At 73.2% G+C, this 111,460-nt stretch carries 101 protein-coding genes, 1 other RNA gene and 3 pseudogenes (1 of these 105 cut by a window edge); 58 read left to right on the plus strand and 47 right to left on the minus strand.

From position 1 onward, the window contains the following. Nucleotides 1-196, minus strand: the 5' portion of a protein-coding gene (locus SAM23877_RS10725) for a peptidoglycan recognition protein family protein (RefSeq protein ID WP_053129687.1). Its footprint begins 668 nt before the window's first position; the window shows 196 of its 864 coding nt (coding positions 1-196); it begins with the start codon at nt 194-196; its stop codon lies off the left edge, out of view. A 210-nt stretch (nt 197-406) separates the two neighbouring features. Here SAM23877_RS10725 and SAM23877_RS10730 point away from each other — a divergent pair, with 210 nt between their 5' ends. Further along, nucleotides 407-1,591 (plus strand): MarP family serine protease, encoded by a 1,185-nt coding sequence (locus SAM23877_RS10730; protein WP_053129690.1) that lies wholly within the window; start codon nt 407-409, stop codon nt 1,589-1,591. On the opposite strand, the gene SAM23877_RS10735 is transcribed toward SAM23877_RS10730, so the two are convergent. After that, nucleotides 1,581-2,087 (minus strand): GNAT family N-acetyltransferase, encoded by a 507-nt coding sequence (locus tag SAM23877_RS10735; RefSeq protein ID WP_053142355.1) that lies wholly within the window; start codon nt 2,085-2,087, stop codon nt 1,581-1,583. The two genes, SAM23877_RS10730 and SAM23877_RS10735, sit on opposite strands and share 11 nt — an antisense overlap. 71 nt (nt 2,088-2,158) lie before the next feature. Here SAM23877_RS10735 and SAM23877_RS10740 point away from each other — a divergent pair, with 71 nt between their 5' ends. After that, complete coding sequence (locus SAM23877_RS10740; protein WP_053129694.1) at nt 2,159-3,091, plus strand: TIGR01777 family oxidoreductase; 933 nt, start codon at nt 2,159-2,161, stop codon at nt 3,089-3,091. Between the two features lie 356 nt (nt 3,092-3,447). Next, nucleotides 3,448-4,851, plus strand: coding sequence for an NAD(P)/FAD-dependent oxidoreductase (locus SAM23877_RS10745; protein WP_053129697.1), 1,404 nt, complete (start codon nt 3,448-3,450; stop codon nt 4,849-4,851). Between the two features lie 501 nt (nt 4,852-5,352). Here the strand turns inward: SAM23877_RS10745 and SAM23877_RS10750 are convergent. Then, nucleotides 5,353-6,816 carry an NsdA family TPR-like regulatory protein gene (locus tag SAM23877_RS10750; protein WP_053129700.1) on the minus strand — a complete coding sequence of 488 codons (1,464 nt, stop codon included), beginning with the start codon at nt 6,814-6,816 and terminating at the stop codon, nt 5,353-5,355. Between the two features lie 236 nt (nt 6,817-7,052). Here SAM23877_RS10750 and lipB point away from each other — a divergent pair, with 236 nt between their 5' ends. From lipB to SAM23877_RS10770, 4 genes are all read left to right on the plus strand, one after another. Then, on the plus strand, nt 7,053-7,850 hold the full coding sequence (lipB, locus tag SAM23877_RS10755) for a lipoyl(octanoyl) transferase LipB (RefSeq protein WP_053129703.1): 798 nt from the start codon (nt 7,053-7,055) through the stop codon (nt 7,848-7,850). A gap of 191 nt (nt 7,851-8,041) precedes the next feature. Continuing rightward, entirely contained in the window at nt 8,042-8,995 is a 954-nt protein-coding gene (gene lipA, locus SAM23877_RS10760; protein WP_053129706.1) for a lipoyl synthase, read from the plus strand. A 256-nt stretch (nt 8,996-9,251) separates the two neighbouring features. Then, complete coding sequence (locus SAM23877_RS10765; RefSeq protein WP_053129709.1) at nt 9,252-9,452, plus strand: SCO2195 family GlnR-regulated protein; 201 nt, start codon at nt 9,252-9,254, stop codon at nt 9,450-9,452. Nucleotides 9,453-9,533: 81 nt separating this feature from the next. Beyond that, nucleotides 9,534-10,238, plus strand: a complete 705-nt coding sequence (locus SAM23877_RS10770) for a DUF4191 domain-containing protein (RefSeq protein ID WP_053129711.1) — start codon at nt 9,534-9,536, stop codon at nt 10,236-10,238. Between the two features lie 142 nt (nt 10,239-10,380). Here the strand turns inward: SAM23877_RS10770 and SAM23877_RS10775 are convergent, their stop codons facing one another. Continuing rightward, the gene (locus SAM23877_RS10775) at nt 10,381-10,848 is read right to left on the minus strand and encodes an RDD family protein (protein WP_053129714.1); all 468 of its coding nucleotides are present in this window, start codon (nt 10,846-10,848) and stop codon (nt 10,381-10,383) included. Between the two features lie 253 nt (nt 10,849-11,101). Here SAM23877_RS10775 and glnA (SAM23877_RS10780) point away from each other — a divergent pair, with 253 nt between their 5' ends. The 3 genes from glnA (SAM23877_RS10780) (at nt 11,102) to SAM23877_RS10790 (ending at nt 14,228) form a co-directional block, all read left to right on the plus strand. After that, nucleotides 11,102-12,511, plus strand: a complete 1,410-nt coding sequence (gene glnA / locus SAM23877_RS10780; protein WP_053129717.1) for a type I glutamate--ammonia ligase — start codon at nt 11,102-11,104, stop codon at nt 12,509-12,511. A gap of 161 nt (nt 12,512-12,672) precedes the next feature. Continuing rightward, nucleotides 12,673-12,933 (plus strand): SCO2583/SCO2584 N-terminal domain-containing protein, encoded by a 261-nt coding sequence (locus tag SAM23877_RS10785; protein WP_053129720.1) that lies wholly within the window; start codon nt 12,673-12,675, stop codon nt 12,931-12,933. 110 nt (nt 12,934-13,043) lie between these two features. After that, nucleotides 13,044-14,228: a winged helix DNA-binding domain-containing protein gene (locus SAM23877_RS10790; RefSeq protein ID WP_053129723.1), complete on the plus strand. Its 1,185-nt coding sequence runs from the start codon at nt 13,044-13,046 to the stop codon at nt 14,226-14,228. Between the two features lie 80 nt (nt 14,229-14,308). On the opposite strand, the gene SAM23877_RS10795 is transcribed toward SAM23877_RS10790, so the two are convergent. After that, nucleotides 14,309-14,623 (minus strand): hypothetical protein, encoded by a 315-nt coding sequence (locus SAM23877_RS10795; protein ID WP_053142357.1) that lies wholly within the window; start codon nt 14,621-14,623, stop codon nt 14,309-14,311. A gap of 174 nt (nt 14,624-14,797) precedes the next feature. Between SAM23877_RS10795 and SAM23877_RS10800 the strand changes: the two genes are divergently transcribed. Both SAM23877_RS10800 and SAM23877_RS10805 read left to right on the plus strand, forming a co-directional pair. Further along, on the plus strand, nt 14,798-15,157 hold the full coding sequence (locus tag SAM23877_RS10800) for an arsenate reductase family protein (RefSeq protein WP_053129726.1): 360 nt from the start codon (nt 14,798-14,800) through the stop codon (nt 15,155-15,157). Between the two features lie 121 nt (nt 15,158-15,278). Next, nucleotides 15,279-16,010 carry an RlpA-like double-psi beta-barrel domain-containing protein gene (locus SAM23877_RS10805; RefSeq protein WP_053129729.1) on the plus strand — a complete coding sequence of 244 codons (732 nt, stop codon included), beginning with the start codon at nt 15,279-15,281 and terminating at the stop codon, nt 16,008-16,010. Nucleotides 16,011-16,013: 3 nt separating this feature from the next. Here the strand turns inward: SAM23877_RS10805 and SAM23877_RS10810 are convergent, their stop codons facing one another. Further along, nucleotides 16,014-16,883, minus strand: coding sequence for an alpha/beta fold hydrolase (locus SAM23877_RS10810; protein ID WP_053129732.1), 870 nt, complete (start codon nt 16,881-16,883; stop codon nt 16,014-16,016). 95 nt (nt 16,884-16,978) lie between these two features. Between SAM23877_RS10810 and SAM23877_RS10815 the strand changes: the two genes are divergently transcribed. The 7 genes from SAM23877_RS10815 to SAM23877_RS10845 all read left to right on the plus strand — a co-directional run bounded on the left by SAM23877_RS10815 (nt 16,979) and on the right by SAM23877_RS10845 (nt 24,711). Further along, nucleotides 16,979-17,437 (plus strand): MarR family transcriptional regulator, encoded by a 459-nt coding sequence (locus SAM23877_RS10815; RefSeq protein ID WP_162492101.1) that lies wholly within the window; start codon nt 16,979-16,981, stop codon nt 17,435-17,437. Nucleotides 17,438-17,790: 353 nt separating this feature from the next. After that, nucleotides 17,791-18,822, plus strand: a complete 1,032-nt coding sequence (gene glnII, locus SAM23877_RS10820; RefSeq protein WP_053129738.1) for a glutamine synthetase — start codon at nt 17,791-17,793, stop codon at nt 18,820-18,822. 480 nt (nt 18,823-19,302) lie between these two features. Next, complete coding sequence (locus SAM23877_RS10825; protein ID WP_053129740.1) at nt 19,303-19,902, plus strand: winged helix-turn-helix domain-containing protein; 600 nt, start codon at nt 19,303-19,305, stop codon at nt 19,900-19,902. A 60-nt stretch (nt 19,903-19,962) separates the two neighbouring features. Next, on the plus strand, nt 19,963-21,024 hold the full coding sequence (locus SAM23877_RS10830) for an SDR family oxidoreductase (RefSeq protein ID WP_053129743.1): 1,062 nt from the start codon (nt 19,963-19,965) through the stop codon (nt 21,022-21,024). Between the two features lie 52 nt (nt 21,025-21,076). Further along, nucleotides 21,077-22,363 (plus strand): sensor histidine kinase, encoded by a 1,287-nt coding sequence (locus tag SAM23877_RS10835; protein ID WP_053129746.1) that lies wholly within the window; start codon nt 21,077-21,079, stop codon nt 22,361-22,363. After that, complete coding sequence (locus SAM23877_RS10840) at nt 22,348-23,001, plus strand: LuxR C-terminal-related transcriptional regulator (protein WP_053129749.1); 654 nt, start codon at nt 22,348-22,350, stop codon at nt 22,999-23,001. The genes SAM23877_RS10835 and SAM23877_RS10840 overlap by 16 nt, the downstream gene beginning before the upstream one ends. 132 nt (nt 23,002-23,133) lie before the next feature. Next, a complete protein-coding gene (locus tag SAM23877_RS10845; protein ID WP_053129752.1) occupies nt 23,134-24,711 on the plus strand; it encodes a DUF1996 domain-containing protein in 1,578 nt (525 codons plus the stop codon). Between the two features lie 80 nt (nt 24,712-24,791). Here the strand turns inward: SAM23877_RS10845 and SAM23877_RS10850 are convergent, their stop codons facing one another. Further along, nucleotides 24,792-25,220, minus strand: a complete 429-nt coding sequence (locus SAM23877_RS10850; protein ID WP_053129755.1) for a hypothetical protein — start codon at nt 25,218-25,220, stop codon at nt 24,792-24,794. Between the two features lie 153 nt (nt 25,221-25,373). Between SAM23877_RS10850 and SAM23877_RS10855 the strand changes: the two genes are divergently transcribed. The 3 genes from SAM23877_RS10855 to SAM23877_RS10865 all read left to right on the plus strand — a co-directional run bounded on the left by SAM23877_RS10855 (nt 25,374) and on the right by SAM23877_RS10865 (nt 28,676). Next, the gene (locus SAM23877_RS10855) at nt 25,374-25,889 is read left to right on the plus strand and encodes a tetratricopeptide repeat protein (protein WP_053129758.1); all 516 of its coding nucleotides are present in this window, start codon (nt 25,374-25,376) and stop codon (nt 25,887-25,889) included. 49 nt (nt 25,890-25,938) lie between these two features. Then, a complete protein-coding gene (locus SAM23877_RS10860) occupies nt 25,939-27,867 on the plus strand; it encodes a hypothetical protein (protein ID WP_053129762.1) in 1,929 nt (642 codons plus the stop codon). A 143-nt stretch (nt 27,868-28,010) separates the two neighbouring features. Beyond that, nucleotides 28,011-28,676 (plus strand): TetR/AcrR family transcriptional regulator, encoded by a 666-nt coding sequence (locus SAM23877_RS10865; RefSeq protein WP_053129765.1) that lies wholly within the window; start codon nt 28,011-28,013, stop codon nt 28,674-28,676. 1 nt (nt 28,677) lies between these two features. On the opposite strand, the gene SAM23877_RS10870 is transcribed toward SAM23877_RS10865, so the two are convergent. The 3 genes from SAM23877_RS10870 to SAM23877_RS10880 all read right to left on the minus strand — a co-directional run bounded on the left by SAM23877_RS10870 (nt 28,678) and on the right by SAM23877_RS10880 (nt 36,013). Next, nucleotides 28,678-29,031, minus strand: a complete 354-nt coding sequence (locus SAM23877_RS10870; RefSeq protein ID WP_053129768.1) for a 5-carboxymethyl-2-hydroxymuconate Delta-isomerase — start codon at nt 29,029-29,031, stop codon at nt 28,678-28,680. A gap of 50 nt (nt 29,032-29,081) precedes the next feature. Next, nucleotides 29,082-34,496, minus strand: a complete 5,415-nt coding sequence (gene pulA / locus SAM23877_RS10875; protein ID WP_053129771.1) for a pullulanase-type alpha-1,6-glucosidase — start codon at nt 34,494-34,496, stop codon at nt 29,082-29,084. A 143-nt stretch (nt 34,497-34,639) separates the two neighbouring features. Next, the gene (locus tag SAM23877_RS10880; protein ID WP_079030135.1) at nt 34,640-36,013 is read right to left on the minus strand and encodes an alpha-amylase; all 1,374 of its coding nucleotides are present in this window, start codon (nt 36,011-36,013) and stop codon (nt 34,640-34,642) included. Nucleotides 36,014-36,228: 215 nt separating this feature from the next. On the opposite strand from SAM23877_RS10880, the gene SAM23877_RS10885 reads away from it, so the two are divergent. Beyond that, the gene (locus tag SAM23877_RS10885) at nt 36,229-37,248 is read left to right on the plus strand and encodes a hypothetical protein (protein ID WP_053129773.1); all 1,020 of its coding nucleotides are present in this window, start codon (nt 36,229-36,231) and stop codon (nt 37,246-37,248) included. Between the two features lie 75 nt (nt 37,249-37,323). Here the strand turns inward: SAM23877_RS10885 and SAM23877_RS10890 are convergent, their stop codons facing one another. The 4 genes from SAM23877_RS10890 to SAM23877_RS10905 form a co-directional block, all read right to left on the minus strand. Next, entirely contained in the window at nt 37,324-39,057 is a 1,734-nt protein-coding gene (locus SAM23877_RS10890) for a glycoside hydrolase family 13 protein (protein ID WP_053129775.1), read from the minus strand. Between the two features lie 122 nt (nt 39,058-39,179). Beyond that, on the minus strand, nt 39,180-40,094 hold the full coding sequence (locus tag SAM23877_RS10895; protein ID WP_053129782.1) for a sugar ABC transporter permease: 915 nt from the start codon (nt 40,092-40,094) through the stop codon (nt 39,180-39,182). 13 nt (nt 40,095-40,107) lie between these two features. Further along, nucleotides 40,108-41,112: a carbohydrate ABC transporter permease gene (locus SAM23877_RS10900; protein ID WP_053129786.1), complete on the minus strand. Its 1,005-nt coding sequence runs from the start codon at nt 41,110-41,112 to the stop codon at nt 40,108-40,110. Between the two features lie 114 nt (nt 41,113-41,226). Further along, the gene (locus tag SAM23877_RS10905) at nt 41,227-42,498 is read right to left on the minus strand and encodes an extracellular solute-binding protein (protein WP_053129791.1); all 1,272 of its coding nucleotides are present in this window, start codon (nt 42,496-42,498) and stop codon (nt 41,227-41,229) included. A 378-nt stretch (nt 42,499-42,876) separates the two neighbouring features. Here SAM23877_RS10905 and SAM23877_RS10910 point away from each other — a divergent pair, with 378 nt between their 5' ends. Both SAM23877_RS10910 and SAM23877_RS10915 read left to right on the plus strand, forming a co-directional pair. Then, entirely contained in the window at nt 42,877-43,911 is a 1,035-nt protein-coding gene (locus SAM23877_RS10910; RefSeq protein WP_053129793.1) for a LacI family DNA-binding transcriptional regulator, read from the plus strand. 84 nt (nt 43,912-43,995) lie between these two features. Further along, entirely contained in the window at nt 43,996-44,856 is an 861-nt protein-coding gene (locus SAM23877_RS10915) for a phosphatase PAP2 family protein (protein WP_053129796.1), read from the plus strand. A 269-nt stretch (nt 44,857-45,125) separates the two neighbouring features. On the opposite strand, the gene SAM23877_RS10920 is transcribed toward SAM23877_RS10915, so the two are convergent. After that, nucleotides 45,126-48,134, minus strand: coding sequence for a bifunctional [glutamine synthetase] adenylyltransferase/[glutamine synthetase]-adenylyl-L-tyrosine phosphorylase (locus tag SAM23877_RS10920; protein ID WP_053129807.1), 3,009 nt, complete (start codon nt 48,132-48,134; stop codon nt 45,126-45,128). Between the two features lie 153 nt (nt 48,135-48,287). Between SAM23877_RS10920 and SAM23877_RS10925 the strand changes: the two genes are divergently transcribed. From SAM23877_RS10925 to SAM23877_RS10935, 3 genes are read left to right on the plus strand one after another with little or no spacing between them, the layout of a single operon-like run. Next, on the plus strand, nt 48,288-48,551 hold the full coding sequence (locus tag SAM23877_RS10925) for a type II toxin-antitoxin system Phd/YefM family antitoxin (protein WP_053129810.1): 264 nt from the start codon (nt 48,288-48,290) through the stop codon (nt 48,549-48,551). Further along, entirely contained in the window at nt 48,548-48,802 is a 255-nt protein-coding gene (locus SAM23877_RS10930) for a Txe/YoeB family addiction module toxin (RefSeq protein ID WP_053129813.1), read from the plus strand. Before SAM23877_RS10925 ends, SAM23877_RS10930 begins: the two co-directional genes overlap by 4 nt. Before the next feature lie 60 nt (nt 48,803-48,862). After that, nucleotides 48,863-49,309: a VOC family protein gene (locus SAM23877_RS10935; protein WP_053129816.1), complete on the plus strand. Its 447-nt coding sequence runs from the start codon at nt 48,863-48,865 to the stop codon at nt 49,307-49,309. A 26-nt stretch (nt 49,310-49,335) separates the two neighbouring features. Here the strand turns inward: SAM23877_RS10935 and SAM23877_RS10940 are convergent, their stop codons facing one another. From SAM23877_RS10940 to SAM23877_RS10950, 3 genes are read right to left on the minus strand one after another with little or no spacing between them, the layout of a single operon-like run. Next, the gene (locus SAM23877_RS10940; RefSeq protein WP_053129819.1) at nt 49,336-51,090 is read right to left on the minus strand and encodes an NAD+ synthase; all 1,755 of its coding nucleotides are present in this window, start codon (nt 51,088-51,090) and stop codon (nt 49,336-49,338) included. A gap of 54 nt (nt 51,091-51,144) precedes the next feature. Beyond that, on the minus strand, nt 51,145-51,771 hold the full coding sequence (locus tag SAM23877_RS10945; RefSeq protein ID WP_053129822.1) for a DUF305 domain-containing protein: 627 nt from the start codon (nt 51,769-51,771) through the stop codon (nt 51,145-51,147). Next, nucleotides 51,768-52,439: a thioredoxin-like domain-containing protein gene (locus tag SAM23877_RS10950; protein ID WP_053129825.1), complete on the minus strand. Its 672-nt coding sequence runs from the start codon at nt 52,437-52,439 to the stop codon at nt 51,768-51,770. Before SAM23877_RS10950 ends, SAM23877_RS10945 begins: the two co-directional genes overlap by 4 nt. Nucleotides 52,440-52,715: 276 nt before the next feature. Between SAM23877_RS10950 and glnA (SAM23877_RS10955) the strand changes: the two genes are divergently transcribed. Continuing rightward, entirely contained in the window at nt 52,716-54,077 is a 1,362-nt protein-coding gene (gene glnA, locus SAM23877_RS10955; protein WP_053142361.1) for a type I glutamate--ammonia ligase, read from the plus strand. 377 nt (nt 54,078-54,454) lie between these two features. Continuing rightward, nucleotides 54,455-54,679 carry a hypothetical protein gene (locus SAM23877_RS10960; protein ID WP_053129828.1) on the plus strand — a complete coding sequence of 75 codons (225 nt, stop codon included), beginning with the start codon at nt 54,455-54,457 and terminating at the stop codon, nt 54,677-54,679. Nucleotides 54,680-54,727: 48 nt separating this feature from the next. Here the strand turns inward: SAM23877_RS10960 and SAM23877_RS10965 are convergent, their stop codons facing one another. The 4 genes from SAM23877_RS10965 to SAM23877_RS10980 form a co-directional block, all read right to left on the minus strand. Next, entirely contained in the window at nt 54,728-54,937 is a 210-nt protein-coding gene (locus SAM23877_RS10965) for a DUF397 domain-containing protein (protein ID WP_053129831.1), read from the minus strand. After that, complete coding sequence (locus SAM23877_RS10970; RefSeq protein WP_053129834.1) at nt 54,934-55,788, minus strand: helix-turn-helix domain-containing protein; 855 nt, start codon at nt 55,786-55,788, stop codon at nt 54,934-54,936. The genes SAM23877_RS10965 and SAM23877_RS10970 overlap by 4 nt, the downstream gene beginning before the upstream one ends. A gap of 117 nt (nt 55,789-55,905) precedes the next feature. Next, nucleotides 55,906-57,126 (minus strand): MFS transporter, encoded by a 1,221-nt coding sequence (locus SAM23877_RS10975; RefSeq protein WP_053129837.1) that lies wholly within the window; start codon nt 57,124-57,126, stop codon nt 55,906-55,908. Between the two features lie 146 nt (nt 57,127-57,272). Next, the gene (locus tag SAM23877_RS10980) at nt 57,273-58,325 is read right to left on the minus strand and encodes an endonuclease/exonuclease/phosphatase family protein (RefSeq protein ID WP_053129840.1); all 1,053 of its coding nucleotides are present in this window, start codon (nt 58,323-58,325) and stop codon (nt 57,273-57,275) included. 314 nt (nt 58,326-58,639) lie between these two features. Here SAM23877_RS10980 and panB point away from each other — a divergent pair, with 314 nt between their 5' ends. From panB to SAM23877_RS10995, 3 genes are all read left to right on the plus strand, one after another. After that, on the plus strand, nt 58,640-59,512 hold the full coding sequence (gene panB, locus SAM23877_RS10985) for a 3-methyl-2-oxobutanoate hydroxymethyltransferase (RefSeq protein WP_053129850.1): 873 nt from the start codon (nt 58,640-58,642) through the stop codon (nt 59,510-59,512). Between the two features lie 251 nt (nt 59,513-59,763). Beyond that, nucleotides 59,764-60,789, plus strand: coding sequence for an ATP-binding cassette domain-containing protein (locus tag SAM23877_RS10990; protein WP_053129852.1), 1,026 nt, complete (start codon nt 59,764-59,766; stop codon nt 60,787-60,789). Next, nucleotides 60,786-61,601 carry an ABC transporter permease gene (locus SAM23877_RS10995; RefSeq protein WP_053129855.1) on the plus strand — a complete coding sequence of 272 codons (816 nt, stop codon included), beginning with the start codon at nt 60,786-60,788 and terminating at the stop codon, nt 61,599-61,601. The genes SAM23877_RS10990 and SAM23877_RS10995 overlap by 4 nt, the downstream gene beginning before the upstream one ends. Before the next feature lie 5 nt (nt 61,602-61,606). Here the strand turns inward: SAM23877_RS10995 and SAM23877_RS11000 are convergent, their stop codons facing one another. Further along, nucleotides 61,607-65,206 carry an AfsR/SARP family transcriptional regulator gene (locus SAM23877_RS11000; protein ID WP_053129858.1) on the minus strand — a complete coding sequence of 1,200 codons (3,600 nt, stop codon included), beginning with the start codon at nt 65,204-65,206 and terminating at the stop codon, nt 61,607-61,609. Between the two features lie 125 nt (nt 65,207-65,331). On the opposite strand from SAM23877_RS11000, the gene SAM23877_RS11005 reads away from it, so the two are divergent. After that, nucleotides 65,332-66,129, plus strand: a complete 798-nt coding sequence (locus SAM23877_RS11005) for a site-2 protease family protein (protein WP_053129861.1) — start codon at nt 65,332-65,334, stop codon at nt 66,127-66,129. Here SAM23877_RS11005 and SAM23877_RS11010 read toward each other — a convergent pair. Together SAM23877_RS11010 and npdG are read right to left on the minus strand one after the other, a co-directional pair. Beyond that, entirely contained in the window at nt 66,119-66,310 is a 192-nt protein-coding gene (locus tag SAM23877_RS11010; RefSeq protein WP_053129864.1) for a hypothetical protein, read from the minus strand. The two genes, SAM23877_RS11005 and SAM23877_RS11010, sit on opposite strands and share 11 nt — an antisense overlap. Before the next feature lie 80 nt (nt 66,311-66,390). Then, nucleotides 66,391-67,095 carry an NADPH-dependent F420 reductase gene (npdG, locus tag SAM23877_RS11015; protein ID WP_053129866.1) on the minus strand — a complete coding sequence of 235 codons (705 nt, stop codon included), beginning with the start codon at nt 67,093-67,095 and terminating at the stop codon, nt 66,391-66,393. A 131-nt stretch (nt 67,096-67,226) separates the two neighbouring features. Between npdG and SAM23877_RS11020 the strand changes: the two genes are divergently transcribed. Beyond that, a complete protein-coding gene (locus tag SAM23877_RS11020) occupies nt 67,227-67,829 on the plus strand; it encodes a hypothetical protein (protein ID WP_053129869.1) in 603 nt (200 codons plus the stop codon). Between the two features lie 83 nt (nt 67,830-67,912). On the opposite strand, the gene SAM23877_RS11025 is transcribed toward SAM23877_RS11020, so the two are convergent. After that, complete coding sequence (locus SAM23877_RS11025) at nt 67,913-68,143, minus strand: hypothetical protein (RefSeq protein ID WP_053129873.1); 231 nt, start codon at nt 68,141-68,143, stop codon at nt 67,913-67,915. A gap of 58 nt (nt 68,144-68,201) precedes the next feature. Between SAM23877_RS11025 and map the strand changes: the two genes are divergently transcribed. Beyond that, a complete protein-coding gene (gene map, locus SAM23877_RS11030; protein ID WP_053129875.1) occupies nt 68,202-69,059 on the plus strand; it encodes a type I methionyl aminopeptidase in 858 nt (285 codons plus the stop codon). 151 nt (nt 69,060-69,210) lie between these two features. Then, the gene (locus SAM23877_RS11035; RefSeq protein ID WP_053129878.1) at nt 69,211-69,858 is read left to right on the plus strand and encodes a biliverdin-producing heme oxygenase; all 648 of its coding nucleotides are present in this window, start codon (nt 69,211-69,213) and stop codon (nt 69,856-69,858) included. 82 nt (nt 69,859-69,940) lie between these two features. Here the strand turns inward: SAM23877_RS11035 and SAM23877_RS11040 are convergent, their stop codons facing one another. The 4 genes from SAM23877_RS11040 to SAM23877_RS11055 all read right to left on the minus strand — a co-directional run bounded on the left by SAM23877_RS11040 (nt 69,941) and on the right by SAM23877_RS11055 (nt 74,206). Next, nucleotides 69,941-70,156, minus strand: coding sequence for a hypothetical protein (locus tag SAM23877_RS11040; RefSeq protein WP_053129881.1), 216 nt, complete (start codon nt 70,154-70,156; stop codon nt 69,941-69,943). A gap of 103 nt (nt 70,157-70,259) precedes the next feature. Then, nucleotides 70,260-70,904, minus strand: a complete 645-nt coding sequence (locus SAM23877_RS11045) for a PhzF family phenazine biosynthesis protein (protein ID WP_053129884.1) — start codon at nt 70,902-70,904, stop codon at nt 70,260-70,262. Nucleotides 70,905-71,125: 221 nt separating this feature from the next. Beyond that, complete coding sequence (locus tag SAM23877_RS11050) at nt 71,126-72,709, minus strand: HtaA domain-containing protein (protein WP_053129887.1); 1,584 nt, start codon at nt 72,707-72,709, stop codon at nt 71,126-71,128. A 63-nt stretch (nt 72,710-72,772) separates the two neighbouring features. Then, the gene (locus tag SAM23877_RS11055) at nt 72,773-74,206 is read right to left on the minus strand and encodes an HtaA domain-containing protein (RefSeq protein ID WP_053129890.1); all 1,434 of its coding nucleotides are present in this window, start codon (nt 74,204-74,206) and stop codon (nt 72,773-72,775) included. A 102-nt stretch (nt 74,207-74,308) separates the two neighbouring features. Here SAM23877_RS11055 and SAM23877_RS11060 point away from each other — a divergent pair, with 102 nt between their 5' ends. The 5 genes and pseudogenes from SAM23877_RS11060 (at nt 74,309) to SAM23877_RS11075 (ending at nt 78,396) form a co-directional block, all read left to right on the plus strand. Beyond that, complete coding sequence (locus SAM23877_RS11060) at nt 74,309-75,349, plus strand: heme/hemin ABC transporter substrate-binding protein (RefSeq protein WP_053129893.1); 1,041 nt, start codon at nt 74,309-74,311, stop codon at nt 75,347-75,349. Further along, the gene (locus tag SAM23877_RS11065) at nt 75,346-76,437 is read left to right on the plus strand and encodes a FecCD family ABC transporter permease (protein ID WP_053129896.1); all 1,092 of its coding nucleotides are present in this window, start codon (nt 75,346-75,348) and stop codon (nt 76,435-76,437) included. Before SAM23877_RS11060 ends, SAM23877_RS11065 begins: the two co-directional genes overlap by 4 nt. Further along, nucleotides 76,434-77,294 carry a heme ABC transporter ATP-binding protein gene (locus SAM23877_RS11070; RefSeq protein WP_053129899.1) on the plus strand — a complete coding sequence of 287 codons (861 nt, stop codon included), beginning with the start codon at nt 76,434-76,436 and terminating at the stop codon, nt 77,292-77,294. The genes SAM23877_RS11065 and SAM23877_RS11070 overlap by 4 nt, the downstream gene beginning before the upstream one ends. Nucleotides 77,295-77,297: 3 nt before the next feature. Continuing rightward, nucleotides 77,298-77,420 (plus strand): annotated as a pseudogene (locus tag SAM23877_RS41145) (iron transporter); the annotation flags it as partial. Beyond that, nucleotides 77,395-78,396 (plus strand): SCO2278 family lipoprotein, encoded by a 1,002-nt coding sequence (locus tag SAM23877_RS11075; protein WP_053129902.1) that lies wholly within the window; start codon nt 77,395-77,397, stop codon nt 78,394-78,396. The pseudogene SAM23877_RS41145 and the gene SAM23877_RS11075, both read left to right, overlap by 26 nt. An 81-nt stretch (nt 78,397-78,477) precedes the next feature. On the opposite strand, the gene SAM23877_RS11080 is transcribed toward SAM23877_RS11075, so the two are convergent. Together SAM23877_RS11080 and SAM23877_RS11085 are read right to left on the minus strand one after the other, a co-directional pair. Further along, nucleotides 78,478-79,209, minus strand: a complete 732-nt coding sequence (locus tag SAM23877_RS11080; RefSeq protein WP_053129905.1) for a bifunctional DNA primase/polymerase — start codon at nt 79,207-79,209, stop codon at nt 78,478-78,480. A 137-nt stretch (nt 79,210-79,346) separates the two neighbouring features. Continuing rightward, nucleotides 79,347-79,997 (minus strand): TetR/AcrR family transcriptional regulator, encoded by a 651-nt coding sequence (locus tag SAM23877_RS11085; RefSeq protein WP_053129908.1) that lies wholly within the window; start codon nt 79,995-79,997, stop codon nt 79,347-79,349. Nucleotides 79,998-80,094: 97 nt separating this feature from the next. Here SAM23877_RS11085 and SAM23877_RS11090 point away from each other — a divergent pair, with 97 nt between their 5' ends. Beyond that, nucleotides 80,095-80,301, plus strand: coding sequence for a DUF6243 family protein (locus SAM23877_RS11090; RefSeq protein ID WP_174532209.1), 207 nt, complete (start codon nt 80,095-80,097; stop codon nt 80,299-80,301). Between the two features lie 43 nt (nt 80,302-80,344). Here the strand turns inward: SAM23877_RS11090 and SAM23877_RS11095 are convergent, their stop codons facing one another. The 3 genes from SAM23877_RS11095 to SAM23877_RS11105 form a co-directional block, all read right to left on the minus strand. Next, complete coding sequence (locus SAM23877_RS11095; RefSeq protein WP_053129920.1) at nt 80,345-81,334, minus strand: small ribosomal subunit Rsm22 family protein; 990 nt, start codon at nt 81,332-81,334, stop codon at nt 80,345-80,347. Between the two features lie 370 nt (nt 81,335-81,704). Further along, on the minus strand, nt 81,705-82,754 hold the full coding sequence (locus SAM23877_RS11100; RefSeq protein WP_053142363.1) for a serine hydrolase domain-containing protein: 1,050 nt from the start codon (nt 82,752-82,754) through the stop codon (nt 81,705-81,707). Between the two features lie 77 nt (nt 82,755-82,831). Continuing rightward, nucleotides 82,832-84,223, minus strand: coding sequence for a multidrug effflux MFS transporter (locus tag SAM23877_RS11105; protein WP_244902930.1), 1,392 nt, complete (start codon nt 84,221-84,223; stop codon nt 82,832-82,834). A 105-nt stretch (nt 84,224-84,328) separates the two neighbouring features. On the opposite strand from SAM23877_RS11105, the gene SAM23877_RS11110 reads away from it, so the two are divergent. Beyond that, the gene (locus SAM23877_RS11110; RefSeq protein ID WP_053129923.1) at nt 84,329-85,366 is read left to right on the plus strand and encodes a Gfo/Idh/MocA family protein; all 1,038 of its coding nucleotides are present in this window, start codon (nt 84,329-84,331) and stop codon (nt 85,364-85,366) included. Here the strand turns inward: SAM23877_RS11110 and SAM23877_RS11115 are convergent. After that, on the minus strand, nt 85,353-87,005 hold the full coding sequence (locus tag SAM23877_RS11115; protein ID WP_053129927.1) for an alkaline phosphatase D family protein: 1,653 nt from the start codon (nt 87,003-87,005) through the stop codon (nt 85,353-85,355). The genes SAM23877_RS11110 and SAM23877_RS11115 overlap by 14 nt on opposite strands. Before the next feature lie 132 nt (nt 87,006-87,137). Between SAM23877_RS11115 and SAM23877_RS11120 the strand changes: the two genes are divergently transcribed. Continuing rightward, nucleotides 87,138-87,926 (plus strand): SDR family oxidoreductase, encoded by a 789-nt coding sequence (locus SAM23877_RS11120; RefSeq protein ID WP_053129930.1) that lies wholly within the window; start codon nt 87,138-87,140, stop codon nt 87,924-87,926. Nucleotides 87,927-88,192: 266 nt separating this feature from the next. On the opposite strand, the gene SAM23877_RS11125 is transcribed toward SAM23877_RS11120, so the two are convergent. Beyond that, the gene (locus SAM23877_RS11125) at nt 88,193-88,519 is read right to left on the minus strand and encodes a nuclear transport factor 2 family protein (RefSeq protein ID WP_053129933.1); all 327 of its coding nucleotides are present in this window, start codon (nt 88,517-88,519) and stop codon (nt 88,193-88,195) included. Nucleotides 88,520-88,682: 163 nt separating this feature from the next. On the opposite strand from SAM23877_RS11125, the gene SAM23877_RS11130 reads away from it, so the two are divergent. After that, on the plus strand, nt 88,683-89,225 hold the full coding sequence (locus SAM23877_RS11130; RefSeq protein WP_053129936.1) for a DoxX family protein: 543 nt from the start codon (nt 88,683-88,685) through the stop codon (nt 89,223-89,225). Nucleotides 89,226-89,259: 34 nt separating this feature from the next. Further along, a complete protein-coding gene (locus tag SAM23877_RS11135) occupies nt 89,260-89,607 on the plus strand; it encodes a MazG-like family protein (protein WP_053129939.1) in 348 nt (115 codons plus the stop codon). Between the two features lie 116 nt (nt 89,608-89,723). On the opposite strand, the gene SAM23877_RS11140 is transcribed toward SAM23877_RS11135, so the two are convergent. The 5 genes and pseudogenes from SAM23877_RS11140 to SAM23877_RS11155 form a co-directional block, all read right to left on the minus strand. Then, complete coding sequence (locus SAM23877_RS11140) at nt 89,724-90,713, minus strand: polysaccharide deacetylase family protein (RefSeq protein WP_053129942.1); 990 nt, start codon at nt 90,711-90,713, stop codon at nt 89,724-89,726. Nucleotides 90,714-90,745: 32 nt separating this feature from the next. Further along, nucleotides 90,746-91,741, minus strand: coding sequence for a glycoside hydrolase family 11 protein (locus tag SAM23877_RS11145; RefSeq protein ID WP_053129945.1), 996 nt, complete (start codon nt 91,739-91,741; stop codon nt 90,746-90,748). Between the two features lie 368 nt (nt 91,742-92,109). Continuing rightward, an RNA gene (rnpB, locus tag SAM23877_RS36150) (RNase P RNA component class A) lies at nt 92,110-92,512 on the minus strand. 202 nt (nt 92,513-92,714) lie between these two features. After that, nucleotides 92,715-93,566 (minus strand): annotated as a pseudogene (locus tag SAM23877_RS11150) (DMT family transporter); the annotation flags it as partial. A gap of 10 nt (nt 93,567-93,576) precedes the next feature. Continuing rightward, nucleotides 93,577-94,416, minus strand: a complete 840-nt coding sequence (locus SAM23877_RS11155) for a helix-turn-helix domain-containing protein (protein ID WP_053129951.1) — start codon at nt 94,414-94,416, stop codon at nt 93,577-93,579. Between the two features lie 196 nt (nt 94,417-94,612). On the opposite strand from SAM23877_RS11155, the pseudogene SAM23877_RS40545 reads away from it, so the two are divergent. The 3 genes and pseudogenes from SAM23877_RS40545 to SAM23877_RS11170 form a co-directional block, all read left to right on the plus strand. Then, nucleotides 94,613-94,939 (plus strand): annotated as a pseudogene (locus tag SAM23877_RS40545) (MerR family transcriptional regulator); the annotation flags it as partial. A 215-nt stretch (nt 94,940-95,154) separates the two neighbouring features. Continuing rightward, the gene (gene yaaA, locus SAM23877_RS11165; RefSeq protein ID WP_053129954.1) at nt 95,155-95,937 is read left to right on the plus strand and encodes a peroxide stress protein YaaA; all 783 of its coding nucleotides are present in this window, start codon (nt 95,155-95,157) and stop codon (nt 95,935-95,937) included. A 72-nt stretch (nt 95,938-96,009) separates the two neighbouring features. Next, nucleotides 96,010-96,669 carry a bifunctional 4-hydroxy-2-oxoglutarate aldolase/2-dehydro-3-deoxy-phosphogluconate aldolase gene (locus tag SAM23877_RS11170; protein ID WP_053129958.1) on the plus strand — a complete coding sequence of 220 codons (660 nt, stop codon included), beginning with the start codon at nt 96,010-96,012 and terminating at the stop codon, nt 96,667-96,669. Here SAM23877_RS11170 and SAM23877_RS11175 read toward each other — a convergent pair. Genes SAM23877_RS11175 through SAM23877_RS11185 form a run of 3 tightly spaced genes read right to left on the minus strand, consistent with a single transcriptional unit; the run spans nt 96,644 to nt 99,639 of the window. Beyond that, nucleotides 96,644-98,008: a bifunctional RNase H/acid phosphatase gene (locus tag SAM23877_RS11175; protein ID WP_053129961.1), complete on the minus strand. Its 1,365-nt coding sequence runs from the start codon at nt 98,006-98,008 to the stop codon at nt 96,644-96,646. The two genes, SAM23877_RS11170 and SAM23877_RS11175, sit on opposite strands and share 26 nt — an antisense overlap. Before the next feature lie 24 nt (nt 98,009-98,032). After that, nucleotides 98,033-98,776: a zinc ribbon domain-containing protein gene (locus SAM23877_RS11180; RefSeq protein ID WP_063484401.1), complete on the minus strand. Its 744-nt coding sequence runs from the start codon at nt 98,774-98,776 to the stop codon at nt 98,033-98,035. After that, on the minus strand, nt 98,773-99,639 hold the full coding sequence (locus tag SAM23877_RS11185) for a Nif3-like dinuclear metal center hexameric protein (protein ID WP_053129967.1): 867 nt from the start codon (nt 99,637-99,639) through the stop codon (nt 98,773-98,775). The genes SAM23877_RS11180 and SAM23877_RS11185 overlap by 4 nt, the downstream gene beginning before the upstream one ends. Before the next feature lie 198 nt (nt 99,640-99,837). Here SAM23877_RS11185 and SAM23877_RS11190 point away from each other — a divergent pair, with 198 nt between their 5' ends. Both SAM23877_RS11190 and SAM23877_RS40200 read left to right on the plus strand, forming a co-directional pair. Beyond that, nucleotides 99,838-101,037, plus strand: coding sequence for a hypothetical protein (locus tag SAM23877_RS11190; protein WP_053129970.1), 1,200 nt, complete (start codon nt 99,838-99,840; stop codon nt 101,035-101,037). Between the two features lie 100 nt (nt 101,038-101,137). Then, nucleotides 101,138-101,305: a hypothetical protein gene (locus SAM23877_RS40200; RefSeq protein WP_079030138.1), complete on the plus strand. Its 168-nt coding sequence runs from the start codon at nt 101,138-101,140 to the stop codon at nt 101,303-101,305. Between the two features lie 70 nt (nt 101,306-101,375). Here the strand turns inward: SAM23877_RS40200 and SAM23877_RS11195 are convergent, their stop codons facing one another. Continuing rightward, nucleotides 101,376-102,251 carry a MaoC/PaaZ C-terminal domain-containing protein gene (locus tag SAM23877_RS11195; RefSeq protein ID WP_053129972.1) on the minus strand — a complete coding sequence of 292 codons (876 nt, stop codon included), beginning with the start codon at nt 102,249-102,251 and terminating at the stop codon, nt 101,376-101,378. Between the two features lie 375 nt (nt 102,252-102,626). On the opposite strand from SAM23877_RS11195, the gene SAM23877_RS11200 reads away from it, so the two are divergent. Both SAM23877_RS11200 and SAM23877_RS11205 read left to right on the plus strand, forming a co-directional pair. Next, nucleotides 102,627-103,862, plus strand: a complete 1,236-nt coding sequence (locus tag SAM23877_RS11200; RefSeq protein ID WP_053129975.1) for a sensor histidine kinase — start codon at nt 102,627-102,629, stop codon at nt 103,860-103,862. A 459-nt stretch (nt 103,863-104,321) separates the two neighbouring features. Beyond that, a complete protein-coding gene (locus tag SAM23877_RS11205) occupies nt 104,322-104,954 on the plus strand; it encodes a response regulator transcription factor (protein ID WP_053129982.1) in 633 nt (210 codons plus the stop codon). A gap of 107 nt (nt 104,955-105,061) precedes the next feature. Here the strand turns inward: SAM23877_RS11205 and SAM23877_RS11210 are convergent, their stop codons facing one another. Beyond that, nucleotides 105,062-106,510, minus strand: coding sequence for an MFS transporter (locus SAM23877_RS11210; protein ID WP_053129986.1), 1,449 nt, complete (start codon nt 106,508-106,510; stop codon nt 105,062-105,064). 290 nt (nt 106,511-106,800) lie between these two features. Between SAM23877_RS11210 and SAM23877_RS11215 the strand changes: the two genes are divergently transcribed. The 4 genes from SAM23877_RS11215 to SAM23877_RS11230 all read left to right on the plus strand — a co-directional run bounded on the left by SAM23877_RS11215 (nt 106,801) and on the right by SAM23877_RS11230 (nt 111,446). Further along, complete coding sequence (locus SAM23877_RS11215) at nt 106,801-108,570, plus strand: MFS transporter (protein ID WP_053129989.1); 1,770 nt, start codon at nt 106,801-106,803, stop codon at nt 108,568-108,570. A gap of 182 nt (nt 108,571-108,752) precedes the next feature. Further along, the gene (locus SAM23877_RS11220; protein WP_053129992.1) at nt 108,753-109,403 is read left to right on the plus strand and encodes a class I SAM-dependent methyltransferase; all 651 of its coding nucleotides are present in this window, start codon (nt 108,753-108,755) and stop codon (nt 109,401-109,403) included. A gap of 22 nt (nt 109,404-109,425) precedes the next feature. After that, nucleotides 109,426-110,421, plus strand: a complete 996-nt coding sequence (locus SAM23877_RS11225; RefSeq protein ID WP_053129995.1) for an N-acetylmuramoyl-L-alanine amidase — start codon at nt 109,426-109,428, stop codon at nt 110,419-110,421. Nucleotides 110,422-110,579: 158 nt separating this feature from the next. Next, nucleotides 110,580-111,446 carry a DUF5336 domain-containing protein gene (locus SAM23877_RS11230; RefSeq protein ID WP_053129998.1) on the plus strand — a complete coding sequence of 289 codons (867 nt, stop codon included), beginning with the start codon at nt 110,580-110,582 and terminating at the stop codon, nt 111,444-111,446. Nucleotides 111,447-111,460 lie beyond the last annotated feature (14 nt).

The raw sequence follows: 111,460 nt of genomic DNA on the forward strand, positions 1-111,460 counted from the left end.
CACCGCTCGCGCACAGCGCCAGCGCGGCGACGGCGGCCAGGCCGGGCAGACAGCCGAGCAACGCCAGGGCCGCGCCCGGTATGCGGGCCGCACGCCGTTCCCGGGCCTCGCGCGGTCCTCGGAAGACACGCATGGTCCCACTGTCCGGCGGATCGGTCCCGCCCGCGACGTGTGCTGTGCCACCTGGTGGAACCATCGCCCCGGCCCACGACGTTCTTCCGGTCGGGTGCACCCGCTCCCGCACTCCCTGTCGATCGCCCTCGATCGCCCTCGGTCGCACGCTCACCCACGCGCCCGGGTGGCCGGCTTCCGGACGGTCGCGTGCCCCGGGCTGATCACCGGACCCGTCCGGCACGTACTGAGGGGCCCGGGGTCCGCGGGGGTCCCGGACCGAAAGGCGGCTCGCGTGGACCTGCTCGACATCCTGCTGGTGCCGGTGGCACTGGCCTACGCGGCGTCCGGCTACCGCCGCGGGCTGGTGGCCGGCTGCGTCTCGCTGGCCGGCTTCGTGGGCGGCGCGGTGGTCGGCGTGTGGCTCCTGCCGTGGGTGATGGATCTGGTGGCACCGCGGTCCACGGCGGCGACGGTGACCGCCGTGGTCACCGTGCTGCTGCCGGCGGTGGCCGGACACGAGCTGGCCGGACGGCCCGCGCTGCGGCTGCGCCGGGAGCTGGACGCCGGGCCGCTCAGGGCGGCCGACGGGGTCGGCGGGGCGGTGGCCAACGCGGCGGCGGCGCTGATCGTGGCGTGGGTGGCGGCGAGCGTCCTGGCGGCGTCCTCCTCCTCGCTGCTCACCTCGGCGATCCGCGACTCGTCGGTGCTGGGCGCGGTGCAGCGGGTGATGCCGGACACCACTCCGGCATGGTTCTCCGGGGCGACGTCGGCGCTGACCGAGGCGGGGTTCCCCCAGGTCTTCAACCCCTTCGAGAACGAGTCGACCGCCGAGGTCGCCGAGCCCTCCGGCGACAGCGTCACGCCGGCGGCCACCGAGGCGGCCCGGCGCGGCACGGTGAAGGTCGAGGGCGTCGCCGGCACCCAGGGCCGGGAGGGCAGCGGCTTCGTCTACGCGCCGGAGCACGTGATGACCAACGCCCACGTGGTGGCCGGCATGGACGACCCGACCGTGCGGGTCGGCGGGGTGGGGCCGGCGTACGAGGCGCGGGTGGTGCTGTTCGACCCGGACAAGGACGTGGCCGTGCTGTACGTCCCGGACCTGTCGGCGCCCGTCCTGCGGTTCGACGGCGACGCCGGGCGCGGCGACGCGGCGGTGGTCGCGGGCTACCCGCAGGACGGCGACCTCGATCTGCGGGCGGCGACGGTGGCGAACCGGACCCGGGCGACCGGGCAGAACATCCACAGCGACGCCAACGTCACCCGGGAGATCTACTCCGTGCGCTCCACCGTCCGCCCCGGCAACTCCGGCGGGCCGCTGCTGTCCACCGACGGCCGGGTGTACGGGGTGGTCTTCGCCCGCTCCACCTCCGACGCCGGGACCGGTTACGTGCTGACGGCGGACGAGGTGGCCGACGAGGCGCGGCGTGCGGCCGGCGCGACGGCGGCGGTGGACACGGGCGAACCGGTCACGTCGTAGCGCCCGGCGTGGTGAAGGACAGGCCCATCAGCACGTCGTCGACGTACGTGCCGTCGAGGCAGAACTCCTCCGGCTGCACGCCCTCGACGGCGAAGCCCTCGGACTCGTAGAGCTTGCGGGCCGCGGTGTTGTGGCCGAGGACGCGCAGGGTGAGGCGCCGGGCGCCCAGGCGCCGGGCCTCCTCGACGGCCGCGCCGACCAGGGCACGGCCGACGCCCTTGCCGCGGGCCGAGTCGGCGACGGCCAGGCCGCGGATCTGGCGCACGTGGGCGTTGGAGGCCAGTCCCGTGGGGAAACCGAGGCGAACGTAGCCCACGACGGCGCCGTCGAGTTCGGCGACCAGGTGGTCGGCGGGGCCCGAGGTCTCCCGGAAGAACGGGTCGTCCGGTCCCGGCGGGGGCGAGACGGCGTGCTGGTAGGACCAGGTCTCCTGGTCGAGACGGCGCAGCGTCCACTCGTCGTCGGACCTGGCCTGGCGTATGTGCGGAGCGGGCATGACGGTCACTGTACGACGCGGGCGGGCGGCCCGGTCCGGCGTTTTCCGGGGCGCCGGGGCAGGATGGTCGCATGGACGGTGGACGCAGGGACGGACAGCGCGGGGACCGGCGGCGCTCCCGTGTCGTGGTGGCCGGCGCGTCCGGCCTCATCGGCGGTGCGCTGGCGCGGTCGCTGACCGCGGACGGGCACGAGGTGGTGCGTCTGGTGCGGCACGCGCCCCGGGCCGCGGACGAGGTCCGGTGGGACCCGGAGGGCGGACGCGTGGACGCGGCCGGGCTCGCCGGGTGCGACGCCGTGGTCAATCTGGCCGGGGCCGGGGTGGGCGACCGCCGCTGGACCGACGCGTACAAGACCCGCATCCGCAGCAGCCGGGTGCACGGCACGACGGCGCTCGCGGAGGCCGTCGCCTCACTGGACCGGCCCCCGCGGGTCTTCGTGAACGGCAGCGCGATCGGCTACTACGGCGAGACCGGTGACCGGCCCGTCGACGAGGACGCGCCCGCGGGAGAGGGCTTCCTGCCGTCCCTGTGCGTCGAGTGGGAGGCCGCCGCGGCTCCCGCCCGGCACGCGGGCGTGCGGACGGTCCTCGTCCGCACGGGGCTGGTCGTGTCCCGGCAGGGCGGCGCCTGGGGGCGGCTCTTCCCGCTGTTCCGGGCCGGACTCGGCGGGCGGCTGGGCGACGGGTCCCAGTACTGGTCCTTCGTGGCGCTGCACGACGAGGTGGCGGCGATCCGGCACCTCCTGGACCGCGACGACCTGTCCGGCCCCTTCAACCTGACCGCCCCGCATCCGCTGACGAACCGTGAGATCACCGCGGCCATGGGGCGCGTGCTGCACCGTCCCGCCCCCTTCGCCGTGCCCGCGCCGGTCCTGCGCGCGGCGCTCGGCGAGATGTCCGGCGACGTCCTGGGCAGCGCCCGGGTCCTCCCGGCCCGGCTGCTGGAATCAGGCTTCCGCTTCGCCTTCCCGGAGATCGACGGGGCGATCCGGGCCGCACTGTGAGGTGAGGTGAGGTGAGGGGCGTGCGGCACGGCCGGGCCCGCGGGTGCCGGCCGTGCCGCCGACCCCACGCGCGCGTGGTGGCGCCGGGCGCGCGCCATGGTGCCGCGTCCCGTTCGGTTCCGACCGCACGAGCGTCTGCGTTCCGTTTCCGACCGCACGAGCGTCGCGTCCCGACCGGATGGCGGCCGCACGCCGGTCGTACGGCGCCCGCATGCGACCGCCGTGCGACCGTGCCCTGCCCCCGTGCGACTCCCCCCGACCGTCGTGAGCCCTAACCTCGAATCGAACTCGGGTATCCCTCAAGGCGGTTGGGGGCATGACGTCTCCAGCGGCCGCGCAACCTCGAGGAGGGGCACGTGCTTGAGCCCGCGTACCAGGCGGACGTCGTCGTCGTGGGGGCCGGAATCGCCGGACTCGCCGCGGCGCATCGGCTGACCAGCGCAGGAGTGACGACCACGGTCCTGGAGGCCGCCCACGCGGTGGGCGGCCGGATGGCGACGGAGAAGGTCGACGGCTTCCGGCTCGACAGAATCGGACAGCTGCTGTCCACGGCCTGTCCCGAACTGCGCCGCACCCCCGGGCTGGACGGCCTCGCTCTGCTGCCCTTCGCCCCCGGGGTCCTGCTGCACAGCGAGGGCCGTCACCATCGCGCGGGCGCCCCGGCGGGCACACGGAGCGCGAGGAGCGCACTCCACGCCGTGCGCGCCCTCGCGAGCGCCCCCCGCGCGATTCCCGCGCCCCGGCGCCCGCTCTCCGCGGCCGGGTCCCCCGGGCGGTCCGCACCGGCGCCGCGCCCCCGCGTGGGCGCCCCACTCGGCACCCCCGTCGACCAGGCCCGGCTCGGCGCCGCGCTGACCCGTCTCGCGAGCACCCCCGCCGAACGGCTGCTGGCCCGCCCCGAGCTCTCCGCGGCCCGGGCGCTGGCGGTCCGCGGGCTGCCGGTTCGCACGATCGACGGCTTCCTGCGCCCCCTGCTCGCCGCCCTGCTGAGCGACCCGGACCTGACCACCTCCAGCCGGTGCGCCGACCTCGCCCTGCGCTCCTTCGCCGGCGGGCGGCTCGCGCTGCCCGCCGGTGGCGCGGAGGCGCTGCCCGAGCTGCTGGCGCGGGTCCTGCCGCCGGGCACGGTGCGCACGGGCGTCCGGGTCACCTCGGTCGCCACCAACGCCGTGACCACCGCCGAACACGGTGTCATCCGCTGCCGGGCCGTCCTGGTGGCGACCGACGCCCGCGCCGCGGGCGAGTTGCTGCCCGGCCTGCGGGTGCCGGCCTTCCACCCGGTGACGGTGGTGCACCACACGACGGACGAACCACCGGCGACCGGCGCGTCCCTCCTGCTCGACGCGGACCGCGGCGGGCCGGTCGCCCACACGGCCGTGTCCAGTCACGTGGACCCGTCCCGCGCGCCGGCGGGGCGCACCCTCGTCTCGTCGACGGTCCTCGGGCCGCTCCCGCCCGACGTCGACACGGCCGTGCGCCTCCACCTCTCCCGCCTCTACGGCACCTCCACCACCCGCTGGGAGACCCTCGCCGTGCACCACACGCCGGAGGCGGTCCCCGCGATGCGCCCACCGCACGACCTGCGCAGGCCGGTACGACTGCTGGCCGGCCTGTACGTGTGCGGCGACCACCGCGACACCAGCACCGTCCAGGGGGCCCTGCACTCCGGCCACCGGGCCTCCTCGGCGATCCTGTCGGACCTGGGGGCGGGGCGGCCGATGCACGCCGCGGAGCCCGTGCCGACGGCCCGCGCCGCGTAGGCGCCGCCCGGGCGGCGGGCACCGTGTCGGCCGTCGGCCCGCGCGAGGGCGTCGTCGCCGGGCGGGCGACACCGACCGACGCGGCCCGAGCCCCGTCGCCGCCGACCGCCACGGGGCCGGGGTCTGGTCGCCGGCCGGCCGCCGGAGGCCGCCGACCGCCACAGGGCCTGGTCCCATCGCCGCCGACCGCCACGAAGCCAGGTCCCGTCGCCGGACGGCCGCCACGGGGCCGGGTCCCATCGCCGCCTACCGCCACGGGGCCGGGTCCCGTCGCCACCGACCGCCGCGGGGCCGGGTCTGGTCGCCGGCCGGCCGCCGGACACCGTCCCCGTCGTCGTCCGGCGCTCCGGGACCGTCCGGCGGACCGGCACCGCCGCGGCCTCCCCCACCACGTCCACCCGGCCGGCCACGGCCCACGTCCTCGTCCGGTCGGCCCCCGATCCGAACGGCGAGGAGCTGGTCACCCCGGGTCCGCCTCGGCAACCGCCGAGGGCCCGGGTCCTAGCCCAGCGCCGCCACCTTGTCGCGGTAGCCCCGCACCGGTGCCGCGTCCCGGTACGGCTCCAGGCGCCGTTCGAAGTCGCGGACGTACTCCACCGCCCGCACCGACCGCATCTCGGCCGCCTGCCCGGCCGCCTCGGCGGCCAGCTGGCAGGCCTGGTCGAGCTCACCGAGGCCGAGGCGGGCGGTGGCGAGCACGACCCGGCAGAACAGCCGGCTGCGGGCGTAGGCGGGGGCCCGCAGGAGCAGCGAGCGCTCCGCGTACTGGGCGGCGGCGCGGAACTGCTGGAGGTCGCGGTGGCAGTGCCCGAACTCGTCGGCGAGCTGCGCCTCGTCGAAGAAGCGCGCCCAGTGCGGCACCTCGTCGCCGGGCCGGGCGGCCTCCAGGGCGCGTTCGGCCCGGACCAGTGAGGCCGTGCACGCCCGCACCTCGCCGAGCACCCCGTGCGCCCGCGCCTCGGCGGCGTGCAGCAGCGTCTGCACCACGGGCGGCGCGGAGGTCCCCACCCCCTGCTGCGCCACCCTGGCCAGCTGGACCGCCTCGCGCCCGTGGCCCAGGTAGACGGCCTGACGGCTCATGGTGACCAGCACGTACGAGCCGTACGCCCGGTCCCCCGCCGCCTGCGCGAGCCGCAGCGCCTGGACGAAGTAGCGCTGGGCGAGGCCGTGCGCGGCGATGTCGTACGAGGTCCAGCCCGCGAGCCGGGTCAGGTCGGCGGCGGCGGCGAACAGCCGTCGGCCGGTCTGCTCGCCGTAGGTGCCGCGCAGCATCGGCTCCAGCTCGTGCTCCAGATAGCGCACCAGGGCCTGGCGGGCGTGTCCGCCGCCGTACCGGTCGTCCAGGCTGCGGAACAGCTCGCCGACCGAGCGCAGCGCGGCGAGGTCGCCGCCGGTGACCTTCTGGCCGGGGCCGCGCTCGGCCGGGGCGCGCCGGCGGTCCGGGTCGAGCGGGACGGGCACCCTGGGCATCGCCGGACGGCCCTGCGCGGGAATCCGGACGGGCACCTCGACGCGGGCCACCTTCTCGTCGGCGCGGCCGATCAGCCAGTCCCTGCTGGGCACGACGAGGCCCGCCGGGGTGAAGGCGATCTTGCGGAGCTCGGCGTGACTGCCGGAGTCCTTGCGCCACAGTCCGCCGACGATGTCGACGGCCTCGTCCGGGGTGGCCGCGAACTCCAGCCCCGCGTAGACGGGCGCGCAGGCGTCCAGACCGAGGTCCTGGGCGCTGAGGCGGCGGCCGAGGCGCCGGGTGAAGACCTCGGCGATCAGGGCCGGGGTGGTGCCGCGGGGCTGCTGGCCGCGCAGCCACCGGGTGACGGACGTCTTGTCGTATCTCAGGTCCAGGCCGTGTTCGAGTCCGAGCTGGTCGACGCGACGCGCGAGACCCGCGTTCGAGAACCCCGCTTCGGCGATGAGCGCGGCGAGCTGGCGGTTGGGGGTGCGCTGCGCGGGTCGTTCCGTCATGGTGCGGTGCGGTCTCCTGCCTTCCGGGCCGTTCGATGTGCCCGGAGCGCCTGTGAGCAGCCCTTATGGCCTCGTGAACGGCGTGAATGTAGCGGAGAGTAAACACCCGATCGCACAGTTCCACCGGCATTCATCCGATCGTGTGAGGAACGCCCGCCCGGCTGACGACGCGCGGGCGGTCGTACAGTGGCGTGGGCACCCTTCGTGCCTTACGACCTTCCAGGGAGGCACTTGCCGTGAGTGAGCTGCGGTTCGTCCGAATGGGGTTCGGTGCCGAGCGCGTCGACTACCAGGAGGCGTGGGACGAGCAGCGCCGGGTGCACGCCGCGCGGTTCGCCGACGAGGTCCCCGACACGGTGCTGCTCCTCGAACACCCGCCGGTGTACACCGCCGGCCGGCGCACCACGGACAGCGAGCGCCCGCTGGACGGCACGCCGGTCGTCGACGTGGACCGCGGCGGGAAGATCACCTGGCACGGTCCGGGCCAGCTGGTCGGCTACCCGATCCAGAAGCTCCCGCGCCCGGTGGACGTGGTGGCGCACGTACGGCGGCTGGAGGAGGCCCTGATCCGCACCTGCGCGGAGTTCGGCCTCGAGACCACCCGGGTCGAGGGCCGCAGCGGGGTCTGGGTCCTCGGCGACCCGGTCGCACAGCGCCCGGCGCTCGGCGGCCTCTCCCTGGACTTCGACCCCCGGCTGACCGACGAGGAGTTCGACCCCCGGCTGAACGGGCCCGAGTACGCCCCGTCCAACGCGGGCCAGCGCCGCGAGGACCGCAAGATCGCGGCGATCGGCATCCGGGTGGCCAAGGGCGTCACCATGCACGGCTTCGCCCTGAACGTGAACCCGGACAACAAGTGGTTCGACAGGATCATCCCCTGCGGCATCCGCGACGCGGGCGTCGCCTCGCTCGCGAACGAGCTGGGCCGGGACGTCACCATCGAGGAAGTGCTGCCGGTGGCCGAGCGCCATCTGCGCGACGTCCTGGAGAACGCCGAACTCAGGCCGCGGGTGATCGAGAAGACGCCGGCCTGAAGCCCGCGCAGCGCTGTTCCGGCCCGCGCGGCATAAATCCGGCCCGTCCGGCGTTTGAGGACGAGGCCGTTCAGGCCGGAGCGGGGGCCTGGGGGCGCAGCCCCCCAGCGAGGCCAGCACCCTCGCCGGGCATTCAAAACCACGGGCGTACGCTTGAAGACGCCGAAGAATCAAACGCTAGGGAGCCGGTCGTGTCCGCAGTCGCACCCGACGGACGCAAGATGCTGCGCCTGGAGGTCCGCAACAGCCAGACCCCCATCGAGCGCAAGCCCGAGTGGATCAAGACCCGGGCGAAAATGGGCCCCGAGTACACGAAGATGCAGAACCTCGTGAAGAGCGAGGGCCTGCACACGGTCTGCCAGGAAGCCGGCTGTCCGAACATCTACGAGTGCTGGGAGGACCGCGAGGCGACCTTCCTCATCGGCGGCGACCAGTGCACGCGGCGCTGTGACTTCTGCCAGATCGACACCGGCAAGCCCGAGGCGCTCGACCGCGACGAGCCGCGCCGGGTCGGCGAGTCCGTGGTCACGATGGACCTGAACTACGCCACCATCACCGGCGTCGCCCGTGACGACCTCCCCGACGGCGGCGCCTGGCTGTACGCCGAGACGGTGCGCCAGATCCACCAGCAGACGGCGGACCGCGAGGCCGGCCGTACCAAGGTCGAGCTGCTCGCCCCCGACTTCAACGCGGTGCCGGAACTCCTCCGTGAGGTCTTCGCCTCCCGTCCCGAGGTCTTCGCGCACAACGTCGAGACGGTCCCCCGCATCTTCAAGCGGATTCGCCCCGGCTTCCGCTACGAGCGCTCCCTGAAGGTCATCACCGACGCCCGCGACTACGGCCTGGTCACCAAGTCCAACCTGATCCTCGGCATGGGCGAGACCCGCGAGGAGATCAGCGAGGCGCTGAAGCAGCTGCACGAGGCCGGCTGCGAGCTGATCACCATCACGCAGTACCTGCGCCCGTCCGTGCGCCACCACCCCGTCGAGCGCTGGGTGAAGCCGCACGAGTTCGTGGAGCTGAAGGAGGAGGCCGAGCAGATCGGCTTCTCCGGCGTCATGTCCGGCCCGCTGGTGCGCTCCTCCTACCGCGCCGGGCGGCTGTACCAGATGGCCATGGAGCAGCGTCAGGGCGCCGCGGTCTGACCGAGGCGCACGGACGGCGTGTGAATTCACGCACAAGCACCTACTGGCCAGTAGTGGCCGAGACGCCGCGGTCCCGACCGTCCTCGCAGTTGAGGACACCGGTCGGGGCCGCGCCGCCGTCGCGGCCCTGGGCATCGAGGCTTCATGTCCGTTTGACCGGCGGGTCACGCCCTGGTAACACCAAACAGTGACCCTGGAATCACACCACGTACACCCGTCTCCGTGCCCGGAGCCGTACCGAGGGGGGACCTCCACGATGCAGGCCGCGCCCGTCCGCGCCACCGCCATCCCGTCGTTCACCACCGCCCTGCGGGCCGTCGAGTCGCTGCTGATGAGCAGCGGCCAGCGCACCGCGCGGCGCAACGCCTGGACCTCCGTGCTGGAGGACCGCCGCCGCGCCAAGGACCGGATCGAGACGGAGCGGGTGCTGGGGCAGACCGTCTCCGGCCGCTCCTGATCCCGGCCCCGCCGCCGTCCCGCCCGCCCGTGCCGGGCACTGCCGTCGTCGGCGCTTTCGGGGGCACGTAGACTTCGTGCCATGGCGAGGAAGGAACCTGCAGCGGACGCTGCGAATCCCGGGCGACTGAAGCAGATCGCTCTGACCTACAAGATGACCCGCAAGGCCGACAAGAAGATCGGTCTTGTGCTCGCGGGTGTCGGCATCGTCGTCTTCGGTGTCCTCCTCGCGATCGGTTTCCTGATCGGTCACCCCATCTATCTCGGCATCCTGGGCGTGCTGCTCGCCTTCCTCGCGACGGCGATCGTCTTCGGGCGCCGGGCCGAGCGGGCGGCCTTCGGTCAGATGGAGGGACAGCCGGGCGCCGCGGCGGCCGTGCTGGACAACATCGGCCGGGGCTGGACGACGACCCCCGCGGTGGCGATGAACCGCAACCAGGACGTCGTGCACCGCGCGGTCGGCAAGGCCGGCATCGTGCTGGTGGCGGAGGGCAACCCGAACCGGGTGAAGACCCTGCTCGCGGCCGAGAAGCGGAAGATGAACCGCATCGTCGCCGACGTGCCCGTGCACGACCTGGTCGTGGGCACCGGTGAGGGCCAGGTCGAGCTGAAGAAGCTGCGCACGACCATGCTCAAGCTTCCCCGCGTCCTGTCCGGTCCGCAGGTCACCGTGACCAACGACCGGCTGCGCGCCCTGGGCGACCTGATGAGCAACATGCCGCTGCCCAAGGGCCCGATGCCGAAGGGCATGCGCATGCCGAAGGGTGGCAACCCCAGGGGTCGCTGACCCTCAGTACCTCGCAGGACCTCGCAAGAGCTCGTAGGACGACTCCGCGACGCCGGTACGGCGATGGGGGCGGCCGGATCACTCCGGCCGCCCCCATCGCCGTACCGCGCGCGTGCCGCCGTGCCGCGACCCGCGCGCCGCGTCAGATCCGTACCTCCACGGTGCGCGCCAGCCGGTCGTGCAGGCCCCGGCCGTCGCGGTCCCAGACCAGCGCCGGCAGGGCGAGGCACAGCAGCACCGAGCGCAGCAGGGCGCGCAGGGGGCTCGGGCGGCCCGTGGCGAGATCGAGGACGCGCAGCCCGAACAGGCGCTTGCCCGGGGTGAAGCCGACCGTGCCGACGGTGAGCACGCTCAGCACGAAGAAGATCAGCAGGGCCCAGTTGCCGGTCACATGGTCGTAGCCGTCCGTGATCAGGCCGTATGCGATCAGGAGGCACAGGGCCCAGTCGACGGCCATCGCGCCGATCCGCCGGCCCGGACGGGCGATCGAGCCCGGTCCCTCCTCCGGCAGACCGAGCTGCTCACCCCGGTACCCGAGATCGGCGCCGGCCTCTTCGATGGCCGCGCGCGGCCCGGAAAGCCACGATCCGATTGCTTGCCTGTTGTCCACCCGTCCACGGTACTGCGCCCGTATATGACCTACGGACGGAGGGGGCGTGAAGGGTGCGCCGAGGGGCAGACGGCGGGGGTGTGCCGGGCGCGGAGGAGGCCTAGGCTGGAACGGAGCCGGTTAACTTCTGCGAAACAAATGGGTCACGCCCGAGAAATCACCCGTCCCTAGGGTCGACGAAGCGTGTGCCACCCGCACTGGCCGCACGAACGATTACCACCCCGGCGGGACGGTCGGGAGTAGGAGGAGCTGGATGTTCCAGAACGCCGACGAGGCCAAGAAGTACATCGCCGACGAGGACGTCAAGTTCGTCGACGTCCGGTTCTGCGACCTGCCGGGCGTCATGCAGCACTTCACGTTGCCCGCCGCGGCGTTCGACCCCGACGACGAGCAGGCCTTCGACGGCTCCTCGATCCGCGGCTTCCAGGCCATCCACGAGTCGGACATGTCCCTGCGCCCCGACCTGTCGACCGCGCGCGTCGACCCGTTCCGCCGGGACAAGACCCTCAACATCAACTTCTTCATCCACGACCCGATCACGGGCGAGCAGTACTCCCGCGACCCGCGGAACGTGGCGAAGAAGGCCGAGGCCTACCTCGCCTCCACGGGCATCGCCGACACGGCGTTCTTCGGCCCGGAGGCGGAGTTCTACGTCTTCGACTCCGTCCGCTTCGCCACCAGCGCGAACGAGTCCTTCTACCACATCGACTCCGAGGCCGGCGCCTGGAACACCGGTGCGCTGGAGGACAACCGCGGTTACAAGGTCCGCTACAAGGGCGGTTACTTCCCGGTCCCGCCGGTCGACCACTTCGCCGACCTGCGCGCCGAGATCTCCCTGGAGCTGGAGCGGTCCGGCCTCCAGGTCGAGCGCCAGCACCACGAGGTGGGCACCGCCGGCCAGGCGGAGATCAACTACAAGTTCAACACGCTGCTCGCGGCCGCCGACGACCTCCAGCTCTTCAAGTACATCGTGAAGAACGTGGCGTGGAAGAACGGCAAGACGGCGACCTTCATGCCGAAGCCGATCTTCGGTGACAACGGCTCGGGCATGCACGTCCACCAGTCGCTGTGGTCGGGCGGCGAGCCGCTCTTCTACGACGAGCAGGGCTACGCCGGCCTGTCGGACACCGCCCGCTACTACATCGGCGGCATCCTCAAGCACGCCCCGTCGCTGCTGGCCTTCACCAACCCGACGGTGAACTCGTACCACCGCCTGGTGCCGGGCTTCGAGGCGCCGGTGAACCTGGTGTACTCGCAGCGCAACCGCTCGGCCGCGATGCGCATCCCGATCACGGGCTCGAACCCGAAGGCCAAGCGCGTCGAGTTCCGCGCGCCGGACGCCTCCGGCAACCCGTACCTGGCCTTCTCGGCCCTGCTGCTCGCGGGCCTGGACGGCATCAAGAACAAGATCGAGCCGGCCGAGCCGATCGACAAGGACCTCTACGAGCTGGCTCCCGAGGAGCACGCCAACGTGGCGCAGGTCCCGACCTCCCTCGGCGCGGTCCTGGACCGCCTGGAGGCCGACCACGAGTTCCTCCTCCAGGGCGACGTCTTCACGCCGGACCTGATCGAGACGTGGATCGACTTCAAGCGGGCGAACGAGATCGCCCCGCTGCAGCTGCGTCCGCACCCGCACGAGTTCGAGATGTACTTCGACGTGTGATCGACGCCCGGCCCGGTCCGGATCGTCCGGCGCCCCCGTCTCCTGTCCGTCAGGGGGCGGGGGCGCCGTCGTCGGCCGGAAACCGTCCCGGGGGAAACCCGGCCCGGGATCATGGATACTGACACGGTTGTTCGAGTCAGGGGACGGGGAGAGGACCGAGCATGTCCGAACGGGACGACCAGGAACGCGAGTTCGACCTCAAGTGGGCGGACGGCGCCGAGCACAAGGAACCGTCCGCGCGGGCCCGGATGCTCGCCGCGCGCTGGAAGGAGAACCCTCCCGGACCGGTCCCCTTCCGCGCCGATCCCGAGCACGTGGGGTCCGGGCGCCGGTCCTCGTGGGTGTCCACCGCCGTGGTGCTGGGCTGCGTGGCGGCGGTGATCGTCCTGCTGGGGTACGTCAACTTCCGGGGGGCCTACTAGGCGCCGGGGCGGTCTGGGCGCCGGGGCGGTGACCGGCACGGCCCGGGTCTGTCAGTGGTGTCGGGCAGGATGGCCGTACCGAGGACGCGACGGGTCGGGCGGAGGCCGGTATGGGTGACGGACGGCGGTACATCGGGACGGCGGAGCGGCGGGACCGGCTCGCGCTCCGGCAGCGGCTGGCGGTCCGGTCGCGGGCGGAGAGCCCGGAGGAGGTCGCCGGTTCGCTGGTCGCGCTGCACGGCACGGACCCCGCGACGGTGCACCTGGCCGTGGGCGCGCGGCTCGCGGACGCGGCGAAGACCGTGAGCGGGACCGAACGGGCGCTGTACGAGGACGGGACGCTGGTCCGGATGCACGGCATGCGGCACACCGTGTTCGTCTTCCCGACGGAGCTGACCGCGGTCGTCCACGCCTCGACCGGCCGCACCGTCGCCGCCCGGGAGCGGGCCGCACTGCTCAAGAGCATGGCGGATGCCGGGGCCCCGGACGCGGCCTGGCTGGCGGAGGTCGAGGAGTCGACGCTGGCCGCGCTGGCCCGGCGCGGCCAGGCGACGGCGGCCGAACTGGCCAGGGACGAACCTCGGCTGAGGGAGCAGTTCCGGTACGCGGCCGGGAAGAGCTACGAGGGTGTGCACACCGTCTCCACCCGGCTGCTCAAGGTGCTGGGCGTGGAGGGCAAGGTCGTCCGGGGCCGGCCGCTGGGCTCCTGGACCTCCAGCCAGTTCCGCTGGGCGCCGGCGCCCGAGCATCCCGAACTGGACACGGCGACGGCGCAGGGGGAACTGCTGCGCCGGTGGCTGGCGGCGTGCGGGCCGGCCACCGAGGACGACCTGAAGTGGTGGACGGGGTGGCGGGTGACGGAGGTGCGCCGGGCGCTGACCGCGATCGACGCGGAGGCGGTGGAACTGGACGAGGGCACGGGCTACGTCGTCGCCGGCGACGCCGGCCCGGTCGCCGGGCCCGCGGAGCCGTGGGCGGCCCTGCTCCCCGGGCTGGATCCGACGGCGATGGGCTGGCGGCAGCGGGACTGGTACCTCGCGCCCGGGCTGCGACCGCAGCTCTTCGACCGCAGCGGCAACGTCGGCCCCACGGTGTGGTGGAACGGCCGGGTGATCGGCGGCTGGGCCCAGCGCGCCGACGGTGAGATCGTCTGGCGGGTGCTGGACGGCGAGGGGGTGGGCCGCGAGGCGGAGACCGCGCTCGCGGCCGAGGCGGAGCGACTGGCGTCCTGGATGGGACCGACACGGGTGACTCCGCGGTTCCGGACGCCGCTGGAGCGGGAGTTGTCCGCCTAGGGCGGCCTGGACGCGGCGGCCCTCGCGACGGACACGGTGACGCCGGGCACCCGGGACGAGGACCGGGTGCCCGGCAAGGCTCACCGCGAGTACCGCATGAACGCGCGCACCATGTGGCACGTCGTGTCCGACGGCGGGTGGACGCCGATGGTCTGCGCGGCCCTCCGTATCCTCTCGTTGCGCGCCTGGTTCGGCAGGTAGACGCCGGAGTCGAGCAGGGCGATGGCGAGGCGCATCGCCTTGAGCCGGCGGTTGTGCGAGACGTACCACTCGCGGGGGCGGCCCGCCGGCAGCGGACGCTTCTCCACGGGTTCGTACGGCAGGTCGAGCAGGACGGGCCGCTTGGCGGTGGACTGGGTGGGCAACGGCTTCGGCTTCAGTGCGGCAGCGGGCACGGGCATCCTCCTGTCGCGGTCAGGGCGCCGTCCGGACCTCCCGGCGACACCCTCGAACACTGCTTCTATTTTACCGCCCCCCACTGACAAAAGCCCCTGGCCACAAGGGCTTTCGGGGTCGCTGTGACCCACGGGGCGAACGGGTTCTCGCGCCCCCGGGCTACCGTGTGCGGCATGGAGATCTGGATCAACCCGGCCTGTTCCAAGTGCCGCAGCGCGGTCGGCCTGCTCGACGCCGAGGGCGCCGACTACACGGTCCGCCGCTACCTGGAGGACGTACCGAGCGAGGACGAGATCCGCGAGGTGCTCACCCGCCTCGGACTCGAACCGTGGGACATCACCCGCACCCAGGAGGCCGCCGCCAAGGAACTGGGCCTGAAGGACTGGCCGCGTGACGAGGCGTCACGCGCGCGCTGGGTCACGGCCCTCGCCGAACACCCGAAGCTGATCCAGCGTCCGATCATCACGGCGGACGACGGGACGGCCGTCGTGGGCCGCACCGACGAGGCGGTTCGGGACGCCCTGTCCCGTTAGAGCACGAGGAAGGCTGACTGTGACGCAGGTTACTCGCGCGTACCCAGTCGGCCGCTGAGCAACTCCGTTCGGTATCTCGTACATAGCGGCGTACGCTCCCCTAGCTCGTCAGGAGGCGCGCATGCCGCGCAGGAGAACTCTCGGTACGAGGAAGAAGATCGCGCTGCTGGTCGGCGCGGCGACGGTGGCGGGAGGCGGGGCGTTCGTGGCGGCGAACGCCTCGAACGCCGCCCAGACCACCCAGAACGCTCGGACGACGTCCGCTCAGGACTCCTCCGTCTGCCAGGGCCTGGCCACGGCGTTCGGCAACAACCAGCGCTTCATCGAGGGCCAGCGGGCCGCTCCCGACGCGCAGTCCGAGGCCAGGATCGCCAACCGCGAGGCGGTCCTCGCGGAGATCGAGCGCAAGCAGGCGGCGTCCGGCTGCGCGGTCGGGGAGTCGGCTCAGGACTCCCAGGCCACGCAGCCGCCGCAGGCCGGCCAGGAGGCGGATCAGGAAGCCGGACAGGACGCCGGGCAAGGGGCCGGGCAGGACGCCGGGCAAGGGGCGGGGCAGGACGCCGGGCAGCAGGCCGGGGATCAGGCGGGAGGTGCCGCGCAGGCCGGAGAGCAGGTGTGCGAGGGCTCCACCGTCACCCTCTCCGGCGAGGGCGGCGCGCCCGCCGCGTCCAGCAACCAGTTCCCGGTGGGCACCAGGCTCAAGGTGACCAACCTGGACAACGCCAAGTCCACGACGGTGGAGGTCGCCTCCGCCTCGGGAAGCTGCGTCCTGCTCAACAACGCGGCCTTCGAGCAGGTCCGGGAGGAGGGCAAGTTCCTGATCCGGCGGGCGCTGATCGAGAAGGTGGCATGAGGCTCAGCCCGCCGCGGTGAGGAAAGCGCCGAGGCGGTGGCCCAGGTCGGGCGGCGCATCCTGCGGCAGCGCGTGGTGGGACACGTCCGGCAGGACGGCCATCTCCACCCGCGGCAGCAGCGCCCGCGCCCGGGTCGCCACCTCGGACGGGTCGTGGGTCCTGCTGTTCCCGGCCAGGAGCAGCAGGACCGGCACGTCCAGCCCGCGCAGCCGGCCCGCCTCGGGACGCGGTCCGGTCACCGGCCGGCGGGCGGGGAAGCCGACCGCCGCCTCCTGGAGGGCCAGCCAGTCGGGGTCGGGGGTGCCCGACCCGGTCTCCCAGTCCAGGAAGGCGCGCACCCGGCGGGGCGTGGGCCGCAGCAGCGACGGCAGCGCGCGCAGCAGGTAGGCCGCCTCGAACCCGGCGAAGCACTGGGTCGGGTCCAGGAGGAACAGGCGGCGTATCCGGCCGGGTGCGTGCAGCGCGTGGTGCAGGGCGATCCAGGCGCCGTAGGAGTGTCCGCCGAGGGCCGTCTCCCCGATGCCGAGGCCGTCGAGGAGGGCGTCCAGCCAGCCGTTGAGGTCGGCGACCGTGCGGGGGTGGCGGTCGCCGGCCGGCGCGCTGCGGCCGGGGGCGCCGATGAGGTCGACCGCGTGGAGGCGGTGGGTACGGGCGAGTTCGCCGGCCTGGGCGTACCAGGAGGCCGAGGTCGCCGCGCCGCCGCCGGGGAGGAGGACGACGGGCGGGGCGCCGGGCGGGCCGACGACGTTGACGTGGGTCTCGCCGAAGGGTGTGGTGACCGTCGTGGTCTCCCGTCCCGCCGGCCACCTGTCCATGACCTTGTCGTACGCGGCCTGGAAGCGGCCGTCGTCGTACGTGCCGCGAGCGCTCATGAACGGGCCCCCTGCCCTTCGGTGTCCTCTCGCGCCGAGTATTCTCTTGCTCGGCGAGATACTTGTCGGGCGAGATGATAGCGGAGGCGGAACCCATGGCCGAGCAGGGACCGGAGATGGAGATCGTCCACCTGCTGCGCGCGGTCGCCGTGGAACTGGGGGCGCACAGCGCACGGTTCGCGCAGCGTCACGGCATGCACCCCACCGACGTCCGCGCGCTGATCGCGCTCATGGACGCGTCCCGGTCGGGCGAGGCGATGACCGCCGGGCGGCTGGGTGCCGCCCTCGGGCTGAACTCGGCGGGGACCACCGCCCTGGTCGACCGGCTGGAACGGGCCGGTCATGTGCGGCGGGTGCGCGACGACCGGGACCGGCGCAGGGTCACCGTCGAGGTCGACGAGCGGGCGGTCGGCCTCGGCTGGTCCCATTTCGGGCCGCTGATCGGGCGGGCGGTGGAGCTGCTGCGGGGGTACGACGAGCGGGAGTTGCGGGCGATCGGCTCCTTCCTGGCCGGCATGCGCGAGGCGGCGGCCGAGGACGGGCGGGAGGCGTAGGGCGGCAGCACGGGTCGCAGGCGCGGGACAGGGGCCGAGCACGGACCGCAGGCACGGGACGGCGGCCGAGCACGGACCGCAGGCACGGGACGGCGGCCAGCACGGGTCGCAGGCGCGGGACAGGGGCCGAGCACGGACCGCAGGCACGGGACGGCGGCCAGCACGGACCGCAGGCGTGAGAGGCACGCCACACCGACCCCAGGTAACACGGGGTTCACATACGGGCAACGGACGGGAAATCGCCTGTTGGCACGCTGCACGGCAGTAGACGCGACGCCCCGGCCCGCTCCGGTCCGCCCCGGCGCCGCAGCACCCGCATGTGCGCCCAGACCCACCCCGAAGGATGTGTCCCCGTGACCTTCAAGGCCGAGTACATCTGGATCGACGGCACCGAGCCGACGGCCAAGCTCCGTTCCAAGACGAAGATCATCACGGACGCCCCCGCGGGCCTGGACGCCCTGCCGATCTGGGGCTTCGACGGCTCCTCCACCAACCAGGCCGAGGGCAGCTCCTCGGACTGCGTGCTCAAGCCGGTCTTCTCCTGCCCCGACCCGATCCGCGGCGGCGACGACATCCTGGTGCTGTGCGAGGTCCTCGACACGGACATGACCCCGCACCCCAGCAACACCCGCGCCGCGCTGGCCGAGCTCTCCGAGCGGTTTGCCGCGCAGGAGCCGATCTTCGGCATCGAGCAGGAGTACACCTTCTTCAAGGGCGCCCGCCCGCTCGGCTTCCCCGAGGGCGGCTTCCCGGCCGCGCAGGGCGGCTACTACTGCGGCGTCGGCTCGGACGAGATCTTCGGCCGTGACGTCGTCGAGGCCCACCTGGAGAACTGCCTGAAGGCCGGTCTCGGCATCTCCGGCATCAACGCCGAGGTCATGCCCGGCCAGTGGGAGTTCCAGGTCGGCCCGCTGGCGCCGCTGGAGGTCTCCGACCAGCTGTGGGTCGCCCGCTGGCTGCTCTACCGCACCGCCGAGGACTTCGGCGTCTCCGCCACCCTCGACCCCAAGCCGGTCAAGGGCGACTGGAACGGCGCGGGCGCGCACACCAACTTCTCCACCAAGGCGATGCGCGAGGGCTACGAGGCGATCATCACCGCCGCCGAGTCGCTCGGTGAGGGCTCCAAGCCGATGGACCACGTCAAGAACTACGGCGCCGGCATCGACGACCGCCTGACCGGCCTGCACGAGACCGCTCCGTGGAACGAGTACTCCTACGGCGTCTCCGACCGCGGCGCCTCGGTCCGCATCCCGTGGCAGGTCCAGAAGGACGGCAAGGGCTACATCGAGGACCGCCGCCCCAACGCCAACGTCGACCCGTACGTGGTGACCCGCCTGCTCGTCGACACCTGCTGCACCGCGCTGGACAAGGCCGGCCAGGTCTGAGCCGGACCCCCGCTCGCTCCGAAGGGCGCCCACCACGACGGTGGGCGCCCTTCGCGCTGCCTCCGCGGCCACCCGCCTCGTACAGGGCGCCGACGGCCTCTGCGGGGGCCGTACGGCGGCGAGTTCGCGCCGGCCGGCGTCCACGCAGTGAGAGGAGGCTCCTGCCGCGGGCCCGCGTCTGCTTCAATGGACCCATGGTCAGCCTCCGGAAGCACGCAGCGACGGGTCGCCATGACCTCGAGCCCTTCTGGCCCTCCCGTCAGCACGACGACTTCGACCGGGTGTGTTGCCGCGCGACGACCGCGCCGGCCCGCTAGGAAGCCGTACACCGCCCGGGCGGACACACCCGGGCCACCCGGGCGTACACGACCCGGGCTTCCCACCGGCGCGCACGACGTACGTCCCCGCGACGCGCCCGATCACCGACTCGCGCCCGTCGCCCCACCCGACGAACCTCTCGCGCGAAAGAGCTGACGTCTCATGGCGACCACCCGTTCCCTGTCCACCGTCACCCTCGACTCCCCCGCCCTCCCCGCCCCCGTCGGCCACCGGCACGGACTGCGCGCCGTCGACCGGGACGAGACGGTGGACGTCACGGAGTTCCTGCCGCCGGGCGCCACCTGGCTGCCCGCACCCCCGCACACCCTGCCCTCGCTGCCGGGCCGTCCGCCGATGGTCGGCTACCTGGTGCTCGTCCCGGCCGACCAGCAGCCGCCGTTCCCGCCGGCGGGCGGTCCCGCGGCGGCGGGGAAGGACACCGGGGCGGGTGCCGGCGGGCAGGGCGGCGACCCGCTCGTCCGGATCGACACCGGGCGCCGCACCGCGGCGGTAGACGGCCGTGAACTCGACCTGACCTACCTGGAGTTCGAGCTGCTCGCCCACCTCGTCACCCACCCCCACCGGGTGCACACCCGTGACCAGCTGGTCATGACGGTGTGGGGGTACGGCCACGTGGGCGACGGCCGCACCGTCGACGTGCACGTCGCGCGGCTGCGCCGCAAACTCGGTGCCGAGCACCGGCGGACGATCCAGACCGTGCGGCGCGTGGGCTACAAGTACACGCCGCCCACGGGGCGCTGAGTCTCTGCTGTCGGCAGACGGGCGTTCCCTTCGGGCCCCGTGCCGGGCACAGTGGCCCGCATGAGGCTACTGGTGCTGGGTGGTACGGAGTTCGTGGGGCGGGCCGTGGTCGAGGCGGCGCTCGGTCGCGGCTGGGAGGTGACCGTCTTCCACCGCGGGCGGCACGCGCCGCCGTCCGGAGCGCGGTCGCTGCACGGCGACCGCACCGCACCCGACGGACTCACCGCCCTGGCCGACGGCACGTGGGACGCCGTCGTCGACACCTGGTCGGCGGCGCCCCGGGCGGTGCGGGACGCGGCGCGGCTGCTGCGGGGCCGCGTCGGCCGGTACGTGTACGTGTCGAGCTGCTCGGTGTACGCCTGGGCCCCGCCCGCCGGGTACACCGAGGACGCCGCGCTCGTCGACGGCGCCTCGGCGGACGCCGGGCAGAGCGACTACGCCCGTGACAAGCGGGGCGCCGAGCTGGCCGTCCTGGACGCCTTCGGCGCGGACCGCTCGGTGCTCGTCCGGTCGGGGTTGATCCTCGGCCCGTACGAGAACATCGGGCGGCTGCCGTGGTGGCTGAACCGCGTCGCGCGCGGCGGCCCGGTGCTCGCGCCGGGCCCGCGGGACCTGCCCGTGCAGTACGTCGACGTCCGTGACCTCGCCGACTGGGTCCTCGGAGCGGTGGAACGGGAGCTGAGCGGGCCGTACAACCTGGTCTCGCCGCCCGGGCACGCCACGATGGGCGACCTGCTCGACGCGTGCGTCGCCGCCACCGGCGCCCCGGCCGAGCTGGTCTGGACCGCGCCCGGCACCGTCCTCGGTGCCGGCGTCGAGCCGTGGACGCAGCTGCCGGTGTGGACGCCCCCGGGCAGCGACCTGCACGACGCCCTGCACGGCGCGGACGTCTCCCGGGCGCTGGCGGCCGGCCTGACCTGCCGTCCGGTCGGCGACACCGTCACCGGCACCTGGTCCTGGCTGGAGGGGATCGGCGGCACGGCACCGCGGCGCCCGGACCGGCCGCCGGTCGGTCTCGACCCGGAGACGGAGGCGAAGGTCCTCGCCGCCGACCGGGGCTCACGCGGGGAAGGCCCCGGCGCCCGGCGCCCCGGCTGGGGTGTACCTGGCACCACCCCCTGACCGGGGGCTCGGCCCCGTGACCCGTGGTCTTCGCCCGGGCGAGACTACGGGCATGGACATCGACACGAAGAGCAGCGGCGTCGGGACGAGCACCGGCCAGGGCCGGGCACCTGCGCGGGGCGTGGCGCTGGCGGCCGTACGGGGGCTCGCGCTGGTGCCGATCTGCCTGATCGGCTCGGTGCTGTGCTTCTGCCTGACCCTCGTGTCCGTCGCCCTCGTCCCGATCGGGATCGGCCTCGTCACCACGCCGTGGGTGCTCACGGGGGTGCGGGCGTTCGCGGACCGCCGCAGGCTGCTCGCCGTCGAGTGGGGAGGGGTGCGGATCCCGCGGGCGTACCGGCCCCTGCCGAAGGACGCCAACCCGTGGGCACGCACCTTCGGGATGCTCCGCGACCCCGCGACCTGGCGGGACTTCCGCTGGCTGCCGGTCGACATGACGGCGGGTACCGTCACCGCGCTGCTGGCCTTCGCGCTGCCGCTGTACCCGCTGGAGGGGTTCGCGATCGCGGCCGGCCTGTGGCGGGTCCTGCCCGACGGGTACTGGTACGGCTTCGTCCGGGTCACCGACCAGGTCTCGGCCCTCTACGCCGCCGGCCTCGGGGCGGTGGTCCTGCTCGCCGCCCTCTGGCTCACCCCGCGCCTGCTCCACGCCCACTTCCGGCTCACCGGTGCGGTCCTCGGCTCCGGTCAGGGCGAACTGGCCGAGCGGGTACGGGTGCTGACCGAGACCCGCCGCGACGCGGTGGACACCTCCGCCGCCGAACTGCGCCGCATCGAGCGCGACCTGCACGACGGCGCGCAGGCCCGGCTGGTCGCCATGGGCATGGACCTGGGCACCATCGAGACGCTGCTGGAGAAGAACCCGGAGAAGGCCAGGGAGCTGCTCGCGCAGGCCCGGCGGTCCTCCGCGGAGGCCCTGACCGAGCTGCGGGAGCTCGTGCGCGGCATCCACCCGCCGGTGCTCGCCGAGCGCGGCCTCGGGGACGCCGTGCGCGCCCTGGCGCTGCGGATGCCCGTGGAGACCGAGGTCGCCGTGGACCTGCCCGGCCGTGCGGAGGCGCCCGTGGAGGCCGCCGCGTACTTTGCGGTCAGCGAGGTCCTCACCAACGCCGTGAAGCACTCCGGTGCCGACCGGATCTGGATCGACGTGCACCACGCCGAGGGGGCGCTGCGCATCGCCGTCACCGACGACGGCAAGGGCGGGGCGGCGGTGGCCGCCGGGTCGGGCCTGGCGGGGGTGGAGCGACGGCTCGGTACATTCGACGGCGTCATGGCCGTCGGCTCGCCCGCGGGCGGCCCCACCATGGTCACCATGGAGATCCCTTGCGCGTTGTCCTAGCCGAAGACCTGTTCCTGCTGCGCGACGGACTCGTCCGGCTCCTGGAGGCCCACGACTTCGAGATCGCCGCGGCCGTCGAGACCGGCCCCGAGCTGTCCCGGGCGCTGGCCGGACTGGAGCCGGACGTCGCCGTGGTCGACGTCCGGCTGCCGCCCACGCACACCGACGAGGGCCTGCAGTGCGCGCTCGAGGCCCGCCGCGCGCGACCGGGACTGCCGGTCCTGGTCCTCTCCCAGCACGTGGAGCAGCTGTACGCGCGCGAGCTGCTCGCCGACGGCACCGGCGGGGTCGGGTACCTGCTCAAGGACCGGGTGTTCGACGCCGAGCAGTTCGTGGACGCCGTGCGGCGGGTGGCGGCGGGCGGCACGGTGATGGACCCCCAGGTCATCCAGCAGCTGCTCAGCCGGCGCGCGGCGGCGGACCGGCCGCTGGAGCGGCTGACGCCCCGGGAGCTGGAGGTGCTGGAGCTGATGGCGCAGGGGCGGACGAACGCGGCGATCGCCGGCCGGCTCGTCGTCACGGAGCGGGCGATCGCGAAGCACACGGCGAACATCTTCGCCAAGCTGAGTCTCGAGGTCTCGGACGACGACAACCGCCGTGTGCTGGCGGTTCTCGCGTATCTGGACCACGGTCGCTGACCTCACCCGCCCCACGGAACCCGGCAATCACCGAGACGACTGAACACCCCTGGGACCGACTCCGTAAGAAAGGGAGCCGCTTCACTCCTGTCGGGCGCCCTCGATGCCCCGCAAGGAAGTCAGAGGAGTTCCATGGGACGCAACACAAGAAAACGCCGTTCACCGCTGGCCACCAAGCTCGTAGCCGGGGCGGCGGCCCTGGCGGTCGGCGGGGGCGGGCTGGTGTGGGCCAACTTCTACGCCTCGGCGCACGAGGAGGGTCCGGGGCACCACCGGACGAGGTCCGCCGCCGCGCAGGTCGCGACGATCGACTGTCCCGACGTGGGCCAGCAGATCTCCGGCGTGCCGGACCGGGCGCGCGGTGAGGTCGACGGTGAACTGGCCACGCTGGACAGCCAGATCACCGAGGCCTACCAGCGCCTCGCCACCACGCGGCAGGCGCAGGCGGGTGACTCGCAGTACGTCCGCAACGCCATCCTCGGCCCGCTGAAGGACCGACGGAAGGCGGTCATCGACCGGATCCAGCTGGAGATCAACCGGGCCGGCGGCCGGGCCGACGACAACCTGGACGAGCTGGCCGGATGCCAGGGGCAGCCCGCCGAGCAGCCGCAGAGCGGCGACGGGCAGGGCGGGAACGGTCAGAACGACGGCCAGAACGGCGACGGGCAGGACGGTGGAGGCCAGAACGACGGCCAGAACGACGGCCAGGACGGCGGCCAGGACGGTGGTCAGAACGGTGACGGCCAGGACGACGGCCAGAACCAGGACGACAACGGCAACGGCGTCGCCGGCCCGGTGGCCGACGACTTCGTCGACATCAACGACGTCGAGCCGAACTCCCGCAACAGCCAGAACGGGCTGGCCGCCGACGGCGACGGCGGTTCCACCGGCACCTTCACCACGGACTGCGGTGTCAACGAGAACAACCTGTTCAACAGCGACAACCTGATCGCCGCCCCGGGCGTCGACAACGGCGCCCACCACACGCACGACTACGTGGGCAACCAGGACAACGACGCCTTCTCCAGCGACGAGGACCTGGCGGGCGCGGACACCTCGTGCCAGAACCAGGGCGACAAGTCCACCTACTACTGGCCGGTGCTGCGCCTCCAGGACGGTACGCAGGAGTTCGACGCGAACGAGCAGGGCGGTGGCGCCGAGGGCAACATCGGCAGGATCCTCAAGCCGGCCCAGGCCGAGCTGAAGTTCGTCGGCAACCAGCAGAGCGACGTGGTCGCCATGCCGAAGTTCCTGCGCATCATCACCGGCGACGCCAAGTCCTTCACCAACGGCGACGCGAACGCCAACAGCTCCTGGAGCTGCACCGGCTTCGAGGACCGGCAGGTCACGGACAAGTACCCGCTGTGCCCCGAGGGCAGCCAGGTGGTGCGCACGGCCAACTTCCAGAGCTGCTGGGACGGCCAGAACATCGACAGCGCCAACCACCGGGACCACGTGGCGTTCGTCCAGGCGGACGGCAGCTGTGCGAACGGCTTCCAGGCCATCCCCCAGCTCCAGGTCCGCCTGGTGTACGACATCCCCACCCCGACCGTCGAGAACGGCCAGGTGCAGAACCCGTACGCCGTGGACAGCTTCCCGGAGCAGCTGCACAAGCCGATCACCGATCACAACGACTTCATCAACGTCATGGACGACGACCTGATGAACGAGGTCGTGGACTGCATCAACAACGGCGAGGACTGCCAGTAGCCGCGGCACGGCCGCAGCACGAGGGCCGGTGGCGGGGAAACCCGCCACCGGCCCTCTTCGCCGTCCCGCCCCGCGGGGGGTCAGCCGCCGTGCGCGCCGTGCCCGGCCGGGTGCGCGCCGCCGTCGTGCCGGGCGCCCTCCTCCAGGGTCCCGCCGAGCCGGCCGCGCAGGCCGGCCACGACGTCCTCGTGGCCGACGGCCACCCACTTGCGGCCGACGAGGTAGTGACCGCCGTAGTCCTTGGCCGTGTTGATCCACTCGCGCTGTCCGCGGTCGGTGGAGAAGGTGGCGAGGACGTACTTCTCCTCGCCCTTCCCGCAGAGGGCCTGGCGGATGGTGTCGGCGTCGGTCTGCATGTTCGGGTCGCACCTCACCTCGGCGGCCAGGTGCTCCAGACTGCCGGTCGCCGTCTCGGGCACGGCCGCCTCGCCGTCCCCGTCGGCTCCGCAGCCCGTCAGCGCCACCACCGCCGCCGCGGCCAGCACGAGCATCGGTCGGGTCAGCCTCATGTGTTCCTCCGGTCCGTTCCGGCGTCATGCCGCACGGAGCCCCGGCGAGGGCTCTCGCCATCGATACGGCCGTGGGGCCCGAAGTACTCAGAAACCGGCGGGCATTCGGTGACGGACGTGTCCTCGCGGGCACGGTCGTGCGAAAGTGGCGCCGTGGACCAGGACTGGGAAGACCGTGTCGCCGCCGCATGGGCGGCGTTCGACGACCGCACCGACACCGGGGACGACGGGGCCGCCTTCCGCGCGGTGATCGACGCCCTCGCCGACGAGTTGCCCGCGGACAGCCCCCTCGGCCTGTTCGAGCGGGCCTGCGCCTGGGACTCGACGGGCCACTCCGACCGGGCCGTGCCGCTGTACCGCGAGGCGCTGGCACGCGGCCTGGGCGAGGTGAGCGGTTACAAGGGCCGCCGGGCGAAGATCCAGCTCTCCAGCTCGCTGCGCAACACCGGGCACCCGCAGGAGGGCGTGAAGCTGCTGTCGTCCGAACTGGTCGCCCCGTCCGACGAGTTGGACGACGCGGTGCGCGCCACGCTGGCGCTCTGCCTGTCGAGCATGGGCCGCGACCGCGAGGGCCTGTCGCTGGTGCTCGGCGCCCTGGCGCCCCACCTGCCGCGCTACCAGCGCTCGATGGCCGAGTACGCGCGGCTGCTCGTGGAGACCGAGGACTAGCGCCGTGCGCGCACGGTGACCATCCACCGGTTCGCTCGTTCTGCTGAACGTGCAGTCACAGGATGTCGCCCCGCCCCCCGCATCGTCCTCCGCCTCCTCGGCCGGCCCGGTCGTCGACGTCGAGCAGGCCGAGGCCGCGCTCGTCGAGCACTATCCGCGCCTGGTCCGGCTCGCCTACCTGGTACTGCCGCCGGGCCTCGGCCGCAGCCGCCGGGTGCTGACCGCGCACTCCCTCACCCAGCGCGCGCTGCCCCGGAACCGGACGACGACCCCCGTGATCCCGGCCCAGTCGGCGGGCCGCGACACGGACCCCGGGTACGCCCTGGTCCGCCTGCGGGTGGTCCGTACGGCACTGGAGGCCGGCCTGCCCCTCAAGCGGCGCGCCTGGCCCAAGCGGTCCCAGTTGCCGCCGCTGATGCCCCAGGTGCGCGGGCTCAAGCTCTTCCCGCGCTCCGGCGGCGCCGACGAACTCGCCCTGGACCAGCACCTGTCCGCCCTGACCGCGCCGGGCCGGGCCGCCTACGTACTGCGCGGCCTGGAGAACCTCCCCGACGGTGCCGTGCGGCAGCTGCTCGCGGCGGCCGGGGTCGCCGACGCCGAGGCCGCGCTGCGGGAGGCCGACCAGGTGCCCGCCCGGTACGCGCTGCTCGCCTCCCCCGAGTTCGACCCCTGCTCGCTCCAGGCCCGGCCGACCGATCTGATGCGCCGCCGGCAGCACACGAGGGCCGCCCTGGTCGCCGGGGCGGCCCTCGTGGTGTGCGGGGCCCTGCTGGGCCTGCCCGGCGACGGCTGGGGGCCGGACGGCGCCGCCGCCCCCGCGTACGCGCGGAACCCGGCGGCCGAGGCGGCCCTGGACCCCGCCGAGCTGACGAAGGCCGCCCCGGCCGCGTGGAAGACCTCGGCGCGCACCGACTTCTCGGTGTGGCCGGCCCGCGGTGACCTCACCGGTGACGAGGAGCTGCTGCGCCGCGCCCTGGCCGTGTGGGCCCGTCCCGGCGAGAACGTGGGCGTCTCGGCGACACCGGGCACCGCGACCGGCGGCCCGGCCGGCCCGCCCCAGCTGCTGTACGCCGGGATCGTGGACAACGCGCGCGTGGTGATCCTGCACGACGGTCTGCGTCTCGCCCGGTACGCCGAGCCGAAGGACGGCGCGGCCGGCGCCGCCCTGGACTTCGCGCGCACCGACGGCGCCCGCCGGGCCGAGGCCGGCGCGGTGGTCCTGGGCCGTACCGACGGCAACGTCCGCTATCTGACGGCGCCCTGGGTGACCGGGGCGGCCGAGCGTGATCTCACCGAGCCGGACGCCGGCGCCAGGGACCTGACGCTGACCGACGGCGTGACCTCGCCGATGGCCGGCCCGGTGCAGCACCAGTCCGGCGCGTGCACGTCCTGGAACGCGCTGGAGCTGGCCGACGGCTCGGACACCCGTCTGGTGACCGACCTCGGTGAGCTGGTGCCGGCCCGCCTGACCAGTGGGCGTCCCGGCTCGGTGCGGGACGCCTCCGGCGCCGAGGCGGCCGCCTGGGCGCCGTACGCCTGTTCGCTGGGTTCCGTGCGCGGCCAGGGGGTGCGGTCGGTGAACGCCTGGGCGTACGCGACCCAGCCGTTGCCCGACGCGAGCGGTGCGGGTGCCTGGGTGTGCACCCGGGCCGAGACCTGGCGGGGCGAGGGCGCCCGGGTGCTGGCCCAGTTCCGGACGCCGGGCGGGGTGCAGGGCGCGGTGGCGGCGAAGGCGCAGGACGTGCCGGCGTGCGGTGAGCGCGACCCGCACGTGCTGGCCGGGGTCCTGTGGAAGTCGGAGGGCGGGCACTGGTACCTGCTCGCCGCCGGGGACCGGGGCACCGAGCGGATCGAGGCGACGGGCGGCATCGGCGACTCCGCCGACGGGAACCTGCTGACGGCGAAGGCCGAGCAGGGCGCGCGGGCCGAGCTGAAGGGCACCCTGGAAGGCGGGCGGACCATCGGCGGGCTGCGCTGAGGCCCCCGGACCGCGCCGGGTGTCCCGCTGCCGGGACGCCCGCGCTCCTGCCGGACCTGTGAACACCGATGACCGGTCCGGCCCGTTCGGGGGCCGGATTGAATCGGTAAGGTGTTCGTATGACTACCGGGGTGCGCCGCAGAATGGGCGTCGAGGAGCGGCGGCAGCAGTTGATCGGCGTCGCGCTCGAGCTGTTCAGCCGCCGCTCGCCCGACGAGGTCTCCATCGACGAGATAGCGTCGGCGGCGGGCATCTCGCGTCCGCTGGTGTACCACTACTTCCCCGGCAAACTCAGCCTCTACGAGGCCGCGTTGCACCGCGCCTCGGACGAACTCGCGAGCCGGTTCGTGGAGCCCAGGGAGGGCCCGCTGGGCGCGCGGCTGCTGCGGGTGATGGGCCGCTACTTCGACTTCGTCGACGAGCACGGCCCGGGTTTCTCGGCGCTGATGCGCGGGGGTCCGGCGGTCGGCAGCTCCACGACGAACGCCCTCGTGGACTCGGTACGGCAGGCCGCGTATGTCCAGATCCTTTCGCACCTGGGCGTCACCGACCCGCCCGCGCGGCTGGAACTGGTCGTCCGCTCCTGGATCTCGCTGGCCGAGTCGACGGCTCTGATCTGGCTGGACGGGCGCCGCATCCCGCGCGCCGAGCTGGAGACCCAGCTGGTGCACGACTTCGCCGCGCTGACCGCGGTGAGCGCCGCCCACGACGAGGAGATGGGCGCGCTGCTGCGCCGGGTCCTGGCGGAGGAGCCGGCCGACGGCCCGTTCGGGGACCTGGTCGGCCGGCTGATCGCGCTGGCGTCGTAGCTCAGACCTCGGCCTTGCGGTAGGACGGGTCGAGGTCGCGCACCTCGGCCGACAGGTGCAGGGTGATCCCGTCCCGGGGCTGGACGTGCCCCCGCAGCAGTTCCACCACGACTTCGGTGAGCCGCGCCTTGGTGTCGTCGGAGCGTCCGGCGAGCAGGGCGATCGAGACGTTCACGATGGCGTGCCCCTCCCGCTCGCCCCCGACGGCCTCGTCCTCGCTGCGCAGGACCCGCGTCTTGCACGCCTCCGGCCGGGCGGCGGCCGTGTCGACGATCACCGGGTGCAGGGCGAGCGCGAACTTCTCCCAGTCGACGTCGTCGAGGTGTGCGGAACGCTCGACGGTGATCTGCGGCATGGGTGCTCCTGTTCTACGGCGGACAGGAGCACCCTAACCGCAGCGCCCCGCTAGCCGGCGCGGGTGAAAACGGCCACGGTGCGGGCCGGAACCGTGAAGGTGCCCGATTCCTCCGCGTAGGCGGCGTTCTTCACGATGGGGTCGGATCCGGACGCCTGGACCGGGTGCAGCCGGTAGCCGGTCCCGGCCGCCGCCTCGACGCGCTGCCGCTGCCGCTCGGGCGTGGCGTTGAAGACGACCACCAGGTCACCGAGGCGCATGGTGATCACGCCGGGTGTCTCCTCCTCGCCGGAGAGCGGGAAGCCGAGCCGGGACTGCACCTGGCCCGCCGTGGTGAGGGAGAAGTCCTTCTCGCCCGTACGGATCTTCAGCAGGTCCCGGTACGCCGCCGAGGCCCCCTTGATCTGCGGGCAGCCGGCGGTGACCGTGCCGAGCAGGGGCGTCGCGTACGGCCACTTGTCCTGGTTGTCGGCGGCCGGGGGCAGCCCGCGGCCGAAGCCGTTGCCGTCGGCGCAGTTCCAGTGGACGGCGTTGAACCAGTCGCCGCTGTCGTAGGAGTTGCGGTCCAGCGACTTGGAGCGCAGCAGGTCGGTGCCCGCCTGGGAGAGCGCCGGGCCCTGCGAGAGGGCGGCGGTCGCCATGGCGAGGACCTGCATGCGGGCCCGGTCGTCGGCGGACGTGTCCTTCGGCAGCTTGAAGGCGAGCGCGTCGAAGAGCGACTCGTTGTCGTGCGCGTCGGCGTAGGCGAGGGCGTCGCCCGGCGCCGCGGCGTACCCGGCGGGGGCGCCGTTGTAGTCGACCTCGGAGCCCTCGACCTCCTTGCCGCTGGTGTCGGTGAAGGTGTAGCGGGCCAGGTTGCCGGAGAGGCCGACCTTGATCAGGTCCTGGTAGTGCAGCAGGCGCGACCTCTGCTCGGCGGGGGTGCCGTTGGCCTTCGACGCGTTGGGGTCGGTGAACAGGCCGGACGCGAAGCCCTGGACACCGGGGTCCTCGTCGAAGGGGCCGCCGCCGCGCACGGCGTCGCGGGCGCGGTCGGAGAAGGTCGCGACGCCGGTGCCGGCCATGTTCTTCTGGGTGGCCTGGGTGAAGCGGGCGTCGTCGGCGATCTCGCCGAAGTTCCAGCCCTCGCCGTACAGGATGATCTTCTTGCCGTCGACGCCGTCCTTCGCGACGGTGAGCGCGTCGAGGGCCTCGCGGACCGCGAGGATGTTGGCCTTCGGGTGGTGGCCCATGAGGTCGAAGCGGAAGCCGTCGACCTTGTACTCCTTGGCCCAGGTGACGACCGAGTCGACGACGAGCTTGCCCATCATGGCGTTCTCGGTGGCCGTGTTGGCGCAGCAGGTGCTGTTCGCCACCGAGCCGTCGGCGAGGAGCCGCTGGTAGTAGCCGGGGACGATCCGGTCGAGGACGCTGGTCCTCGCCTGGCCGCTGGCCGCGGTGTGGTTGTAGACGACGTCCATGACGACCCGCAGGCCGTCGTCGTTGAGCGCCTTGACCATCTCGCGGAACTCGACCGTGCGGGCGGTGCCGTCCGGGTCGGTGGCGTAGGAGCCCTCGGGGACCGTGTAGTGGTACGGGTCGTAGCCCCAGTTGTAGGCGTCCTTCGCCGCCGCCTTCGCCACGCACTCCTGCTGCTTCTCGGAGTCGGCCGGGAGCGCGGCCAGGTCGCAGTCGACGGTGGCCTGGTCGGACTTCCGCTCGGGGATGGTGGCGATGTCGAAGGCGGGGAGGAGGTGCACGTGGGACGTGCCGGCCTTCGCCAGCTCGCGCAGGTGCTTCGAGCCGTCGCTGTCCTTGTCGGTGAAGGCGCGGTAGGTGCCCCGGTGGGCGGCGTCCGCCGTCCGGTCCGCGACCGAGAAGTCGCGGATGTGCAGCTCCTGGATCTGGGCGTCCCGCAGCGGAACGGCCTCGGGCTTGTCATAGCTCTCCCAGCCGCGCGGGGCGAGGGAGCGGTCGTCCAGGTCGACGACGAGGCTGCGCTCGGAGTCGGTGGTCAGGGCGAGCGAGTAGGGGTCGGTGACCTTGTTGGTGACGACCTGGCCGGCGTCCGGCGCCCACACCTTCACGGCGTAGCGGTAGTCCTCGCCCTTCCAGGACCTCGGGCCGGTGACGGACCAGACGCCGGTGGTGTCGTCGCGCCGCATCCGGACCGTGCGGTCGTCGATCTCCAGGGACACGCTCTGCGCGGTCGGCGCCCACACGGAGAGCGTGGGGCGGCCGTGCCGGAAGGTGGGGCCGAGGTCGGCCTTCGTCGCGCGGGCCGCGTACAGGTCGTCGAGGGCGCCGGCGATCTGCACGCCCGTCGCCGCCAGGACGGCGCCGTCGGCCGTGCGCTGGGAGGCGACGACCTGTCCGCGCAGGGCCTCGCGCACCCGGTCGCGGTCGCGCGGGTCGACGGACCAGGCGGTGTACTCCCTCAGGTGCGGGTACTTCGCCTTCTGGGCGTCGGTCAGGGTGGTTTCCGTCAGGCGGAGCCACTGCTCGTCGTCGCCGGTCAGAGTGCCGTCGGCGGCCTTGATCGAGCCGGTGCGGGAGGCCAGGAGCTGGGTGGAGGCGGCGCCTTCGGAGCCGTTCCAGGCGACGGTGTTCCGGTCGATCCAGACCGCCTCGGAGGTGGTGAGGTCGACGGCGGCCGCCGAGCCCTCGGGCTGCGGCAGCAGGTACTTCTCCTCGCCGCTCAGCAGCCACACCTCGTGGCCGTCGGACTCGAGGTCCAGGGCCTGGTCGGTGGGCAGGTCCTTCTCGTCGCCCTTGTGGAGGATGTAGTTGAGGCTGGTGGCGCCTTCGGTGAGCGGAACCTCGAAGACGGCGCCGTAGGGGTCGGTCCGTACCGGCGCCAGGGGCTTCGCCCAGTCGGTGGGGTGCGCCGCGCCGCCCCAGACGTGCAGGCCCCAGCCGTCGTATCCCCCGTCGGCGCGCTGGTAGTGGAGGACCGCCTTGGTCGTGTCCTGGGCGGGGTACTCGGGGCGCTCCGTGACGACCCGCTCCTCGCCCTGTTCGATCCACACCTCGCCGGTGCGGGTGACGTCGATGGTGCGGTCGGCGGTGACGTCCTTGTTGCCCTCCTTGTCGACGACCAGGAAGTTCACGTCGGTCGCGCCCGGCTTCAGCTTGACGTGGGCGAAGGCGCCGTAGGCGTCGCGGCCGGTGAAGGGGTGGCTGTCGGGCCAGGTGGTCGCCTCGCCTTCGGCGAGGTCGCCCCAGGCGTACAGGCCCCAGTCGTCGTAGTTCCCGTCCTCGCGCTTGTAGTGGACGATCGCGTGGTCGCGGGAGGCGGCGGTGGGGGGCTGCTCGACGGGCGGGGTGCCGGTCGTGGAGGCGGCCGTGGCACTGGCGGTGCGGCCCGCCGGGTCGACGACGACCGCCTTGTAGCGCAGGGCGGTGCCGGCGGGGGTGTCCTCGCCGATGGTGTGGGTGACCTTGTAGGGGGCGTGGTCGGCGGAGCCCAGGGTGCGCCACCTGCCGTTGCCGGTCTGGGCGGCGAAGACGACACGGCCCGGCTGGGCGCCGGTGACGTCGGCCGTCAGCTCGACGGTGCCGGTGGCGCCGGGCTCGGGGGCGGTGAGGGTGATCGCCGGGTCGGTGGCGGGCTCGGTGAGCCGGTCCGCGGCCTTGAGGACGACGGTCGACCCGGCGGGCACGGTGACCGTGACCTTCCGGTCGGCGCCGGAGCGCACGGTGGCGTCGGTGCCGTAGAGGCCGCGGAAGGTCATGCCGGCCGAGCCGGTCGCGAAGGTCTCGGTCCTCGCCTCGTCGGCGTTGTTGAAGGCGACCACGTACTCGGTGCCACTCCCGGCGTCGGTGCGGGAGAAGGCGTAGACGCCGGCTCCGTCGGCCGCGTGGCGCTCGGTCTGGACGCCGTCGGCAAGGGCGGGGTGTGCCGTGCGCAGCTTGGCGAGAGCACTGATCTGCCGGTAGAGCGGTGCTCGCGTGTCGTAGGCGTCGTCGGCGTGGGTGCGGTCGGTGCCGAGCTGGTCGTCGTCCAGGTAGTCGGCGGTGCGGGAGGCGAACATCGGCTGGCGGGCGTCCTTGTCGCCGCCCGCGCCGGTGAAGCCCTGCTCGTCGCCGTAGTAGATCACCGGATTGCCGCGGCTGAGGAACATCAGCTCGTTGGCGAGCCTGTCCTTCTTCAGCAGTTCGGCGTCGGTGGCGTCCGGGTCGTCCTGCTTCAGGAAGGTGCCGAACCGGCCCATGTCGTGGTTGCCGAGGAAGGTGACCTGTTCGTAGGCGTTGGCCTTGTCGGTCGTGTACTTCCAGTCGTCACCGAAGACGGCCGCGAGCTTCTCGGCGCTGCCGCCCTGGGAGACGTAGGCCCGGGCCGCGTCCTGGAAGGGGAAGTCCAGCGTGGAGTCCAGGCGGCCCTGGGTGACGTACGGGGAGGTGACGGCGGTGTCGGCGGAGTAGACCTCGCCGAACATGAAGAAGTCCTCGCGGCCCTTCCTCGCGGCGTACGCGTCGAGCGCGGTGGCCCACTGGGTCCAGAACTCCATGTTGACGTGCTTCACGGTGTCGATCCGGAAGCCGTCGACGCCGAAGTCCCGGACCCACCGCTGGTAGATCTTCTCCATGCCCTCCACGACCTCGGGCCGTTCGGTCCACAGGTCGTCGAGGCCGGAGAAGTCGCCGTACGTCGTCGACTCGCCCGCCCAGGTGGAGTCGCCCCGGTTGTGGTACATCGTCGGGTCGTTGAGCCAGGACGGGACCTTGAGGTCCTTCTTCGCGGCGGGGACGACCGGGGTGCGCGGGAAGGAGCCGGAGCCGACCCGCGGGAACCTGCCGGAGCCGTCGGCGTGGTCGGCGTCGTCGAAGGGCTCGCCGTCCTTCGTCAGGTACGGGAAGGCGCCCTTGGAGAGGTAGCCGGAGGACTTCGGCTCGTGGTCGACGACGTCGGCGGTGTGGTTGGTGATGACGTCGAAGAAGACCTTCATGCCCTTGGCGTGTGCCTTGGAGATGAGGTTCTTCAGGTCCTGGTTGGTGCCGAAGTGCGGGTCGACCTGGGTGAAGTCGGTGATCCAGTAGCCGTGGTAGCCGGCGGAGGCGTTCTCCCCGGTGCCCTGCACGGGCTGGTTCTTGAAGAGGGGCGCCATCCAGAGGGAGGTGGTGCCCAGGCCCTTGATGTAGTCGAGCCGGTCGGTGAGCCCCTTGAGGTCGCCGCCCTGGTAGAAGCCCTTGTCGGTGGGGTCGTGGCCGGTGGCGAGGCGGGTGCCGGTCAGACCGCCCTTGTCGTTGCGCGAGTCGCCGTTGGCGAAGCGGTCCGGCAGGACGAAGTAGAACTGCTCGCGGGTGAGGTCGTGCCGGGCGGGGGCCTTCGCGAGCTTGGCATCCGACGGGGGCGCGGGCGGGGCGTCGGCCCGCGCGGCGAGGGGTGGGAGGAGGGCTGCGGCGAGCGCGGCCACGGTGACGGCCGCGACCCGTCTCACTCGTGCGGTGCGGCGCGTGTCAGGCACCGGCCTTCTCGGTATCACGGGCGTGAGCTCCTTGCGACGACGGCTCGATCGGGTCCGACCCCGGCGAGACGGTAGCGCTGCCGCAAGAGTTGCGGCAAGGGTCATGAAAGTAACGGAAAGAACTTTCACGAACTCCCACGACCCTTGCCCCGTCCGTCCGTTCAGCAGGCGGACTTTCCGGCGTACAGCGCCAGCGCCGTGTCGGCGCCGAGGGTCGCGGTGAACTGGCCCGAGCCGTTCACGGTCACCGGCTTGTCGCTCTGGACGTCGCAGTACGTCCCCGCCGGCAGCGAGGTCTGGTAGGTGCGGGTGAGCGCGCCCGACTCGTGGTTGACGACGACGTAGCCCTTGCTGCCGCGCCCGAAGGCGATGGCGTCGTTGCCGTTGTCCCACCAGTTCGTGACCGCCTGGCCGCGTGTGGCGTTGCGGAAGGCGACCATCGACCTGATCTCGGGCCAGGCGTGCTGGCACTTCCAGCCGCCCTGCCAGCAGGCGTCGACCCGACCGCCGTTCGGCGGCCCGGCGTCGTGGTTCGACCACTCGTAGCCGGAGTTGACGTCGGGGGCGCCGTAGGGCCAGGCCAGCATGAAGACGTTGGCGAGGGTGTAGTTCGCGCCGCTCTTGTAGTTGAGCGTGGAGCCGTTGCGCTCGGTGTCGTGGTTGTCGACGAAGACACCGGCGGAACCGCTGCTCAGATACCCCCAGCCCTCGCCGTAGTTCTTCAGGTAGGCGAGGTTCTCGTTGGTGAAGACGCGCTTGAGGTCGGACGCGTACCGGAACTCCTGGACGTCACCGCTGCCGGTGTACTCACCGGGCTGCACCGCCTCGCCGGCACCGAAGATGACCTCGTGCTTCCAGTACACGCCCGGGTTGCTCAACCGGGACTTGACGGCGGCCAGGTCGGCGGCCGGGATGTGCTTGGCCGCGTCGATGCGGAAGCCGTCGACGCCGAGGGAGAGCAGGTCGTTCAGGTACCCGGCGATCTTCCCGCGGACGTAGTCCTCGCCGGTGTCGAGGTCGGCGAGGCCGACCAGCTCGCAGTGCTGGACGTTGTACCGGTCCTGGTAGTTGCCGATCTGGGAGCGGCAGTCGTCGAGGTCGTACGAGGAGTACAGGCCCGGATAGTCGTACTTGCCGTACGACGAACCGCCGGTCCCGGTGCCGCTGCCGGCCGACATGTGGTTGACCACGGCGTCGGCGACGACCTTCACACCGGCCGCGTGGCAGGTGTCCACCATGTTCTTGAAGGCGGCGCGGTCACCGAGCCGGCCGGCGATCTTGTAGCTGACGGGCTGGTAGGAGGTCCACCACTGCCCGCCCTGTATGTGCTCGGCGGGCGGGGAGACCTGGACGTAGCCGTAGCCGGCGGGGCCGAGGGTGGTGGTGCACTCCCGGGCGACGGAGGCGAAGTTCCACTCGAAGAGGACGGCGGTGACGTCCTTGGCGCCAGGCGGGGAGGCCTGGGCGGACGTCGGGGTCATGACAAGGGCGGCCGCCGCCAGAGCGACGGCCCCCGTGAGGGCTCTGCGTGCCATGTGGGGTTCCTTCATCGTCGAAGGCACTGTGGGGAGCCGAAGGCGTCCGAAGACCGCTTGAATACTCTTGCTGAAATCTTCAGAAACCTTGCGGTGACGCAGATGTTAAGGGTTCATCGACCGAAAGGGCAGCGGTCGGGACGAAGTCGGAGCGGGAAGGTGCGCCGGGAGGCCCGCACCGGTGCGTTGTCGGTGCCCGGTCGCATACTGCGCCCATGCAGATCACCGAGGCCGTACTCGCGCGGGCCTGGCGCCGGCTGGCCGCAGGCTCCGACCTGCTCGACGACACCGTGCTCCCGCCCATCGGCACCTCGTACGAGCAGTACGAGGAACACGTGGAGGGCGGGTACACCGGGCTCTACCTCGTCCTGGAGGACGACGGCACGGTGTGCGGCTACAGCGGCCCCTACGACGAGGTCTTCATCGCCCGCGACCTCGACGAGACGCTGTACTTCCTGGCCGAGGAGGCCGTCCGCGGACTCGACGGGACGGTCGCCGGCCAGGCCGTGCTGATGGACCGGATAGACCCCGCCTGGGGCCGCGGCTTCCGCGGCGGCGGCCCGGACGGCACGGAACCCGCCCCGCCCTGCGGACGCGACCCGCTGGAGGGGTTCGCGTGGATCGCCGGCTCGTGGCACGAGCAGACCCCCTACACCAACCTCGCGTTCTTCCGCGGCGAGAACGTCAGCGCCGAACGGATCGCCCTGTCGCACGGAGCCGACCCCGGGCACGTGGCCGCGGGGACCCGCCTGGCCGACCTGACCGACATGACCGGCGCCGACCGCGGCTACTGGGACACGGACTGGAGGAGTTGCTGCTTCGGGCAGGCGGGTGACTGGGCGTTCCTGCTGTACCACGACACACCCCCCGGAGCCCGGGCCGACAGGGGAGCGCTCGCCGGGAAGGCCGTGACGGAGACCGTGCGGCTGAGCGCCTGCTCCGCGAAAGCCATCTACACCCTGGACTACACGCGCGACGGCCACCGGGTCGACGACGACGGGATCGTCGAGCTGATCTACTACGACCGGGGCCGCACCCCGTACGTCCGGGGCGGTCGGCTCGACTTCCTCAACCGGGCGATACGCCGCGCCGAACTGGACCACCCCGAGGTGACCGACGAGTTCGCCCTCTACTTCCACGCCCTCGAGACCTCCCTCGGGCTCCGGCTGCCCCAGCGGGACATCCGGGAGGGAACGGTCCGGGCGGCCCTGTGGGCACCCGGCGGCGGACGCTGACCGCGTCGACGCACCGCACGCGATGAGGGCCCGCCGCTCCCGCAAGAGGAACGGCGGGCCCCGGTGGGCGAGCGGTCAGGCCCGCGTCCACCACACCGTCGTGTCGGCCGGCACCTTGGCCTCGCCGTCGGCTTCGGTCACCTCACCGCTGGCCAGCAGGACCCGGCCGTGGCTGGGCACCGTCACCGACTCGCCGGTGGTGTTGGCGACGCACACGAACTCGCCGCGCCGGAAGGCGACGACGCCCTCGGGGGCGCGCAGCCACTCCACGGTGTCGCCCGCGCCGAGGTCCGCGTGGTCGCGGCGGACGGCGAGCGCGGCGCGGTACAGCTCCAGGGTCGAGCCGCTCTCACCGGTCTGCGCCTCGACGCTCAGCTCGCCCCAGCCGGCCGGCTGCGGCAGCCAGCTGCCGCCGGCGCCGAAGCCGTACGACGAACCGGTGCGCGTCCAGGGGATCGGCACCCGGCAGCCGTCGCGGAAGCCGTCCTGGCCGGCGCCCCGGAAGTACGCCGGGTCCTGGCGCACCTCGTCGGGCAGGTCGACGACGTCCGGCAGGCCCAGCTCCTCGCCCTGGTAGACGTAGGCCGAGCCGGGCAGCGCCAGCATCAGCAGGGTCGCGGCCCTGGCCCGGCGCAGGCCGAGGTCCCGGTCGCCGGCCAGGCGGATCTGGGTGCCGAGTCCCGCCGGGTTGGCGAAGCGGGTGGCGTGCCGGGTGACGTCGTGGTTGGACAGCACCCAGGTGGCCGGGGCGCCGACCGGGCGCATGGCGTCCAGCGTGCGGTCGATGACCGTGCGCAGCTCCTCGGCGTCCCAGTGGGTGCCCAGGTACTGGAAGTTGAAGGCCTGGTGCAGCTCGTCGGGGCGAACGTAGTTCGCGGTGCGCTCGACGGTCGGGGTCCACGCCTCGGCGACGAAGATGCGCCCACCCGTCTCCCGCCCCCGCCCTTCCGCGGAAGGCCCTTCGGACCCCAGTGCATCCGCGTACTCGTCGAGGATCAGCCGCCACTGGCGGTAGATGTCGTGGACGCCGTCCTGGTCGAAGAAGGGCATGACATCGTTGCCCAGCAGCTTCAGCTGCTCGTGGGATCCAAGGTCGGGAAGCCCTTCGGCCTTCACCATGCCGTGGGCGACGTCGATGCGGAAACCGTCGACGCCCATGTCCAGCCAGAAGCGCAGGATGGAGCGGAACTCGTCCCCGACGGCCGGGTGCTCCCAGTTGAAGTCGGGCTGCTCGGGGGCGAAGAGGTGCAGGTACCACTCGCCGGGGGTGCCGTCGGGCTCCGTCACCCGGGTCCAGGCCGGGCCGCCGAAGATGGACTCCCAGTCGTTGGGGGGCAGCTCACCGTCGGCGCCCTTGCCGGGGCGGAAGTGGTAGCGGTCCCGGGAGGGGGAGCCGGGGCCCTCGGCGAGGGCGCGCTTGAACCACTCGTGCTGGTCGGAGGAGTGGTTCGGGACCAGGTCGACGATGATCCGCAGACCGAGCCCGTGGGCGTCGCGGATCAGCGCGTCGGCGTCGAGCAGGCTGCCGAACATGGGGTCGACGGCCCGGTAGTCGGCGACGTCGTAACCGGCGTCCGCCTGCGGGGAGGCGTAGAAGGGGCTGAGCCACACGGCGTCCACGCCCAGGTCGCGCAGGTACGGCAGACGGGTGCGGACACCCTCCAGGTCGCCCATGCCGTCGCCGTTGCTGTCGGCGAAGCTGCGCGGGTACACCTGGTAGATGACCGCGTCCCGCCACCAGTCGCGGCGCCCCGCGACGGTGGCGGTGGCGGAGGTGGGGGCCGGTGCGGCGGAGTGCTGCTGGCTCATGGCGTCCTTGTGATGTGACGGGTTCCGGTCAGGAAGGCGTGGGTGGGGGTGACGGGGGGGGCGGCCGGCCGCGGTGCTGCGGGGTCGGATGGGCACCGCGGCCGGACGTTTCCGGTGGGGCGTCAGCCCTTCGTGCCGCCGGCGGTGAGGCCGGTCACCAGGTTCTTCTGCACGAGGTAGAAGAAGGCGGAGACGGGTATCGCGACGAGCACCGCGGTGGCGGCCATCAGGTGGCGCTGCGCGTCGTGCTCGCTGACGAAGCTCTGCAGACCGACCGCGAAGGTGTACTTCGTGTCGCTCAGCATGAACGTGGAGGCGAAGGCGACCTCGCCGAAGGCCGTGATGAAGCTGTAGAAGCCGGCGACCGCGAGGCCCGGCCGGGCCAGCGGCAGGATCAGCCGGAAGAAGGTCCCGAAGGGGCTCAGCCCGTCCACGCGTCCGGCCTCGTCGATCTCGAACGGGATCGTGTCGAAGTAGCCCTTGAGCAGCCAGGCGCAGTACGGCACCGCGGTCGAGCAGTAGACGAGGACCAGGCCGAGGTAGCTGTCGACGAGCTGGAGCTCGGACAGGATCTGGTACATCGGCACGATCAGCACGGCGATGGGGAACATCTGGGTGACCAGGAGGACCCACATGAGCTTGCGGTAGCCCGGGAAGCGCATCCGCGAGACGGCGTAGCCGGTGGTGGCGGCGACCATCACGCCGATGACCGTGGTGCCCAGCGAGACGATCAGCGAGCTCTTCAGCCAGTCGAAGAAGTTCGTGTGCTGGAGCACGAACGCGTAGTTGTCCAGGGTCATCTTCGACCAGATGCCCCCGGGGTGCAGATAGTCGTCCTTGTCCGGGCCGAGCGACAGGTACACCAGCCAGGCGACCGGGAAGAGCGCGATCAGGCTGGCGACGGTCAGGATGCCGTGCGAGGCGAGGGACGCGGCGCGGCTGCGCTCGCCGCGGCCGCGCACCTTGCGCGGACGGGCGGCGGGCGCGGTTCCGGTCTGCTCGGCCGGGGCGTTCGCCGGGGCGGTCGTGGTGCTCATGGTGGCTCCTGCCTCAGATCGCGAGCTGCTGCTCGTTGCGGTTCAGCCAGCGGCGGTAGAAGGAGGTGAAGACGATCAGGATGGCCAGCAGCAGGATGCCGTAGGCCGCGGACTGCGCGAAGTCGCGCGGCTGCTGGCCGAAGCCCAGCTGGTACGCCCAGGTGACGAGGATCTGCGCCTCGGGGGCCGTGTTGCCGAACAGCAGGAAGATCACGGCGAACTGGTTGAAGGTCCAGATGATGCCGAGCAGCACGACGGTGGAGCTGACCGACCTGAGGCCGGGCAGGGTGACGTAGCGGAAGCGCTGCCAGGCGCTCGCGCCGTCCATCTCGGCGGCCTCGTAGAGGCTGTTGTCGATGGACTGCAGGCCGCCGAGGAGCGAGACCATCATGAACGGCACACCGCACCAGGTGTTCACCATGATCGCGGAGAAGCGCTGCCAGAAGGTGTCCTCCAGCCACGCCGGGGTCGGCAGGTGCAGCCAGTCCAGGGCGGAGTTGACGATGCCGGCGTCGGCGAGCATGAAGCGCCAGCCGAAGACGGTCACGAAGGTGGGCACGGCCCACGGCAGGACCAGGATCAGCCGGTAGAGGGTCCGGCCGCGCAGCTTCTGGTTGAGCAGCAGGGCGAGGCCGAGGCCGATGAAGAAGTGCAGGCCGACGCAGACCGCCGTCCACACGATGGTCCAGATGAAGTGGGACCAGAAGCGGTCGTAGGCGGTCGGGCCCCACAGGATGTCGGCGTAGTTGTCCAGGCCGACGAACTTGTAGGTGGCCTCGATCTCGTTGACGCCGATCGTGCGCCCCGTGTTGAGGCTGTTGGCGTCGGTGAGGGTGAGGTACAGGCCGTACCCGAGCGGGTACAGCACGAGGACGCCGATCACGACGGCCACCGGCGCGATCATGGCGTAGGCGTACCAGTGCTTCTGGTAGCCGTCTTTGAGACGCCGGCCGAGGCCGGGCCGCGGGGTGCGGTCACCGCGGCGCTTGCCGGTCGCGCGGTCGATGGCGACTGTCATGGTTCGACACCTTCGGATGCATCGGGACGAGCGGGAGGTTCGAGGGGTGCGGCGCTCAGGCCGGTGGCCGCCGGGTCCCTCCCCTCCGGTGGGGGACCCGGCGGCCACGCGGACTCACTTGCTGAAGTCCGGCACCAGCTTCGCGATCGCGGTCTCGGCGTCGCCCAGACCCTCGTCCAGGGACTTCTTGCCGCCGGCGATCTGCGGCAGCTGCTCGTCGAGCGGGGTCCACAGCGAGCCGTACTCCGGCAGCGCCGGGCGCGGCTGGGCGGCGGGCAGGACCGTCTGGTAGCCGGCGATGCCCGGGTCGGCCTTGACCTTGTCGGTGTAGGCGTCGTCGCGGGTGGGCAGCGTGGAGTTCTTCAGGGCGATGGTCTCCTGGGACTTCGCCGAGGTCATGAAGTTGACCAGCTTCAGCGCGGCTTCCTGGTGGGCCTTGTCCGAGCCGGCGTAGACCGACAGGTTGTGGCCTCCGGTCGGCGCGCCGGCCTTGCCGGTGGAGCCGGCCGGGACGGTGGCGATGCCCAGGTTGCTCTTGTCCTTGAAGGCGGAGCCCGCGTAGAAGTTGGTGATCTCCCACGGGCCCTGGATGATCGAGGCCACCTTGCCGCTGACGAACGCCTCCTGGATGTGGGCGTAGGCGTCGGCGGTGGTGTCGGCCTTGTGCAGGCCCTTGCCGTCGAACAGGCCCTGCCAGGTGCCGTAGGCCTTCTTGGCCTCGGGCGAGTTCACGGTGATCTTCTTGCCGTCGGCGTCGACCGTGTCGGTGCCCTCGCCGTACAGGAACGGCTGCCCGTAGTAGCCGGCCGTGGAGCCCCAGTAGCCGTCGGCGCCGGTCTTGTCCTTGATGGTGGCGGCGGCCTTCTTCAGGTCGTCCCAGGTCTTGGGGACCTCGACGCCGGCCTTCTCGAACAGGGCCTTGTTGTAGACGAGGGCGAGGGTGTCGGTGACCAGCGGGACGCCGTAGGTCTTGCCCTCGTACTTGGCCTGCTCGATCAGGTTGGGCTGGAACTTCGCCTGGTCGGCGAGGGCCTCGGTGCCGTCCAGCGGCAGGAAGAAGCCCTTCTTGGCGAAGGCGGGGGTCCAGCCCACCTCGGAGCGCAGCACGTCGGGGGCACCCTTGGAACCGGCGGCGGTGTCGAACTTGTTCTGCGCCTGGTCGAAGGGGACGTTGACGAAGTTGACCTTGACGTCCTTGTTGGCGGCCTCGAACTCCTGGACCAGGGCCTTGTAGGTCGGCGCCTCGTTGGTCGCGTTGGAGGTGTCCCAGTAAGTGATGGTGACCGGTCCGCCGGACTCGCTGTCGCTGTCGCCGTCCCCGCCGCACGCCGTCGCCGCGAGGGCGAGGGACGCCACCAGAGCGGTGGCCGCTATGCCACGCCGCATGAGTTCTCCTTGAGGGTGAAAGCCCGTGTGGTGCAGGGTGCGGGCCCGTCCGCCGCTCCTGCCGACACCGACCGCGTCACTGCCGCCGTCGGGCGACGTGAACGTAACAGCGTTGTAAGCACGGCGAAAGGTCTTGCAGCAAAAAAGTGCAAGAGATCTCCGAAGTTATCCGTGCGTGACCTGTTGGCGACCGTCGTGAGACGCTTGTTTACGGGGGCCGAGCGGTATCGGGCCGGTTGTGCAAGACTCTGCAAGCTCTTGCCGCCACTTTCTCGAGGGAGCGCGATGACGCAGCAGCCGGCGCCGGGCCGTCCAACAGGCCGTCCACGGCGCCCGATCGGTGTGCAAGGCGGCGGCCGACAGGTACAGTCCACCCCTGTGACCACACGGCTTGCCGACATCGCCGCTCAGGCGGGCGTGAGCGAAGCGACCGTCAGCCGCGTCCTCAACGGGAAGCCGGGCGTCGCCGCCACCACCCGCCAGTCCGTGCTCGCCGCGCTCGACGTGCTGGGCTACGAGCGTCCGGTGCGGCTGCGGCAGCGCAGCGAGGGCCTGGTGGGGCTGATCACCCCGGAGCTGGAGAACCCGATATTCCCGGCGCTCGCCCAGGTCATCGGCCAGGCGCTGACCCGCCAGGGCTACACGCCGGTGCTCGCCACCCAGACCCCGGGCGGGTCGACGGAGGACGAGCTGACGGAGATGCTGGTCGACCGCGGGGTCGCGGGCATCATCTACGTCTCGGGGCTGCACGCCGACACCACCGCCGACATGCAGCGCTACGAGCGGCTGCGCGCGCAGGGCGTGCCCTTCGTCCTCGTCGACGGTTTCTCGTCGAAGGTGCAGGCGCCGTTCATCTCCCCCGACGACCGCGCCGCGATGAGCCTCGCCGTCACGCACCTCGTCTCGCTCGGTCACACCCGCATCGGGCTGGCCCTCGGGCCGAAGCGGTTCGTGCCCGTGCAGCGCAAGATCGAGGGGTTCGTCCGTACGGTCCAGGAGCAGCTGGACCTGAGCCCCGAGACGGTGGAGAAGGAGCTCGTCCAGCACTCCCTCTACACCCTGGAGGGCGGCCAGGCGGCGGCCACCGCGCTCATCGAGCGCGACTGCACCGCGGTGGTCTGCGCCAGCGACATGATGGCGCTGGGCGCGATACGGGCGGCCCGCCAGCGCGGCCTGGACGTGCCCAAGGACGTCTCGGTCGTCGGCTTCGACGACTCGCCGCTGATCGCCTTCACCGACCCGCCGCTGACGACCGTCCGCAAGCCGGTCCCGGCGATGGGGCAGGCGGCGGTGCGCACCCTGCTGGAGGAGATCGGCGGGACGCCCGCGCCGCACAGCGAGTTCGTGTTCATGCCGGAACTGGTGGTGCGCGGTTCGACGGCGTCGGCGCCGGGCGAGCGGAACCGTGCCTGACTCCACCCGTAGTGGCCGGATGCGGCTCGGATCCTCCCGGGGGATGATCGGTGGGACAGGGCTTTTCTGGCAGACTTCATGCCTATGGGTGACGTGACCGTGAGGACTCCGGAACGCCGGGAAGAGGGCGTTCCGCACCCCGTCACGGAGGAGACGGGGCGGGGCCTCCTGCGCCGGCTCCGCGCACCGCGTCGGCCCCGGCTGTGGTTCGAGATCCTGCTGATCGCGCTCAGTTACTGGACGTACTCCCTCATCCGCAACGCGGTACCGGAGCAGCGGACCCAGGCACTGCGCAACGCGGACTGGATCTGGCGCGCCGAACAGCAACTCGGCGTCGCCGTCGAACAGTCGGTGAACCATGCCGTGAACTCGGTGACTTGGCTGGTCGTCGGCATGAACTACTACTACGCCACGCTGCACTTCGTGGTGACGCTGGGTGTGCTCGTGTGGCTGTACCGCAGTCATCCCGGGCGGTACGCGGCGACCCGGCTGGTCCTCTTCGCGACCACGGGTGTCGCCCTGGTCGGCTACTACCTGTATCCGCTGGCCCCGCCGCGTCTGATGAACGGCGGGCACTTCATCGACACCGTGATGGTCCACGAGACGTGGGGGTCGATGGCCTCCGGGGACCTGAAGAACATGTCGAACCAGTACGCGGCGATGCCGTCGATGCACATCGGGTGGTCGGTGTGGTGCGGGCTGACGATCTTCGTGCTGGCGTCGGTGCCGTGGGTGCGGGTGCTGGGGCTGCTCTATCCGGCGCTCACGCTCGTGGTGATCGTCGCCACGGCCAACCACTTCTGGCTCGACGCGGTGGGCGGCGTGCTGTGTCTGGGGTTCGGGTACGCGGTGGCGGGACTCTGGTACGGGGCGCTGCCGCACGCGCTGCCCAGGTCGGTACCGGGGGCGGAGCGGCGGAGGGCGTGGCTGCCCACGCGGGCGTAGACGCGTCGGGCACGGGTGCCGACGTCGGCACGAGCACGGTCGGCACGAGCAAGGACCAGGTGACCTCCGGTGGCCGCGCACGGCAGGCCAGCCCCACTCCCGCCCGGCGCGGTCCGCCGTACGTCCCCCGCGCGCCGCGTCGTCCGCGGCAGGCGGCCGGGGCGTCCGGCGCGGGTGCCGTACCCGGTACGGGCGCGGGCACAGGGCCCGCTTGCGTGCCGCGCGGGGCGGGTCTCCTCGGTCGGGGGCCCGGTGCGGGCACCGTCGGGTCACCCGCCGTAGAACAGCTCCTCCACCACCGCCCGGGCCCGCCGGGCCGTGCGCCGGTACTCGTCCAGCATGTCGCCCGCGTGGCCGGGGCCGTGGCCCAGGTAGCGGCCCACCGCCGCCAGCTCGCGCGGTTCGCTCGGGAAGGTGTCGCCGGCCCGGCCGCGCACCAGCATCACCGCGTTGCGGACACGCGTCGCCAGCACCCACGCCTCGTCGAGCGTCGCGGCGTGCTCCGCGGAGACGAGCCCCGCCTCGCACGCGGCGGCCAGGGCCTCGCGCGTCCGGGTGGTCCGCAGGGCCGGCTCCGTGTGCCCGTGCCGCAGCTGGGTGAGCTGCACGGTCCACTCGACGTCCGACAGTCCGCCCGGCCCCAGTTTGGCGTGCAGCTTGGGGTCCGCGCCGCGCGGCATCCGCTCGGACTCCATCCGGGCCTTGAGCCGCCGGATCTCCCGTACGGCGTCCTCGCCGAGCCCGTCCGCCGGGTAGCGCAGCGGATCGATCAGCTCGGTGAACCGGCGCCCCAGGTCCGCGTCGCCCGCGACGAACTCGGCCCGCAGCAGCGCGTGCCGTTCCCACATCAGGGACCAGCGCCGGTAGTAGGCCTCGTACGACTTCAGCGTCCGCACCAGCGGTCCCGACTTGCCCTCCGGGCGCAGGTCGGTGTCGATCAGCAGCGGCGGGTCGGCGCTCGGCACCTGGAGCAGGCGCCGCAGTTCGGAGACGACCTTGTTGGCGGCGTCCCCGGCCTCCCGCTCGCCCACCCCGTCCCGGGGCTCGTGCACGAAGAGCACGTCCGCGTCCGAGCCGTAGCCGAGCTCGTGCCCGCCGAACCGGCCCATGCCGATGATCGCGAACCGGGTCGGCAGGGTGTCCCCCCAGCCCTCCCGCACCACGGCCCGGAGCGTGCCCGCGAGCGTCGCCGCGGTCAGGTCGGACACCGCGGCGCCGACCCGGTCCACCAGGGCACCGGGGTCCGCCTCGACGGGCCGCGCCTCGGTGCCGTAGGAGCCGACGATGTCGGCGGCGGCCGTACGGAACAACTCCCGGCGCCGGACCCCGCGCGCCGCCGTGACCGCCTGCTCCGCGCCGTCGGCACGGCGGACCGCGGCGAGTATCTCCTGCTCCAGCTGGGGCCGGGCGCGCGGCGCCAGTCCCCCGCCGTCGCCGTCCCCGAGCAGCGCGACGGCCTCGGGCGCCCGCATCAGCAGGTCGGGGGCGAGCCGCCCGGCCGAGAGCACGCGGGCCAGGTTCTCGGCGGCCGCGCCCTCGTCCCGCAGCAGCCGCAGGTACCAGGGCGTCTTGCCGAGGGCGTCGGAGACCTTGCGGAAGCCCAGCAGGCCGGCGTCCGGGTCGGCGGAGTCGGCGAACCAGCCGAGGAGCACGGGCAGCAGGGTGCGCTGGATGGCCGCCTTGCGGGTGACGCCGGACGCCAGCGCCTCCAGGTGCCGCAGCGCGGCGGCCGGGTCGGCGTACCCGAGGGCGACCAGGCGCTCCCGCGCGGCCTCGGCGCTCAGCCGCGTCTCGCCGGGCGCGAGCTGGGCCACGGCGTCCAGCAGCGGCCGGTAGAACAGCTTCTCGTGCAGCCGCCGTACGACGGAGGCGTGCCGCCGCCACGCGCGCAGCAGGCCGGTGACCGGGTCGGTGCGCAGGCCCAGGGAGCGGCCGAGGCGGCGCAGGTCGGCCTCGTCCTCGGGCACGAGGTGGGTGCGCCGCAGCCGGTGGAGCTGGATGCGGTGCTCCATGGAGCGCAGGAAGCGGTACGCCTCGTCGAGCTGGGCGGCGTCGGCCCGGCCGACGTACCCGCCCGCGGCGAGGGCCTCCAGCGCGGCCAGCGTCGTGCCGCTGTGCAGGGACGTGTCCGCCCGCCCGTGCACGAGCTGGAGCAGCTGCACGGCGAACTCGACGTCCCGCAGACCGCCCGGGCCCAGCTTGAGCTGCCGGTCGACCTCGGCGGCGGGGATGTTCTCCACCACCCGGCGGCGCATCTTCTGCACGTCGGGGACGAAGTTCTCGCGGTCGGCGGCCTGCCACACCAGGGGCTGGAGGGCGGCGACGTACTCCGCGCCGAGTGCGGCGTCGCCGGCCACCGGGCGGGCCTTGAGCAGCGCCTGGAACTCCCAGGTCTTGGCCCAGCGCTGGTAGTAGGCGAGGTGGCTGCTCAGGGTGCGCACCAGGGGGCCGTTGCGGCCCTCGGGGCGGAGGTTGGCGTCGACGGGCCAGATGGAGCCCTCGACGGTGGTCTCGGAGCAGATCCGCATCATGTGCGAGGCGAGCGCGGTCGCGGCCCGCAGCGCCTTGGTCTCGTCACCCGTCCCCTCGGTGCCCTCCGCGGGCTCGCCCACGAAGATCACGTCCACGTCGGAGACGTAGTTCAGTTCGTGGCCCCCGCACTTGCCCATCGCGATCACCGCGAGCCGGCACAGCGCGGCGTCCTCGGGTGCGGCGGCCTCGGCGAGGGCGAGGGCCGCGCGCAGCGTGGCGGTGGCGAGGTCGGCGAGCTCGGCGGCGGTCTCGGCGACGTCGATGGTGCCGCACACGTCGCGGGCGGCGATGGACAGCAGGCAGCGCCGGTAGGCGACGCGCAGCGAGACGGGGTCGGTGGCCTCGGCGAGCCCGCGCTCGAACTCCGCGACCCCGCGGTGCAGGTCGCGCGGCTCGTAGGTGACCAGGGCCTGCCAGTCACCGGCGTGCCGGGCGAGGTGGTCGGCGAGCGCCTCGGAGGCGCCCAGCACGCCGAGGAGACGGTCGCGCAGGGGCTTGGACGCTATGAGCGTGTCCAGCAGCTCCCGGCGGGCGGTGGGGTCGGGCTGCGCCTCCAGCAGCCGGACCAGGCCGTGCAGGGCGAGATCCGGGTCGGCGGTGGCGCCCAGCGCCTCCAGCAGGACCGGGTCGTCGCGGACCGGCGCCAGCTCCATGCCGTCCAGCAGCCGCTCGGCGGCCGAGGCATCGGTGAAGCCGTGCCGGAGCAGCCGCGTGAAGGTACTGCTCCTGCGTCCCGGCGCCGTCATCCCGGTCTCCTGTCGCCCTCCGGATCAAGGTCCTACGGCCTGAGCGTAACCGGGCGGCGGCGAGCGGGCGCCGGGGCGTACCGGCTCCGGCTTCCGGTGGCCGCCCGCGGAGTCGTACGATATCTTGTACAAGCCGCGAAGGGAGGCACCGGTATGTCCATTACCGCCAGCGAAGCCCGTCAGAACCTGTTCCCGCTGATAGAGCAGGTCAACGAGGATCACGCCCCGGTGCACATCACCTCCCGCAAGGGAAACGCCGTGCTCATGTCGGAGGAGGACTTCACCGCCTGGACGGAGACGGTGCATCTGCTGCGGTCGCCCAAGAACGCCCGCCGTCTGCTCGACTCGATCGCGGAGGCCGAGGCCGGCGGTGCGCGGCGGCGCGACCTGATCGACCCGGACGCGGAGCGGGCGTGAGAATCGCTTTCACGTCGCACGGCTGGGAGGACTACGTCCACTGGGCCGAGAGCGACCGGAAGGTCACCAGACGGATCAACAAGCTGATCACCGACATCTCCCGCGACCCGTTCAAGGGCATCGGCAAGCCGGAGCCGCTGAAGGGCGACCTGTCGGGCTACTGGTCACGCCGCATCGACGACACGCACCGTCTGGTCTACAAGCCCACCGACGACGAGCTGATCATCGTCCAGGCGCGGTACCACTACTGAACGGCGCCGACCGGCGCCGGCCGGCAAGGAAACCGACAACGAAGTCGAAGGAGCCAGGCCATGGATTTCACCCTCGAAGTGATCCCGCTGCCCGTGACCGACATCGACCGGGCCCGGGACTTCTACCGCGACAAGGTCGGCTTCCACGTCGACATCGACCAGGAGGTCATGCCGGGGATGCGCATCGTCCAGCTGACGCCGCCGGGCTCGGGCTGTTCGATCGCCCTCGGTGACGCCATCTGGGACATGGCCCAGGGGCAGACCGCTCCGGCCCCCGGCTCCTACCAGGGGCTGCAGCTCTGCGTCGCCGACATCAAGGCGGCCCACGCGGAGCTGGTGGGGCGGGGCCTGGAGGTGTCCGAGCCGGTGGAGTACGCGCCGGACGACGGCGCCACGTTCATGTACTTCAAGGACCCCGACGGCAACGGCTGGTCGGTCCAGGAGTACCGGCGCCGCGTGACGGAGCCGCTGCACCAGGTGCTGGCCGACCAGAAGCGGCAGGGTTAGCCGCGGGCCGGGGGCGGCCGGTCCCGTCAGCCCCGCTCCTGCCAGCGGTTGGTGATCGGGAGCCGGCGGTCCTTGCCGAAGCCCTTGGGCGAGATCTTGGTGCCCGGCGGGTACTGGCGCCGCTTGTACTCCGCGGTGTCGACCATGCGCAGCGTCCGCGTCACCAGATCCCGGTCGTACCCGGCGGCCACGATCTCGTCCGCGCCCCGGTCCCGGTCGACGTACAGCTCCAGGATCGCGTCCAGCACCGGGTAGTCGGGCAGCGAGTCCGTGTCGACCTGGCCGGGGCGCAGTTCCGCGCTCGGCGGCTTGGAGATCGAGTTCTCGGGGATCGGCGGGACCTGGCCGCGGGCCCGGGCCGCCCGGTTGCGCCATTCGGCGAGCCGGAACACCGAGGTCTTGTACACGTCCTTGATGGGCCCGTAGGCGCCCACCGAGTCGCCGTACAGCGTCGAGTACCCCACGGCCAGCTCCGACTTGTTGCCCGGTGCCAGTACGAGGTGGCCCTCCTGGTTGGAGATCGCCATCAGCAGCGTCCCGCGCAGCCGCGACTGGAGGTTCTCCTCCGCCAGTCCGGTCAGGCCCAGCGCGTCCATGTACGCGTCGAACATCGGCTCGATCCCCACGGTGCGGTGGTGCAGCCCGGTGCGCCGCGCCATCTCCGCCGCGTCGTCCAGGGAGTGCCCGGAGGAGTACTTCGACGGCATCGAGACGCCGTGCACGTGCTCCGCGCCGACCGCGTCGCAGGCGATCGCCGCGACCAGCGCGGAGTCGATGCCGCCGGAGAGGCCGACGAGCACCGAGCGGAAGCCGTTCTTCGCGACGTAGGCGCGCAGGCCGACGACGAGCGCCGAGTAGACCTCCTCGTCGTCGTCCAACCGCTGCGCGTGTCCGCCGGACAGCGCCGGCGCGTCGGCCGGTACCGGCTCCTCGGACAGCACGACGCGGTCGATGAGCAGCCCGTCGTCCACGACGCCGGCCGGTGCGCCGGTGTCGGCGAGCGGGAGGTCGAGGTCCAGCACCACGCAGCCCTCCGAGAACTGCGGCGCCCGCGCGACGACCTCCCCGTCCCGGTCGACCACGATCGAGTCGCCGTCGAAGACCAGCTCGTCCTGTCCGCCGGTCATCGCGAGGTAGGCGGTCGTGCACCCGGCTTCCCGGGCGCGCCTGCGCACCAGTTCCAGCCGGGTGTCGTCCTTGTCGCGCTCGTAGGGCGAGGCGTTGACGGAGAGCAGCAGTCCGGCCCGTGCCGAGCGGGCGGCAGGCACCCGGCCGCCGTCCTGCCACAGGTCCTCGCAGACGGCGAGGGCCACGTCGACGCCGCGCACCCGCACCACCGGCATGGTGTCGCCGGGCACGAAGTAGCGGAACTCGTCGAAGACGCCGTAGTTGGGCAGGTGGTGCTTGGCGAAGCTCAGCACCGGCTCGCCGCCGTAGAGCACCGCGACCGCGTTCTGCGGGGCGCCGGCCGGCTGCCCGTACCGGGGCCGGGCGGTCGCCGAGCGGTCGAGGTAGCCGACGACGACCGGCAGTCCGCCGAGGCCCTCTGCGGCGAGGCGCGCCGCCAGGGCGCCCAGGGCGGCGCGGGAGGCCTCCACGAAGGACGGCCTGAGGGCCAGGTCCTCGACCGGGTAGCCGGTCAGCATCATCTCCGGGAACGCCACCAGGTGCGCTCCCTGCCCGGCGGCGTGCCGGGTCCAGCGGACCACCGACTCCGCGTTGCCGGCGAGGTCGCCGACGGTGGCGTCGATCTGGTTCAGGGCGAGTCGTAGTCGAGGCACGCGGCCAGCTTAATCGTCAGAACGACACAATGGGGTGTCGTTCCGGTGTCCGCCTCATGTCCGCGGCTTCGCGCCCCGCTCCGCCAGCAGGTCCGCCATCAGCCGCAGCTCCGACTCCTGCGACTCCACCATCCCCCGGGCCAGCCGCTTCTCCACACCGACCGTGCACCGGTCGGCGCACCCCCCGGCCATGTGGACGCCGCCCCGGTGGTGCTCCGTCATCAGCTGGAGCCAGTAGACCTCGGCCCGTTTCGCGTCGAGCGTGGCCAGCTTCTCCATCTCGGCGTCGGTGGCCATCCCCGGCATCAGCGAGCCCTCCCCGGCGGAGGGCATGTCGCCCATGCCCATCCAGGTCATCGGCGGGTCGGAGGACACCTTCGGCAGCCCCCACAGGTCGAGCCAGCCGATCATCATGCCGCGCTGGTTGGCCTGGGTCTGCGCGATGTCGTAGGCGAGCCGCCGCACCTCCTCGTCCCGGGTGCGGTCGCGCACGATGTACGACATCTCCACGGCCTGCTGGTGGTGGACCGCCATGTCCCGCGCGAACCCGGCGTCCGCGGAGTCGGCGGCCGGGACGCGGCTCGCGCCGTCGTCCCCGGCGACGGCGTAGGTGATCGCGCCGGCCGCGACGAGGGCCGCCGCGGCGGCCCCCGCGATCCAGCCGGCCCTCTTCGAGGTCACCGCGACAGCCCGTTGGTGCACGCGGCCCCCGGCTCGGGGGTCTGCTCGCCCTGGACGAACTTCTCGAAGAACTTGTCCACGTTCGGGTCGTCGGCGCCCGTCACCGTGCGCTGGTGCCCCCAGGCGGACAGCATGATCGGGTCCTTCTGCCTGTCGTCCGGGCTCATCAGCGAGTACGGCGTCTTCTTCACCTTCGCCGCCAGCTTCTCCACGTCGGCCTTCGGGGCCTGGTCGGTGTAAGTCACCCAGACGGCGCCGTGCTCCAGGGAGTGCACGGCGTTCTCGTTGTTCAGCGGCTCGGTGTAGACGTCGCCGTTGCAGTTCATCCAGGCCTGGTCGTGGTCGCCGCCGACGGGGGGATCGACGGGGTAGGACACCTTCTTGGTGACGTGGTTGCGGGAGAGCGTCCCCTTCCAGGTCCGCACCCCGTCCGCGCCGGCGACGAACTTGCCGGAGGTGCTCTTGCCGTCCGACGCCGTGTCGTCGCCGGAGTCGTCGGACTGCGACCGGACGAGGAAGACCCCGCCGACGACGAGACCGGCGACGACCACGGTACTGACCGCGATCGTGAGGATCCGGTTCCGGCGGTCGCGGGCCTCCTCGGCACGCCGCATCTCGGCTATGCGTGCCTGCCGCGCCTGGTTGCTGCTCTTCTTGGCGGAACCCATGGGGTGTGCCCTTCTGGGAAAAGGGGGGCGGTGGAGTCCGCTGATCGTAAGGGCGAAGGAGGGTCCAGTCGTAGGGAGATCACAGGATCTGTCGCGGCGGGGCCTCAGGAATGGCCCGATCGAACACGTGGCCTCTACGCTGCGGTGAGGATCGGTGGGCCGATCGAGGCCCGCAACGCGTACGAAACCGTGCTGTGGTGTGATGCTCAGGTGCAGGGCCGCCTCCCGCCGTACCGGAGCCGGGTGGTCTGACCAGCAAGGATGGGGAAGCGGAAGATGGACAAGCAGCAGGAGTTCGTGATCCGGACGCTGGAGGAGCGCGACATCCGGTTCGTGCGCCTGTGGTTCACGGACGTACTGGGCTTCCTCAAGTCCGTCGCCGTGGCCCCGGCCGAACTGGAGCAGGCCTTCGACGAGGGCATCGGTTTCGACGGCTCGGCGATCGAGGGCTTCGCCCGGGTCTACGAGTCCGACATGATCGCCAAGCCGGACCCGTCGACCTTCCAGGTCCTGCCCTGGCGCGCGGAGGCCCCCGGCACGGCCCGCATGTTCTGCGACATCCTGATGCCGGACGGCTCCCCGTCCTTCGCCGACCCGCGCTACGTCCTCAAGCGCGCGCTGGCCCGCACCTCCGACCTGGGCTTCACCTTCTACACCCACCCGGAGATCGAGTTCTTCCTGCTGAAGGACAAGCCCGTCGACGGCAGGGTGCCGACCCCGGCCGACAACTCCGGGTACTTCGACCACACCCCGCAGAACATCGGCATGGACTTCCGCCGCCAGGCGATCACCATGCTGGAGTCGATGGGCATCTCGGTGGAGTTCTCCCACCACGAGGGCGCCCCCGGCCAGCAGGAGATCGACCTGCGCTACGCCGACGCGCTCTCCACGGCCGACAACATCATGACCTTCCGCCTGGTCATGAAGCAGGTCGCGCTGGAGCAGGGCCTCCAGGCCACCTTCATGCCGAAGCCGTTCTCGGAGTACCCGGGCTCGGGCATGCACTCCCACCTGTCCCTCTTCGAGGGCGACCGCAACGCCTTCTACGAGTCCGGCGCCGAGTACCAGCTCTCCAAGGTCGGCCGTTCCTTCATCGCGGGCCTGCTGCGGCACGCGGCGGAGATCTCCGCGGTCACCAACCAGTGGGTGAACTCCTACAAGCGCATCTGGGGCGGCAGCGAGCGCACCGCCGGCGCCGGAGGCGAGGCCCCCTCCTACATCTGCTGGGGCCACAACAACCGCTCGGCGCTGGTCCGCGTCCCCATGTACAAGCCCGGCAAGACCGGCTCGGCCCGCGTCGAGGTCCGCTCCATCGACTCCGGCGCCAACCCGTACCTGACCTACGCCGTCCTCCTCGCGGCCGGCCTCAAGGGCATCGAGGAGGGCTACGAGCTCCCGCCGGGCGCCGAGGACGACGTCTGGGCCCTCTCCGACGCCGAGCGCCGCGCGCTGGGCATCGAGCCCCTCCCCCAGAACCTCGGCGAGGCCCTCGCCCTGATGGAACGCAGCGACCTGGTCGCCGAGACCCTCGGCGAGCACGTCTTCGACTTCTTCCTCCGCAACAAGCGGCAGGAGTGGGAGGAGTACCGGTCCCAGGTCACCGCGTTCGAGCTGCGGAAGTCGCTGCCGGTGCTGTAGGGCGGGTCCTGCCGCGGGACGGGTCCGGGTCGGACGCCGAACCTCCCCCGGACCCGCACACCGTTCATCGCACGGTCGCAGGGGACGGGCGGGCCGGGCGCGGGGACCGCGGACCGGGCGCGTCCGGGCCGCGGGGAGCCTCGAAACCGGCAGGAAGCGTGAAGACGCGGGCCCTTTCGCCGACCGCATGCGCACACGGTGAACCCACGGGGACCGCGGCGGCGGCCGTCAACGGTGCGCGGATGGTGGCCGGTTCACCACCGTGCTTTGATCGGTGCGCGGCACGCCGGTGTCCCCTCCCCCACTCCCCACCCGGAACGCGGGCGTGCGCGTCTCACCGCTCCCCCCATTTTTCGGCACGAGAGGAAAGACCTGCCATGAACCTCGTCCCCCAGGTCGAAACGGCTGACATCTCCGACGCGGACCTGGACCAGGTGTCCGGCGGCCTCACCGTCAGCACGGCACTCGTCTCGGGCGGCGGCGCCGTCGGGGCCGGCCTCTACGCGGAGGCCGGTCCGTTCGCCGTCAGCGCCGGTCTGGGCGCCGCGGCGCCTCTCGCCGACACCGCAGCGCAGGGCCACGCGCACACGACCATGGTCTGATCCACGCCGACGCGAGCCCACTGAGCCCCGGACCACCGTGCCCGGGGCTCAGTCCTTGCCGGCGCCGCCCACGAACGCCGCCCACATGGCCGGGCTCACGGCGAGGCGGGGGCCGTCGGGGCGCTTGGAGTCGCGGACGTGGACGATGGCGGGGGTTATCGCGACCTCGACGCAGTCGTTGCCGTCTCCGCTGCTGCTGTAGCTGCTCTTGGACCAGGCAGGCACGGGAGCGTCCGGGGCTGCGGGGGTGCGGATCATGACTCTCCAAGCATCTGTTCGATGACGGCCCGCGACTCTCGGGGCGTGAGAGCCTGGGCCCGGATCATGCCATAGCGCAGTTCGAGGACTCTGAGCTGCTTAGGATCGGTCACCGGCCGCCCGGCGAACGCCCCCTCGGAGCGCCCCACCGCGGTGCCGTCGGGGAACTTCAGCACCTCGATCAGACCGCCCGTTCCCACATGCTCCTCGCAGTCGGTCGGCATCACCTGGATCGAGACGTGCCGCAACTCCCCGAGCTTCAGGAGGCGTTCGAGCTGCCGACGCCACACCATTCTGCCTCCGACCGGGCGGCGGAGCGTCGCTTCCTCCTGCACGAAACTGAGGGTGGGCGCCGGTGACCGCTCGAAGATCGAGCGTCGGGCCAACCGCGCGGCCACCATGCGCTCGGTCTCCTCCTCCGAGTACGCCGGAAGCCACGCGTCGAACAGCGCACGCATGTGAGCCTCGGTCTGCAACAGGCCGTGGACGTTGTGCGTGCTGTACAGCCCGATCTCGACCGCGCCGGCCTCCAGCTTCGCCAACTCCCGAACCCGCTTGGGGTACCGGACCCGGGCCACGTCCTCCCACATCGCCGCGATCAGCCCACCCGCCCCCAGCACCTCGTCGGCCCGTTCCAGGAACTCCCGGCGGGGAATCCGCTTCCCGCCCTCGACCTTGTAGACCAGGTCCTCCCCGTACCCGACCGCCGTCCCGAACTCGCCGGCCCGCATCCCCGCCGCCTCGCGCCGCAGCTTCAGCTGCCGCCCGACGGTGGCGACGACCGCCACGCCCCACTCGTCGTCCGGGTCGACTTCCCAACCCGGCTCGTCCGCATCGCCGTTGACCGGCATTCCACACCCCTCCGCCGTACGCGTCGTGTCGCGACGTGCGTCACGGTAGGGGTGCGGGGCCGGGCGGGCGGCGCTATCGCGACAGGAGCTACTCCGACGGGTGAGGCGCGGGCGCCGTCAGCGCCGTACGGTCTCCGCCGCCTCCGGCACGTGCCCCGCGACCACACGCCCGTGTGCCGGGGCGGCGGCGACCCGGCGCCGGTCCACCGCGTACGCCGCGCCCGCGACCGCCACGCCGAGGACGGCCAGGGCCGCGCCCGCCGTGGCCGGGGACGTGGTGCCGAAGCCCGCCGCGAGGGCGAGGCCGCCGATCCAGGCGCCGCCGGCGTTGGCGAGGTTGAAGGCGGCCTGGTTGGCCGAGGAGGCGAGGGAGGGGGCCGCGGCGGCCTTCTCCATCACCATCAGCTGGAGGGGCGAGCCGGTGAGGAAGGCGGCCATGCCCAGCAGGGCCACCGCCACGGCCGCCGTGACCTCGGTGCGCATCAGGAGCGGGAAGAGGGCGAGGACCACGACCAGGGAGGCCAGGCCACTGAAGAGGGTGCCCCGCAGGGAGTGGTCGGCCAGGCGGCCGCCCAGCAGGTTGCCCGCGGTGGCGCCGACGCCGAACAGGGCCAGCAGCAGCGTCACGCTGGCCTCGGCGAAGCCGGCGGCGTCCGTGAGCATCGGCGTGATGTAGCTGTAGGCGGCGAAGAGCGCGCCGAAGCCCGCGACGGTGGTGCCGAGGGCGAGCCAGACGGGCAGGGAGCGCAGGGCGGCCAGCTCGCCGCGGAGCCCCGTGCCGGGGGCGGGGGCGTCGTCGCGCGGGATCAGGACCGCCAGGGCCGCTATCGCCGCGACGCCGATCGCGCTCACGCCGAGGAAGGTGGCCCGCCAGCCGAGCTGCTGGCCCATGGCGGTGGCCGCGGGGACGCCGACGATGTTGGCGACGGTGAGGCCGAGGAACATCAGGGAGACGGAGCGGGCCTTGCGTTCCGGCGCCACCATGCCGGTGGCGACGACCGCGCCGACGCCGAAGAAGGCGCCGTGCGGCAGGCCGCTGACGAAGCGGGCGGCGAGGAGGGAGACCTCGCCGGGGGCGAACGCGGACAGCGCGTTGCCGGCCACGAAGAGGGCCATCAGCGCGATCAGCACCGTGCGGCGGGACATCCGCGCGGTCGCCGCCGCCAGCAGCGGGGCGCCGATGACGACGCCGAGCGCGTACGCCGAGACCAGGTGGCCGGCGCTGGGGATCGAGATGTTCAGGTCGTCCGCGACGTCGGGCAGCAGGCCCATCATCACGAACTCGGTGGTACCGATGCCGAAGGCGCCCACGGCAAGGGCGAGCAGGGCCAGGGGCATGAAGGAGACTCGCCTTTCGAGCGGAGATGTGCGTACGGGATGTCTTCGCTATGTTCCCGTACGGAACAAAGCCTCTCAGGGCGAGTATTCCGCGAGGTGACGGACGGATGTCCGGCAGCTGCCCAAAGGGGGCTGACCAGGGACTTTCAGGATGCCGTTGTGTCGACCCTCACACGTGCGGCGATCGGCAGGTGGTCGCTGCCGGTCGCCGGGAGGGTCCAGCTGGTCTCCGGTTCGACGCCGGTGACCAGGATCTGGTCGATGCGGGCCATCGGGAAGGACGCCGGCCAGCTGAAGCCGAAGCCGTCCCCCACGGCGCCCTGCGGGGAGCGCATCTGGGAGGTGATGGCGGTGAGCGCGCGGTCGTTCATGGTGCCGTTGAGGTCGCCGAGCAGGATCTTGCGGGGCAGCTTCTCGTCGGCGATGGCCTCACCGAGGGCGTCGGCGCTCTTGTCGCGCTGCCGGGCGGTGAAACCCGCCTCCAGCTTCACCCGTACGGACGGCAGGTGGGCGACGTACACCGCGACCGGCCCGGAGGGCGTGGCGACGGTGGCGCGCATCGCGCGCTTCCAGCCGAGCCGGATGTCGACGGCCTTCACGTCACTCACCGGGTACTTGCTCCACAGCCCGACGGTGCCGACGACCGCGTGGTGCCGGTACTTCGACGCCAGCGCCTTCTCGTAGGTCGGCACGGCGGACGCCTTCAGCTCCTCCAGGGCGAGCACGTCCGCGCCGGCGGCGGCCACGGCCCGGGCGGTGCCGGCCGGGTCGGCGTTGTCGGCGTTGACGTTGTGCGTGGCCACCGTGAGGTCGCCGCCGCCACCGGTCTTGTCGAAGAGGAGGCCGCCGAAGAGGTTCAGCCACACCGACACCGGCAGGACGAGCGCGATCAGCGCCGTCGCCGACTTGCGCGCGAACGCGATCACCAGCAGGACCGGGATCAGCAGACCGAACCACGGCAGGAAGGTCTCCGTGAGGCTGCCGAGGTTGCCGATGGCGTTGGGGATGTGCGAGTGGGCCGCCATGACGACGGCCAGGATCACGGCCACGGCGGCCGTGACCAGGCCCCGGCGCCAGATCCGCCGATCGCCCCGCCAGCCGGTGACCGCCCGGTTCCACAGGCGCCGAAGCCGGGTTCCCCGGTGCTCGGGCCCCGAGCCGCCGTTGTCCGTCTCCGTCATGTACGCCTGCTGCGCCATACCGTCGCCTCACTGCCTGCCGTGCACACCGTCACTCCCCCCGTGACTCAGCACCCTAGGGGATGATCGGGTCCGATCCTGCCGTCCTGCGACGGCCGTACGGGCACGAGGACGTACGAGTCGGCGTCCGGAGTTCCGGACGGCGCCGAGACGGGCGGCTCTGTGACACAACGAGCACATTCGCCCCCCCTCGTCACGGGCGCGGCGACCCGTGACGAGGGTCCCCTAGCCGCCGGGACGCGGAAGGTGCCACCATGGAGGGGATCCGGGGACGCCGTGAGGGCGCCTCGAGATGACATGAAGGAGCCGTTGCCATGACGCAGCTTTCGGCTGCCCCCACCTCTCAGCGCCCCTCCGACGGGAGCAAGGCGCTGTACGGGGGCAAGAGCAACCGCCGCATCACCGTCCGGGACATCACCGCCGCCAAGGAGCGCGGCGAGAAGTGGCCCATGCTCACCGCGTACGACGCGATGACCGCGTCCGTCTTCGACGAGGCCGGCATCCCGGTCATGCTCGTCGGCGACTCCGCGGGCAACTGCCACCTCGGCTACGAGACCACCGTGCCCGTCACGCTGGACGAGATGACGATGCTCTCGGCCGCGGTCGTACGGGGCACCAGCCGCGCCCTGATCGTCGGCGACCTGCCCTTCGGCTCCTACCAGGAGGGGCCGGTGCAGGCGCTGCGCTCGGCGACCCGGCTGGTGAAGGAGGCCGGGGTCGGGGCGGTCAAGCTGGAGGGCGGCGAGCGCTCGCACCGGCAGATCGAGCTGCTGGTGGAGTCCGGCATCCCCGTGATGGCGCACATCGGCCTCACCCCGCAGTCCGTCAACGCCATGGGCTACCGGGTCCAGGGCCGCGGCGAGGAGGCCGCCCAGCAGCTGCTGCGCGACGCCAAGGCGGTGCAGGACGCGGGCGCCTTCGCGGTCGTCCTGGAGCTGGTTCCGGCCGAGCTGGCCGCCGAGGTGACGCGGACGCTGCACATCCCGACGGTCGGCATCGGCGCGGGCGCGGAGACGGACGCCCAGGTGCTGGTGTGGACCGACATGCTCGGGCTGACCGGCGGCCGGGTGCCGAAGTTCGTGAAGCAGTACGCCGACCTGCGCCAGGTCATCGGCGACGCGGCGAAGGCCTTCGCCGACGACGTCGTCGGCGGAACGTTCCCGCAGGAGGAGCACTCCGTCCACTGAGCCACCGCGGTACGACACCGGCCCCGCCGATCTTCCCCCGTCGGCGGGGCCGGTGCTTTTCCCGCACACCGGTCCCGGCCCGGCTCCCGGCCCCCGTCGGCGGGAGGGCGGTGGACTGACGGCGGTCTGTCGGCGGGATGCGGCGGCTGCCGGGGGATGCCGGCGGGCCTGTCGGCGGGCTGTCGGCGGGGCGGGGCGGCTGTCGGTGGGATGTCGGTGGTTTGTCGGCGGGGGCTGACAACGTCGTCGGCATGAAGCGAATCGACGGCAACCCCCCGGCCGCGGGCAGCGCGGTCACCGTGCGGGGGCTGGTCAAGCACTACGGCGAGACCAAGGCACTGGACGGCGTCGACCTCGACGTGCGCGAGGGCACCGTGATGGGTGTGCTCGGTCCCAACGGCGCCGGCAAGACGACCCTCGTCCGCATCCTGTCCACCCTGATCACCCCCGACGCGGGCGCGGCGCACGTCGCCGGCTACGACGTCGTACGCCAGCCGCGCCAGCTGCGGCGGGTGATAGGACTGACCGGGCAGTACGCGTCCGTGGACGAGAAGCTCCCCGGCTGGGAGAACCTCTACATGATCGGCCGGCTGCTCGACCTCTCCCGCCGGGACGCCCGCGTCCGGGCCGACGAGCTGCTGGAGCGGTTCTCGCTCACCGAGGCCGCCAAGCGGCCCGCGCACACCTACTCGGGCGGCATGCGGCGCCGTCTCGACCTGGCCGCCTCCATGATCGGGCAGCCGGCGGTGCTGTACCTGGACGAGCCGACCACCGGCCTGGACCCCCGTACCCGCAACGAGGTGTGGGACGAGGTCAAGCGCATGGTCGGCGACGGCGTCACCGTGCTGCTCACCACCCAGTACATGGAGGAGGCCGAGCAGCTCGCCTCCGAGCTGACCGTCGTCGACCGCGGCAAGGTCATCGCGAACGGCGGCATCGAGCAGCTGAAGGCCAAGGTCGGCGGGCGCACCCTGCGGGTCCGGCCGGCGGACCCGCTGCACCTGCGCCCGCTCGCCGCCCACCTGGACGAGCTGGGCCTCACCGGGCTCGCCGACACCACGGTGGACGCGGAGCGCGGTGCCGTCCTGGTGCCGATCCTCAGCGACGAGCAGCTGACCGCCGTGGTCGGCGCGGTCACCGCGCGCGGCATCACGATCGCCTCCATCACCACCGAACTGCCCAGTCTGGACGAGGTCTTCCTGTCCCTCACCGGCCACCGCGCCAGTGCCCCGCAGGACCCCGCGCCCGCCGAAACCCGCGAGGAGGTCGCGGTATGAGCGCCGCCACCGTCGACACGCCCACCCCCGACGCCCGGATCTCCCCGCGCGGGCACGTGCGGCACACCAGTGCCCTGGTCCGCCGCAACCTGCTGTGGATCCGGCAGGACCCGGAGTCGATGTTCGACGCCCTGCTGATGCCGGTCGTCTTCACCCTGCTGTTCGTGTACGTCTTCGGCGGGTCGATCGGCCAGGCCCTCGGCGGCGGCCAGGACGGCTACGTGCAGTACGTCATCCCCGGCATGATCGCCATGATGAGCATGACGCTGTCGCAGGGCGTCGGCACCGGCTTCAGCCAGGACTTCAACTCCGGTGTCATGGACCGCTTCCGGTCCCTGCCGATCGGGCGCGGCTCCGTGCTCTTCGCGAAGATCGCGGTGGAGATGCTGCGGATGCTCTTCGCGACCACGGTGCTGATGATCGTCGCCGTCCTGGTGGGCTTCGACATCGACCACTGGGGCGGTCTGTTCGCGGCGGTGGGCCTGTCCGCCGTGTTCGCCTCGTCGATCATGTGGGTGTTCCTCACCCTGGGCGTGATCCTGAAGAACGCGCAGTCCGTCCAGGCGATGGGGTTCATGGTGCTGTTCCCGCTCCAGTTCGGCTCGTCGATCTTCGCGCCGACGCAGTCGATGCCGGGCTGGCTCCAGGCCTTCACCGACTACAACCCGCTCTCCACGCTCGCCGACGCGGCGCGCGGACTGATGGTGGGCGGCCCGGTCGCGCACGACCTGTGGATCACGCTCGGCTGGTCGGTGGCGATCACCGCGGTGATGGCGCCGGTCGCCATCCACAAGTTCCGCACCAAGACCTGACCGGGTCACACGAGGGCGACGGCCTCCTCCGCGGTGAGGCCGGCGCCCTCGGCGTACGCCAGCTCGTAGGCCTCGCCGCCGAGCGCCTCGCGGACCCTCCCGACGGCGCGGGCGCGCCCGTCACGCTCCAGGCCCATCGCGACGTGGGCCGGCGGCAGCATCGCGTCGGCGGCGCCGAGGCAGCGCGCCGCGTCGACGGCCCGCCGCCCGCCGTCCACGCGGGCCATGGCCATCGCCGCGATCGTCAGGTACGAGGAGCGCATGTGCGGGGCGATGGCCGCGGAGAGCGGGTCGTCGGCCCGCTCCAGTGACTTGCGCACCTTGACCAGGCACTCCTCGTGCCGGCCCTCCAGCGTGGCGACCCACGCCTCCGCGGCGAGGATGAAGGCGTCGAAGACGACGAAGTGGGAGATGGCGAAGTCCTCGCGCAGCAGCCGGAGCTGCTCGCGCGCCTCCGCCGTCCGGCCGGTCATGCCGAGCCGCCCGGCGAGGAAGAGCCGGGCGGCCGGCATGGCGCCGTTGTGTCCCGTCCCCTCGGTCCGCTCGATGACCGCGCGCAGGGTGCGCTCGCCCTCCTCGGCGTCCCCGCACTCCAGCAGCACGCTGCCGAGGCGGGCGTCCAGGATGTCCACCTGGGCGTGCGCGCCGAGCCGTTCGGCCTCCTTCGCGGCGGCCCGGTAGTCGGCGGCGGCGAGCCGGAACTCGCCCTTGCGCTCACGGGCCTCGGCGCGGGCGGCGAGCGCCTCGGCGGTACCCCAGGCGTCGCCGAGGCGGTGGTAGATCTCCAGCGCCTCGTCGGCGTCGCGGGCCGCGTCGCCCGCCCAGTCGGTGCGGTTGGCGAGGAAGTTGGCGCGCATCTGGAGGCTGCCGGCCAGGCTCCACTCGTAACCCGGTGTCTCCCGGCAGGTGCGCACGGCGGCGTTCATGATCTCGCGCAGCCGCTCCATGTCGCCGGAGAGCATCACGGCGAAGAACCAGAGCAGGCCGGGAGGGGTGCAGGTCTGGGGCATGCCCGGTTCGTACGTCTCGGCGATGACCCGCAGTTTCCGCTTGGCCTGCGGGCTCTGCCAGGTCTCCAGCTCGGTGTCCATGCAGGCGAGATGGGCCAGGTGGACGCCGCGTCGCGCCTCCGCGAGGACCTCGCCGGTCATCGGGGGCGGGGCGGCCGTGCACCGCTCCCACACCGGTGCGGCGCGGCGGGCGGGCTCGGCGAACGGGTCGGGGCCGAGGGCCATGACCTCGTTGAACCAGTTCCGCGCCTCCACGCGCAGATCGCGCATCTGCCAGTACCAGACCAGTGACAGCGCCAGGCTCAGCGCCTCCTGTTCGTCGCGCTCGGCGACGGCGTGGCGCAGCGCGGTGCGCAGGTTCTCGTACTCGCGCTCCAGCCGTGCGATGGCGGCGAGCTGCCGCGGGCCCCGCAGCAACGGGTCCGTGGTCCGGGCGAGTTCGCGGTAGTACGTCAGGTGCGCGCGCTCGGCGGCGGCCCGGCCGCCGGTCTCGTCGAGGCGTTCGCCCGCGTACTCGGCCACGGTCTCCAGGAGCCGGTACCGCATGCCGTCGCCGGCCGACGGCGCGGCCACGACCAGCGACTTGTCGACGAGGGAACCGAGGGCGTCCAGGGCCGCGGGCCCGCACACGGCCTCGGCGGCGGCGAGGTCGCAGCCGCCCGCGAAGACGGACAGGCGCCGCAGTACGTCCCTCTCCTCCTCGTCGAGCAGGTCCCAGGACCAGTCGACGACCGCGCGCAGTGTCTGCTGGCGGGGCAGGACGGTGCGGCTGCCGGAGGTGAGCAGGCGGAAGCGGTCGTCGAGGCGGTCGGCGATCTGGCGCGGGGTCAGCATGCGCAGCCGGGCTGCCGCCAGTTCGATGGCCAGCGGCAGGCCGTCGAGGCGGCGGCAGATCTCGGCGCAGGCCGCCGCGGTCTCCTCGTCGGTGTCGGTGCGGAAGCCGGGGCGGGCGGCGGCGCCGCGGTCGGCGAGCAGTCGCAGCGCGGCCGGTTCCGGCAGCGGCTCCACCGGGCGCAGCGACTCGCCCGGCACGCCGAGGGGTTCGCGGCTGGTGGCGAGGATCGTCAGGCCCGGGCAGCGGGCGAGGAGTTCCTCGGCGAGACGGGCGGCGGCCTCGACGACGTGCTCGCAGTTGTCGAGGACGATCAGCATGCGGCGCCGGCCGCAGTGCTCCACGAGGCGTTCCACGGCGGTGGTCTGCCGGTCGGTGGCGGCGACGGCCCGCATCTCCTCGGCACCGGCCCCGTACAGGACGGTCTCGCGGGCGCCGAGGGCGGTGAGGACGGCCTCCGGTACGGCGCCGGGGTCGTCGACGGGGGCGAGTTCGGCCAGCCAGACGCCGTCCGGCGCGGTGTCCTCGACGCCCTCGGCGGCCTCCTGCGACAGCCGGGTCTTGCCGGCGCCGCCGGGCCCGAGCAGGGTGACGAGACGGGCGGTCACCAGGTCGCCGCGGAGCGCCTCCAGGTCGGCGTCCCGGCCGACGAAGGAGGTGAGCCGGGCGCGGAGGTTGCCACGGCGGCGGGGCGCCGCCGCGGCGGCGGGCGCGGACGTCGCGGAGGCCCCCTCGTCCGGGGTGGCCCGGACCGCGACCCCCGCCTCGGACGCGGGGGACGCCGGGGGCCAGGACGCCGGGTGTGTCGCGCCAGGGGCGGGCGCGGCGGGAGCCGCGGGCCCCGCGGGGGTACCGGGCACCGCCGGGGACACGGGTGCCGTGTGCCCCGCGGGGCCGTCGGGGCTCCCGTGCGGCACAGGTGCCCCGGGCCCGGCGGAGGCCGCGGTGTCGCCCGGGCTCCCGGGCCGCACGGGCGCCTCTTCGCTCGGGGAACCGGCAGACCCGCCCGGACTGCGGAGCAACTCCTCGTGCAGTGACCGGAGTTCGGGTCCCGGGTCGGTGCCGAGCCGGTCCGCGAGGTGGTGGCGTACGGCCTCGTAGGCGGCCAGGGCCTCGGCGGTGCGGCCGGTGTCGCGCAGGGCGCGCAGCCGCAGGGCCTGGAGCGGCTCGTCCAGGGGGTGGCCGTCGCACAGCGCGGTCAGCTCGGGCAGCGAGTGCTCGGCCTGCCCGAGGTCCAGGGCGGCGGTGTGACGGGCGCGCAGCACGTCCAGGTGCCGGGTGTTCCAGCGGGCCGCCTCGGCGGTGCGGTCGGGCAGGTCGGCGAGGGCGGGACCGTGCCACAGGCCGAGGGCCTCGTCCAGCACGGCGGCGGCCTTGCCGGGGTCGCCGTCGGCGAGGGCGCGGCTGCCCTCGCCGGCCAGCCGGTCGAAGCGGTGCAGGTCGATGTCCTCGGGAGCGGCGGCGAGCCGGTAGCCGCCGTCCGCCGAGGCGACCGCGTCCGCGCCGAGCGTGCGGCGCAGCCGCCCGACCAGTGCTTGCAGCGCGCCCGGCGCGTCGGCCGGCGGGTCGCCGTCCCACACCTCCTCCACCAGCAGCGCCGCGGGCACGGCACGGCCGGGACGCAGGGCGAGCACGGTCAGCAGCGCGCGCAGCCGCGCCCCGCCGACCGGGACGGCGGTGCCGTCGGGGCGGAGTGCCTGGGTGGTGCCGAGGATGCGGTAGCGCACGGGTCCATTGTCCCTGGTGCCGTGGCGGCCGGTCATGGGGTTTCCGCGGCGCGGCGCGGGGCACGGGAACCGGCGACCGGCCACGGGACGTTCTGGTCACAGCCCGGTACGGTCGGGCGGTCCCCGTCCCCCACCGTGCCGTCCGACAGCCAGGGAGTCCCATGACCACCGCCACCGCCCGCCCCAGCGACCGGCGGATCAGTCCCGTCTTCCTCGGGATCGTCGCCGTCGCCGCGGTCACGGGCTGGGCCACCTGGACCGGTTTCGCCGAGCAGCCGGGCCTGGCCGTGTTCCTGTTCGTGACGGCGGCGTGGGTGGTCTCCCTGTGCCTGCACGAGTACGCGCACGCCCGTACCGCCCTGCACAGCGGGGACGTCTCGGTCGGCGCGAAGGGCTACCTCACGCTGAACCCGGTGAAGTACACGCACGCCCTGCTGAGCATCGTGCTCCCGGTGCTGTTCGTGATCATGGGCGGCATCGGTCTGCCGGGCGGCGCGGTGTTCATCGAGCGCGGGCGCATCCGGGGCCGCTGGCGGCACAGCCTGATCTCGGCCGCGGGCCCGCTGACCAACGTCCTGTTCGCCGTGGTCTGCACGGCCCCGTTCTGGCTGGACGCACTCGACGGCGTGCCGCGCGACTTCCGGCTGGCGCTGGCCTTCCTCGCGCTGCTCCAGGTCACGGCGGCGATCCTGAACTTCCTGCCGGTGCCGGGCCTGGACGGCTACGGGGTGATCGAGCCCTGGCTGTCGTACCAGGTGCGGCGTCAGGTGGAGCCGCTCGCGCCGTTCGGGCTGCTGATCGTGTTCGCGCTGCTGTGGATCCCGGCCGTCAACGGCGTGTTCTTCGACGCCGTCGACGCGCTCCTGCGCGGCCTCGGGATCGGCGAGGCCGACACGTACTGCGGCTTCGAGCTGTACCGCTTCTGGCAGACCGACGAGCTCTGCTCGGTCAGCCCGTGACGGACGGGGAGCGGCGGGCGTCGCGCCCGCGCTTGACGTAGTACCAGCACATGTTGGACGACAGGCCCGACAGCATCACCCACACGACGCCGATCAGCACACTGCCCTGCACGAAGGAGACGACGGCGGCGGTCACGGCGAGGACGCAGACGACCAGGGCGTAGACGGCGAGGCGGGGCATGGGGCGGGCTCCTGTCGGGGGACACGGCGGGTACTGCGGGTGATGCGGTACTTCTGGCACCCCCAGTGTCCCCCATCGCCTCATACGTCCGTGACGCGGAGCCCGGCGTGTGCCTTGTAGCGGCGGTTGACGGAGATCAGGTTGGCGACCAGCGACTCGACCTGGTGGGCGTTGCGGAGCCGGCCGGCGAAGACGCCGCGCATGCCGGCGATGCGTCCGGCGAGGGCCTGCACGATCTCCACGTCGGCCCGCTCCTCGCCGAGCACCATGACGTCGGTGTCGATCTCCTCGATCTCCGGGTCCTGGAGGAGGACCGCCGAGAGGTGGTGAAAGGCGGCGGTGACCCGGCTGTCCGGCAGCAGGGCGGCGGCCTGCTCGGCGGCGCTGCCCTCCTCGGGCTTGAGCGCGTAGGCGCCCTTCTTGTCGAAGCCGAGCGGGTTGACGCAGTCGACGACGAGCTTGCCGGCCAGTTCCCCGCGCAGGGACTCGAGGGTCTTGCCGTGGCCGTCCCAGGGCACCGCGACGATCACCACGTCGCTGCGGCGGGCGGTCTCGGCGTTGTCCGCGCCCTCGACGCCGTGGCCGATCTCCTCGGCGGCGGCCTCGGCGCGCTCGGCGGCGCGGGAGCCGACGATCACCTTCTGGCCGGCCTTGGCGAGGCGGTAGGCGAGGCCCTTGCCCTGGGGGCCGGTGCCGCCGAGCACGCCGACGACCAGCCCGGAGACGTCGGGCAGGTCCCAGGGGTCCTTGGCGGGGGCCTTCTGTGCACTGTCGGTAGAGGTCATGGGCCGACCCTACGTCCGACCCGTCCACCGGCCGGGTTCAGGTCCCCCGCGGCGCCGGGGGGTCCCCGGGTCGGGCGAATACGGGCCGAACGCCGGTGGGCGCGGGGCGGGTTGCGGCAGGATGCGGGCCCATGGACGCCGTACGGGTCGCGTTGCTGCGGGAAGTGCTCGCCGGGACCGAGTGGCTGGGGGCCACCCGGAGGTTCGCGGGGGCGCTGCGGGGCTCGGTCGTGCCGCACGGGGGCGGGTTGCTGCTGGTGGGCACCGCCGGTTACGAACCGTGGCATCTGGCGGCGCACCTGGTGGACGAGGCCGCCTGGTCGGGGACGCCGGAGCTGGCCCCGACGCTCGTACGGCACGGCGCCCGGCCCTCGGACCCGGCGCACCTGGCGGTGGGGCTGGGGCGGCTGGCGGCGGCCCGGCGCGGGGAGACGCTGCTCGTGGTGGCGCCCGACGATCCCGGCGCCCCGCTCCTGGAGGGGGTGCACGACGCCCGCCGGGCCGGAGCGACGGTACTGGCGCTGGGCGCGGGCGAGCGGGAACTGACGGCCATGGCGCACGAGGCGCTGACCGTGCAGGACGGGGCAGAACTGGACCTGGACACGGTGCAGCACCTGGTCAGCGCGGCGGCCGGGGAGAACGCGGTACCGCCGCCCCGGGGCCGCCGCCGCTTCCGTGACCGGCTGTCCCGCCTGGCGGACCACCTGACGGCGCCGCCTCCGTCACGCTGGTGACGGAGGCGAGGCGAGGCGGGGCGGGGCGGAGCCGGGCGTCCGGTCCTGGTCGGATCCGCGTCCGGTCGTCGTCCGGTCGCCGTTCAGTCGTCGTCGGCGCGGCCCGCTGAGGCGTCGTGCCACTTCGGGTCGTTCTCCCACTCGAGGTTGCGCTCGCGGGCGGTCTGCATCGCGTGCTCGGCCTCCGTGCGGGAGGCGTACGGCCCGAAGCGGTTCTTGGCCGGGCACTCCGGGCCCTCCTCGACCTTCTTGTGCTCCAGGCAGTAGTACCATTCGCCCGGTTTTCCGACCGTGCGCTTCTTGAACAGGGCCATGACCGGCTCCTTTCGCCAGGGACATGCTCTCGTATGCCCGCTGGTTAGACTCGCTGACATGTCTGGCCAGTCGCTGCTCGTACCAGGGGAGCTGTCTCCCACCCGTTCCGTACCCGGAAACATCCGCCGGCCCGAGTACGTCGGCAAACCCGCGCCGGCGCCGTACACCGGGCCGGAGGTGCAGACGCCCGAGACGATCGAGGCGATGCGCGTGGCCGGCCGGATCGCGGCGCGCGCGATGGAGGAGGCCGCGAAGCTCATCGCGCCCGGCGTGACGACGGACGAGCTGGACCGGGTCGCGCACGAGTACATGTGCGACCACGGCGCCTACCCGTCGACGCTCGGCTACCGGGGCTTCCCGAAGTCCCTGTGCAGCTCCGTCAACGAGGTCATCTGCCACGGCATCCCGGACTCGACGGTGCTGCGCGACGGTGACATCGTCAACCTCGACGTGACGGCGTACATCGGCGGCGTGCACGGCGACAACAACGCGACCTACCTGGTCGGCGACGTGGACGAGGAGAGCCGGCTGCTGGTCGAGCGGACCCGCGAGTCCCTCGCCCGCGCGATCAAGGCGGTCCGGCCGGGCCGGCAGATCAACATCATCGGCCGGGTCATCGAGTCGTACGCGAAGCGGTTCGGGTACGGGGTGGTGCGGGACTTCACCGGTCACGGGATCAGCACCGCGTTCCACTCGGGGCTCATCGTCCCGCACTACGACAGCCCGCACGCGACGACCGTCATCCAGCCCGGGATGACCTTCACGATCGAGCCGATGCTGACGCTCGGGACGCACGAGTACGACATGTGGGACGACGGCTGGACGGTCGTGACCAAGGACCGCAGGCGGACGGCGCAGTTCGAGCACACGCTCGTGGTGACGGACTCGGGCGCGGAGATCCTGACCCTTCCGTAGCGGCCCGGCGCTCCCCTTCGTCCCGCTTCCCCCGCTTTCTCCCGGCCCGCTCTCCTCGGAGGGCGGGCCGTCGCGCGTCTCGGTACGCTTTTACCGACAGGACGTCGGAAAACCATTGACTTAGGTAACCCTAACCTGCAAGATCGGCGCCATGGACTCTTTCTCGACGCTCATCCGCACCGCCTCCCACGAGCAGCACGTGGAGGCCGAGACCTCGACCTTCATGAGCGACCTGCTGGGCGGGCGGCTCGGCGTCGACGCGTACGCCCGCTACACCGAGCAGCTGTGGTTCGTGTACGAGGCACTGGAGGCGGCGGCCGGCCGGCTGGCGGCGGACCCGGTGGCCGGGCCGTTCGTGCGCCCGGAGCTGATGCGGCTCGACTCGCTGGAGCGGGACCTGGCGCACCTGCGCGGCCCGGACTGGCGCACGGGGCTGACCGCCCTGCCCGCGACGGAGGCGTACGCGGCCCGGGTGCGCGAGTGCGCCGAGCGGTGGCCGGCCGGGTACGTCGCCCACCACTACACGCGCTACCTCGGCGACCTGTCCGGCGGTCAGATCATCCGTGACAGGGCGGAGCGGGCCTGGGGCTTCGCCAAGAAGGGCGACGGGGTCCGCTTCTACGTCTTCGAGGAGATCACCAACCCGGCCGCCTTCAAGCGCGAGTACCGGGAGCTGCTGGACGGCATCCGCGCGGACGACCTGGAGAAGCAGCGGGTCGTCGCCGAGTGCAAGCGGGCCTTCGCCCTGAACACGGCGGTCTTCCAGGGGCTGGGCGAGGAGTTCCCGCTCTCCGCGTGAGCGGATCGGGGCCCCTCGCACACGCACCGGTCCCCCTCGCCGACGGGGCCGAGGGGGACCGGGAGCGAACGACGCGCCGACCTCAGTTGTCGATGTCGTAGTCGTCGCTGCGGCAGTTGATGCCGCCGAAGTACAGGTCGCCCGTGCTGTCCGTGGTGATGGCGCCGAAGTACGGGCTGCAGGTGGCGTCCTCGTCACCGTGCAGCGGGCCGCCGTCGAAGGCGGTGGCGGTCGCCACGCCGCCGGCGGTCATGGCGGCGGTCAGCAGGACCGTGGCGAAGGCGGAACGGATGCGCATGAGTTTCCTCTCGCGGGGACTGAGCGGTTACGCCCAGAGGTAACCCCTGGCGGTCGCGCGCACACGCTGTTCCACCCGTACGGAGGTGCGGTGCCGGGCGGCTTCACCGCTCCAGGCGCACCCGTCCGCCGATCTCTACCCAGCCACCGGGCTGGGGAGCCGTGAGGATCTGCGAGCCCGCGCCCTGCGTGATGTTGAGGGCGCGGCCCAGCCGCTCGGTCAGCAGCAGGGCCGCCGCGCCGGTCGCCTCGTCCTCGTCGATGCCGTCGTCGCGCCCCGGGAAGGCGCGGGCCCGCACGCGTCCCGCCGGCTCGTCCTCCCACGCCCAGGCGTAGACCCACTCCCCCGCCGGCGGCACCGGCAGGTCGTCGACCTCGGCGACACCGGCGTACTGGCGCAGGGTCCGCGGCGGGGCCCACTCGGGGCGGGCCTCGATCCAGCTGAACTCGCCGTCCAGCCGGGTGCCCACCACCCCGGCCGGGGTGACGATCTCGGGGACGTCGAGCAGCCAGGCCACGCCGACGCAGGGGTGCCCGGCGAACGGCAGGCGCAGGGCGGGCGTGTAGATGTCGACGAGTCCGCGCTCGGGGTCGTCGACGAACACGGTCTCGCTGAAACCGAGTTCCGCGGCGAGTTCCTGCCGTTCCGCGCGGCCCGGCAGCACGGAGCCGTCCCGGACGACGCCGAGTTCGTTGCCGTAGCCGCCGTTCGGCGCGCAGAAGACGCGCAGTACGTCGTAGTCAGTCACGGGGGCATTCAAGCATCGGCCGTGCGGGCGGTCGTGCCCGCGTCCGCCGCCCGCCTCCGCACCGCTGCCCCCGTGACCGCCGCCTGCCTCCGCACCGCTGCCCCCGTGACCGCTGCCCCCGTGACCGCCGCCTGCGCCCGCGTCCGTCGCCCGCGTCCGAACCGCGGTCCCGCGAAGGCCGCTTAGGCCCGCGACCGCCGCCTCAGGCCCGCGAACGCCGCTCAGGCCCGCGTCCGCCGCTTGCGTGCGGCGAACACCGCGCCCGCGCCGAGGGCGACGGCGGCACCCGCCGCCGCACCGAGCGCCGGGCCCGGGAGGTCCGCGCCGGTGGAGGCCAGGCTGCCGCCGCCGGTCAGGCCGCCCATGGTCGAGCCCGTGCCGCCGACGGTGGAACCGGTGCCGCCGACGGTGGAGCCGCCCGTGCCGCCGGTGGTGCCCGCACCGCCCGTGGTGCCCGCACCGCCGGACGTGCCCGAGCCGCCGCCTGGCAACCGGGCGTCGTCGCTCAGCGCCACCGCGAGGTCGACGGCGTCGAGTGCCGTGCCGGCCGGGTAGTTGCCGAAGACCTTCGCGCCGGCCTCGGTGAGGGTGGCGGCGACGGCGTCGACGGTGATGACGTCGTTCCGCGCGGTCAGGCCGGCGGTCCGGGCCTCGAGGTCCGCCAGGACCACACCCGCGGACCGCGTGCCCAGGCTGTCGACGTCGGCGGTCAGCTCGCCGGTGCCGCCGTCGAGGGTGACCTTGAAGTTGCTCAGGGTCAGGTCGAGGCCGTACGCGCCGTTCGACTCGTGGCCCTTGAAGTTCACCGCGCCCCGGAAGGAGGCGGTGAGCCTGCCGGCGTCCGTGTCGTAGGTGCCGGTGGCGTCCTCGAAGGTGAAGGCGCCGTTGCCGGCCGCCTGGGAGGCGCCGCCCGAGACGGTGACCCTGCCCTGGGCGATGTCACCGACGACGTAGGCGCGGAAGGACTCCTTCACCCCCCAGCCGAGGGTGCCGTCGGCTATCGCGCCCTTGGCGGGGGCCTGGGTCGCGGTGGCCGTGGCCGTGGCGGAGGGGGAAGGGGAGGACGAGCTGCCGGTGGTCGTGGTCGCGGTCGGGCCGGGCGCGGCGGTGGAGGTCTGCGTGGCCGACGGCTGGGGCTCGGTGGTCCGCGTCTGCGACGCGGTCGGGGACGGCTCGGTGGTGGGGGCGCTCGTGGTGGGCGTGGGGCTGGGCTCCGGCGTCGCCTTCTTCACCACCGTCAGCGGGTCGCCGGCCGCGCCCGCGTAGGACGCGCTGCCGAGGTACTCCCCCGCCTCGGCGGTGAGCGTGGTCGCCATGTCCGTCATCTCGCGGGTGACGGCGACGGTGGCGAGCGGGACGTCGTCGCCCTCGGTGATCCTGGGCGTGCCCTGAGAGGTGTCGACCTTCTTCAGGTCGGCGGTGAGCTCACCGGCCTTGCTGTCGAAGCGCACGTCGCTGAACGTGATCTCGAAGCCGTGGGCCGCCGACTTGCTCACCAGGCCGCCCTGGAAGGCGAGGTCGACGGTGTGGGCCGAGCCGTCGTAGGTGCCGGTGCCGTCGACGAAGGTGAACGCGCCGTTGCCGGCGGCCTGGGTGGCGCCCCCGGACGGGGTGAAACCGCCGAACATGCCGACGTAGGTGCGGTACGACTGCTTGATGCCCCAGGTCAGTTCGTAGCCGGTGAGGGGCCTCTCGGCCGCGGAGGCGGTGGTCGCGCCGAGGCCGGCGAGGGCGGTGGCGCCGAGCGCGGCGGCGGTCGCCACGGCGGCGGCGAGTGCGGTGGAGCGGCGTCGTCTGACGGGCATGGCTCGGTTCTCCTTGAGTGGTGGGTCCGCCGGTCGGGGCGGTCCGGGTGTCGTGGGGAGAGGTCAGCCCCGGTCCGAGGGGGACGCGGCGGGCCGGGTGCGGCGCCTGCGCACGGCGACGGACACGAGGACCGCGGCCAGCAGCAGGGCGCCGGCGGTGAGGGAGACGGGCAGGGCGGGGAAGTCGCCGTCGTCCGTGGCGCTCGCGACGGGTCGTGCGGAGCTCCCGGGCGCCGCCCGTGGCGACTGCTCCGGCCGCGGGCTCGCGCTCGTCGTGGGGCCGCTGCCCAGGTCGGGCAGGGCGGGCAGCTTCGCGTCGGCGGTGAGGGCGACGGCCAGGGAGACCGGGTCCATCGCGGTGCCCGCCCGGTACATGCCGCCGAAGGCCTCGGCGCCGCGCGCGGTGAGCTTCGCGGGGGCCTCGGTGATGCGCACCTGGCCGTCGGCCGGCCTCGGGGTCCCGGCGGTGAAGGTGACCAGGGGCACCTTCTCGGCCTTGAGGCGGGGACTGTCCACGTCGGCGTACAGCGTGCCCCTGCCGTCCTCGACGCCGGCCCGTACGCCGCTGAGCCGGAGGTCGAGGCCGTGCGCGCCGGTGAAGCGCACCGCGCCCTCGAAGGCGGCGGTGAGGTCGCCGTCCTCGTACGTCCCCTGGCCGCCGGGGAAGCGGAAGAGGGCGCCGCCGTCCTGGGCGCCGGCGGTCAGGGCCCACCTGCCGTCGGCGATGTCGCCGGTGACGTACTCGCGGAAGGTGCGTCGCACGCCCCAGTCGACGGCGCCGTCCTCGATGGCGCCGCCGGTGGACTGCTGCCGCTTCGGGGACGGGGCCTGCGGGGCGGACGGCTGCTTCTCCCGCCGCTCCTCCTGCTGTCCCGCCGCCACCCGTACGTCGGCCGACAGGCTCACCGGGTCCAGCGCGGTGCCGGCGGTGTAGTACCCGGCGAAGGACCGGGCGCCCTCGGCGGTGAGGGTGGCGGGCAGGTTCTCGAGGGTCACGGTGCTGCCGCCACCCCGCATGTCGATGCCGCCGAGGGAGAGGGCGGCGAAGGGCACCTGACGGGACGTCGTGACCGCCCCGGTGCCCTTCGCCTTGCTGACGACGTCCACGTGGAGCGTGCCGGTGGCGCCGGAGATGCTCACGGTGGGACGGCTGATGGTGAGGTCGAGCTGGTGGGCGCCGCCGCCGGCGGGGTGGCCGAGGAAGCGGACGCCACCGGAGAAGGCGGCCCGCAAGGCTCCCGTGCCGCCGTCGTAGGTACCGGCCGCCGAGTGGAAGCGGAAGGCGCTCCCGCCGACGGTGGCCGCCCCTCCGGTCAGGGAGTAACTGCCCTTCGCGACCGGCCCGGTGACATAGCTCTGGAACGACGACTTGATGCCCCAGTCGAGCCGTCCGCCCTGCACGGTCCGGCTCTCGGCGTGTGCGGCGGCCGCGGGGAGCAGGAAGCCGAGGAGGGCCGCGCACACCACGGTGACCAGGGCGCGAAGACGGGCGGGCATGCGAAGTCCTCCGGATCGGGGGGCCGGTAGCGAACAAAGGTAAGGCTAACCTAAGCTCTAGCCCACTGACACTGGCCGCCGACGAAAGGAACGGACACCACCGTGCGACGCTTGCGGAACCGACCGGCGGGAGCACTGCTGTCCGTGCTCGCCCTCTCCCTGGCCGCGACCGGATGCGGAGGCTCCTCGGAGGCCTCCTCCGGTGCCGGGGGCGGGCAGGGGGCCACCGTGCGGAAGGAGGCCGTCGCCGACCGGGTCGAGCCGCTCGCGAAGAGACCCGAGCCGAAGCTTCCGGTGACCGTCCGCTCCGCGGACGGCGAGCGGGTGACGGTGGAGCGGGCCGAGCGCGTGGTGCCCCTGTCCGGCAGCCTCAGCGAGATCGTCTTCACCCTCGGGCTCGGCGACCGGGTCGTCGCCCGCGACGTCACCGCCACCTTCGAACAGGCGGCGGAGCTCCCCGTGGTCACCCGGGGCCATGACGTCTCCGCCGAGAGCGTGCTGTCGCTGCGGCCCGACCTGGTGATCGCCGAGACCACCACCGGCCCCGAGGAGGCCGTGGACCAGATCCGGGCCGCCGGCGTCCCGGTGCTGTCCGTGGCGGCGGCGAAGGGCCTGGACGACGTGGGCCCGCGCATCGGGGCGGTCGCCGGCGCGCTCGGTGTGCCGGCGGCCGGGGAGGAGCTGACCCGGCGCTCCGAACAGCGGATCGCGGCCGTGCGCGAGGGTGTTCCGGACGCCCCCGCGGAGGGAGGCGCACCCCGGGTCGCCTTCCTGTACCTGCGCGGTTCGGCCTCGGTCTACCTCATCGGCGGCAGGGAGTCCGGCGCGGGTTCGCTGATCGAGGCGGCCGGTGCGGTGGACGCCGGGGCAGCCTCGGGACTGAGCAAGGACTTCACGCCCCTCACCAGCGAGGCGCTGGTGAAGGCCGCGCCCGACGCGATCCTCGTCATGAGCAAGGGACTCGACTCGGTCGGCGGCGTCGACGGGCTGGTCGAGATCCCCGGCGTGGCCCAGACCCCGGCCGGTCTGGACCGCCGGATCGTCTCGGTCGAGGACGGCGTGCTCCTCAACTACGGCCCGCGCACGGACCAGGTGCTCAAGTCGGTCGTGACCCAGCTCTACGGCGAGGGCGACGCCCGATGACCGTACTGGAGGAGCCGGTCCGCCCCCAGGCTCCCGCCGGGCCGCCCCCGCCGCCCCGCCGCCGCACCACCGCCCGGCTGCTGACCGCCGCCCTGGCCGCCGGTCTCCTGGTCCTGGTCCCCCTCGCGGCCGGCACCGGCGCCTATCCGGTCCCGGTCGCCGACGTCCTCGGGTCCCTGCTGCACCGGACCGGGCTCGGCGGTACGGAACTGGACCGGGTGGCCGGGTCGGTGCTGTGGAACGTGCGGTTCCCGCGGATCGTGCTCGCCCTGCTCGTCGGGGCCTCGCTCGGCTGCGCGGGCGCGCTGATGCAGGGCGTGTTCGGCAACCCGCTCGCCGAACCCGGTGTCATCGGCGTCTCGTCGGGCGCGGCGGTCGGCGCGGTCGGCGCCATCGCGTTCGGCCTGGACTTCCTCGGCAACTGGACGGTCTCCGTCTTCGCCTTCGTCTCCGGCCTGGTCACCGTGCTGGTGGTGTACGCCATGTCCCGCTCGGGCGGTCGCACCGAGGTCGTCACGCTGATCCTCACGGGCATCGCGGTGAACGCCTTCGCGGGCGCGCTGATCGGCCTCTTCCTGTTCTTCGCGGACACGGCGGCGGTCAACCAGATCACCTTCTGGCAGCTGGGTTCGCTGGCCCAGGCGACGTGGCCCAAGGTGCTGGCGGTACTGCCGTGCGCGGCGCTCGGACTGGCGCTCGCCCCGCTGTACGCCCGCCGGCTCGACCTCCTCGCGCTCGGCGAACGCCCGGCGCGGCACCTGGGCGTGGACGTGGAGCGGCTGCGGATCGTGCTGGTGCTGGTGATCGCGCTGCTGACCGCGGCGGCCGTGAGCGTGGCCGGGGTCATCGGCTTCGTCGGGCTCGTCGTGCCGCACCTGCTGCGGATGGTGGCGGGTCCCGGGCACCGGTTCCTGATCCCGGGCAGCGCGCTGCTCGGCGCGCTGGTGCTGCTCGCCGCCGACCTGGCGGCCCGTACCGTGGCGGACCCCGCCGAGCTGCCGCTCGGGGTCCTGACGGCGCTGCTGGGCAGCCCGTTCTTCTTCTGGCTGCTGCGCCGCACCCGGCGCAGGCAAGGGGGTTGGGCATGAGGGGCACGAAGACCGCCGGCGCCGGACGGCTGCTGCGCCTCGTACCGTCCCGGCCGGTGCCGCCGCCTCCGGCCGCGCCGGGCGAGGTCCTCGCCGAGGCCGAGGGCGTACGCGTCCACCTCGGCGGGCGACCGGTCCTGGACGGCGTGGACGTCACCGTCCGCGCGGGCGAGGTGCTCGCCCTGGCCGGACCCAACGGGGCGGGCAAGTCGACCCTGTTGGGCACCCTGGCCGCCGACGTGCCGGCCGGCGGCGGAGTCGTCCGCGTCCACGGCCGGCCGGTGACCCGCTGGTCCGCCCCCGAACTGGCGTTGCGCCGGGCCGTGCTGCCCCAGTCGGCGTCGCTGTCCTTCCCGTTCCCGGTGGAGGAGGTGGTCCGGATGGGCCGGGCGCCCTGGGCGGGAAGCGACCTGGCGGCCGAGGACGACGCGGCCGTGGCCGAGGCGATGGCGCGCACGGAGGTGACCGGCTTCGCCGGGCGGCCCTTCTCCGCGCTGAGCGGCGGCGAACGGGCCCGGGTCGCGCTCGCCCGCGTCCTCGCGCAACGCGCTCCCCTGCTGCTCCTCGACGAACCCACCGCGGCACTGGACCTGCGCCACCAGGAGCTGGTGCTGCGGCTGTGCCGGGAACGGGCGCGGGCCGGGGACGCGGTGGTCGTCGTGCTGCACGACCTCTCCCTGGCGGCGGCGTACGCGGACCGGATCGCGCTGCTGCGCCGGGGCCGGATCGCGGCCGACGGGTCACCGGCGGAGGTCCTCGCCGAGGGGCTGCTGTCCGAGGTGTACGACCAGCCGGTGGAGGTGGTGCCGCACCCGCGCACGGAGGCCCTGCTGGTCGTCCCGCGGCGCGAGCCCTGACCCGAGGTCACGGTGTGGCCGCTGTACCCGGTCCCGCCGTTCGCGCGCCGTCCCGTCCCGGTAGGGTTCGCCTCCGGGAAGGGGAAGGTGAAGGAACCTGATGAGCAGGGATCGCGGCCCTCGTAGGCCCCGCAGGCTTGACCGGAGCGCGCTGATAGCGGCCTCGGCGACCGCTTTGTCGTTGACGGCGAGCGGGTGCGTGGTGGTGCACGGCGAGCGCGAGGTGCTCCCGTCGACCACCCGGGCCGAGGCCGCGAAGGCGCTCCAGCAGTTCACCGCCGCGTACAACGCGGCCGACAAGGCGTACGACGCCTCCCTGGACGCCGACCACACCACCGGTGCCCTCGCCGCCATCGACTCGGCGCGGCTGAAGGCGGGCCGGACCAACCATCCGGACGGCAACCCGGCGCACGCTCCCCTGGAGCTGACGGACGCCAGGTTCACGATCCCGAAGAAGGCCGGCTGGCCGCGCTGGTTCGTCGCGGACACCAAGGCCAACAAGGGCTCGGACGCACGCTGGTTGCTGGTCTTCACCCGGCACGGTCTGGACGAGACCTGGCAGGCGGCGTACCTGACGCTCGTCGCCCCCGGCAAGGTGCCGGAGTTCAAGACCGACGAGGAGGGCTGGGCCGAGGCCGTCCCCGCGAACTCCACCGACGTGGCCGTCCCGCCCGCCGGGCTGAGCAAGGACTACACGAGCTACCTGAAGGACGGCGGCGAGTCCTTCGCGGACGGTGTCCACACCAGCTCCTGGCGCCAGTTGCGCGCGAAGCGGTCGATCCGTCCGGGGCTGGTCACCCAGTACATCGACGAGCCCCTGACGAACGGCGACTACGCGCCGCTGGCCCTGCGCACGCGGGACGGCGGAGCGCTGGCCTTCTTCAGCTCGCGGCACTTCGAGAAGCGGACCGCCGCGCAGGGCGCGTCCGTGCCGACGCCGAACAAGGACGTGCTGGCGCTGACGGACGGCGAGATCAAGCAGTCGCTGACGATGGAGTTCGTCTCCACCGAGGTCGCGCTCACCCCGGCGGAGGGCTCGGCCGACGCGAAGGTGACGGTCCTGGGGCGGGTCCAGGGGCTGACGTCGGCGAAGGGCGAGTAGCGCGGCCGGTGACCGCGGCCGGTGACGCCGCGCTCGCCCGCGGCCGCCGGCCCGGAGGCCGCTCGCCCGGGAGGCCCGCGCTCAGCGGCGCGAGGGCCAGGCCGTGCCCGCGTGGTCGCTGACCTCGCCGGCGTGCCGGGCGCAGGCGTCGGTGAGGGTCTCCAGCAGGGTCAGCGGGTCCGGCAGCGGGTGCTCGGGGCCGCGCACCCAGTGCACCGTCCGGTCCTCGCCGGGCAGCCGGGCGGGCGGTACGAGGACGTAGGAACCCCGGCAGTGCCAGCGCAGGCCGGGGTGCTCGTCCATGGTCTCGGGGTGGCAGTCCAGCTCACAGGGCCACCACTCGTCCTCGTCCTCGGGGGTGCCGCGGGTGAGGGTGAACAGCAGCATGCGGCCGTCGTCGCTCTCGGCGACCGGGCCGACCTCGATGCCGGCGTCGAGCAGGCGCCGAAGCGCCTCGCGACCGGCCTGGAGGGGGACGTCGAGGACGTCGTGCACCATGCCGGTCGCGGTGATGAAGTTCGCCTCGGGCTGATGGCGGGCCCAGCGCTCGATCTGCGCGTGGTCGGTGGTGGACTGTGTCTGCCAGGCGAAGGACACCGGGTGCCGGGCGGGCGTGGGACAGCCCACTCGGTCGCAGGAGCAGCGGTACCCGGCCGGGTGCGCGGCGGGCGCCAGGGGCAGTCCCGCACCGGCGGCGGCGAGCAGCAGATCCTCCCGGCCACCGTCACCGGCGGCCTCCTTGGGGCGGCGTCCGCGCAGCCACTGGGAGATTTTGCCCTGCAGGCCGCTCCGACCGCCGAACTCCGCGCTCATCTATCCCCTCGCCTCGCCGTCGTGCGCACCAGCATGCCTCATGGTCGCACCATTTCGCGCTTCGGGGTCGGGAAGGGACAAACTCCCCTGGTCAGGCTAGTTCGAACGGACCGGGCGGTCGGCGCGGGAGCGGGCGGTCAGCGCGGAGCGAGCCCGTGGAGCGCGTAGTCGACCAGCGTGTCGGTGTAGGCGTGCGAGAGGGGGCCGCTGCGCTGCAGCCAGCGCTGGGCGAGCGGGGCGACGAAGAGCTCCAGCGCGATCCGCGGGTCGGCCTCCGGCCGTACGTGGCCGGCCTCCTGCGCGGCGCGCAGCCGGTCGACGTAGAGCTGGAGCGAGGGCTCCAGGAGCTTGGTGAGGAAGTCCCTGCCGAGCTGCTCGTTGACCACGCCCTCGGCGGCCAGGGCGCGGTAGGGCGCCTCGTACCTCGGGTCGCGCAGTTCGTCGACGGTGGCGCGCAACACGGCCTTGAGGTCGGCGGCGAGGTCCCCGGTGTCCGGGATGGCGTGCGTGTCCTCGCCGGCGGCCCGCGCGGCCTGCTCGCTCAGGTCGAGGAAGGCCTCCAGCAGGACGTCGGCCTTCGAGGACCACCAGCGGTAGATGGTCTGCTTGCCGACGCCGGCGCGGGCGGCGATGCCCTCGATCGTGGTCTTCGGGTAGCCGACCTCCGCGACCAGCGCGAGGGCGGCCTCGTAGATGGCCTGCCGGGACCGCTGGCTGCGACGGGTGACGTCGGGGCGCGACCGCTCGGCGGTGGGGGACGGGGCGTGGGCGGACTTCTGGACATCCATGGCCCGAATTTATCAGGTTGACAAGACGTCTCGTCTCGCCGGAGAGTAATGCTTGAGAAAAACGAGACGCAACGTATCGTCGAGAGAGGAGGGCCCCATGTCCCGAGGTGGAGCCGGAAACATGCTGGGTGTCGGTGGCACCCGCCAGAAGCTCGGCCGCAACGCCCTGCGCGGCGGCGACCGCAGCGGCCGGATCGGCGGCGGACTGGACCCGCAGGCTCAGAAGCGGGAACTGCTGCGCAAGCTCCAGGAGCGGCAGCGGGACCAGCAGCCGGAGACGGAGCGGAGCGACGAGGCGTCGTAACGTGCGGGCGCGCCCGCGCACCCTCCCCTCGGCGACCCCTGCCTCACGCCTCCGGCGGAGGCCAGGGGTCGCCCCAGTCGGCGTCGCGGGCGGCCTTGTAGAGGTCGCCGTGGCGTTTGGTGACCGTCCGGCGGCTCAGCCGCTCGTCCGGTTCGCACAGGTCGAGCAGGACCTGACCCTTGCGGATCTGTGGACGCCGGACGACGCGGGCGGGGGCCGGTGCGACCGGGAGCCGGGTGGCGGCCACGTAGCTGAACTTCTCGTCCTCGTAGGCGAGGGAGCCGCCCTTGACCTGGCGGTGCAGTGAGGAGCGGCTGACCCGCGCGGCGAAGTGGCACCAGTCCGTGCCTGGCACGATGGGGCAGGCGGCGCTGTGCGGACAGGGGGCGGCGACGCGGAACCCGGCCGAGATCAGCCGGTCGCGGGCCTCGATGACACGGGCGTAGCCGTCGGGGGTGCCGGCCTCGACGATCACGACGGCCTGCGCGGCGCCCGCGGCGGCGTCGACGAGGGCGGCGCGGTCGGAAGCCGTCAGCTCGTTGAGGACGTAGGACACGGTGACGAGATCGGTGCTCTCGACCGTGAGCGCCGCTCCGATCCGTGAGCGCTGCCAGCGGACCTCGCGCAGCTCCGGACGGGCGGCGGCGATCTCCCGGCCGAGGGCGAGCGCGGGTTCGGCCCAGTCGAGCACGGTGACCGGACGCACGCCGTCCCAGGTGGAGCTGACGGCCCAGGTCGCCGCGCCGGTCCCGCCGCCCACGTCGACGTGGCCGGCCGGCACCCATCCGGGCACGGCGTCCGCGAACGCCTCCAGCGCCGACCGCACCGCCGCGTAGGTCGCCGGCATCCGGTACGCGGCGTAGGCGACGACGTCCGCACGGTCCCGCAGGATCGGGGCGTCCGTCGGGGTGTCCCCGCGGTAGTTCGCGATCAGCCGCTCCACGGCCTGTGCGGCCTGCCGGGGCGGCAGCCCGTCGACCAGGTCGGCGAGGGCGGCGCGCAGGGCGTCGGAGGCGGTGGCGGGGTCGTTCACCCGGCGATTCTACGGGGCGACCGAGGGGACGCCCGGCTAGGTGACCGGCGAGGCGACCGACGGGACGCCCGGCGGGACGAGCGACGAGGTGACCGCGAGACCACCGACGAGGCGACCGGCGAGACGCCCGGCGGGACGACCGGCGAGGTGACCGCGAGACCACCGACGAGGCGACCGGCGAGACGCCCGGCGGGGCGAGAGACGAGGTGACCGCGAGACCACCGGCGAGGCGACCGGCGGGACGCCCGGCGGGACGAGAGACGAGGTGACCGCGAGGCCACCGACAAGGCGACCGGCAAGACGCCCGGCGGGACGACCAGTACGGCGGCCGGCGGTGAGCGGGCGTGGACCGGCCGCCGCCGGCCTCCCCTCAGATCTCCCGCACCGCCCGTGCCACCCGTGTCCCCAGCGCCGCCCGGGGCCCGTTGTCCGGCGCGCGGCGACGCGGATGGACCGTGTTGGCGAGGAGCACCGCGAAGGTGTCCGTCGCCCGGTCGAGCACCAGCATCGTCCCCGTGAAGCCGGTGTGCCCGGCCGCCCCGCGCCCCGCGAGGCCCCCCATGAACCACGGCTGGTCCAGGGCGAAACCGAGCCCGGGCTCGGTCAGCAGCAGCTCCACGAAGTCCGGCCCGAGGATGCGCGCCGGCCCGTACGAGCCGCCCGCCAGCAGCGCACGGCAGAAGACCGCGAGGTCCCGCCCCGTCGAGAACAGGCCCGCGTGCCCGGCCACCCCGCCCAGCGCCCAGGCGTTCTCGTCGTGGACGACACCCCGCAGCATCCCCCGGTCCGCCTTGGCCCACGGCCGCCGCTGGTCCTCCGTGGCCGCCGCGCCCGGACACGGCCCGAAGTGCGTCGCCGTCATGCCCAGCGGCCGGGTGATCCCGTCGCTGACGAGGACGTCCAGGGTGCGCCCCGTGATGCGCTCCAGGACCTGCTGGAGCAGCAGCATGTTCAGGTCCGAGTAGCAGTACGTGCCGGGCACCCCCACCGGCGGCTCCGCCCGCAGCCGCCGCAGCCGTTCCTCGTCGTCCGCGCAGTCGTACAGCGGGAGTTCGGGCCGCAGCCCGGAGGTGTGGGTGAGCAGCTGCCGGACGGTGACGCGGTGCACGGCGGCGGCCCGGAAGTCCGGCAGGTAGGCGCCGACCTCCGCGTCGATGCCGAGTGTGCCGCGTTCGATCTGCTGCACGGCGGCGACCGCCGTGAACACCTTCGTCAGGGAGGCCAGGTCGAACGGCGTGCCGACGGTCATCGGCACCCGGGAGCCGGCGGGCAGCTCCACGCCCGTGTCGGTGCGCGGATCGTAGGACGCGTAGCGCACCGCCCAGCCCGCCGCCTCCTCGACGGCGAGCACGGGGCCGCGTCCGACGGCCACGACGGCGCCCGCCGCCCAGGGCCGCTCACCGTCGGTGAGTGCGTGCACGTCCGCCACGACACGGCGGAGCTGCTCGGGGTCGAGTCCGGCCCGCTCCGGGGTGTCGTGGCGCAGTCGCGGAGCGCTCAGCTCTCTCTCCCCTCCTTGGCCGGACCGGCCGGCCCGGCCGCCCGACCGGCAGGCGGCCCGGCGGGGCGCTCGGCCGCGGGACGGCACATCCCCACGAAGAAGGCGAGCGCCACCAGCGCCGCCACCAGTTGCACCACGGCCATCGGAAGCGCGGTGTCCTCCCCCGCGATCCCGACGAGCGGGGAGGCGACGGCGCCGATGAGGAAGGAGGACGTGCCGAGCAGCGCGGAGGCGGAACCGGCGGACGTTCTGACCCGCATCAGCGCGAGCGCCTGGGTGTTGGGCAGGCTGAGCCCCATCGCGGACATCAGCACGAACAGCGCGGCGGCGACCGGCACCAGTCCGACCTCGCCGAAGACGCCCAGGGACATCAGCAGCAGGGCGGTCGCGGCGGCGATGACGATCAGGAGCCCGAGGCCCAGCACCCGGTCCAGCCGGACCCGTCCGACCAGGATCTTGCCGTTGACCTGCCCGACGACGACCAGGCCGATCGAGTTGAGGCCGAACAGCAGGCTGAAGGTCTGCGGGGAGGCGCCGTAGATCTCCTGGATGACGAAGGGGGACGCCGCGATGTAGGCGAAGAGCGAGGCGAAGGCGAAGCCGCCCGCGAGCATGTAGCCGGTGAAGGCGCGGTCGGCGAGCAGCCCGCGCATCGCGTGCAGGGTGTCGCGGACCCCGCCCGCGTGCCGTTCCGCCTCCGGCAGGGTCTCGGGCAGCCTGGCCCACACCACGGCGCCGAGCGCCACCCCGACCACGGTGAGCACCACGAACACGCCCCGCCAGTCCGTCACCCGCAGGATCTGTCCGCCGATGAGCGGCGCCACGACGGGGGCGACACCGGAGATCAGCATGAGGGTGGAGAAGAAGCGGGCCATCGCCACACCGTCGTACAGGTCGCGGACGACGGCACGGGCGATGACGATCGCGGCGGCGCCCGCGAGTCCCTGCGCCAGCCGGAAGGCGACGAGGAGTTCGACGGTGGGCGCGACGGCGCACAGGGCGGTGGCGACGACGTAGACGGCGAGTCCGGACAGCAGCGGCCGGCGGCGGCCCCACCTGTCGCTCATCGGTCCGACCACGAGCTGGCCGAGGGCCATGCCGGCCAGGCAGGCGGTGAGCGTGAGCTGGACGGTCGCGGCGGGCGCGGCCAGGGCCCGGGTGACCTCGGGGAGCGCGGGGAGGTACATGTCCATCGCCAGGGGCGGCGTGGCGGTCAGACCGCCGAGGACGAGCGTGACGAGCCAGCCGGTGCGGCGGGTGGCGCTCAGCGCGCGGACGGCCGGCCCCGTCTCCGGTCCGGCCGCCCGCGCGGGCTCCGAGGTCTTCGGTGTGGTGTCCTGTGTGGTGTCCGGGGTCGTGTGCGGTATGGACGGCCCGCGCTCGGGCATGTGCCCCTCCCTCTTCTGCGAATCCGGCACCTATGCTCTCAGCTCGTACGGACTTGAACGAACAGACTCGAACAACCTGAGCGAGGGTGGGGCAGGGTGTCAGCGGTGACCGGGCAGAAGGTGCGCTGGGGGATTCTGGCGACCGGCGGGATGGCGGCGACGTTCACGGCGGATCTGGTCGATCTGCCGGATGCCGAGGTCGTGGCGGTGGCCTCGCGGACCGAGGCGTCGGCGAAGGCGTTCGCGGAGCGGTTCGGCATACCGCGCGCGTACGGCGACTGGGAGGCACTGGCGCGGGACGAGGAGGTCGACGTGGTGTACGTCGCCACCCCGCACTCCTCGCACCGGGCCGCCGCCGGCCTGTGCCTGGAGGCAGGGCGGAACGTGCTGTGCGAGAAGCCGTTCACGCTGAACGCGCGCGAGGCGGAGGAACTGGTCGCACTCGCCCGCCGGAGCGGCGGCTTCCTGATGGAAGCGATGTGGATGTACTGCAATCCGCTGGTGCGGCGGCTGAAGGCGCTGGTGGAGGACGGGGCGATCGGCGAAATCCGCAGCGTCCAGGCGGACTTCGGCCTGGCGGGCCCCTTCCCTCCCGCGCACCGTCTGCGGGACCCCGCGCAGGGTGGCGGCGCGCTGCTCGACCTGGGGGTGTACCCGGTGTCGTTCACGCAGCTGCTGCTCGGCGAGCCCTCGGACATCGCGGCGCGAGCGGTGCTCTCGGACGAGGGCGTCGATCTCCAGACGGGTGCGCTGCTCTCCTACGAGAGCGGTGCTCTCGCCTCGGTGCACTGCTCCATCACCGGCGGGACGCCCAACTCGGCTTCGGTCACCGGCTCCCGGGGCCGCATCGACGTCCCGTACGGCTTCTTCTTTCCGGACCACTTCGTGCTGCATCGCGACGGCCGGGACCCGGAGGAGTTCCGGGCCGATCCGGCCGACGGGCCCCGGGCCAGCCTCAAGCACGAGGCCCGGGAGGTGATGCGCGCCCTGCGCGCCGGGGAGAGCGAGTCCCCGATGGTCCCGCTCGACGGCACCCTGGCCGTCATGCGGACGCTCGACGCGATCCGGGACCGCGTCGGCGTCCGCTACCCGGGCGAGCACCCCGGCGAGGTGGCCGCGGACCGCGAGGTCACGCCGGCTTGAGCCCCGGCTCCCCCACCTCCGTCACGAAGGACGCGGCGGTCGTGAGCGGCGCGCCCTCGGTGGTCACGTGGGAGACCGTCTTGAAGTCGGCGCGCGCCAGCTTCCGGCCGAGGGACACCGTCGCGTAGCCGCGCCGCCCGTTGAAGAACTTCAGGTGCGGGTTGGCGGTCATGAGCGTGTCCCAGTTGGACGGCTTCTCCGAGCCGTCGCGACCGCTGGTGACGGAGGTCGTCACGATCTCCGTACCCAGGGTCCGGGAGCCCGGGTCGGAGAAGTCGCGCTTGATGTCGAAGGCGTAGGAGACGTGCACGTCGCCGGTGAGGACCATGAGGTTCTCGATGCCGGCGGCCTGCGCGCCGGCCAGCACCCGCTCGCGGGAGGCCGGGTAGCCGTCCCAGGAGTCCATGGAGACCTTCGACGGGGTGGTCGTCATGTTGTACCGCTGCGAGAAGGTGACCTGCTGGGGCACCACGTTCCACAGGGCGTCCGACCGGTGCCAGCCGTTGACCAGCCAGCGCTCCTGGGCGTCGCCGGTCAGCGTGCGGCCCGGGTCCTCGGACTCGGGGCCGGGGAACTGCCAGCCGTCGCCGTAGGCCTGGTTGGAGCGGTACTGGCGGGTGTCCAGCACGTCGAACTGGGCGAGGCGGCCCCAGTGCAGGCGGCGGTAGAGCTTCAGGTCGGCGCCGTCGGGCAGCTGCGGCCGGCGCAGCGGCATGTTCTCCCAGTAGGCCCGGTAGGCGGCGGCCCGGCGGATGAGGAACTCCTCCGGCGGGACGCTGTTCTCCGGCGTCTCGTCGGCGTAGTTGTTCTCGGTCTCGTGGTCGTCCCAGGTGACGATGAACGGGTGCGCGGCGTGCGCGGCCCGCAGGTCGGGGTCCGACTTGTAGAGGGCGTACCGCAGCCGGTAGTCCTCCAGCGTCACCGTCTCGTGGTTGAAGAGGGCGGGGAGGGTGCCCGCGGGGTAGGCGCGGGAGCCGCCGGTGGCGTTGACGGCGTACTCGTACAGGTAGTCGCCGAGGTGGAAGACGACGTCCACGTCCTCCTGGGCCAGGTGCTTGTACGCGGTGTAGTAGCCCTCGTCGTACTTCTGGCAGGAGACCACGCCGAAGGTGAGGTCCGCGGCCCGGCTGTGCCGTGCGGGCGCGGTGCGGGTGCGGCCGGCCGGGCTGACCCAGCGGCCGGCGCGGAAGCGGTAGTAGTAGACGTGGCCGGGCGCGAGGTGGTCGACCTCGACGTGCACGGTGTGGTGGAACTCGGGGTGGGCGGTGGCCCTGCCCCTTCTCACGACGCGCCGGAACCGTTCGTCCAGGGCCAGTTCCCAGCTCACGTCGACGCGTTTGGCGGGCAGTCCGCTGTCGGCCTGGTACGGGACGGGGGCCAGGCGCGTCCACAGCAGGACGGAGTCGGACTGCGGGTCGCCGGAGGCGACGCCGAGGGTGAAGGGGTCGGCGGTGAGCTGGGCCGCGTCGAGTTCGGCGGCGCTCGCGGTGCCCGCGGTCGGCAGGTTGACGGAGAACGCGAGCGCCGCGGCGGCACCGGTGACGGTCAGGAAGCGGCGGCGGCCCAGGGTGCGGGCGGCGGCGCGGAGTTCGGGCGCGTGCGAGGGCTGGGACTGGGCCTGGTGGTTCGCGGGTGACATCCGTTCCTCCCCATGCAGTGGTTGCATGGGGCATTCGAATCGCCGGGGACGTCCCTGGCTTGGCGCGGACATGGCGATCCCATGTCGGAAGGATGAGTTCCGCATGATCCGCCACGCGTACGCTGCCGACTCATGAACACCGTGAGAACCGCCGACGAGGAAACCGTCGGAGCGCAGAAAGTGGCCGTCGTCACGGGCGCCGGATCCGGCATCGGCCGGGCGGTCGCCCTCGAACTGCTGGCGGCCGGCTGGTCCGTGGCGCTCGCTGGCCGACGCCCCGGGACCCTGGAGGAGACGGCCGCACTGGCCCCGGCGGGCGGCTCCGCGCTCCCCGTCCGCGCCGACGTGTCACACCCGGAGGACGTGGCGGCCCTGTTCAGCGCCGTACGCGAGCGCTTCGGACGGCTGGACCTGCTGTTCAACAACGCCGGGACGTTCGGCCCGGGCGGCGTGCCGGTCGAGGAGCTGCCCTACGAGGCGTGGCGCCACGTGGTGGACACCAACCTCAACGGGGCGTTCCTGTGCGCGCAGGCGGCGTACCGGCAGATGAAGGAGCAGCGCCCGCAGGGGGGCCGGATCATCAACAACGGCTCGATCTCGGCCCACACCCCGCGCCCGCACTCGGTGGCGTACACGGCGACCAAGCACGCCCTGACGGGCCTGACCAAGTCACTGTCCCTGGACGGCAGGCCCTACGGCATCGCGGTCGGCCAGATCGACATCGGCAACGCGGCGACCGACATGACGGCCGGCATGCAGACCGGCGCCCTCCAGGCCAACGGGGAGACGGCACCCGAGCCGGTGATGGACGTCGCCGACGTGGCGCGCACGGTGCGGCACATGGCGGAGCTGCCGCTGGAGGCGAACGTGCAGTTCGCGACGGTCATGGCGACGGCGATGCCGTACGTGGGGCGCGGCTGAGGGCGCCCGCCGCGCCGCCCGCCCGGTCCCACACAATCGGAATTGCGTGATCCACGGTATTGCGGCCGGTGGCGGACGTATGCTCAACTCTCCTTCACCAGAGCTTCACACTTGGGGCGTTGGCCTTCCGTGGCGGTCCGCAGACCACACCGAGGGGGGGAGGCGGCAGTCGTTCCGCCGCACCGGCTGGGGGTGGATCCCGCGGGGGACCGCGGGATGCACGCCGGTGGGCGGAACGGCTGCCGCGTGGATCACCTGGCCGAGGCTCAGGCCTGCCCGGTCTCGAACCGCGCGATCCGGCCGTCCTCGTCCACGGTGAAGCTCCACCGCGTACGCATCTCGCCCCAGGTGTCGTTGCGGTAGCGGGCGATGAGGGCGCGGCCGCCGTTCGACTCGTTGTCGACCTCCAGGTGACCGTTGGAGGAGAAGATCTCCTGGTCGATCCACTGGGCGAGGTCCCGGTCGTTCCCGTCGTCGGCCATGGTGGCGTCCGGCGCGAGCAGCGCGAGGAAGGCCTCGCGGTCGTGGGCGTTGACGGCGGCGACGAAGGCGCGGACGGCCGGGTCGCTGAGTCGCGTGGTCTGAATCGTCATGGCGGCAGCGTCACACCACCCCCTCGCCCCCGCCACCCGGCCCGGCGACCGGCCCAGCCGCCGGCCCAGCCCTGGCGCACCACCCGAACGGCGCCCGCGGCGGGCCCGCGCGGCGCGGGCGGGTGACGGTGGGGAGGTGAGCCGCCGTCTGCGAGGAGTCGACGTGAACTGTTATGACCGGCGTGACCTGGGGCTGCTGCTGCTCCGCCTGGGCACCGGCGGTGTGCTGGCCGCGCACGGTGCGCAGAAGCTGCTCGGCTGGTTCGGCGGCGGCGGCATCGAGGGCACCGGCCAGGCCATGGAGGCCATGGGCTACGCGCCGGGCCGGGCCAGTGCCACCGCGGCGGGACTGGCCGAGGCCGGGGGCGGGACGCTGCTGGCGCTGGGCCTGGCCACACCGGCCGCGGGCGCGGCGGCGGCCGGAGCGATGGTGGGCGCGGCGGCGGTGCACGCCCCCAACGGCTTCTTCGCCATGGCCGGCGGCTACGAGTACGCGGCCTCCCTCGGTCTGACGGCCGCCGGGCTCGCGGTCGCGGGCCCCGGTCGCCTCTCCCTGGACCACGTGCTCGGCCACGCGGTCAACCGGAACTGGATGGTCCCGGCCGCGTTCGCGGCGACGGCGGCGGCCACGGCGGTCGTCGTGGGGGCACGCAACAAGCGGGTGCGCAAGGCCGCCGAGGGACAGCAGGAACCGCTGTTCGACTGACGTACCGCCCCCGCGCCGTGGCAGGCTGCCCGGCATGAACGCCGACCGCGAGGACACCCCCGCAGACCTCTGGACCACCGTCGACGCCCTGTGGAAGTGGCTGGAGGCGGACCAGCCCGTCGGCGGCAGGGAGGGCCTGCTGCTGCGCATGCTGAAGCTGTCCGAGGAGGTGGGCGAGGTGTCCGAGGCGGTGATCGGCGCGACCGGCCAGAACCCGCGCAAGGGCGTCACCCACACGTGGGACGACGTCGAGGCGGAGCTGTGCGACGTCGTGATCACGGCCCTGGTGGCGCTGCGGACCCTGACGCCCCGGGCACGGGAGGTGTTCGGACGGCACCTGGAGCGGGTGGCGGTGCGGTCGCTGGGGACGCCGGACGCCTGAACGCGGCGGAGCCCGGCGTGTCGCGGGCCGGCGAAGCCGCACACCGCCCTCGCCGGACCTGCCGAGGGCCCCGTGGCACGGCGGTGGTCCGCCGTGCCACGGGGCCGGGTGCGGGCTCAGCCCGCGGTGCAGGAGACCGTCGGCCAGGTCCAGTTGCCGTTGGCCTGGATGGTGGCTCCCCAGGTGCCGCCGCTGCCGTTGGACTTGGCGGTCAGCACCTGTGCGCTCGGGTAGCTCGCGTTGACGTTCCAGGTGGACAGGACCCTGGCCGGGGACGGCACGTTCATCGTCACCGTCCAGGCACTGGCCCCGCTGACGGACACGTCGAGGTTGTACCGGTCCCCCCACCGCTGCCCGGCGGACAGGGTCGCGGTACACGTACCGCCGCCACCTCCTCCGCCACCACCGCCGCCGCCACCGTCGGGGGCGACCGCCCGCCCGGTCTGCGGCGAGATCATGCCGGCGCACAGGCCCTTGCCGGCCAGGGTCTGCGCGATGCGCGGGATCGCCGCGAGCGTGTTGGCGGGCCAGTCGTGCATGAGGACGACCTGGCCGTTGCCCAGCCGTGAGACGGCCTGCACGATCGCGTCGGTGCTCGCGTTGTTCCAGTCCTGCGTGTCGACGTCCCAGATCACCTCGGTCAGCCCGTGCCTGGCCTCGACCGACCGCAGCGTGGCGTTGGTCTCGCCGTACGGCGGGCGGAACAGCTTCGGCGTGCCACCGCCCGCGTTCGCGATGGCCGCCTGGGTCCGGGAGATCTCGGAGTCCATCTGCGCCTGACTCAGCTGGGTCATGTGCGGGTGGGTGTAGCTGTGGTTGGCGACCCACATGCCGGCGTCGACCTGGGCCCGGACCAGGGACGGGTTCTGGGCCGCGTACTGGCCCTGGTTGAACATGGTGGCCCGCAGGCCGTTCCGCTTGAGCGCGTCGAGCAGGGCCTGAGTGGTGCCGGAGGGGCCGTCGTCGAAGGTGAGCCCGACGTAGCCGTTGCAGGCGGCCGCCCGCGCCGGGGCGGCGTCGGCGGCGGCGGTGCCCGCGACGGCCAGGGCGGCGACGGACACCGCGGTGACCAGGGAACGCCCTGAGGGGCGGGGTCTGGTGCGCATGGGAAGGGGTCCTCCTCTCCTCGTGTCCGGGGTCAGCCCGCGCTGCAGGAGACCGACGGCCAGGTCCAGTTGCCGTTGGCCTGGATGGTGGCGCCCCAGTTGTTGCCGCTGCCGTTGGACTTGGCGGTCAGGGTCTGGGCGCTGGGGTAACTGGCGCTGGTGTTCCAGGTGGACAGCACCTTCGCCGGTGAGGGCACGTTCATCGTGACGGTCCAGTTGCTGGCCCCGGTGACCGAGACGTCGAGGTTGTAGCGGTCGTCCCACTTCTGCCCGGCGGACAGGGTGGCGGTGCAGCCACCGCCACCACCGCCGCCGCCACCACCGGAACCGGTGCCCCCGACCGTGATGTCGGAGCTGCCGCTGCTCTGGTATCCCTCGGTGGCCATGATCATGTAGTAGCTGAAGTTGCCCAGCGGCATCCCGGCCCGCGACCACGCGTCGAAGTGGTTGCCGGTGGTGATGGTGCCGCCGGTCCGCTTGGACTGACGCACGCTCCAGTACTGGTCGAAGGTGCGGGTGCCCTCGACGGAGGGCGCGTTGTAGCGGGTGGTCTTGTAGATGTCGTAGGTGCCCCCGTCGGTGGTCACGGTGCCCTTGAACTCACCCGTGGGCCGGTAGGTGCCCCAGTTGTCGACGATGTAGTACTCGACGAGCGGGTTCGACGTCCACCCGTAGAGGGTCAGGTACGCGTTGCCGGACGGGTTGAAGGTGCCCGAGTACTGCACGGTCCTGCGCCCGCCGTTGCTCCAGCCCTTGCCGGCGACGAAGTTGCCGGTGTTGCGCCAGGAGGTGCTGTACTGGCCGCCGGACCCCATGTCCATGGAGACGGTGCCCTGGCTGTCGGTCCAGAACGAGTAGTAGTAGCCGTTGTTGGTGCCCTCCTGGTTGGTCGTGACGACCGTGCCGGCCTGGGCGGTGCCCGGCAGCATCAGCGCCGCCAGGGCGGCCAGGGCGACGGCCCACGCACTTCTGACGAGGAGCGTCGCGAAAGCGCCTCTGCGGCGCTTCGGTTGCACGAGCACGTTCATGACGGTGCTTCCTCTCCTGCGGGGTTCGACAACGGCGCCAGTGTTGGCCTGTACACGACCACCGTCAACAGTTTCGGTCAATATTTCGAAACTGTCGGCTCCGGCGTCAGCGCACCACCCTGCCTCTCTCCGCAGCTCACACCTGCCATACCGCTCGTCAACGCCCAGCCTCACCACACCGTCAGAACCATTGATCAGAAATCATGTCCCGGCAGTTCGAAAGTTTCGACGGTCAGCGTCGATGGGGTGGGGGGAGGATGTCGAGGGTGGCCTCACGCGCTTCCGCGGCCACGTGGACCGGCGCTCGGGGAATGCCACCGACGCGCGCGCTCTCGGACGGCCGGCCGGCGCACACCCGCTTGAGGCGGCAGACGAGTCGGGCTGTACGCCGGGTTCTGTTCCGGCGGGTCCTCGCGGGCCCGCCGGCGACGGCCATCCATCTAGGACCGGCGTTGCCACCGGCCTCCAGCGGTCTACCCGCGGACTCGGGCGGGCAGCCCTCGAACGTCCGCGCAGAAGCACCGGGGTGCTTCCTTCTTGACCTTGCTCCGGGTGGGGTTTACCTAGCTGCCCAGGTCGCCCTGGGCACTGGTGGTCTCTTACACCACCGTTTCACCCTTACCCGGGACCGGAGTCCCGGGCGGTCTGCTTTCTGTGGCACTGTCCCGCGGGTCACCCCGGGTGGCCGTTAGCCATCACCCTGCCCTGTGGAGCCCGGACGTTCCTCGGGAAGTCCCGTGAGGGTCTTCACGCGGCCGTCCGCCCGGCTCGTCTGCCGTGTCGACCATGGTACCGGGCGCGCGCCACACCCCGGTCCCTCGGTCGCCGCCGGCTCGGTGATCTCCGCCGGAGCCGCCGTCGCCGCCGGAGCCACGGTCCCCGCCGACGTCGCGGTCGCCCCTGGTGTTGCCGCCGGTGTCGCCGCCGGTGTCGTCGGCGCCCCCGGTGTCACGGTCGTCGTCGCCGTCGGTCCCGTGGACGCCGTCGCCAGGACCGAGCCCGTGAGGATCAGGGCGAAGGCGGCGAGGACGCCGGGCGTGAGGGACTCGTCCAGGAAGACGGCGCCCGCGGCGACGGCGATCGCCGGGTTGACGTACGTGATGACGGACGCACGGGTCGGGCCCACCTCCTTGATCAGTTCCAGGAAGGCGACGAAGGCGATCGCCGTGCAGATCACGCCGAGGCCCGCCAGCGCCGCGATCACCTCGCCGGAGGGCAGGGCGTCCGGGCGGCCCGCGACGGCGGCGGGGGCGTAGACGAGGGCCGCGAGGGTGAGGCAGGCCGCCGTGAGGTGGAGGGAGGGGACGTCCTTCAGGTGGCGGGCGGCGATGAGCGGGGCGGTGGCGTAGCCCAGCACCGTCACCAGCACCTCGGCGAGGGAGCGGACGTCGCCGCCGGTCAGGTGCGGGACGGTGAGGACGGCTACGCCGGCCAGGCCCACGGCGAGGCCGGTCAGCCGCCGGGCGCCCAGGTGTTCCGCGGAGCCGAAGCAGCGGGCCAGGGCCACGCCGACGATCGGCACGCCCGCGATCAACAGGCCCGCGGTGGAGCTGGACAGGTGGCGTTCGGCGTCGGTCAGGGTCCACCAGGGGCCGATGATCTCGATGACGGCGAAGGCCAGGAGGGGCTTCCAGTGTGTTCGTACGGTCCCGAACAGGTTGCCCTTGCGCAGGGCGAAGGGGAGGAGGAGCGCGGCGCCCAGCGCACAGCGGGTGAACACCACTCCGGACGGGGACACCTCGTCCACCGCCACCTTGATCATCAGGTAGGGGACGCCCCAGACCACTCCCATCAGGGAGAACAGAAACCAGCCGCGTGCAGTCATGCGGCGAGTCTCATTCTCCTTCGGGGGTGCCGTCTTGAACGCTGTTGCGGTATGCCGCCGGGGTCACGCCGAGGACCCTGCGGAACCAGCGGGTCAGGTGGGCCTGATCGGCGAAGCCCACCAGTGCCGCCGCCTCGGCCGGGCGCAGGCCCGCGTCCAGGAGCCCGCGCGCCCTGGCCACCCGGTGCTGGGCGAGCCAGGCGTACGGCGGTATCCCCGCTGCCGTACGGAAGGCGCGCAGGAGCTGGTAGCGGGACAGGCCGAGGTCGGTGGCGAGCGCGGCCAGGGACGGCGGGGCGAGGAGTTCGTCGGCGAGGCGGTCGCGTACGGCGCGGGCGATGCGGTCGGCGCCGGGAACGGTGTCGTCGGTCGCACGGGCCGTGGAGTGGCGGCGGGCGAGGGCCGTGAGCAGCCAGGGGAGGCGGGACTCCGCCTCCAGGGGGTCGGGGCGGCGGGTCAGGTCCGTGTGCGCGGCGTGCAGGGCCGCGGCGAGTTCCGGATCGTCGAGGACGGGTTCACGGAAGTGCGGGAGGGCCGCGGCGCGTGTGCCGTCGGCGAGGAGGGGCGGGGCCGCGTACAGGGCGCGGTACGAGTAGCCCTCGGGGGCGGCCGGGCCGCCGGTGTGCACCTCGCCCGGTTCCAGGACGACGATGGAACCCGGTCCGGAGTGGATGTGCCCGCCCCGGTAGGCGATGACCTCCAGGCCGCCGACGGTGACGCCGACCGTGAACTCGTCGTGGGCGTGCGGGGCGTAGACGTGGCGGTCGAAGCTGGCGGTGAGGAGGTCGAGGGGCGGGCCGTCCGTTCCCAGCCGGGCCCTGGTCCACCGTGCCTGTTCGCGCGCGTCCACCGCCTGCCACCCCCTGCCCCCACGGGATCAGAGGAAGTCGGCGGTGTCCAGCTCGACGTCGAAGGGGGGTCGGCTGATCACCTGTCCGAGAGATCGGGCACCGTTCCCTCGATCGTGGCACACGATCCCGCCCGCCGTCCGAAGCCGGAGCCACGCCGCTTGACCCTGTCGCGACGTCAACGTTTCGACTGGGGCCATGCGCATCGGAGAACTCGCCGACGCCGTCGGCGTCACCACGCGGACCGTGCGGCACTACCACCACCAGGGCCTGCTGCCCGAACCGGAGCGGCTGGCCAACGGATACCGGACGTACACCCTGCGGCACGTCGTCGTGCCGGCCCGGATCAGGCGGCTGACCGAGCTGGGGCTCGGGCCGGCGGAGGTGCGGGACGTGCTCGCGGACGAGGCCGGGAAGGATCTCGCCGAGGTGCTGGCGGAGCTGGACGCGGACCTGGCACGGCAGGAGGCGGCGATCCGGGAACGCCGGGTGCGGCTGCGGGCGACGCACGAGACGGCGGGCGGGGAGCTGAACCTCGCCGTGGGCCTCCAGACCTCCGTCACCGTCGAGCTGACCGAGCCCGTCGTCCACGTCGGCTTCTTCGGGCGGCGGCGCGAGGTGCGTGTCGTGCGCTGTCACGCCGACGGCCCCGCAGCGCTCGTACGGGCCGTCGACCAGGCACGCGAGGGGTACGCCGTACCCTGAGCGGGGGCCCGACAGCTCGATCCGAAGGAGTACGCGTGCTTGTCCTGCTGCCGCCGTCCGAGGGGAAGGCCGCGTCCGGCCGCGGTGCGCCGTTGAAGCCGGAGTCGCTGTCCCTTCCGGGGCTGACCCCCGCCCGGGAGACCGTCCTCGGTGAGCTGGTTGAGCTGTGCGCCGGTGACGAGGAGAAGGCGCGCGAGGTGCTCGGGCTGAGCGAGGGGCTGCGCGGCGAGGTCGCCAAGAACGCGGAGCTGCGGACGGCCGGTGCGCGTCCGGCCGGGGAGATCTACACCGGTGTGCTGTACGACGCCCTGGACCTGGCCTCGCTCGAACCGGCCGCCAAGCGGCGCGCGGCCCGGTCGCTGCTGGTCTTCTCGGGGCTGTGGGGTGCGGTGCGGGTGACCGACCGTATCCCCTCCTACCGCTGCTCGATGGGTGTGAAGCTGCCCGCGCTCGGGGCCCTGGGCGCCTACTGGCGTGCGCCGATGGCCGAGGTGCTGCCCGAGGCCGCCGGGGGCGGGCTGGTGCTGGACCTGCGCTCGTCGGCGTACGCGGCGGCCTGGAAGCCCACGGGCGAGGTCGCCGGGCGGACGGCGACCGTGCGGGTGCTGCACGCGCCGACCCGGAAGGTGGTCAGCCACTTCAACAAGGCGACCAAGGGGCGGATCGTCCGGAGTCTGCTGGCGGCCGGGATCGCGCCCGAGGGGCCCGCCGAGCTGGTGGAGGCGCTGCGGGACCTCGGCTACGAGGTGGAGGCCGAGGCGCCCGCGAAGGCGGGGAAGCCGTGGTCGCTGGACGTGCTGGTGGCGGAGGTCCACTGAGCGGACCGGCCCTGTGTTGCACATGACGCAACGCGCGTTGCGCATACTGCTGGGCGGCGGCACGATGAGGGCATGAGCTCACCGCTGCCCTCCTCCCCCGCCGTCTCGGTCCTGGACCTCGCCCCCGTCGTGCCCGTCGTGGTGATCGACGACCTCGCGGACGCCGTGCCGCTCGCCCGTGCGCTGGTCGCCGGCGGGCTGCCCGCGATCGAGGTCACGCTGCGCACGCCGGTCGCCGTCGACGCGATCCGCGCGATCGCCGCCGACGTACCGGGCGCGGTGGTCGGCGCGGGCACGGTCATCACGCCGGAGCAGGTCGACGAGGTCGTGGCGGCCGGGGCGCGGTTCCTGGTCAGCCCGGGGTGGACGGACACGCTGCTGGACGCGATGCGGGGGTCCGGGGTGCCCTTCCTGCCGGGGGTGTCGACCACGTCCGAGGTGGTGGCGCTGCTGGAGCGCGGGGTGCGGGAGATGAAGTTCTTCCCGGCCGAGGCCGCGGGCGGCACCGCCTACCTCAAGGCGCTCGCCGCCCCGCTGCCGCAGGCCCGCTTCTGCCCGACCGGCGGCGTCGGGCCGGGCTCCGCCCCGGAGTACCTCGCCCTGCCCAACGTCGGCTGCGTCGGCGGCAGTTGGATGCTGCCGAAGGACGCGGTGGCCGGCCGCGACTGGGCTCGGGTGGAGCGGCTCGCCCGTGAGGCGGCGGCGCTCAGCGCAGGTGGGACGTGTCGTTGAACAGCCGTACGCTCGCGCCGCCGTCCGCGTAGTACGCCACCGCCGACAACGACGCCGCCGACAGCTCCATGCGGAACAGCGACTCGGGCGGGGCGCCCAGGGCCAGCCGCACGAACGTCTTGATCGGCGTCACGTGGGAGACCAGCAGCACCGTGCGGCCCGCGTACGCCGCGACCAGCTTGTCGCGGGTGGCGGCGACCCGGGCGCCGGTCGCCGCGAAGCTCTCGCCGCCGCCGGTCGGTTCCGCGTCCGGGGAGGCCAGCCACGCGTTCAGGTCGTCGGGGTACCGCTCGCGGACCTCGCCGAAGGTGAGCCCCTCCCAGGCGCCGAAGTCGGTCTCCCGCAGGCCCTCCTCGACCGTGACCTCCAGACCGAGGCGGGCGGCGACGATCCCGGCGGTCTCCCGGGTGCGGGCCAGGGGCGAGGCGACGACCGCCTGAACGGTGCCGCGCCGGGCGAGGCTCGCGGCGACCTTCTCGGCCTGCTCCCGGCCGACGGCCGACAGGGACGGGTCGCTGCCGCCGCTCCCGGAGAACCGCTTCTGCGGCGTCAGGGGCGTCTCCCCGTGCCGGAGCAGGACGAAGGTGGCGGGGGCGCCCATGTCGGGGGGTCCCCAGCCGGGGGAGGCCACGGTCTTGGCGGCCCGTACGTCGGCCGTTGCGGCGGCTACGGACACGGCGGTGTCCGGCACGGACGTGTCCGGCACGGACGTGTCCGGCACGGACGTGTCCGCGGCGGCGTCGGCGGCAGCGTCCGACATCGCGGCGGTGGACGCGGCCAGGGTGCCGGCACCGGGAGCGGCGTCGACAGCCGGTGCCTCGGCGACGACCGGTACCTCGCCCGCGGCCGCCGCGCGGGCGTCGCCGGCGTCCAGCTCCGCCGTGGACCCGGACGGCGACCACCGTTCGCCCCGGGCTCCCGCGTCCATCGCCTCGTTGGCCAGGCGGTCGGCGTGCTTGTTGCTCGCGCGGGGCATCCACTCGTACGTCACCCGCCCCGGCGGGAAGACGCGCGCCGCCTCGGCCGCCAGCGGCTTCATGTCGGGGTGCTTGATCTTCCAGCGGCCCGACATCTGCTCGACGACGAGCTTGGAGTCCATCCGGACCCGGACGGTCGCGTCCGGGTCCAGCTCCCTCGCCGCGCGCAGGCCGGCCAGCAGGCCCCGGTACTCGGCCACGTTGTTCGTGGCGACCCCGAGGTGGTCGGCGGCCTCGACGAGGGTCTCCCCCGTCACCGCGTCCAGCACCACGGCACCGTAGCCCGCGGGTCCCGGGTTCCCCCGTGAACCGCCGTCGGCCTCGACGACGAACTCCCGCGCGGGAGCGGCCGGACCTGCCACCGCGTCTCCCACCGGACCGGCCCCCTACAGCCCGGAGTCCGCCGTGCGCACCAGGATGCGGCGGCAGTTCTCGCAGCGTACGACCGTGTCGGGCGCCGCGGAGCGGATCTCGCTCAGCTCGGTGATCGCCAGCTCCTGGCGGCACCCCTGGCAGCTGCGCTGGTACAGCTTGGCCGCGCCGACGCCGCCCTGCTGCCCGCGCAGCTTCTCGTAGAGCTTCAGCAGGTCCTCGGGGACCGAGCCCGCGACGACCTCGCGCTCCTTGGTGACGGAGGCCGCCTCGGCGTCCAGCTCCTCGACGGCCGCGTCCCGGCGCGCCGTGGCGTCGTCGATCTTGCCCTGCACGGAGCCGACCCGCTCGGTCAGCTCGGCGACCCGCTCCTGCGCGGACTCGCGGCGCTCCATCACCTCCAGGACGACGTCCTCGAGGTCGCCCTGCCGCTTGGCGAGGGAGGCGATCTCGCGCTGGAGGTTCTCCAGGTCCTTCGGGGAGGTGACGGCGCCCGAGTCGAGGCGCTCCTGGTCGCGGGTGGCGCGCCGGCGCACCTGGTCCACGTCCTGCTCGGCCTTGGTCTGCTCGCGGGAGCAGTCGCTCTCCTCGGTCTGCGCGGCCACGAGCAGGTCGCGCAGCTGGGTGTGGTCCTTGGTCAGCGACTCGATCTCGGCGTGCTCGGGCAGGGACCTGCGCTTGTGCGTGAGCTGCTGGAGACGGACGTCGAATGCCTGGACGTCCAGCAGTCGGATCTGGTCGGCGGGCGCGGCTTTCAGTTGGGGGCTCCCATTGCGTCGGAGGTCGGGGTGGACGCCGCATGGGCGGTCCAGGGGTCGGTGACCGTCTTGGAGACGTGGACCCTGAGGTCCCAGCCGTTCCGGTCGGAGATCTCGTCGAGCTGGGCCGCGCCCAGCTCGCACCAGGGCCACTCGGTGGCCCAGTGCGCCGCGTCGAGCAGCGCGAGAGGACTGTGGGCGCGGTCCGCGAGGAACTCGGACGCGGGGTGGTGGCGCAGGTCGGCGGTGAGGAACGCGTCGACGCCGGCCGCCCGCACGTGGGCGAAGAGGCTGTCGCCGGAACCGCCGCTGACGGCGACCGTGCGGACGGTGGCCTCCGGGTCGCCGGCCACCCGGATGCCCTGCGCGGTGGCGGGCAGCCGCTCGGCGGCGCGGGCGGCGAACTCGCGGACGGTCAGCGGGTGGTCCAGCTCGCACACCCGGCCGAGGCCCCGGCGGCCCTCGGGGTCGCCGGCATCCGGCACCAGGGGCCGCACGACCCGCAGGTCGAGCGCGCCGGCCAGGGCGTCGGAGACGCCGGGGTCGGCGGTGTCGGCGTTGGTGTGGGCGACGTGCAGCGCGATGTCGTTCTTGATGAGCGTGTGCACCACGCGGCCCTTGAAGGTGGAGGCCGCCACCGTCGTCGTCCCCCGCAGATACAGCGGGTGGTGGGTGACGAGGAGGTCGGCGCCCAGTCCCACCGCCTCGTCGACGGTCTCCTGGACCGGGTCGACGGCGAACAGGACCCGGGAGACCTCCTGGTCGGGGTCGCCCACGACGGTGCCGACCGCGTCCCAGGACTCGGCCCGCTCGGCGGGCCACAGGTTCTCCAGCGCGGCGATGACTTCTGACAGACGGGGCACGAACGCAAGGCTACCTGGCCGTTCTGCGCCGTCCTACCGGCAGCGTGCCCCCGCGGCCGGCCCGGTCCGGCACAGCACACCAGGTGTCCGCCTCTCAGGCGAATCGTTCCTGTGCCACACGTTTGTGTGACGGTGACGGCCGCCGGTGCCCCGCCCGTGCGTGCGATAACTAGCTTCGTCGCCGGAGGTGACCGAACGATGACAGCCTGTGCTATCGAGCCTTCGGCGGACCCCGGGAGCGACGACCCTCCCCGGGCGGGCTGCAGCATCGCCGCGGAGGGCGCCTACGCCGCGCGGCTCGCCCGGAGCGGGGACTCCTGGTACCCGGAGCGCTGGACCCTGGACGGCCCCGAGCCGTACGCGGTGCCGCTGCCGGGCAACCAGCCGGAGGAACCCGGTACCGAGGTGCAGCCGATGGGCGACGGGCGGGTCCTGGTGCACCGCACGGCGGCGGGCCGGCACCTCTTCTCCCTCCTGTATCCGACCGGACCCTGCACCGGTGAGCTGCCGCTCGGCGCCATCGAGTGCCCGGCGGACACCACCCGCCTGCGCCTGCTGCCGCCGGCCCCGGGCGGCGAGCGGGCGTACGCCCTGGCCGTCGGCCCGCGTTCGACGGTGCTGTGGCAGGTCGCGGGCGGCGCCTTCGGGCCCGAGCGGGTCGCCGAGGTCCCCGGCCGCTGCTCGGGCGGGGCGTGGCTGGACCGTACGGGCCGGATACTGGCCGTGGACCGGGAGACCGGGGGGCGCACCAAGGCGGTCGTGGTGGACCTGGAGCGGGACGGCGAGGTGTCGCCGCTGCTGCAGATCGCCGCGGACAGCGACGACCGGATACTGCTGGCCGACCCGGACAGCGGCCTGGTGCTGATCCGCTCCGACGCACCCTCCCCGGGCCGGGGACGGCTCGGCTGGGGCGTGCTGGGCAGCACGCTGCCGGTGCGCTTCCCGGAGTGCCTGCGGCTGACGGACTGCGTGGTGACGCCGTTCGCGATCCAGCCGGGCCAGGCGCTGACGCCGGAACGCTGCGCGGTGGCGCTGCGCGTGGACGGCGCGTTCGGGAGCTGGGTGGGGGTGTGGCGGCCGGCCGAACGGGAGGTGCGGCATCTGCCGGCACCCGAGGGGTGGCTGGCGGGGGCCGGGCTGTGGACCGCGGACGGGGAGCTGCGTCTGCCGTGCGCCACACCGCAGTCGCCGTGCGCGGTGGCACGGCTGGCGCCCGACACGGGCGGCGGACGGGCCGGGGACGCGGAGGATTCCGCTCCGCACGAAACGGACGGATCGGCCGCCTCCGACGGCCCCGGTGAACCGGACGGGCCGGACACTTCGGCCGCCCCGGCCCCCGCCCCGCCGCGTCCCGTTCCGCTGCAACAGGCCCCTCTGGCACGGCGTGTAACAAAGTAGTGCCGGTCGGCATGGCCGCCTGGATTCGGGCCGAGGTGTGCCGGTTACACTCGCCCGGCTGTAGGAAAGAAGATCATGTTGACGGGGTGAATTTCTTCCGATGAACGACGCCAGCACGACCCAGCCCATGCAGGCCGACGGCGCCGACGTCACCGAGACCGGGACCGGCCACGGCAGGCACCGGGGAGCTGTCTCCGGTCAGGACGGCGCGGCGGTCCCGCGGGGCCGCCACCGCAAGCCGGCCGAGGACAGGGAAACGGCCGCCTGACGGTACGGACCGCAGTCACGGCAAGCGGCCCCGGCCCCGTTCGTCACAGCGACGGGCGGGGCCGGGGCCGTCACCCGTACCGGACGACGGTGTCGGCGAGGACGGGGACGTCACCCCTGTCGACGGCGCTCACGGCCACCCGCACCGAGCCGCCGCCGTCCTCCCCGGCGGACCGCCACATGCGCACCCGCAGCGTCTCGCCCGGGTGGACGACCCCGGCGAAGCGCGTGCGGTACTCGCGCACCCGGTTCACGTCGCCGTCCAGCAGGGTGTCGACGACCGTCTTGAGGGTGCTGCCGTAGGTGCACAGCCCGTGCAGGACGGGCCGGTCGAAACCGGCGCGCGCGGCGAACTCCGGGTCGGCGTGCAGGGGGTTCCAGTCGCCGGAGAGCCGGTGGAGCAGGGCCTGGTCCTCGCGTACGGGCACCTCGGCCGTGTGGTCCGGTGGCTCGGCGGGCGGCGGCGCCGGGCGCCCGGACGGTCCCCGCGCACCGCCCCACCCGCCTTCCCCGCGTACGAAGATCTCGGCCTCGTCCGTCCACAGGGGCCCGTGCGCGTCGGTGACCTCGGTGCGCAGGACGAGGACGGCCGCCGTGCCCTTGTCGTACGCGGCGACGAGGCGTGCGGCCGCGCTCGCCCGGCCCCGCACCGGTAGGGCCCGGTGCAGGCGCAGGTACTGCCCGCCGTGCAGGACCCGCGCGAGGTCGACGTCGACACCGGGCGTGGACAGGCCGCCGATGACTCCCGGCGGCCCCCCGCCCGCGACCGTCGCGAAGCTCGGCAGGACGTGCAGCCGGGACTCCAGGGTGTAGCGCAGCTCGCGGGGGTCGGTGGCGGGACGGCCGGCGCCGATGCCGAGGTGGTAGAGCAGGACGTCCTTGTGGTCCCAGGCGATCTCGCGCACGCGGGGTGCGGCGGCGAGCGCCTCGGCTGCGTCGATGGGCACGGCTCTCCTGTCACCTCGGGCTCACGGCAGTCACGGCAGTCACGGCAGTCGCGGCAGTCACGGCAGTCACGGCAGTCACGGCAGTCACGGCAGTCACGGCAGTCAGACCGTACGGGACGCCGGCCGCGTAGGACATTTGTCCTCCCGAACCCCGGACAACCGCATCTGCCGCCCCCACCGGCCGCTCCGTAGCGTCGTGCGTATGACACGAACACACGGCGACCTCCCGCGCGGGAGCGCCCCGGACCGGACGTCCGCCGCCACGGGACACGTGCCGCCTCCAGGTGCGATTCTCGTAGTGACGGCGTGGCTGCCGGCGTGCGGGACGCGAGGGCGCGACGGACAGCGACGGACCCGGAGAGGAGCCGACGGCCGATGACCCGGACACGAGGGCGACTGCGCGGGATCTCGTGCCGCCTGGACGCATGGCAGCTGGCGCGGGAGTCGTGGGACGGCGGACGTGCCGACGGCGAGCGGGCCGACGGTGGGCGTGAGGAACGGATCGGGCCACCGCCCACCGGCTTCACCCTCCTGCCCTGGCTGCTGCTGGGCCTCGGCAGCCTCGCGAACATCTTCCAGGGCCGGACCTCCGACCCCTGGATCAGCGGTCTGGGCCTGCTCGTCTTCAACTCCCTCTACATCTACGTGACCTTCCGCTCCTTCGACAGGGAGCGGCGCGAGTCGCCGTCCACGCGTCTGGCGCTCGTCGCCATGGCCCTGGTGACCTGCGCGCTGGCCCTGGCCTACGGCGGGACCTGGCTGCTCTTCTTCCCGCTGCTCGGCCTGGCCGCCGGTGCGGCGCTGCGCGGCCGGTGGCTGGGGCGGTGGGGCTGGTCGCTGGCGGCCCTGGGGGGTGCCGTGGCCGGCGTCAAGGACGGCTGGGGCGGCCTGAACATCGCCTACGGGACCTTCCTGTCGACGATGGTGACGGCCGCGATCCTGAGCCTGTCCGACGCCGTACGGCAACTGCGCGCCGCCCGCGAGGAACTCGCGACCCGGGCGGTCGCGGAGGAGCGGCTGCGCTTCTCCCGGGACCTGCACGACCTGCTCGGCCACACCCTCTCCGTGATCGTGGTCAAGTCGGAGGCGGCCCGTCGGCTGGCCTCCCGCGACCTGGACGCGGCCCTGACCCAGATCACCGACATCGAGTCGGTCGGCCGCCAGGCGCTGACCGAGGTCCGCGAGGCGGTCACCGGCTACCGCGAGGGCAGCCTCGGCACCGAACTGGACCGGGCCCGCTCGGCGCTGACCGCCGCGGACATGGAACCCGTGGTCCACCACTCCGGCCCGCCGCTGCCTCCGCGGGCCGAGGCGCTCCTCGGGTGGGTGGTGCGGGAGGCGGTCACCAACGTCGTACGGCACAGCGGTGCGAGCCGGTGCGAGATCGCCGTGTCGGGCAGTACGGAGCACGTCCGGCTGACGGTCACGGACAACGGTACGGGCGGTGACGGCCCCGCTCAGGGCCCCGGCACCGGACTGACCGGCCTGACGGAGCGCCTCGCCGCGGCCGGCGGCTCGCTGACCGCGGAGGTGGAGCCGCGGGGCGGTTTCACGGTGACCGCGCAGCTGCCCGTGGAGAGGGAGGGCGTGGCCGTGGGGGCGGTGGCGTAGAGGTGGGGGCGCGCCTCGGGGGCGGGGGACCGACGGCGCCGTGGCGGGGGGGCGATGTCGTGGGGGGTCGACGCTGGCGGGGAGCGCCGTGGCGGGGACGTGACGGGGGGGGCGAGGTCGTGGGGGGCGACGCTGACCGGGAACGCTGCTGTGGCGGGGAACAGCGCCGTGGCAGGGGACGGCTCCGTGACGGGGGGCGGCTCCGTGACGGGGAGCAGCGCCGTGGCCGGGAACGCTGCTGTGGCGGGGAACAGCGCCGTGGCAGGGGGCGGCTCCGCGACGGGGGGCGCTCCGTGACGGGGAGCAGCGCCGTAGCCGGGAACGCCGCTGTGGCGGGGAACAGCGCCGTGGCCGGGAACGGCTTCGTCGCAGGGGACGGCTCCGTGACGGGGACGGCTCCGTGACGGGGGACTCCGTGGCGGGGAGCGACGGCGGGCCCGGCGCCCCTACCCTTGCCCCGTGACCGACGAGACGCCCCGCGCCCGCCCCGTCCGCGTCCTCCTCGCCGAGGACCAGGGCATGATGCGCGGCGCGCTCGCGCTGCTGCTCGGGATGGAGGAGGACATCGAGGTCGTCGCCCAGGTGGCGGCCGGGGACGAGATCGTCGGCGCGGTGCTCGCGCACCGTCCGGACGTCGCGTTGCTGGACATCGAGCTGCCGGGCAGGAACGGCCTGGACGCCGCCGGTGAACTGCGGGAGCGGGCGCCGGACTGCCGGGTGCTGATCCTGACCACCTTCGGCCGCCCCGGGTACCTCCGGCGGGCCATGGAGGCCGGAGCCGCCGGTTTCCTGGTGAAGGACGGTCCCGTGGAGGAGCTGGCCGGCGCGATCCGCCGGGTGCTGGCCGGCGAGACGGTCGTCGACCCGGCGCTCGCCGCCGCCGCGCTCAGCGCGGGCCCCAGCCCGCTCACCGCCCGCGAGTGCGACGTTCTCAGGGCGTCCGCCGACGGCGCGACCGTCGCCGACATCGCGGCGGCGCTGCACCTCTCCGAGTCCACGGTCCGCAACTACCTCTCCGCGGCCATCGGCAAGACCGCCACCCGCAACCGCACGGAGGCGCTGCGCGAGGCCCGGCGCCACGGGTGGGTCTGACCCCACCCGGCCCGGCCACATATCCCGCGGCGACCCGCGCCACCCCGCGCCGACCCGCACCGCCCACCCCGGCTCGCCCCGCTCCGCCCCGGGGCCACCGCGAGGCCCTACGCCCGCGGCACGCCCTCTTCGCGCGGCTTCGCCGCCGGCAGCCAAGCCCACATCAGGGCCGCGCCCGCGACCAGCACCACCGCCGCCGTGCGGAACACCAGCGCGTACCCGTCCGTCAGCGCCGCGGGCCCGGCGTGCTCCCCCCCGGACCGGGACGCCGCGATCGTCGACATCACGGCGAGGCCCAGCGAACCGCCCATCGTCCGGGAGGTGTTGATCAGCCCGGAGACCAGTCCGGCGTCCCCCGCGGCGGCCCCGGAGACGGCCAGCGACGCCAGCGGAGTCGCCGCCAGCCCCGCCCCCAGCATCATCAGCACCCCGGGGATCATGATCGCGGTCACGTACGCCCCGTCCGCGGTCATCGTCGACTGCCAGCCGAAGCCGGCCGCCGCCACCAGCGTGCCCAGCACGGCCACGTTCCGGGCGCCGAGCGCCGGCATGAGGCGCGGTGCCGCCTTCGAGCCGAGGACCACCGCCAGCGAGCTGGGCACCAGGGCGAGACCGGCGTCCAGCGGGGAGTAGCCCAGCACGTTCTGCGCGTACAGCGTCATGAAGAACCACATCGAGAACATCGACGAGCCGGACACCAGCATCGCCGCGTTCGCCGACGCCACCGACCGCAGCCGCAGCAGTCCCAGCGGCATCAGCGGGGTCGCGGTGCGCGCCTCGACGAGCAGGAACAGCCCCAGCAGCGCGAGCCCGGCCAGCAGCGGCACCAGCGTCGCCACCGCCGTCCACCCCTCGGACTCGGTCCGGGAGATGCCGTAGGCCAGCGTGGCCAGTCCGGCGGTCACCAGGAGCGCGCCCGGCAGGTCGAGGCGCCGCCGCTCGCCGGCCCGGCTCTCGGTCAGCCACAGCGCGGCGCCGGTCAGCACCACCGCGCCCACCGGCACGTTGATCAGCAGCACCCAGCGCCACGACAGCCCGTCCACGAGGATGCCGCCCACCAGTCCGCCCGCGGCGCCGCCGCCCGCGCCCACGGCGGTCCAGGTCGCGATCGCCCGGGCCCGGGCCGCGCCCTCCGGCACCGCCGCGGTCAGGATCGTCAGCGTCGACGGCGCCAGCACCGCCGCCCCCAGCCCCTGCACGGCCCGCGCGGCCAGCAGCTGCCAGCCCTCCTGGGCGAGGCCGCCGCCGAGCGAGGCCAGCGTGAACAGCCCGAGCCCGACCAGGAACATCCGCTTGCGCCCGTACAGGTCGCCGGCCCGTCCGCCGAGCAGCAGGAACCCGGCGAAGCCGATGGCGTAGGCGTTGACCACCCATTGCAGCCCCTGCGGGCTCAGCCCGAGGTCGGCCCGCATCGACGGCAGGGCGACGTTGACGACGGAGACGTCGAGCACGACCAGGAACTGTCCGGCGCACGCGAGCGCCACGACGAGCCAGGTCGGTGGCGTACGGCGGGGGGATATCCGGGCGGTGGCGGCGGTACCGGTGGCTTCGAGCATGGGTGTCATGGTCTCAATGCGGGAGCACCCCTTGCATCGGTATTTGGTCCCCCGGCCGGTCCTAGGCCCTCGGACCCGAACGGCTCCCCGGCCCTCCGGCCCTCCGGCTCCCCGGCCCTCCGGCTCCCGAGGTGTCCTCGCAGCCGTCTCTCCCAAGAGAAGGTCAAGAATTCGTTAGGGACTCGAAGCAACGGAATAGTTGCCCGGGCGCACGAGGTTCAGTCAGCACACATCCCGCACCGATCTTCCCGACCCGTACGCGCCGCAACCCGGCCTGGAGGCCTCACTCAATGTCCCACACGACGACCGACGAGCCCGCCCGCACAGCGAGCGGGGCCACCGTCCCGGTGCTCGCTTTCGCGGGCATCGTCGTCGCGGTGATGCAGACCCTGCTCGTCCCGGTCATCAAGGACCTGCCCCGGCTCCTGGACACGACGCCCAGCAACGCCACCTGGGTCCTGACCTCCACCCTCCTCTCGGGAGCCGTGGCCACGCCCATCATGGGCCGGCTCGGCGACCTGTTCGGCAAGCGCCGCATGCTGATCGCCAGCCTGTCGGTGATGGTGGTGGGCGCGCTGGTCAGCGCGTTCACCGACGCCCTGCTCCCGATGATCGTCGGCCGTACCCTCCAGGGTTTCGCGATGGGCGCGATACCCCTCGGCATCGGCCTGATGCGCGACATGCTGCCCCGCGAGCGGCTCGGCTCGGCGATGGCGCTGATGAGCTCCTCGATCGGCGTCGGCGGCGGTCTGGCGCTGCCCGCCGCGGCCCTGGTCGCCCAGCACACCGACTGGCACGCCCTGTTCTACGGTGCCGCCGGCCTCGGTGTCCTCGCCATCGCGCTGACCCTGCTGGTCGTACCGGAGTCGCCGCTGCGCGCCAAGGGCTCCTTCGACCTGCCGGGCGCGCTCGGTCTCGCGGCCGGTCTGGTCCTCTTCCTCCTGCCGATCACCAAGGGCAGCGACTGGGGCTGGTCGTCGCCCACCACGCTGGGCCTGTTCGCCGCCGCCGCCGTGGTCCTGCTCCTGTGGGGCTGGATGGAGCTGCGCGTCGCGGCCCCGCTGGTCGACCTGCGCACCACCGCCCGCCGCGAGGTGCTGCTCACCAACCTCGCCTCGATCATGGTCGGCGTCGCCTTCTACGTCATCTCGCTCGTCCTGCCGCAGCTCCTCCAGCTGCCCTCCGAGACCGGTTACGGCCTCGGGCAGTCGATGGTCGTCGCGGGCCTGTGCGTGGCCCCGCTGGGCCTGACGATGATGTTCACCGCGCCGGTGTACGCCCGCCTCTCCGCCCGCTACGGCCCGCGGACCACGCTGATCCTCGGCCTGCTGATCATCGGGGTCGGCTACGCCGGCGGTCTCGGACTGATGAGCGCCGCCTGGCAGACCGTCGTCACCTCGGTGCTGATCGGCGCCGGTATCGGCCTCGCCTACTCCTCCCTGCCCGCGCTGATCATCGGCGCGGTCCCCGCCTCGGAGACGGGCGCCGCCAACGGTCTCAACACCCTGATGCGGTCCATCGGCACGTCGGTGTCGAGCGCCGTCATCGGCATGGTGCTGGCCAACACCGCGAACGACGTCGGCGGTGTCGCCGTCCCCACCATGCAGGGCTTCCGCGTCTCCTTCCTGATCGCGACCGCCGCGGTCGCCGCCGGTCTGGCGCTGGCCTTCTTCCTCCCCCGCCGCCGCCCGGCGACCACCACGCAGCTGCGCGCGAGCAGCGAGGAGGACGCGAACCTGGCCCGCGCCGAGCAGGCACTCGCCGGGGAGCCCGCGGCCGGCGACGCGCCGCTCGGTTTCCGCGGCCGGGTACTGACGGCCGACGGCTCTCCCGTGGCCCGTGCCAAGGTCACGCTGATCGACCGGCACGGCCGCCAGGCGGGCGCGACCCTCTCCGACGGTGACGGCGGCTACGCCCTCGCGGTCCCCGCCGGAGGCCCGTACGTCCTGGCCGCCCGCGCCGCGGGCCACGGTCCGCTCGCCCACTCCGCCACCCACACCGGCGGCGACCGGCCGGTCGACCTCGATCTGACCCTGCCGGGCGAGACGGTCTCCGCCTGACCCGCACCGCCTCGGCTGCCGCACCCCCTGTCGCTCCGCGCGGCAGGGGGTGCGGCAGCATAGGGCGCCGACACGCCGCACCACCCCGGCCCACCCGCACCACCACTCCGGGGGCCACCGGCACCGTCGCCCCTGCTCGCCCCGCACCCGCACCCGCACCCGCACCACCGAAAGGGACCCTCATGCCCGCGGCCCCCGCCCCCTCCGCCCTCGCCGCCTTCGAGGCGGCGAAGGGGTTCATGCCCGCGCACGAGGGCCTCGCGCTGTACACGGCGGCCGTGGAGGCCGGCCGGCTCGGGCTGCCGCTGCTGGAGGTCGGTACGTACTGCGGGCGTTCCACCGTCCTGCTCGCCGAGGCCGCCCGCCGGGCCGGGGTGACCGCGCTCACCGTCGACCACCACCGGGGCAGCGAGGAGCAGCAGCCGGGCTGGGAGTACCACGACCCGGAGACGGTCGATCCGGAACTGGGCGTGATGGACACCCTCCCCTCCTTCCGCCGCACCCTGCACCGGGCCGGTCTGGAGGAGCACGTGGTGGCCCTCGTCGGCCGCTCGCCCCAGGTCGCGGCGGTCTGGAACTCCCCCCTCGGCCTGGTCTTCGTCGACGGCGGCCACACCGACGAGCACGCAGGCGCCGACTACGAGGGCTGGGCGCCGCACGTGGCCGACGGCGGTCTGCTGGTCATCCACGACGTCTTCCCGGACCCGGCCGACGAGTTCACGGGCCAGGCCCCGTACCGCGTCTACCTCCGGGCCCTCGCGTCCGGCGCGTTCACCGAGGTCTCGGTGACCGACTCGCTGCGCGTCCTGCGGCGAACCGGCGCGGGGATCTGAGGACGCGGTCTAGAGTCGCTGCGTGTCGTACACAGGCCCGGACTTCGATCCACCCCAGCCCCGCCGTTCCCCGCTGCGCCGTCCGCTGACCGTGGCGATCGCCGCGCTCGTCCCCGGAGCGCTGCTCGGGTGGGGGGTGTACGCGGCGGTCGGCGGCCCGGACGGCGGCGGGGGCGGTGCGGACCGCGCGGCCGGCGAGCGGACGTCACAGGCACCGTCCTCCGACGCCGCCCCCTCCGCGACCGGCGACGCCAAGGCGCCGACGGGCTCCTCCCCTTCACCCACCGCCACGGCGAGGAAGCCGTCCGCCTCCGCCTCGAAGTCCGCGCCCGCCGCGGCGTCCGGCCCGCTCCGGGGCAAGGTCGTCGTCATCGACCCGGGACACAACCCGGGCAACTTCCGGCACACCGCCGAGATCAACCGCAAGGTGAACGTCGGCACGCACTGGAAGGAGTGCGACACGACCGGCACGGCCACCGACGCGGGCTGGCCGGAGGCGAAGTTCACCCTGGACGTGGCCCACCGGCTGCGCACGCTGCTCGAGAAGCAGGGCGCCACGGTGAAACTGACGCAGGACGACGACCGTTCGTACGGGCCCTGCGTGGACGAGCGGGCCCGGATCGGCAACGAGGCGCGCGCGGACGCCGCGATCTCGATCCACGCCGACGGGTCGGGCGCCGGCAACCGCGGCTTCCACGTGATCCTGCCCGGCACGGTGCACGACGGCGCCGCCGACACCCGTGCCATCGTCGCCCCGTCCGCGGAGCTCGGTGAGCGCGTCGCGGGCAACTTCGTCCGCGCCACGGGCAGCGCGCCCTCCAACTACGTCGGTGGCGGCACCGGTCTCGTCACGCGCACGGACCTGGGCGGTCTCAATCTGTCAACGGTTCCCAAGGTGTTCATCGAGTGCGGCAACATGCGCGACGGCGCGGACGCGGCGCTGCTGACCAGCGGCGCCTGGCGGCAGAAGGCCGCGCAAGGGATGTCTGAGGGAATCGTGAGTTTCCTGCGCGGGTAGCGATCAGCGCGCTGATCCCTGCGGACAGCCCCGATGTGCGGACGATAGTGTCATCCGTACGATGAGGGGCCACCCCCGCGCTTCACTCCGGAACCTGACGGCGACATGGTGACAGCGACGCCTCTACCGACGACGAGACGACCTACGAAGGACCTGAAGTGAATATCCGCTCCCTCACTCGAGGCGACGGCGTGGTGATCGGAGCAGCGGTGTTGCTGTTGATCGCGTCGTTCCTCGACATCTACTCGATCGAAGGTGCTCCGGACAGCGCCGACATCCCCAGCCTGTGGGGCAGTGGGTCGGTCGTCCTCGGTGTCGTCCTGGCGGGCGTCATCGGTGCCGCGCTCGTCGTCGTGGCGCGCGCTCTGCCGCAGCCCAGGAAGGTGGCGGGCCTCGACCTCGGCCAGTTCGGCGTCGCGTTCACGGTCTTCGCGGCCTGGTGCGCGCTGGGCAACATCTTCGACCCGGCCGGAGCCTTCGACAACGACGGGGGCGTGGACAACATCGGGGCCGGCCTGGGCCTGATCCTCGCCCTCATCGCCACCCTGGTCATGGCCGCCGCGGCCGTCGCCACCCCGCTGCTCCCGGCCCTCAAGGGCTCCCTGATCCCGGCCTCCCGTCCGGCCGCGCCGCAGCCCTACGGCGGCCAGCCGCAGGGTGGTTACGGCTACCCGGGCGCGCAGCAGCAGCCGTACGGCGGCCAGCCGGGGCAGCCCGGTCAGCCGGGTCAGCCGGGTCAGCCCTTCGGCGGTCAGCCCCAGCCGCACGCGGGTCAGCCGCAGCCGCAGGCCCCGCAGCCGCAGCAGGCGCAGGCGCAGCCGGCCGGGGACTTCTCGCCGTTCTGGTTCGCCGTGCCGGTACCGCGTCCGCTGTTCGCCGAGGACGGCTCCCCCACGCCGATCGCCGAGCTGGCGCCGGGCACCTGGTACCTGGCCGTCGAGCAGCGCGGCGCGAACCTGGTCGCCCAGACGCAGGACGGCCGCCGCGGCGTCCTCCAGGACACCTCGGGCATCCAGCGCGGCTGAGCCTCCGAGAAGCC

Origin of the sequence: Streptomyces ambofaciens ATCC 23877 (assembly GCF_001267885.1) — a bacterium.
Taxonomy (GTDB): Bacteria; Actinomycetota; Actinomycetes; order Streptomycetales; family Streptomycetaceae; genus Streptomyces; species Streptomyces ambofaciens.

Bases quoted from the DNA above. Each gene is read 5' to 3' on its own strand.
- SAM23877_RS10735 (WP_053142355.1), bottom strand. From the start codon at position 2,087: ATGCCCGCTCCGCACATACGCCAGGCCAGGTCCGACGACGAGTGGACG.
- SAM23877_RS10740 (WP_053129694.1), top strand. From the start codon at position 2,159: ATGGACGGTGGACGCAGGGACGGACAGCGCGGGGACCGGCGGCGCTCC.
- SAM23877_RS10750 (WP_053129700.1), bottom strand. From the start codon at position 6,816: ATGACGGAACGACCCGCGCAGCGCACCCCCAACCGCCAGCTCGCCGCG.
- SAM23877_RS10765 (WP_053129709.1), top strand. From the start codon at position 9,252: ATGCAGGCCGCGCCCGTCCGCGCCACCGCCATCCCGTCGTTCACCACC.
- SAM23877_RS10770 (WP_053129711.1), top strand. From the start codon at position 9,534: ATGGCGAGGAAGGAACCTGCAGCGGACGCTGCGAATCCCGGGCGACTG.
- glnA (WP_053129717.1), top strand. From the start codon at position 11,102: ATGTTCCAGAACGCCGACGAGGCCAAGAAGTACATCGCCGACGAGGAC.
- SAM23877_RS10785 (WP_053129720.1), top strand. From the start codon at position 12,673: ATGTCCGAACGGGACGACCAGGAACGCGAGTTCGACCTCAAGTGGGCG.
- SAM23877_RS10790 (WP_053129723.1), top strand. From the start codon at position 13,044: ATGGGTGACGGACGGCGGTACATCGGGACGGCGGAGCGGCGGGACCGG.
- SAM23877_RS10800 (WP_053129726.1), top strand. From the start codon at position 14,798: ATGGAGATCTGGATCAACCCGGCCTGTTCCAAGTGCCGCAGCGCGGTC.
- SAM23877_RS10805 (WP_053129729.1), top strand. From the start codon at position 15,279: ATGCCGCGCAGGAGAACTCTCGGTACGAGGAAGAAGATCGCGCTGCTG.
- SAM23877_RS10810 (WP_053129732.1), bottom strand. From the start codon at position 16,883: ATGAGCGCTCGCGGCACGTACGACGACGGCCGCTTCCAGGCCGCGTAC.
- SAM23877_RS10815 (WP_162492101.1), top strand. From the start codon at position 16,979: ATGGCCGAGCAGGGACCGGAGATGGAGATCGTCCACCTGCTGCGCGCG.
- SAM23877_RS10825 (WP_053129740.1), top strand. From the start codon at position 19,303: ATGGCGACCACCCGTTCCCTGTCCACCGTCACCCTCGACTCCCCCGCC.
- SAM23877_RS10830 (WP_053129743.1), top strand. From the start codon at position 19,963: ATGAGGCTACTGGTGCTGGGTGGTACGGAGTTCGTGGGGCGGGCCGTG.
- SAM23877_RS10835 (WP_053129746.1), top strand. From the start codon at position 21,077: ATGGACATCGACACGAAGAGCAGCGGCGTCGGGACGAGCACCGGCCAG.
- SAM23877_RS10845 (WP_053129752.1), top strand. From the start codon at position 23,134: ATGGGACGCAACACAAGAAAACGCCGTTCACCGCTGGCCACCAAGCTC.
- SAM23877_RS10850 (WP_053129755.1), bottom strand. From the start codon at position 25,220: ATGAGGCTGACCCGACCGATGCTCGTGCTGGCCGCGGCGGCGGTGGTG.
- SAM23877_RS10865 (WP_053129765.1), top strand. From the start codon at position 28,011: ATGGGCGTCGAGGAGCGGCGGCAGCAGTTGATCGGCGTCGCGCTCGAG.
- SAM23877_RS10870 (WP_053129768.1), bottom strand. From the start codon at position 29,031: ATGCCGCAGATCACCGTCGAGCGTTCCGCACACCTCGACGACGTCGAC.
- SAM23877_RS10880 (WP_079030135.1), bottom strand. From the start codon at position 36,013: ATGGCACGCAGAGCCCTCACGGGGGCCGTCGCTCTGGCGGCGGCCGCC.
- SAM23877_RS10885 (WP_053129773.1), top strand. From the start codon at position 36,229: ATGCAGATCACCGAGGCCGTACTCGCGCGGGCCTGGCGCCGGCTGGCC.
- SAM23877_RS10890 (WP_053129775.1), bottom strand. From the start codon at position 39,057: ATGAGCCAGCAGCACTCCGCCGCACCGGCCCCCACCTCCGCCACCGCC.
- SAM23877_RS10895 (WP_053129782.1), bottom strand. From the start codon at position 40,094: ATGAGCACCACGACCGCCCCGGCGAACGCCCCGGCCGAGCAGACCGGA.
- SAM23877_RS10900 (WP_053129786.1), bottom strand. From the start codon at position 41,112: ATGACAGTCGCCATCGACCGCGCGACCGGCAAGCGCCGCGGTGACCGC.
- SAM23877_RS10905 (WP_053129791.1), bottom strand. From the start codon at position 42,498: ATGCGGCGTGGCATAGCGGCCACCGCTCTGGTGGCGTCCCTCGCCCTC.
- SAM23877_RS10915 (WP_053129796.1), top strand. From the start codon at position 43,996: ATGGGTGACGTGACCGTGAGGACTCCGGAACGCCGGGAAGAGGGCGTT.
- SAM23877_RS10920 (WP_053129807.1), bottom strand. From the start codon at position 48,134: ATGACGGCGCCGGGACGCAGGAGCAGTACCTTCACGCGGCTGCTCCGG.
- SAM23877_RS10925 (WP_053129810.1), top strand. From the start codon at position 48,288: ATGTCCATTACCGCCAGCGAAGCCCGTCAGAACCTGTTCCCGCTGATA.
- SAM23877_RS10935 (WP_053129816.1), top strand. From the start codon at position 48,863: ATGGATTTCACCCTCGAAGTGATCCCGCTGCCCGTGACCGACATCGAC.
- SAM23877_RS10950 (WP_053129825.1), bottom strand. From the start codon at position 52,439: ATGGGTTCCGCCAAGAAGAGCAGCAACCAGGCGCGGCAGGCACGCATA.
- glnA (WP_053142361.1), top strand. From the start codon at position 52,716: ATGGACAAGCAGCAGGAGTTCGTGATCCGGACGCTGGAGGAGCGCGAC.
- SAM23877_RS10960 (WP_053129828.1), top strand. From the start codon at position 54,455: ATGAACCTCGTCCCCCAGGTCGAAACGGCTGACATCTCCGACGCGGAC.
- SAM23877_RS10965 (WP_053129831.1), bottom strand. From the start codon at position 54,937: ATGATCCGCACCCCCGCAGCCCCGGACGCTCCCGTGCCTGCCTGGTCC.
- SAM23877_RS10970 (WP_053129834.1), bottom strand. From the start codon at position 55,788: ATGCCGGTCAACGGCGATGCGGACGAGCCGGGTTGGGAAGTCGACCCG.
- SAM23877_RS10975 (WP_053129837.1), bottom strand. From the start codon at position 57,126: ATGCCCCTGGCCCTGCTCGCCCTTGCCGTGGGCGCCTTCGGCATCGGT.
- SAM23877_RS10980 (WP_053129840.1), bottom strand. From the start codon at position 58,325: ATGGCGCAGCAGGCGTACATGACGGAGACGGACAACGGCGGCTCGGGG.
- panB (WP_053129850.1), top strand. From the start codon at position 58,640: ATGACGCAGCTTTCGGCTGCCCCCACCTCTCAGCGCCCCTCCGACGGG.
- SAM23877_RS10990 (WP_053129852.1), top strand. From the start codon at position 59,764: ATGAAGCGAATCGACGGCAACCCCCCGGCCGCGGGCAGCGCGGTCACC.
- SAM23877_RS10995 (WP_053129855.1), top strand. From the start codon at position 60,786: ATGAGCGCCGCCACCGTCGACACGCCCACCCCCGACGCCCGGATCTCC.
- SAM23877_RS11000 (WP_053129858.1), bottom strand. From the start codon at position 65,206: ATGACCGGCCGCCACGGCACCAGGGACAATGGACCCGTGCGCTACCGC.
- SAM23877_RS11005 (WP_053129861.1), top strand. From the start codon at position 65,332: ATGACCACCGCCACCGCCCGCCCCAGCGACCGGCGGATCAGTCCCGTC.
- SAM23877_RS11010 (WP_053129864.1), bottom strand. From the start codon at position 66,310: ATGCCCCGCCTCGCCGTCTACGCCCTGGTCGTCTGCGTCCTCGCCGTG.
- npdG (WP_053129866.1), bottom strand. From the start codon at position 67,095: ATGACCTCTACCGACAGTGCACAGAAGGCCCCCGCCAAGGACCCCTGG.
- SAM23877_RS11020 (WP_053129869.1), top strand. From the start codon at position 67,227: ATGGACGCCGTACGGGTCGCGTTGCTGCGGGAAGTGCTCGCCGGGACC.
- SAM23877_RS11025 (WP_053129873.1), bottom strand. From the start codon at position 68,143: ATGGCCCTGTTCAAGAAGCGCACGGTCGGAAAACCGGGCGAATGGTAC.
- map (WP_053129875.1), top strand. From the start codon at position 68,202: ATGTCTGGCCAGTCGCTGCTCGTACCAGGGGAGCTGTCTCCCACCCGT.
- SAM23877_RS11035 (WP_053129878.1), top strand. From the start codon at position 69,211: ATGGACTCTTTCTCGACGCTCATCCGCACCGCCTCCCACGAGCAGCAC.
- SAM23877_RS11040 (WP_053129881.1), bottom strand. From the start codon at position 70,156: ATGCGCATCCGTTCCGCCTTCGCCACGGTCCTGCTGACCGCCGCCATG.
- SAM23877_RS11050 (WP_053129887.1), bottom strand. From the start codon at position 72,709: ATGCCCGTCAGACGACGCCGCTCCACCGCACTCGCCGCCGCCGTGGCG.
- SAM23877_RS11055 (WP_053129890.1), bottom strand. From the start codon at position 74,206: ATGCCCGCCCGTCTTCGCGCCCTGGTCACCGTGGTGTGCGCGGCCCTC.
- SAM23877_RS11065 (WP_053129896.1), top strand. From the start codon at position 75,346: ATGACCGTACTGGAGGAGCCGGTCCGCCCCCAGGCTCCCGCCGGGCCG.
- SAM23877_RS11070 (WP_053129899.1), top strand. From the start codon at position 76,434: ATGAGGGGCACGAAGACCGCCGGCGCCGGACGGCTGCTGCGCCTCGTA.
- SAM23877_RS11075 (WP_053129902.1), top strand. From the start codon at position 77,395: ATGAGCAGGGATCGCGGCCCTCGTAGGCCCCGCAGGCTTGACCGGAGC.
- SAM23877_RS11080 (WP_053129905.1), bottom strand. From the start codon at position 79,209: ATGAGCGCGGAGTTCGGCGGTCGGAGCGGCCTGCAGGGCAAAATCTCC.
- SAM23877_RS11085 (WP_053129908.1), bottom strand. From the start codon at position 79,997: ATGGATGTCCAGAAGTCCGCCCACGCCCCGTCCCCCACCGCCGAGCGG.
- SAM23877_RS11090 (WP_174532209.1), top strand. From the start codon at position 80,095: ATGTCCCGAGGTGGAGCCGGAAACATGCTGGGTGTCGGTGGCACCCGC.
- SAM23877_RS11105 (WP_244902930.1), bottom strand. From the start codon at position 84,223: ATGCCCGAGCGCGGGCCGTCCATACCGCACACGACCCCGGACACCACA.
- SAM23877_RS11115 (WP_053129927.1), bottom strand. From the start codon at position 87,005: ATGTCACCCGCGAACCACCAGGCCCAGTCCCAGCCCTCGCACGCGCCC.
- SAM23877_RS11120 (WP_053129930.1), top strand. From the start codon at position 87,138: ATGAACACCGTGAGAACCGCCGACGAGGAAACCGTCGGAGCGCAGAAA.
- SAM23877_RS11125 (WP_053129933.1), bottom strand. From the start codon at position 88,519: ATGACGATTCAGACCACGCGACTCAGCGACCCGGCCGTCCGCGCCTTC.
- SAM23877_RS11135 (WP_053129939.1), top strand. From the start codon at position 89,260: ATGAACGCCGACCGCGAGGACACCCCCGCAGACCTCTGGACCACCGTC.
- SAM23877_RS11140 (WP_053129942.1), bottom strand. From the start codon at position 90,713: ATGCGCACCAGACCCCGCCCCTCAGGGCGTTCCCTGGTCACCGCGGTG.
- SAM23877_RS11145 (WP_053129945.1), bottom strand. From the start codon at position 91,741: ATGAACGTGCTCGTGCAACCGAAGCGCCGCAGAGGCGCTTTCGCGACG.
- SAM23877_RS11170 (WP_053129958.1), top strand. From the start codon at position 96,010: ATGAGCTCACCGCTGCCCTCCTCCCCCGCCGTCTCGGTCCTGGACCTC.
- SAM23877_RS11190 (WP_053129970.1), top strand. From the start codon at position 99,838: ATGACAGCCTGTGCTATCGAGCCTTCGGCGGACCCCGGGAGCGACGAC.
- SAM23877_RS40200 (WP_079030138.1), top strand. From the start codon at position 101,138: ATGAACGACGCCAGCACGACCCAGCCCATGCAGGCCGACGGCGCCGAC.
- SAM23877_RS11200 (WP_053129975.1), top strand. From the start codon at position 102,627: ATGACCCGGACACGAGGGCGACTGCGCGGGATCTCGTGCCGCCTGGAC.
- SAM23877_RS11210 (WP_053129986.1), bottom strand. From the start codon at position 106,510: ATGCTCGAAGCCACCGGTACCGCCGCCACCGCCCGGATATCCCCCCGC.
- SAM23877_RS11215 (WP_053129989.1), top strand. From the start codon at position 106,801: ATGTCCCACACGACGACCGACGAGCCCGCCCGCACAGCGAGCGGGGCC.
- SAM23877_RS11220 (WP_053129992.1), top strand. From the start codon at position 108,753: ATGCCCGCGGCCCCCGCCCCCTCCGCCCTCGCCGCCTTCGAGGCGGCG.